Raw genomic sequence first — 115,343 nt, 5'->3', positions numbered from 1 at the left:
ATAGGCTGGGTGTGTAAGCGTAGCGATACGTTGAGCTAACCAGTACTAATGATCCGTGAGGCTTAACCTTACAACACCGAAGGTGTTTTTAGAGAGACGAATTTAGCTTGTTCAAGATTGGAACCGATGGCCTGAATGGCGGTTGGTGAAACAGAATTTGCCTGGCGGCGATAGCGCGGTGGTCCCACCTGACCCCATGCCGAACTCAGAAGTGAAACGCCGTAGCGCCGATGGTAGTGTGGGGTCTCCCCATGCGAGAGTAGGGAACTGCCAGGCATCAAATAGAGAAAAAGCCCCACGCTGATGCGTGGGGCTTTTTCTTTTTCTGTTTCTGTCGTTTCTTACCGTCTCTTACCGTCTCGACCTTACCTATACGAGGCGGATTTCCTCGCCTGCGATGATTTATCCACGGTTTGTCGCTGATAATCGGGTAGACTAGAGTCTGTTTAGTCAGGATGAGATAGTCGTTTCATGTCCAAGCCCCTTACATCACTTAGTGAATATACCACCTTTGCTTTGCCGGCTCAGGCTGAGCGGATCGTGCAGGCGGATAGCGCTGCTGCGTTGCTCATGCAATGGCAGTCGGCGCAGGCGCGCCAACAACCTGTTCTGATCTTAGGCGGCGGGAGCAACGTCCTGCTGATGGAAGATTTTGCCGGCTGCGTGATCCTTAATCGTATTCTTGGCATCCAAGTACGCGAGGAGGCGCAAAGCTGGCATCTGCATGTCGGTGCGGGTGAAAATTGGCATGACTTGGTGCGTTATACGCTCGATCACGCGATGCCTGGTCTCGAAAATCTTGCCCTGATCCCCGGTTGTGCTGGGTCGGCCCCGATTCAAAATATCGGTGCCTACGGTGTCGAGTTCCAGCATGTCTGTGAGTATGTGGATGTGCTGGATCTACGCAACGGCGATCAGCAACGCCTGTTAGCCGATGAGTGTGCCTTCGGCTACCGTGAGAGTATCTTTAAGCATGGTTACCGTGATGGCTATGCGATCATCGCGGTAGGCTTACGCCTGAACAAGTGCTGGCAGCCGCATCTGAGTTATGGTGATCTCGCGCGTCTCGATGTAGCTACGGTAACGCCGCGAGCGGTGTTCGATGCGGTTTGTCAGATGCGGCGAAGCAAGCTCCCTGATCCCGCGCAGAGCGGTAATGCGGGGAGTTTTTTCAAGAATCCCGTGGTGGAGGAGGCGACAGCCTTAGCGATTCGTCAGCAGTATCCACAGATGCCTTACTACCCTCAGCCTGATGGCCGAGTCAAGCTGGCTGCGGGATGGCTCATTGACCGTTGCGCCCTGAAAGGATGGCGGATCGGCGGTGCGGCAGTACATCGCCAGCAAGCGTTGGTCTTGATCAATGAAGAGCATGCGACCGCCGCCGATATGATTGCGTTAGCGCGCCATGTACGTCAGCGCGTCGGCGAGACTTTCGCTGTCTGGTTAGAGCCGGAGGTACGTTTTATCTCTGCTCAGGGTGAGGTGGATGCAGTGGGGGTGCTAGCATGAGAGATATTACGGTTCCGTTGAAGTTGATCGCCTTACTGTCCGACGGCGACTTCCATTCCGGTGAGCACCTTGGTGAGTCACTGGGGATGAGTCGCGCCGGGATCAATAAACACATCCAGACGCTACGTGATTGGGGTATTGATGTCTTTACCGTCCCTGGAAAAGGTTACTGCCTGCCCACACCGATGCAGTTGCTGAGCGCTGAGGCGATCACAGCCCAGTTGCCACATGCTAGGGTGACCGTATTACCGGTAGTCGACTCAACCAATCAGTACTTATTAGATCGCATCAGCGAGCTGCAATCTGGCGATGCTTGCGTCGCCGAATACCAACAAGCTGGGCGTGGTCGTCGTGGACGTCAGTGGTTTTCTCCCTTTGGTGCGAATCTTTACCTCTCCATGTATTGGAAGCTGGAACAAGGGCCCGCTGCGGCGATGGGGTTAAGCTTGGTTATCGGTATTGTGATGGCCGAGGTGCTGCGTGAGCTGGGTGCTGATGGGGTAAAGGTAAAGTGGCCGAATGATCTTTACCTCAACGATCGTAAGCTAGCCGGGATCCTTGTCGAGTTGACGGGAAAGACCGGTGATGCGGCGAATATCGTGATCGGTGCCGGGATCAATCTGATGATGCGTAATCCTGACGCTAACGTGGTCGATCAGCAGTGGATCAACCTACAAGAGGTGGGGGTCACTATCGATCGTAATCGTCTGGTCGCCTGCCTACTAGGACGGTTGCGTGCCACGCTCACCGAGTTTGAGTTACGTGGCTTGGCGCCATTTATTGCGCGCTGGCGTGCGCTGGATAACTTTATCGATCGCCCGGTACGGTTGCTGATTGGCGAGCAGACCATTCATGGTATTGCCCGCGGTATCGATGCTCAAGGGGCATTATTATTGGAGCGGGACGGAGTGGTGACCCCTTTTATCGGTGGTGAGATTTCATTGCGGGCCGGTTGAGTGGCGATGGGGGAGCATGGCTCCTCCATCATCAGTGAAGGGATAGGCGTCGGGACGACTTATTTACGTAGGCGAACACTCTCTATCGCGTGATTGCAGCCCTTGGTCATAATCAGGCTGGCGCGTTCACGGGTCGGTAGGATATTTTGCCGTAGATTTAACCCATTGATCTCTTTCCATAGCCCACTGGCGATGGCGATAGCCTCAGACTCCGGCAATTGCGAGTAGTGGTGGAAATAGGAGTCAGGGTTAGTGAAGGCCCCCTCGCGAAATTTCAGAAAGCGGTTGATATACCAGGCCTGTAATTGCTCTTCGGCGGCGTCGACATAGATCGAGAAGTCGACAAAATCAGAAACAAAGACCCGATGCGGATCATGTGGATAATCCATGCCGCTCTGTAGGACGTTTAATCCTTCGAGGATCAGAATATCTGGACGCTCGATGACCTTATCGCCATCGGGTACTACATCGTAGATCAAGTGAGAGTATTGCGGTGCGCTAACCTGTGCCACGCCGGATTTAATGTCGGAGACAAACTTCACCAGGCGATGCATATCATAAGATTGCGGAAAGCCCTTTTTCTTCATTAGGCCACGCTCCTGCAACACCTTATTCGGGTGCAGGAAGCCATCGGTGGTAATCAATTCGACGCGGCGGTGTTCCGGCCAACGACTGAGCAAGGCCTGGAGTACACGTGCCGTGGTACTTTTGCCGACGGCAACACTACCCGCAATACCGATGATGTAAGGGACGCGTGGATTGTGCGTACCAAGAAATTTCGCTAACACGGCCTGACGACTGACACTGGAACTGAAGTAGAAATTCAGTAGGCGTGAGAGCGGCAAATAGATCTGGGCAACCTCATCCAAAGAGAGATCTTCATTAATACCCTTGAGACGGGTAATTTCGTCTTCGCTCAGCGTTAATGGGACGGCGTTACGCAATGCCGCCCACTGTTGGCGATCGAATTGCAAGTATGGGGTCGCCAGGGATTGCTCTTTCTTCATATGCCCGTGTCTGCCTGTCAGCGCAAGATGGAAACGGCGCGGACGCCAACTCCAGAGAAATCGAGTCGCTTATTATAGACAGCTTCGCTTAGGGTGCAGCGCTTTTTTCCTAAAGTTGCTGCAATCTGTCCGTGGAGACGGGAACGGGTGGCCTGCGGTACCGTGGTGAGCCGTGAGCCGACACGAGCGAGAGTGGCAAAGGTAACGTACAGCGTGCGATTCAGTGGGGAACAATAGGCTTTCTTCTTCCCCTGCTTTGGACTATGCTTGTGCGCGATGTGTTGCTGCGAACGATATACACCTGCTGTATCGAAGCGATGTAGTAAGGTGGAACTGCCTACTTTGCGTGTTTTATGAGCGAAGAGGCGTAAAATCGAATTTTTTTGTTGCATCGCTGACGATCACTACCTAGAATGCGCGCTACTTGATGCCGGCTTAGCTCAGTAGGTAGAGCAACTGACTTGTAATCAGTAGGTCGCCAGTTCGATTCCGGCAGCCGGCACCATCAAGTACAACAATCCGGTGTGGTGGGGTTCCCGAGCGGCCAAAGGGAGCAGACTGTAAATCTGCCGTCTCAGACTTCGAAGGTTCGAATCCTTCCCCCACCACCATTTATTCAGCCTTAGTAATAGGGCTTGGAGTGTAGGTTGTCGATACGCTCCAGAATACAGCGGTACGAACAGTAATGTCGGCCGGTGTAAACTCTACAGAACAATCAGGTAGCCGGGTTCAGGTGCGGGCATCGTATAATGGCTATTACCTCAGCCTTCCAAGCTGATGATGCGGGTTCGATTCCCGCTGCCCGCTCCAAACATGTGCTGATATGGCTCAGTCGGTAGAGCGCACCCTTGGTAAGGGTGAGGTCCCCAGTTCGATTCTGGGTATCAGCACCATCTCTCTTTTCCCCCTTCTGGTTTCTCTGTAATAAATTTCAGCAAGCATAATAGACAGCATTCAGCGATATATGCTTGGTTGATGTGGTGATATCACCGATTTATCCGTGTATTAGAGGGACAATTAATGTCTAAAGAAAAGTTTGAACGTTCAAAACCGCACGTTAACGTCGGTACTATCGGCCACGTTGACCACGGTAAAACTACCCTGACCGCTGCTATCACCACCGTACTGGCTAAGACCTACGGCGGTAGCGCTCGCGCATTCGACCAGATCGATAACGCGCCGGAAGAAAAGGCTCGTGGTATCACCATCAACACCTCTCACGTTGAATACGACACCCCGACCCGTCACTACGCTCACGTAGACTGCCCGGGGCACGCCGACTACGTTAAGAACATGATCACCGGTGCGGCGCAGATGGACGGCGCGATCCTGGTTGTTGCTGCGACTGACGGCCCGATGCCGCAGACCCGTGAGCACATCCTGTTGGGTCGCCAGGTAGGCGTTCCGTACATCATCGTGTTCCTGAACAAGTGCGACATGGTTGATGACGAAGAGCTGCTGGAACTGGTTGAGATGGAAGTTCGCGAACTGCTGTCTCAGTACGACTTCCCGGGCGACGACACGCCGGTAATCCGCGGTTCTGCGCTGAAAGCGCTGGAAGGCGAAGCCGAGTGGGAAGCGAAGATCATCGAACTGGCTGAAACTCTGGACTCCTACATCCCGGAACCTGAGCGTGACATCGACAAGCCGTTCCTGCTGCCGATCGAAGACGTATTCTCTATCTCTGGCCGTGGTACCGTTGTTACCGGTCGTGTAGAGCGCGGTATCATCAAGGTAGGCGACGAAGTTGAAATCGTTGGTATCAAGCCGACCACCAAGACCACCTGTACTGGCGTTGAAATGTTCCGCAAACTGCTGGACGAAGGCCGTGCTGGTGAGAACGTTGGTGTTCTGCTGCGTGGTACTAAGCGTGACGAAATCGAACGTGGTCAGGTACTGGCTAAGCCGGGCACCATCACTCCGCACACCAAGTTCGAATCTGAAGTGTACATCCTGAGCAAGGATGAAGGCGGCCGTCATACTCCGTTCTTCAAAGGCTACCGTCCGCAGTTCTACTTCCGTACTACTGACGTGACTGGTACCATCGAACTGCCGGAAGGCGTAGAGATGGTAATGCCGGGCGACAACATCAAGATGGTTGTTACCCTGATCCACCCGATCGCCATGGACGATGGTCTGCGCTTCGCAATCCGCGAAGGCGGCCGTACCGTTGGCGCGGGCGTTGTTGCTAAAGTTATCGAATAAGATTTGACGCAGCACGCGATAAAAGGGCATCATTTGATGCCCTTTTTCTACGCAGTTTGACAAGAACCTATCTCATCAGTGGTTTTTTCCCGCATAATTACTGGTGAGATGGGCTCTGGCGATACGGCGTATGGTGCCGAATCGCGGCGTGCCGCACCAACACGCGAGCAACGTCGCTTTTTGCAGATATAAATGTGCTATCCACATTGGTATCTCGTAAGATTCTCATTCGGTTTGGTTTGCCTCGCGATGCGGGGCAAAGTTGTTTTTCTGGAATCTAGTGACAGGTTGGTTTATGAGTGCGAATACCGATGCTCAAGGGAGCGGGCGTGGCCTGGAAGTCATGAAGTGGCTGGTTGTCGCCGTTCTGCTGATCGTAGCCATCGTCGGTAACTATATTTACCGTGATGTGAGTCTGCCACTGCGTGCTCTGGCCGTTGTGGTTATCATCGCTGCCGCCGGCGGCATCGCCTTGATGACGACGCAGGGTAAAGCGACCGTGGCGTTTGCTCGCGAAGCGCGTACCGAAATGCGTAAAGTGATTTGGCCGACACGTCAGGAAGCGCTGCATACGACTCTGATCGTCGCCGCAGTGACCGCCGTTATGGCACTGATTCTGTGGGGACTGGATGGTATTCTGGTCCGTCTGGTTTCCTTTATTACTGGCCTGAGGTTCTAAAATGTCTGAAGCACCGAAGAAGCGTTGGTACGTCGTTCAGGCGTTTTCCGGTTTTGAGGGTCGCGTAGCCCAGTCGCTGCGCGAGCATATCAAACTGCACAATATGGAAGAGCTGTTTGGTGAAGTCATGGTGCCGACCGAGGAAGTGGTCGAAATCCGTGGTGGCCAGCGTCGCAAGAGCGAGCGTAAGTTCTTCCCGGGTTATGTCCTGGTGCAGATGGTGATGAACGACGCTAGCTGGCATCTGGTGCGTAGTGTGCCGCGTGTGATGGGCTTTATCGGCGGGACTTCTGACCGTCCTGCACCGATCAGCGACAAAGAAGTGGATGCGATCATGAACCGCCTGCAGCAGGTGGGTGATAAGCCGCGTCCGAAGACCCTGTTCGAGCCGGGCGAGATGGTCCGCGTCAACGAAGGGCCGTTTGCCGACTTCAACGGTGTGGTGGAAGAGGTGGATTACGAGAAGAGCCGCCTGAAGGTGTCTGTCTCCATCTTTGGTCGCGCTACGCCGGTCGAACTGGACTTCAGCCAGGTCGAGAAGGCGTAATAAACGTCGTCACGCAGTAAAAGTGCATTGCCATAGGCGCGAAATTGAACTACAATTTCGCGCCTTTTGTATTTATGGGCTGCTGCATTTGGCGGCACATAAAGCGTTTTACCATCACGGGGAGCCTCTCCGAGGCGATATGACCCAATTGAGGAAATTTTAAATGGCCAAGAAAGTCCAAGCCTACGTGAAGCTGCAGGTCGCAGCTGGTATGGCTAACCCGAGCCCGCCAGTCGGTCCGGCTCTGGGTCAGCAGGGTGTTAACATCATGGAATTCTGTAAGGCGTTCAATGCTAAGACTGACAGCATTGAAAAAGGTCTGCCGATTCCGGTTGTTATTACCGTTTACTCTGACCGTTCTTTCACTTTCGTCACCAAGACCCCGCCGGCTGCTGTTCTGCTGAAGAAAGCGGCAGGCATCAAGTCTGGTTCTGGCAAGCCGAACAAAGACAAGGTCGGTAAAGTGACCCGTGCTCAGGTACGTGAAATCGCAGAAACTAAAGCTGCGGACATGACTGGTGCTGACGTTGAAGCGATGTCTCGCTCAATCGAAGGTACTGCTCGTTCCATGGGCCTGGTAGTGGAGGACTAAGAAATGGCTAAGCTGACCAAGCGCATGCGCGTGATCCGTGAAAAAGTTGATGTAACTAAACAGTATGACATCAACGAAGCCATTGCTCTGTTGCAAGAGCTGGCCACTGCTAAATTCGTTGAAAGCGTAGACGTTGCCGTTAACCTCGGCATCGATGCGCGTAAATCTGACCAGAACGTACGTGGTGCTACCGTCCTGCCGCACGGCACCGGCCGCACTGTACGCGTTGCCGTCTTTACCCAGGGTCCGAACGCTGAAGCGGCTAAAGCTGCCGGCGCTGACCTGGTAGGTATGGAAGATCTGGCTGACCAGATCAAGAAAGGCGAAATGAACTTCGACGTTGTTATTGCTTCTCCGGATGCAATGCGCGTTGTTGGTCAACTGGGCCAGATCCTGGGGCCGCGTGGCCTGATGCCGAACCCGAAAGTGGGTACCGTTACGCCGAACGTAGCTGAAGCGGTTAAAAACGCTAAAGCTGGCCAGGTTCGCTATCGTAACGACAAGAACGGCATCGTTCACAGCACCATCGGTAAGGCTAACTTCTCTGCTGAGCAGCTGAAGGAAAACCTGGAAGCACTGATGGTTGCCCTGAAGAAGGCTAAGCCGGCAACTGCTAAAGGCGTCTACATCAAGAAAGTTTGCCTGTCCACCACCATGGGCGCAGGCGTAGCTGTTGATCAGGCGACTCTGAGCGCAGTGGCTAACTAATCCTGCGGGATTAGGATTTGCCTTTTCGCTTTACGCGGGCGTCGGTTTTGTCTAAAATCTAACGCCCGCACATTCTATGAATGTAAAGCGAACGAATTTTCGGTTGGAGTCTGGCCTATTTCCAGACCTCCGTCCAAGACCGCAGGTGTTTCGTTAGAGACTTAATCTTCCTGCGTAGACGGTGACAGAGCCCGAAGAAATCTTTTTTAGATGTCTGGATTCTGCTCACCGTGTTTCTATGCTCGTGCATGGTTTCGGCCATAAGCGAGTGAAGTGAGTTCCGGAGTCATTCTCCGGCAAAAATCCAGGAGCACAAGCTAATGGCATTAAATCTTCAAGACAAACAAGCGATTGTTGCTGAAGTCACCGAAGTAGCCAAAGGCGCGCTGTCTGCTGTCGTTGCGGATTCCCGTGGCGTAACCGTAGACAAAATGACCGAACTGCGTAAAGCAGGTCGTGAAGCTGGCGTTTACATGCGTGTTGTTCGCAACACCCTGATGCGCCGCGTCGTTGAAGGTTCTCAGTTCGAGTGCCTGAAAGACACGTTTGTTGGTCCGACCCTGATTGCATTCTCTATGGAACACCCGGGCGCTGCCGCTCGTCTGTTCAAGGCTTTTGCCAAAGACAATGCAAAATTTGAGGTCAAAGCTGCAGCCTTTGAAGGTGAGCTGATCCCGGCGGCCCAGATCGACCGTCTGGCAACTCTGCCGACTTACGAAGAAGCAATCGCACGCCTGATGGCGACCATGAAAGAAGCCGCTGCCGGCAAATTGGTCCGTACTCTGGCTGCTCTGCGCGATCAGAAAGAAGCTGCTTAATCGCTGCTTTGCTACTGTCGCACTTGCTAACGTATAAACTATTTCTGATTTTTAGGAACAATTGTCATGTCTATCACTAAAGAGCAAATTCTGGACGCAGTTGCAGAAATGTCCGTAATGGACGTTGTTGAACTGATCTCCATGATGGAAGAGAAATTCGGTGTTTCTGCTGCTGCTGCTGTAGCTGTTGCCGCTGGCGGCGCTGCTGAAGCTGTTGAAGAAAAAACTGAATTCGACGTAGTCCTGACCGCTGCTGGCGGCAACAAAGTTGCTGTCATCAAAGCTGTCCGTGGCGCAACCGGTCTGGGCCTGAAAGAAGCCAAAGACCTGGTAGAATCTGCTCCGGCAGTTCTGAAAGAAGCCATCAGCAAAGACGACGCTGAAGCTCTGAAGAAAGCTCTGGAAGAAGCTGGCGCTTCTGTTGAAGTTAAATAAGTTTAACTTCTTGGAGTACAGTCTGTGCTAACAGGCTGATGGCTGGTGACTTTTTGGTCACCAGCCTTTTTGCGCTGTAAAGGATGCCTGTGAGGTTTCACACTGTTTAGTCACAGGTTATCCCCAATACTTGTTTCTATCGACGCCTTAATATACTGCGTCAGGGCCGTGAGTTACGGCGCTGTGTAAAGCGCAATGAAATGGTTTAAGAGTGATAGAAACAAGTATTGCGAAGGGGGATTCACCCTTTCGGTCACAAAATGGTGTTGCGTGAACTGTCCTATCAGGACGGACAAAATGGGTCGACTATTCAGCGAGCTGAGGAACCCTATGGTTTACTCCTATACCGAGAAAAAACGAATTCGTAAGGACTTTGGTAAGCGTCCCCAAGTGTTGGACGTTCCCTATCTCCTTTCTATCCAGCTTGACTCGTTCCAGAAGTTTATCGAGCAAGATCCGGAAGGTCAGTATGGTCTGGAAGCGGCTTTTCGCTCCGTATTCCCGATCCAGAGCTACAGCGGCAACTCCGAGTTGCAGTATGTTAGCTATCGCTTGGGTGAGCCGGTATTTGACGTTAAAGAGTGTCAGATCCGTGGCGTAACCTACTCTGCTCCGCTGCGCGTAAAACTGCGCCTGGTGATCTACGAGCGCGAAGCGCCGGAAGGCACCGTTAAGGACATCAAAGAACAAGAAGTTTACATGGGTGAAATCCCGCTGATGACCGAAAACGGCACCTTCGTCATCAACGGCACCGAGCGTGTTATCGTCTCCCAGCTGCACCGCAGCCCGGGCGTATTCTTCGACAGCGACAAGGGTAAAACCCACTCTTCTGGTAAGGTGCTGTATAACGCACGCATTATCCCTTACCGTGGTTCCTGGCTGGACTTCGAGTTCGACCCGAAAGACAACCTGTTTGTTCGTATTGACCGCCGCCGTAAGCTGCCGGCTACCATCATCCTGCGCGCATTGGATTTCACCACCGAGCAGATCCTGGATCTGTTCTTCGACAAGGTGATCTTTGAGATCCGCGACAACAAGTTGCAGATGGAGCTGGTACCGGAGCGTCTGCGTGGCGAAACCGCCTCCTTCGATATCGAGGCCAACGGTAAGGTCTATGTCGAGAAAGGCCGTCGTATCACCGCGCGTCACATCCGTCAGTTGGAAAAAGATGATGTTAAGCTGATCGAAGTCCCGGTTGAGTACATCGTCGGCAAAGTGGCGGCTAAAGATTACATCGACGAGAGCACCGGCGAGCTGATCTGCGCCGCCAACATGGAGCTGTCGTTGGATTTGCTGGCCAAGCTGAGCCAGTCGGGTTACAAGCGCATCGAAACGCTGTTCACCAACGATCTGGATCATGGCCCGTACATGTCCGAGACGCTGCGTGTCGATCCGACCAACGATCGTCTGAGCGCGCTGGTAGAAATCTACCGCATGATGCGCCCGGGTGAGCCGCCGACACGCGAAGCCGCCGAGAATCTGTTCGAGAACCTGTTCTTCTCCGAGGATCGCTACGATCTCTCTGCGGTTGGCCGCATGAAGTTCAACCGTTCTCTGATGCGTGATGAGATCGAAGGTTCCGGTATCCTGAGCAAAGAAGACATCATCGAGGTGATGAAGAAGCTCATCGATATCCGTAACGGTAAAGGCGAAGTCGACGATATCGACCACTTGGGCAACCGTCGTATCCGCTCTGTGGGCGAGATGGCGGAAAACCAATTCCGTGTGGGTCTGGTACGTGTTGAGCGTGCGGTGAAAGAGCGTCTGTCCCTGGGCGATCTGGATATGCTGATGCCGCAGGACATGATCAACGCTAAGCCGATCTCTGCCGCCGTGAAAGAGTTCTTCGGTTCCAGCCAGCTGTCCCAGTTTATGGACCAGAACAACCCGCTGTCCGAGATCACTCACAAGCGTCGTATCTCCGCGTTGGGCCCAGGCGGTCTGACCCGTGAGCGTGCCGGCTTTGAAGTGCGAGACGTACACCCGACCCACTACGGTCGCGTATGTCCTATCGAAACGCCGGAAGGTCCGAACATCGGTCTGATCAACTCCCTGTCTGTGTACGCACAGACCAACGAGTATGGTTTCCTGGAAACTCCGTATCGCCGCGTGCGTGACGGTATCGTGACCGACGAGATCCATTACCTGTCTGCCATCGAAGAAGGCAACTTCGTTATCGCCCAGGCGAACTCCAACCTGGATGATGAAGGCCGCTTCGTTGAAGATCTGGTAACGTGCCGCAGCAAGGGCGAATCCAGCTTGTTCAGCCGTGACCAGGTTGACTACATGGACGTTTCCACCCAGCAGGTGGTTTCCGTCGGTGCGTCCCTGATCCCGTTCTTGGAACACGATGACGCCAACCGTGCTTTGATGGGTGCGAACATGCAACGTCAGGCGGTACCGACCCTGCGCGCCGATAAGCCGCTGGTTGGTACCGGTATGGAGCGTGCGGTTGCCGTCGACTCCGGTGTAACCTCCGTCGCCAAGCGCGGTGGTATGGTGCAGTACGTGGATGCGTCCCGTATCGTCATCAAGGTTAACGAAGATGAGATGTTCCCGGGCGAAGCCGGCATCGACATCTACAACCTGACCAAGTACACCCGCTCCAACCAGAACACCTGCATCAGCCAGATGCCGTGTGTCTCACTGGGTGAGCCTATTGAGCGTGGCGATGTGCTGGCCGACGGTCCGTCCACCGATCTGGGCGAACTGGCACTGGGTCAGAACATGCGCGTGGCGTTCATGCCGTGGAACGGTTACAACTTCGAAGACTCCATCTTAGTCTCCGAGCGCGTGGTACAGGAAGATCGCTTCACCTCTATTCATATCCAGGAGCTGGCCTGTGTGTCTCGTGACACCAAGCTGGGGCCGGAAGAGATCACTGCCGACATCCCGAACGTCGGTGAGGCCGCACTTTCCAAGCTCGACGAATCCGGCATCGTTTATATCGGCGCCGAAGTGAAGGGTGGCGACATCCTGGTCGGTAAGGTAACGCCGAAAGGTGAAACCCAGCTGACGCCGGAAGAGAAGCTGCTGCGCGCCATCTTCGGTGAGAAGGCGTCTGACGTGAAAGACTCTTCTCTGCGTGTGCCGAACAGCGTTTCCGGTACCGTTATCGACGTACAGGTCTTTACCCGCGATGGCGTGGAAAAAGACAAGCGTGCGCTGGAAATCGAAGAGATGCAGCTCAAGCAGGCCAAGAAAGACCTGACCGAAGAGTTGCAGATCCTGGAAGCCGGTCTGTTTGCCCGTATCCACGACGTGCTGGTTGCCGGTGGCGTGGAAGCGGAAAAACTGGAAAAACTGCCGCGTGACCGTTGGCTGGAGCTGGGCCTGGCGGATGAAGCCAAGCAGAACCAGCTGGAGCAGCTGGCCGAGCAGTACGATGAGCTGAAGGCTGAGTTCGAGAAGAAACTGGAAGCCAAGCGTCGTAAGATCACCCAGGGCGACGATCTGGCGCCGGGCGTGCTGAAGATCGTTAAGGTGTACCTGGCGGTGAAACGTCAGATCCAGCCGGGCGATAAGATGGCAGGTCGTCACGGTAACAAGGGTGTTATCTCTAAGATCAACCCGATCGAAGATATGCCTTACGATGAGAACGGCACGCCGGTCGATATCGTACTGAACCCGCTGGGCGTACCGTCACGTATGAACATCGGTCAGATCCTGGAAACCCACCTGGGTATGGCGGCGAAAGGCATCGGCGACAAGATCAACGCCATGCTCAAGCAGCAGCAGGAAGTGGCCAAACTGCGTGAGTTCATCCAGAGAGCCTACGATCTGGGTGACAACACCCGTCAGCAGGTGGATCTGAACACCTTTAGCGATGACGAAGTTCTGCGTCTGGCGGAAAACCTGAAGAAGGGTCTGCCGGTTGCAACGCCAGTGTTCGACGGTGCTAAAGAGCGCGAAATCAAGGGCCTGCTGGAGCTGGGTGGTATCCCGACCTCCGGTCAGATCACCCTGTATGATGGTCGCACCGGTGAGCGTTTCGAGCGTCAGGTAACCGTGGGTTACATGTACATGCTGAAACTGAACCACTTGGTCGACGACAAGATGCATGCGCGTTCCACCGGCTCCTACAGCCTGGTTACCCAGCAGCCGCTGGGTGGTAAGGCGCAGTTCGGTGGTCAGCGCTTCGGGGAGATGGAAGTGTGGGCGCTGGAAGCTTACGGCGCCGCCTACACCCTGCAGGAAATGCTCACCGTTAAGTCTGATGACGTGAACGGCCGTACCAAGATGTATAAGAACATCGTGGATGGCAGCCATCAGATGGAACCGGGCATGCCGGAATCCTTCAACGTACTGTTGAAAGAAATCCGCTCGCTGGGCATCAACATCGAGCTGGAAGACGAGTAAGCACTCGAATCCGTACCGATCACAGGGCGCCCGTTACGGCGGGCGCCTTAAGAGTTCTCACTCCGACGGGAGCTAATCCGTGAAAGACTTACTGAAGTTTCTGAAAGCGCAAACTAAGACCGAAGAGTTTGACGCGATCAAAATTGCGCTGGCTTCGCCAGACATGATCCGTTCCTGGTCTTTCGGCGAAGTTAAGAAGCCGGAAACCATCAACTACCGTACGTTCAAGCCGGAACGTGACGGTCTTTTCTGCGCCCGTATTTTTGGGCCGGTGAAAGATTACGAGTGCCTGTGCGGTAAGTACAAGCGCTTGAAACACCGTGGCGTCATCTGTGAAAAATGTGGCGTTGAAGTGACCCAGACCAAGGTGCGCCGTGAGCGCATGGGTCACATCGAACTGGCCTCACCGACCGCGCACATCTGGTTCCTGAAGTCCCTGCCGTCCCGTATCGGTCTGTTGCTGGACATGCCGCTGCGTGACATCGAACGCGTACTGTACTTCGAATCTTATGTCGTCGTCGAAGGCGGGATGACCAACCTGGAGCGTCGTCAGATCCTGACCGAAGAGCAGTATCTGGATGCACTGGAAGAGTTCGGTGACGAATTCGACGCCAAGATGGGCGCCGAGGCGATCCAGGCCCTGCTGAAAGGGATGGATCTGGAAGCCGAGTGCGAGCAGCTGCGTGAAGAGCTGGGTGAGACCAACTCCGAGACCAAGCGTAAGAAGCTGACCAAGCGCATCAAGCTGCTGGAAGCGTTCATTCTGTCTGGCAACAAGCCGGAGTGGATGATCCTGACCGTGCTGCCGGTATTGCCGCCGGATCTGCGTCCGCTGGTCCCGCTGGATGGCGGTCGTTTCGCGACCTCCGATCTGAACGATCTGTATCGTCGCGTGATCAACCGTAACAACCGTCTGAAGCGCCTGCTGGATCTGGCTGCGCCGGATATCATCGTACGCAACGAAAAGCGTATGTTGCAGGAAGCGGTCGATGCGCTGTTAGATAACGGCCGTCGCGGTCGCGCCATCACCGGCTCTAACAAGCGTCCGCTGAAGTCTCTGGCCGACATGATCAAAGGTAAGCAGGGTCGTTTCCGTCAGAACCTGCTGGGTAAACGTGTCGACTACTCTGGTCGTTCCGTTATCACCGTCGGTCCGTACCTGCGTCTGCATCAGTGCGGCCTGCCGAAGAAGATGGCATTGGAACTGTTCAAGCCGTTCATCTATGGCAAGCTGGAACTGCGCGGCCTGGCCACCACCATCAAGGCGGCCAAGAAGATGGTCGAGCGCGAAGAGGCGGTGGTATGGGATATCCTCGATGAGGTGATCCGCGAGCACCCGGTCATGCTGAACCGTGCGCCGACCCTGCACCGTCTGGGTATCCAGGCGTTCGAACCGCTGCTGATTGAAGGTAAAGCCATTCAGCTGCACCCGCTGGTGTGTGCGGCCTACAACGCCGACTTCGACGGTGACCAGATGGCAGTACACGTACCGTTGACGCTGGAAGCCCAGCTGGAAGCGCGTGCGTTGATGATGTCTACCAACAACATCCTCTCCCCGGCGAACGGCGATCCGATCATCGTTCCGTCTCAGGACGTGGTGTTGGGTCTGTACTACATGACTCGCGACTGTGTGAACGCCAAAGGCGAAGGCATGGTGCTGAGCGGCCCGAAAGAGGCCGAACGTATCTATCGCGCCGGGCTGGCCTCGCTGCATGCTCGCGTTAAAGTGCGTATCACCCAGTACAGCAAGAATACCGATGGCGAGATGGTGCCGGAAACCGGCCTGATCGACACCACCGTTGGCCGCGCCATCCTGTGGATGATCGTGCCGAAGGGGCTGCCGTTTACCATCGTCAACCAGCCGCTGGGCAAGAAAGCCATCTCTAAGATGCTGAACGCCTGCTACCGTGCGCTGGGTCTGAAGCCGACCGTTATCTTCGCCGACCAGATCATGTACACCGGTTTCGCCTATGCGGCGCGCTCTGGTGCCTCCGTCGGTATCGACGACATGGTGATCCCGGCGAAGAAAGCCGAAATCATCGCCGAAGCCGAAGCCGAAGTGGCCGAGATCCAGGAGCAGTTCCAGTCTGGTCTGGTTACCGCTGGCGAACGTTACAACAAGGTCATCGATATCTGGGCCGCCGCTAACGAGCGTGTGGCGAAGGCGATGATGGAAAACCTGTCTACCGAAACCGTTATCAACCGTAACGGCGAGGAAGAGCGTCAGGTCTCCTTCAACAGCATCTTTATGATGGCCGACTCCGGTGCGCGTGGTTCCGCCGCTCAGATCCGTCAGCTGGCCGGTATGCGTGGTCTGATGGCGAAGCCGGACGGCTCCATCATCGAAACGCCGATCACCGCGAACTTCCGTGAAGGTCTGAACGTACTCCAGTACTTCATCTCTACTCACGGTGCGCGTAAAGGTCTGGCGGATACCGCACTGAAGACCGCGAACTCCGGTTACCTGACTCGTCGTCTGGTCGACGTGGCGCAGGATCTGGTGGTCATCGAAGACGACTGTGGTACCCACAACGGTATCGTCATGACCCCGGTTATCGAGGGCGGCGACGTGAAAGAGCCGCTGCGTGACCGCGTTCTGGGTCGTGTGACGGCGGAAGAAGTCTTGAAGCCGGGTACGGCGGACATCCTGGTGCCGCGTAACACCCTGCTGAACGAAAAATGGTGTGACCTGCTGGAAGAGCACTCTGTCGACAGCGTGAAAGTGCGTTCTGTCGTGAGCTGTGAAACTGACTTCGGCGTGTGTGCTCACTGCTACGGTCGTGACTTGGCCCGTGGCCACCTGGTGAACAAGGGCGAAGCCATCGGTGTTATCGCGGCACAGTCCATCGGTGAACCGGGTACCCAGCTGACCATGCGTACCTTCCACATCGGTGGTGCGGCATCGCGTGCGGCGGCTGAATCTAGCATTCAGGTGAAGAACAAGGGTAGCCTGAAGCTGACCAACGCCAAGTTCGTCGTGAACTCCGACGGTAAGCTGGTGATTACCTCACGTAACACCGAGTTGAAACTGATCGATGAGTTCGGTCGTACCAAGGAAAGCTATAAGGTGCCTTACGGTGCCACGCTGGCCAAGGGCGACGGCGCTGAGGTGAACGGCGGTGAGACCGTTGCTAACTGGGATCCGCATACCATGCCGGTTATCTCTGAAGTTAGCGGTTACATGCGCTTTGCCGACATGATCGACGGCCAGACGGTAACCCGTCAGACCGACGAACTGACCGGTCTCTCCTCTCAGGTGGTTCTGGATTCTGCAGAGCGTACCGGTAGCGGTAAAGATCTGCGTCCTGCGCTGCGTCTCGTCGATGCCAACGGTGACGACGTACTGCTGCCGGGTACCGATATGCCGGCTCAGTACTTCCTGCCGGGTAAGGCCATCGTGCAGCTGGAAGATGGCATCGCCATCAGTGCCGGTGACACCCTGGCGCGTATTCCGCAGGAATCCGGCGGTACCAAGGATATTACCGGTGGTCTGCCGCGCGTTGCCGACCTGTTCGAAGCCCGCCGTCCGAAAGAGCCGGCAATCCTGGCCGAGATCAGCGGTGTGGTTTCCTTCGGTAAAGAGACCAAGGGCAAACGTCGCCTGGTGATCACGCCGTTGGATGGCAGCGATGCTTACGAAGAGATGATTCCGAAGTGGCGTCAGCTCAACGTGTTCGAAGGCGAACGCGTAGAACGTGGCGACGTGATCTCCGATGGTCCAGAGTCTCCGCATGACATTCTGCGTCTGCGTGGCGTGAACGCGGTAACGCGCTACATCGTTAACGAAGTCCAGGACGTATACCGTCTGCAGGGCGTTAAGATTAACGATAAGCACATCGAAGTTATCGTGCGTCAGATGCTGCGTAAGGCGACTATCGCCTCTGCCGGTAGCTCCGACTTCCTGGAAGGCGAGCAGGTGGAAGTGTCCCGCGTCAAGATCGCTAATCGTCAGCTGGAATCTGAAGGTAAGATTGCCGCGACCTATATGCGCGATCTGCTGGGTATCACCAAGGCATCTCTGGCGACCGAGTCCTTCATCTCCGCGGCCTCCTTCCAGGAGACCACCCGCGTGTTGACGGAAGCGGCCGTTGCCGGTAAGCGTGACGAACTGCGTGGCTTGAAAGAGAACGTCATCGTGGGCCGTCTGATCCCGGCGGGTACCGGCTATGCCTACCACCAGGATCGCATGCGCCGTCGTGCTGCCGACTCCTCCGCCGCTCCGCAGGTGAGTGCGGAAGAGGCCAGCGCCAACTTGGCAGAACTGCTGAACGCGGGTCTGCTAGGTGGCAATGACGAATAAGTCATTCGCTTGACCGTATGAAAAAACCGCTCTTTGGAGCGGTTTTTTTTCGTCTGGCGTGCGGCGCATCGGGTGAGCGGTTGCTTCATCACTCTGGACGCCGCGGTCTAGCGCCGTTTAGCGGCGTGGGGTGGTGTCATCGGCCAGATACAGTTCGCCGCCATAGGCACGGAACTGATCGGCCATCTGTGCCATACCCGCTTCCGGTTCTGCCTCCGTCTGCGTCTGGCGCGCGGCATGTTCACGCACCTCCTGCGAGATCTTCATCGAACAGAACTTCGGCCCGCACATCGAACAGAAGTGGGCGAGCTTGCCGGAGGCCTGTGGCAGCGTGGCGTCGTGATAGGCGCGTGCGGTGATGGGGTCGAGCGCCAGATTGAATTGATCCTCCCAGCGGAACTCGAAGCGCGCCTGCGACATGGCGTTGTCGCGGATCTGGGCGCCAGGGTGCCCCTTGGCCAGATCGGCAGCATGGGCGGCGATCTTATAGGTGATCAATCCCTGCTTCACATCCTCTTTGTCCGGCAAGCCGAGATGTTCTTTGGGCGTGACGTAACACAGCATGGCGCAGCCAAACCAGCCGATCAGTGCCGCACCAATGCCGGAGGTGAAGTGGTCATAGCCCGGGGCGATATCGGTAGTGAGTGGCCCTAAGGTATAGAAGGGCGCTTCGTGACAATGGGTGAGCTCCTCCTCCATGTTGCGGCGGATCATCTGCATCGGCACGTGTCCCGGCCCCTCGATCATCACCTGGACATCATACTCCCAGGCGATCTGGGTCAGCTCGCCTAGGGTATGCAGCTCGGCGAACTGGGCCTGATCGTTGGCATCCTGGATCGAACCGGGGCGGAGACCGTCGCCCAATGAGAGCGCAATATCATAGGCGCTACAGATCTCGCAGATCTCGCGGAAATGGCGATAGATGAAGTTCTCCTGATGGTGCGCTAGACACCACTTGGCCATGATGGCTCCCCCGCGCGAGACGATGCCCGTCAGGCGTTGGGCGGTCAGCGGGATATAGCGCAGTAACACGCCGGCGTGCAGGGTGAAGTAGTCTACGCCTTGCTCCGCTTGCTCCAACAGGGTATCGCGCAACAGCGGCCAGTCGAGATCCTCGGCGACACCGTTGACCTTCTCCAACGCCTGATAAATCGGCACGGTGCCGATAGGGACTGGGCTGTTACGTAAGATCCATTCACGCGTCTCGTGAATATAGCGTCCGGTAGAGAGATCCATCACCGTATCGGCACCCCAGCGGGTGGCCCACACCAACTTCTCGACCTCCTCCTCAATCGACGAGGTGACGGAAGAGCTACCGATGTTGGCGTTAACCTTCACCAGGAAATTACGGCCGATGATCATCGGCTCGGATTCGGGATGATTGATATTGGCGGGAATGATGGCTCGCCCGGCGGCAACCTCGGCACGCACAAACTCGGCGGTGATGTTCTCCGGTAGATGGGCGCCGAAGGATTCGCCGGGATGCTGCTGGCGTAATACGCCACTCCGAATGCGTTCACGCCCCATGTTCTCGCGCAGGGCAATAAACTCCATCTCCGGGGTGATGATGCCCTGGCGGGCATAATGCAATTGGCTGACTCGTTTCCCGGGTAACGCGCGACGCGCAGCGGGAGGCTGGGGAAAGCGCAGCGTCTCTAGTGCCAGATCGGCTTGACGTTGGCGGGTGTAATCGGCGCTGCGCCCAGCGAGCACTTCCGTGTCGCCACGCTCTGCGATCCACGCGGCGCGGATGGCCGGTAAGCCTTGGCGTAGATCGAGAGAGGCTTGGGGATCGCCATAGGCGCCCGAAGTGTCGTATACCGCCACCGCCTCATTGTCGCGCCACTGTGGTTGTTCCGGCGTCCCACCGACGAGGGTTGGGCTGAGACTGATCTCACGTAGAGGGACTCGGATATCGGCGCGTGAGCCCTGGAGGTAGATGCGGCGAGAGTTGGGATAGGCTTCGCCGCGGAGGCTAGCGATGAAGCGCTGGGCCTCGGCGCGGCGTTGGCGGCGTGGCGCATCGGGAATGGTTGGAGTCGACATAGCAAATTCCTGCCTCATAAGGCGTGATAGGAGAAAAATTGCTTGTCTGGAGCTCGGATAGGAGTAATGAATAAGAAAAACGTGAAGCCATGGATTGGCTGAACGTGCAGATTACTCTTGTTCCCTTCGTGGGTATTAACCCAATCAGGTTCCGCGGATCCCGAATTAACGGTCTCAGCCTGTGATACCCGGTATCAACTAGGCACTCCGACAAGATGGTGCGGCGAGGGTGGTAACCCTCGCGTGCGGGCAGTGTAAGGAGGGCGTGAGAAAACTGCAAGTATTGTTAATAATGTGTTTAATCATGGTTTGTTCGCAGGGTGGCGCGTAGGCGGAGCGAACGCAGGCACGAGTGGAGTGAAGGAGTCGAGGCGGTGGCAGTCGTACAGCAAATAGGTGAAGCCGATAACGGCTGGTGGGTGGTCAGCGATCAGGGGCGTATCTGGTTGCCGCAGGGTGAGCTACCTTGTGGTAGCGCGGCACGCTGGGGGTTGGTCGGGCAGATGGCCTACCGTATTGGTGAGTGGCAGGGGATGGCGGTATGGCTGGTGCGGCAGCAGCGCAATGGAGAGATGACCACGGTACGCCAGCTGATCGACGCCGATCGCGGTTTATTTCAATTAGCCGGTCGCGGCGTACAGTTGGCGGAGTTTTTCCAGTCCCATCGGTTCTGCGGTTACTGCGGCCAGCCGATGCAGGCGAGTCAGCATGAATGGGCCTGTCTGTGCGCTCACTGCCAACAACGCTATTACCCACAGATTGCTCCCTGTATCATCGTCGCCATTCGTCGGGACGATCATATCCTGCTGGCTCGGCATAATCGCCACCGTAATGGTATCTATACCGTCCTGGCGGGCTTTGTCGAGGTGGGGGAGACGCTGGAGCAGGCCGCCGCGCGTGAGATCATGGAGGAGAGCAATTTACAGATTAGGAATCTGCGTTACGTCGCCTCGCAGCCGTGGCCTTTTCCCCACTCTCTGATGATGGCCTTCTTGGCCGATTATGCCGCGGGCGAGCTACGCCACGACCCCAAAGAGCTACAGGAGGCGGGGTGGTATCGTTACGATCGTCTGCCCCAGTTACCCCCGGCCGGTACGGTGGCGCGACGTCTGATCGAGGACACCGTTGCGCTGTGCCGGGCGCAGCATGAATGAGTCACCCACATGCTACAATGCCATAAAATAATAATAGGAGCCGAAGGATGTCCGAACTGAAGAACGATCGCTATCTGCGTGCGCTGTTGCGCCAGCCGGTCGACATGACCCCGGTATGGATGATGCGCCAGGCTGGGCGTTATCTGCCGGAGTACAATGCCACGCGTGCCCAGGCCGGTGACTTCATCGCCCTGTGTAAGAATGCCGAACTGGCCTGTGAAGTCACCTTACAGCCGTTGCGTCGTTTCCCTCTGGATGCGGCGATCCTGTTTTCGGATATTCTCACGGTGCCGGATGCCATGGGCTTGGGACTCTACTTCGAGGCGGGCGAAGGGCCACGCTTTACGCGGCCGATTACCTGCCGCGCCGACATCGATCGGCTGCCTATTCCCGATCCGGAACAGGAGCTGGGTTATGTGATGGCAGCGGTGCGCACCATCCGGCGTAACCTGCAGGGTGCCGTGCCGTTGATCGGTTTCTCCGGTAGCCCCTGGACGTTAGCGACCTATATGGTCGAGGGCGGTAGTAGTAAGGCCTTCACCAAGATTAAGAAGATGATGTATGCCGATCCGGCGGCCCTACATCACCTACTGGATAAGTTGGCGCAGAGCGTCATCCTGTACCTTAACGCCCAGATCCGTGCCGGGGCGCAGGCGGTGATGATCTTTGATACCTGGGGGGGTGTGCTGACTGGGCGCGACTACCGCGAGTTCTCTCTACAGTATATGCATCAGATCGTCGATGGCCTGCAGCGTGAAAATGAGGGGCGCCGGGTGCCGGTGACGTTGTTTACCAAGGGCGGCGGGCAATGGCTGGAGGCGATGGCAGAGACGGGGTGCGATGCCCTCGGTTTGGATTGGACCTGCGACATCGCCGATGCGCGTCGTCGAGTCGGTGATCGGGTTGCACTGCAAGGCAATATGGACCCCTCCATGCTGTATGCGCCAGCGGCGCGCATCGAGCAGGAAGTCGCCGACATCCTGGCGGGTTTCGGCCAGGGGGAGGGACACGTCTTTAACTTAGGACACGGTATCCATCAGGATGTGCCGCCCGAGCAGGCCGGCATCTTTGTTGAGGCGGTTCATCGTCTCTCCCAGCCGTATCACCGTTAACGGGACACCAGACACCATGGATATGCAGGCGTTACGTGATGAGCAACGGGCTAAGGCGGTACAGGTTGAGCTGGCGGATCGTTGGGATACGCCGTCGCTGATCGCCGGAGCCGACGTGGGCTTCGAGCAGGAGGGGGCGGTCACGCGGGCGGCGATCGCCGTGTTGCACTATCCTTCGTTGACGCTGGTGGAGTACCAGGTGGCGCGTATTGCCACGCGGATGCCGTATATCCCCGGTTTTCTCTCGTTTCGCGAGTATCCCGCCCTGTTGCAGGCCTGGGCGCAACTACGCCAGCGGCCACAGTTGGTGATGGTCGATGGACACGGTATCGCGCATCCCCGTCGGCTAGGGATTGCCAGCCATTTTGGCCTATTGGCGGATGTACCAACCATCGGCGTGGCGAAGCGCCGGCTGTATGGTCAATTCGCCGACTTGGATGCCGCGCCGGGGGCGACGACTCCGCTGATGGATGGAGCCGAGCCGATCGGTTGGGTGCTGCGTAGCAAGGCGCGTTGTAACCCGCTATTTATCTCAAGTGGCCATCGCGTCAGCCGTGATAGCGCCTTAGCCTGGGTACAACGTTGTTTACGTGGCTACCGACTACCGGAACCGACCCGCTGGGCCGATGCGATCGCCTCTCGGCGCCCCGCCTTTTTGCGCTGGCAGGCCACTCAGTCTCCTTCCCAAGGGCAAGAGTAACCGGGGGAGGAGTGAACATTCTTATAATCTGGCGCAATCGTAGGGTTTTTCCCGTAATTCAGTTAGACTGCGCCGCAGATAATCGAGAGAGACTTCAGCATGCTGCGTAATCCCATTCATAAACGTCTGGAGAAGTTGGAGAGTTGGCAACAGCTCACCTTTATGGCTTGCCTCAGCGAGCGGATGTTCCCCAACTACCAGGCCTTTTGCCGGCAAAGCGAGTTTGCCGACGCAGCGGTGTATCGCCGTATCCTGGATCTGGTCTGGGAAGTGTTGACGGTGAAGGATGCCAAGATCAACTTCGACAGTCAGTTGGAGAAGTTGGAGGCGGTGATCCCCAATGCCGATGACTATGACATGTACGGTGTCTACCCAGCGATCGACGCCTGTGTCGCGTTGAGCGAGATATTGCATTCTCAATTGGGCGGCGACATGTTGGCGCATGCTATTGCCGTGAGTGAGACCTCGTTGCATACCGTTGGCATGTTAGAAATGACCCAGGCCGGTCGTGAGATGAGCGACGATGAGTTGAAAGCGTTACCGGCGATCCAGGAAGAGTTGGACATTCAGTGGGAGATTTTTCGCCTGCTGAACGAGGCCGAAGAGCGTGACCTCGAATTGATAAAAGGGCTGCGTGCCGACCTGCGTGAGGCGGGTGTGAGCAACATCGGTATCGAATTAGCGCAATAAGACGGCAAAACGTGATTTAACACCTGATTTGTCGCCCTCTAAGGCTTCACATTCGCCCCTCGCTTGTTCTACATTTGGGGGGCGTAAAAGAAGTGGCTATCGGTGCGTGTATGCAGGAGAGTGCTGTCAATCGGCATATCCGTCGCACTCGATGCTTTGCAAACGATAAACACACTGTAAGGATAACTTATGAATAAGACTCAGCTGATTGATGTAATCGCAGACAAGGCCGATCTGTCCAAGACCCAGGCTAAAGCCGCTCTGGAGTCTACCCTGGCTGCTATTACTGAGTCTCTGAAGGCAGGCGATGCCGTACAATTGGTTGGTTTCGGTACTTTTAAAGTGAATCATCGTAACGAGCGCACTGGCCGCAACCCGCAGACTGGCAAAGAGATCAAAATTGCCGCCGCTAACGTCCCGGCGTTCGTTTCTGGCAAGGCATTGAAAGACGCGGTTAAATAAGTAACGCGTGGCCACAGTAAGTTGTGTAGTTGAGGGGGCGATGGTGCCCCTTTTGTCTATACGCCGCTGGCTAGTGGCTGGCATCGTGCTGTTGGCAGGCTGCCAGTCTCCCCCTTCCTCTCCCCCCTTTGCCGCGACAGGATATATCGCGGATGGCGGCATCGTACGCATTTGGCGCCTCGAAGGGCGCGCGCAGCAACCTCTGGCTATGATGCGTGTGTTTAGCCCGCTGGGTCAGGGGCAGACTCTCATCGATCACTATCGTTACCGTGACGGGCACTTGTATCAGATCTTACAGCAGAGCGGGGACGATGAGGGCGACGTGCTGCAGTTACGTTTCGATATGCAGGGGACGTTGAGTTATATGCAGCGCTTGCAGGGTGAGACGCGTGAGATGCCGAGCGCCGATGAGATCGCCAAGGCGCAATATCAAGCGCGTCATACACGCGATTTGGCGGCCACGCTGATCGCGGGTGGGGTCAGCCTGGTTCAGGGGCGCTGGCAGGATGGGATCTTTACCCGTTGCGATGGCCAAGTCGCGCCATTGCCGTTAGCCGGTTGGCAGGCGGCGCAATTGGCGCGGCGCGAGGCGAATAGCCATGGCGCGCTATGGGTTGCCTGGTTGTCTGCACCGGCGGGCGCTCAGTTGTTGCAGATTACCCAACAAGATATCTGCGTTTGGGAGCCGACGGCCAAAACCTTGTAAAAAAGCCGGCACAAGGCCGGCTTAATCGTGACGGGGTCGAGGCACGTTAGCGTGGACGTTGTAGCGCGCGGTAGCCGATGTCACGACGGCAGAAGCCTCCCGGCCAGGAGAGGGTGTCGACCAGCTGATAGGCATTGCGCTGGGCTTGAGCGATATCATCGCCTAAGGCTGTCGCACATAATACGCGTCCACCGCAGGTCTCGACTTCGCCGAGGGGATTCAATCGCGTCCCGGCATGGAATACCTTGGCGTCTGCCGTACCGTGTGTCAAACCGTGAATGATATCGCCCTGGCGGTAGTCCCCCGGGTAGCCCGCCGCGGCCAGTACGACGCCTAACGCCGCTCGTGGGTCCCAGGCGGAGGTCTGCTGATCGAGTGTCCCCTGGGCACCGGCCAGGCAGAGTGCCACCAGATCCGATTGCATACGCATCATGATCGGCTGGGTCTCTGGGTCACCGAAGCGGCAATTAAACTCAATGACCTTCGGCTCGCCGTCAGCCGAGATCATCAGCCCGGCATAGAGGAAACCCGTATAGGGAGAACCCTCCTCGGCCATACCGCGTACCGTCGGCCAAATTACCTGCTCCATCACGCGCTGATGCACCGCTTCGCTGACCACGGGCGCTGGGGAATAGGCACCCATACCGCCGGTATTGGGGCCGCTGTCACCATCGCCAACTCGCTTATGATCCTGGCTGGTGGCCATCGGCAGCACGTGTTCGCCGTCGACCATCACGATGAAGCTGGCTTCTTCGCCGGTCAGGAACTCTTCGATAACGATGCGATGCCCGGCGTCGCCAAAGGCATTGCCCGCGAGCATATCGTGGATAGCCGCCTCGGCCTCCTCCAACGTCATGGCAACGATCACCCCTTTCCCGGCGGCCAGACCGTCGGCCTTGATCACAATCGGGGCCCCCTGCTCACGGACATAGGCTAACGCGGGCTCGACTTCGGTGAAGTTACGGTAGGCTGCGGTAGGAATATGGTGGCGCGCGAGGAAGTCTTTGCTAAAGGCTTTAGACCCTTCCAGCCGTGCCGCACTTTGGCTCGGGCCGAAGATGGTCAGGCCTGCGGCGCGGAAGGCGTCGACGACACCGAGTACCAGGGGAGCCTCGGGTCCTACGATGGTCAGATCGATCTGTTGGCGGCGGGCGAAGTCGACCAGCGCCGGAATATCGGTTGCGGCGATGGCGATATTCTCCAAGGCCGGCTCTTGTGCCGTGCCGGCGTTACCGGGCGCGACAAATACGCGCTCGGCCAGCGGAGACTGTGCGGCTTTCCAGGCCAGGGCATGCTCTCGCCCGCCGTTGCCGATAATCAGGATATTCATAACGGTCACCTTTGCGCTGCGGGGGGAGCCCCGCAGCATTGATCTTAGTGGCGGAAGTGGCGCATGCCGGTGAAAATCATGGCGATGCCGTGCTCGTTGGCGGCGGCGATAACCTCGTCATCACGAATCGAGCCTCCCGGTTGGATCACACAGGTGATGCCAACAGCCGCCGCGGCATCGATGCCGTCGCGGAAGGGGAAGAAGGCATCGGAGGCCATGACTGAGCCGGCGACGGGTAAACCCTCATCGGCGGCCTTAATCCCGGCAATTTTGGCGGAGTAGACGCGACTCATCTGCCCGGCACCGATGCCAACGGTCATGTTATCTCGTGCATAGACGATGGCGTTGGACTTAACAAACTTGGCGACTTTCCAGCAGAATAAGGCATCGCGCAGCTCCTGCTCGCTGGGCTGGCGTGTGGTGACCACGTGTAGATCGTCAGCGCCGACCATCCCCAGATCGCGCTCTTGAACCAGCAGCCCACCGTTGACGCGTTTGAAGTCGAGTCCCGGACAGGCCTCACCCCATTCACTGCAGGCGAGCACACGAACGTTCTGCTTGGCGCTGAGCACATCCAAGGCTTCATCGCTGATACGAGGGGCGATGATCACCTCGACGAATTGGCGGGCGATGATGGCTTGCGCCGTCTTGGCATCCAGAGGACGGTTGAAGGCGATGATACCGCCAAAGGCGGAGGTCGGGTCAGTCTGGTAGGCGCGCTCATAGGCCTGGAGTAGATCACTAGCGATAGCGACGCCACAGGGGTTGGCATGTTTCACGATGACACAGGCTGGCTCGGCAAAACTTTTAACACACTCCAGCGCGGCATCGGTATCGGCGATGTTGTTATAGGAGAGCGCCTTGCCCTGCAACTGCTGCGCGGTGGCGATGCTGGCCTCACGTACCGGCTCTTCGACATAGAAGGCGGCCTGCTGGTGGCCATTTTCGCCATAACGCATATCCTGCTTTTTCACCAGATTCAGATTCAGGGTGCGAGGGAAGCGTCCGCTGGGATTACTGGTGTCGCCATGGTAAGGGGCGACCAGCGTGCCGAAATAGTTGGCAATCATGCTGTCGTAGGCGGCGGTATGCTCAAAGGCTTTGATCGCCAGATCGAAGCGTGTCGCCTGACTTAACGAGCCATGGTTAGCATCCATTTCGGCAATGACCCGATCGAAGTCGTGGTTATTAACTATGATGGCGACGTCATTATGGTTTTTCGCGGCCGAGCGCACCATGGTCGGTCCGCCGATATCAATATTTTCTACCGCTGCTTCCAGAGTACAGTCGGGACGGGCAACGGTCTGGGCAAAGGGATAGAGGTTAACCACCACCATATCGATGGGTTTGATCTCATGCTGCTGCATGATATCGCTGTCACGGTCACGGCGACCCAGGATCCCACCATGAATCTTGGGATGGAGGGTTTTAACGCGTCCATCCATCATCTCTGGGAAACCGGTATAATCGGAGACTTCAATGACGGGCAGGCCAGCCTCTGATAATAGACGGGCGGTGCCGCCCGTTGAGAGCAGCTCGATGCCGCGTTGGTGTAACGCACGGGCGAACTCAACGATACCAGTTTTATCGGAGACACTCAGTAGTGCGCGGCGAACAGGACGACTGTGTTGCATGGTGGTTATATCCTTCGGCAATGGATCGCAGTAACCCTATTTATATACCTATTAGGCGTCGTTGCGAATGAAGCGGAATTATAGCGCGCGATGATTCTAACGAAAACGTTTGCGTAAAGCTCGTCAAATTTTTGCCGCCACAGAGTTTGTGGATAACTCTGTGTGTAATCAGGTATAAGCAGTTCAATTGCTGTGTAATGCGTCAAACGATACTTTTGTCGTAAAATAGCGGTTGCACGCTGCGAATTGGGCCCTATAATGCGCCTCCATCGACACGGCACTTGTGAACAACATCACAAGATGAGCCGGGGAGAGTGAAGTGAAAAACGAGAAATTAATCGTTGACACTCACCGAGGAAAGCGTAACATACGCTGCCTCGACTTAGTGAAGCAAAGCTCCTAAGTCATTGCTCTTTAACAAATTATCAGACAATCTGTGTGGGCACTCGCAAGATTCGTATTAAGCATTCCTCGGAATGCCAAAATATTTAAAGTCTTGAAGAGTGACAGCAGTTAATTCATTACGAATAAACAGTTTAATTTCTTTGAGCATCAAGCTTTTAATTGAAGAGTTTGATCATGGCTCAGATTGAACGCTGGCGGCAGGCTTAACACATGCAAGTCGAGCGGTAGCAGGGAGAAAGCTTGCTTTCTCCGCTGACGAGCGGCGGACGGGTGAGTAATGTCTGGGGATCTGCCTGATGGAGGGGGATAACTACTGGAAACGGTAGCTAATACCGCATAACGTCGCAAGACCAAAGTGGGGGACCTTCGGGCCTCATGCCATCAGATGAACCCAGATGGGATTAGCTAGTAGGTGAGGTAATGGCTCACCTAGGCGACGATCCCTAGCTGGTCTGAGAGGATGACCAGCCACACTGGAACTGAGACACGGTCCAGACTCCTACGGGAGGCAGCAGTGGGGAATATTGCACAATGGGCGCAAGCCTGATGCAGCCATGCCGCGTGTATGAAGAAGGCCTTCGGGTTGTAAAGTACTTTCAGTAGGGAGGAAGGTGTGCGTGTTAATAGCACGTGCAATTGACGTTACCTACAGAAGAAGCACCGGCTAACTCCGTGCCAGCAGCCGCGGTAATACGGAGGGTGCAAGCGTTAATCGGAATTACTGGGCGTAAAGCGCACGCAGGCGGTTTGTTAAGTTGGATGTGAAATCCCCGGGCTTAACCTGGGAACTGCATCCAAGACTGGCAAGCTAGAGTCTCGTAGAGGGAGGTAGAATTCCAGGTGTAGCGGTGAAATGCGTAGAGATCTGGAGGAATACCGGTGGCGAAGGCGGCCTCCTGGACGAAGACTGACGCTCAGGTGCGAAAGCGTGGGGAGCAAACAGGATTAGATACCCTGGTAGTCCACGCTGTAAACGATGTCGATTTGGAGGTTGTGCCCTTGAGGCGTGGCTTCCGAAGCTAACGCGTTAAATCGACCGCCTGGGGAGTACGGCCGCAAGGTTAAAACTCAAATGAATTGACGGGGGCCCGCACAAGCGGTGGAGCATGTGGTTTAATTCGATGCAACGCGAAGAACCTTACCTACTCTTGACATCCAGCGAATCCTGTAGAGATACGGGAGTGCCTTCGGGAACGCTGAGACAGGTGCTGCATGGCTGTCGTCAGCTCGTGTTGTGAAATGTTGGGTTAAGTCCCGCAACGAGCGCAACCCTTATCCTTTGTTGCCAGCGGTTCGGCCGGGAACTCAAAGGAGACTGCCAGTGATAAACTGGAGGAAGGTGGGGATGACGTCAAGTCATCATGGCCCTTACGAGTAGGGCTACACACGTGCTACAATGGCGTATACAAAGAGAAGCGACCTCGCGAGAGCAAGCGGACCTCATAAAGTACGTCGTAGTCCGGATTGGAGTCTGCAACTCGACTCCATGAAGTCGGAATCGCTAGTAATCGTGGATCAGAATGCCACGGTGAATACGTTCCCGGGCCTTGTACACACCGCCCGTCACACCATGGGAGTGGGTTGCAAAAGAAGTAGGTAGCTTAACCTTCGGGAGGGCGCTTACCACTTTGTGATTCATGACTGGGGTGAAGTCGTAACAAGGTAACCGTAGGGGAACCTGCGGTTGGATCACCTCCTTACCTGAAGATACGAAATATTGTGTAGTGCTCACACAGATTGTCTGATAGATGTTCGAGCAAAGCGTCTGCGAAGTCGACCCAGTGTCCCCTTCGTCTAGAGGCCTAGGACACCGCCCTTTCACGGCGGTAACAGGGGTTCGAATCCCCTAGGGGACGCCATTTGCGGTATCGGGTGAAAGACGGTGCCAACAATATTGCAAAACGGACTTACGAGTCATGTTTGCAATATTTTGCTCTTTAACAATCTGGAACAAGCTGAAAATTCGAAAACAATCGAATTGCTTTTAACAAGTGATTCGAGAGTCTCTCAAATGCTTGCAGCACGAAGTGAAACACCTTCGGGTTGTGAGGTTAAGTGACTAAGCGTACACGGTGGATGCCTAGGCAGTCAGAGGCGATGAAGGACGTGCTAATCTGCGATAAGCGTCGGTGAGCTGATATGAAGCATTATTAGCCGGCGATGTCCGAATGGGGAAACCCAGTGCAATCCGTTGCACTATCGTTAAGTGAATACATAGCTTAACGAGGCGAACCAGGGGAACTGAAACATCTAAGTACCCTGAGGAAAAGAAATCAACCGAGATTCCCCCAGTAGCGGCGAGCGAACGGGGAAGAGCCCAGAACCTGAATCAGTTTGTGCATTAGTGGAAGCGTCTGGAAAGTCGCGCGATACCGGGTGATAGCCCCGTACACGAAGGTGCACAGCTGTGAGTTCGATGAGTAGGGCGGGACACGTGTTATCCTGTCTGAATATGGGGGGACCATCCTCCAAGGCTAAATACTCCTGACTGACCGATAGTGAACCAGTACCGTGAGGGAAAGGCGAAAAGAACCCCGGCGAGGGGAGTGAAATAGAACCTGAAACCGTGTACGTACAAGCAGTGGGAGCATCCTTCGGGGTGTGACTGCGTACCTTTTGTATAATGGGTCAGCGACTTATATTTTGTAGCAAGGTTAACCGAATAGGGGAGCCGTAGGGAAACCGAGTCTTAACTGGGCGTCTAGTTGCAAGGTATAGACCCGAAACCCGGTGATCTAGCCATGGGCAGGTTGAAGGTTGGGTAACACTAACTGGAGGACCGAACCGACTAATGTTGAAAAATTAGCGGATGACTTGTGGCTGGGGGTGAAAGGCCAATCAAACCGGGAGATAGCTGGTTCTCCCCGAAAGCTATTTAGGTAGCGCCTCGTGAACTCATCTTCGGGGGTAGAGCACTGTTTCGGCTAGGGGGTCATCCCGACTTACCAACCCGATGCAAACTACGAATACCGAAGAATGTTATCACGGGAGACACACGGCGGGTGCTAACGTCCGTCGTGAAGAGGGAAACAACCCAGACCGCCAGCTAAGGTCCCAAAGTCATGGTTAAGTGGGAAACGATGTGGGAAGGCATAGACAGCCAGGATGTTGGCTTAGAAGCAGCCATCATTTAAAGAAAGCGTAATAGCTCACTGGTCGAGTCGGCCTGCGCGGAAGATGTAACGGGGCTAAACCATGCACCGAAGCTGCGGCAGCGACACTATGTGTTGTTGGGTAGGGGAGCGTTCTGTAAGCCTGTGAAGGTGGCCTGTGAGGGCTGCTGGAGGTATCAGAAGTGCGAATGCTGACATAAGTAACGATAAAGCGGGTGAAAAGCCCGCTCGCCGGAAGACCAAGGGTTCCTGTCCAACGTTAATCGGGGCAGGGTAAGTCGACCCCTAAGGCGAGGCCGAAAGGCGTAGTCGATGGGAAACAGGTTAATATTCCTGTACTTGGTGTTATTGCGAAGGGGGGACGGAGAAGGCTAGACCGGCCGGGCGACGGTTGTCCCGGTTTAAGCGTGTAGGTGTGATGACCTGGCAAATCCGGTTATCTCTAACACTGAGGCGTGATGACGAGGCACTACGGTGCTGAAGTGGTTAATGCCCTGCTTCCAGGAAAAGCCTCTAAGCTCTAGATAACACTGAATCGTACCCCAAACCGACACAGGTGGTCAGGTAGAGAATACCAAGGCGCTTGAGAGAACTCGGGTGAAGGAACTAGGCAAAATGGTGCCGTAACTTCGGGAGAAGGCACGCTGGCATGTAGGTGAAGTCCCTCGCGGATGGAGCCGAAGCCAGTCGAAGATACCAGCTGGCTGCAACTGTTTAATAAAAACACAGCACTCTGCAAACACGAAAGTGGACGTATAGGGTGTGACGCCTGCCCGGTGCTGGAAGGTTAATTGATGGGGTCAGCCGCAAGGCGAAGCTCTTGATCGAAGCCCCAGTAAACGGCGGCCGTAACTATAACGGTCCTAAGGTAGCGAAATTCCTTGTCGGGTAAGTTCCGACCTGCACGAATGGCGTAATGATGGCCAGGCTGTCTCCACCCGAGACTCAGTGAAATTGAACTCGCTGTGAAGATGCAGTGTACCCGCGGCAAGACGGAAAGACCCCGTGAACCTTTACTATAGCTTGACACTGAACATTGAACCTTGATGTGTAGGATAGGTGGGAGGCTTTGAAGTGTGGACGCCAGTCTGCATGGAGCCGACCTTGAAATACCACCCTTTAATGTTTGATGTTCTAACCTGGTCCCCGTAATCCGGGATAGGGACAGTGTCTGGTGGGTAGTTTGACTGGGGCGGTCTCCTCCCAAAGAGTAACGGAGGAGCACGAAGGTTAGCTAATCCTGGTCGGACATCAGGAGGTTAGTGCAAAGGCATAAGCTAGCTTGACTGCGAGAGTGACGGCTCGAGCAGGTGCGAAAGCAGGTCTTAGTGATCCGGTGGTTCTGAATGGAAGGGCCATCGCTCAACGGATAAAAGGTACTCCGGGGATAACAGGCTGATACCGCCCAAGAGTTCATATCGACGGCGGTGTTTGGCACCTCGATGTCGGCTCATCACATCCTGGGGCTGAAGTAGGTCCCAAGGGTATGGCTGTTCGCCATTTAAAGTGGTACGCGAGCTGGGTTTAGAACGTCGTGAGACAGTTCGGTCCCTATCTGCCGTGGGCGTTGGAAGATTGAGAGGGGCTGCTCCTAGTACGAGAGGACCGGAGTGGACGCACCGCTGGTGTTCGGGTTGTGATGCCAATTGCATTGCCCGGTAGCTACGTGCGGAAGAGATAAGCGCTGAAAGCATCTAAGCGCGAAACTTGCCTCGAGATGAGTCTTCCCTTGGACCTTGAGTCCACTGAAGGAACGTTTAAGACTAAGACGTTGATAGGCTGGGTGTGTAAGCGTAGCGATACGTTGAGCTAACCAGTACTAATGATCCGTGAGGCTTAACCTTACAACACCGAAGGTGTTTTTAGAGAGACGAATTTAGCTTGTTCAAGATTGGAACCGATGGCCTGAATGGCGGTTGGTAAAACAGAATTTGCCTGGCGGCGATAGCGCGGTGGTCCCACCTGACCCCATGCCGAACTCAGAAGTGAAACGCCGTAGCGCCGATGGTAGTGTGGGGTCTCCCCATGCGAGAGTAGGGAACTGCCAGGCATCAAATAGAGAAAAAGCCCCACGCTGATGCGTCGGGCTTTTTCTTTTTCTATTGATAGGCTCTAAGCCTCAGTAGGTTATCGATGTGGTTCGCCGATGGGTAAGACGGTGCGCTGCAATTGACCGTTGATCACCTCCGCCATTGCCAGATAGATTGCACTGGCGCCACAGATGATCCCTTCAATACCGGCCAACCTTAACACGCTGGCATTAGCGGTCAGATTGCCGTAAGCCAGCAGGAAAAATAGTAGCGTCAGGCTGGCGAAAACAAACTGTAGTGCTCGGTTTGCGCGTAGCGTGCCGAAAAACATGAACAGAGTAAAAATTCCCCAGAGTCCAAGATAAGCGGCTAACGATGGTGCTGTTACGGCCTCGGCCAGTCCCATCTTTGGCAAGAGTAGTAGGGCAACCAGGGTCAGCCAAAAGGCACCGTAAGACGTAAAGGCGGTGAGACCAAAGGTGTTGCCTTGACGATACTCCAGCAGTCCAGCCAAGATCTGCGCCAGCCCACCGAAGAAAATCCCCATCGCCAGGATCATCGCATTCAACGGGAATAGCCCCGCGTTGTGCATATTTAATAGTACCGTTGTCATACCGAAGCCCATCAGCCCAAGGGGAGCGGGATTGGCCAGTGGATTATTGAGCATATCGACTCCTTATACGGTGTCACAGGCGGCGTGCGCCGCCCTAGCGGTAGGGTATATCGTCCACAATCAGGTGTAGCGTTAGCGAGGCTGCATGGTGTGCTTCTCTTCCAGTAAGCGCTCGACGACGCTGGGATCGGCCAGGGTAGAGGTATCCCCTAAGTTGCTGACATCGCCGCTGGCGATTTTCCGTAAGATGCGGCGCATGATCTTCCCGGAGCGGGTCTTCGGCAGCGCATCGGTCCAATGTAGGATATCGGGTGTGGCGATCGGGCCGATCTCTTTACGCACCCAGTCGCGAACCTCGCTATACAGTGCCGGCGTGGGCTCCTCCCCGGCGTTAAGCGTGATATAGGCATAGATCGCCTGCCCTTTGATGTTATGTGGAATGCCTACCACGGCCGCCTCGGCGATTTTGGGATGTGCGACTAAGGCTGATTCGATCTCGGCGGTGCCCAGCCGGTGGCCGGAGACGTTGAGCACATCGTCGACACGCCCAGTGATCCAGTAATAGCCATCCTCATCGCGGCGAGCGCCATCGCCACTGAAGTACATGCCCTTAAAGGTGGAAAAATAGGTTTGCTCGAAACGTTCGTGGGCCCCGAACAGTGTGCGTGCCTGCCCTGGCCAAGAGTCCAGGATCACCAGATTGCCTTCGCAGGCTCCCTGGAGAACCTCTCCACTGTTATCGACCAGTGCCGGTTGCACGCCAAAGAAGGGTAAGGTCGCGGATCCCGCCTTGAGTAGGGTGGCACCCGGTAGGGGAGTAATCATAAATCCGCCAGTTTCGGTCTGCCACCAGGTATCCATGATCGGGCAATGGCTATTGCCGATGGTATGGTAGTACCACTCCCAAGCCTCTGGGTTGATCGGTTCACCCACTGAGCCGAGGATACGTAGCGAGCTGCGCTGGGTACCGGCGACGGCGCGCGTGCCTTCAGCCATTAATGCACGGATGGCGGTCGGCGCGGTATACAAAATATTGACCTGATGCTTATCCACGATCTGACTGAGTCGGTTGATGCCCGGATAGTTGGGCACACCTTCGAACATCAGGGTGATGGCACCATTGGCGAGTGGGCCATACAGCAGGTAGCTGTGTCCAGTGACCCAACCGACGTCGGCGGTGCACCAGTAAATATCGCCGGGATGATAATCGAAGACATATTTAAAGGTGGTCGCGGCATAGACCAGGTATCCCCCGGTGGTATGTAGTACCCCTTTAGGCTTCCCCGTTGATCCGGAGGTATACAGGATGAACAGCGGATCCTCGGCCTTCATGACGGCTACCGGGCAATGCACATCGGCTTGTGCCATCAGTTCATGCCACCAGTGATCACGGCCGGCATGCCACTCTCCGGGGGCCCCGGTACGGCGGAATACCACGACATGTTGTACGCTGGTGACTTGAGGGTGTAGCAATGCCTCGTCGACATTACGTTTGAGGGGAATGCTGCGCCCCGCCCGCACACCTTCATCCGCGGTGATCACCAATTTGGCGCCAGAGTCGATGATGCGCCCGGCGACAGCCTCCGGCGAGAAACCGCCGAAGATCACCGAATGGATCGCACCGATACGCGCACAGGCCAGCATCGCGACAGCCGCTTCGACCACCATCGGCATATAGATCGCGACGACATCGCCCTTTGCCACCTGGAGTGACTTGAGTACGTTGGCGAAACGACACACTTCCTGGTGTAACTGGCGATACGTGACATAGCGACTTTCCTGTGGGTCATCCCCCTCCCAGATGATGGCGGTCTGATCGCCCCGCTCCGCCAAGTGACGATCCAAGCAGTTGGCCGCCAGATTTAGCGTCCCATCTTCAAACCAGCGGATGTTGATATGCCCGGGATCGAAGCTGCTGTTTTTGACTCGAGTATAGGGCGTGATCCAACTGATGATTTGCCCCTGCTCACGCCAGAATGCATCGGGATTATCGACCGAGGCCCGATACATCTCGCGATACATCTCTTCACTGATGAAGGCATGCTGGGCGATGTCTCGTGGCACAGGGTAGGTATGGATGAGGCTCATACTACGTCTCCGAAATGATGTTAATAAGATGTCAATATAGAGTTAATTTTAGACGTGGTTAGGGATTTGTGTATATTTTGCGCGCATGATCACGCAATAAAGCGAGGGAGAATCGCGGGCCGGGTCGTGATGATACTGGCTGAAATGTGGTGCATTGCACCAATTTGGGGCGTCAAAACAGTGCGCTCGCTGATCGCGTATCCGGTGAAGATGGACATCGACGGTTACGCCGTGACCCCGTTGGTCAATAAATATACCAAATGAATTTATTCACCATGTAATTATTAAGCGGGCATCGATAGCGACGTCGCTTCCCTGTGGCAGCGGAGTTGTGTCGGGAGTGATGGCATAAATTATGCTTATACCTTGTCGTCAGTAATGCCGTGCGCAGCGGGACAGGCTGCGGCGAATGCAGTGAGCCAGGAAGCGAGAAACATAAAAAGGTCGCGCAGCGTCCGATAATAATGAGGTTGTTGAATAATGAAACGATTGAGATTGACCCTGGCATGGCAAATCGTTATTGCATTGATTTTAGGGATTATTGTTGGGGCCGTCTTGCATGATCAAGGGGAGTCACGCCAGTGGTTGGTGAGTAATCTGCTCAGCCCCGCGGGAGATATCTTTATCCGCCTGATTAAGATGATTGTCCTGCCCATCGTGATCTCGACGCTGATCGTCGGTATCGCCGGTGTAGGGGACGCGAAGAAGCTGGGCCGCATCGGGTTAAAGACTATCGTCTACTTTGAAGTGATCACCACCATCGCCATCATCGTCGGTATCACCTTAGCCAACCTATTCCAACCCGGTCATGGTGTCGATATGAGCCAATTGGCGACGGTTGATATTTCCCAATATGAGCGAACCACCGAGCAGGTGCAAAGCGGGGCACATAGCCTGGTCGGCACACTGTTGGCTCTCATCCCCGCGAACCTGTTTGCGGCATTGGCCAAGGGAGAGATCCTGCCGATCATCTTCTTCTCGGTCTTGTTTGGTCTGGGGCTCTCCTCGCTGCCGAGCGATCATAAGGAACCTTTGCTGCGTGTCTTTCGTGCTATTTCCGAAAGTATGTTTAAGGTTACCCATATGATCATGCGGTATGCACCGATCGGGGTATTTGGGTTGATCTCGGTGACGGTAGCTAACTTTGGCTTTTCCTCTTTGTTACCGTTGGCGAAGTTGGTCGTTCTGGTGTACGGCGCGATCCTCTTCTTCGGCCTGATGGTGCTCGGTGCGGTAGCGCGCCTGTGTCGGCTGCGTATTTGGACTCTGATCACCATCCTCAAGGATGAGCTGATCCTCGCTTACTCTACCGCGAGCTCGGAGACCGTGCTGCCGCGCATCATGGAGAAGATGGAGGCCTACGGGGCGCCGAAGTCGATCACCAGCTTCGTCGTACCGACCGGTTACTCCTTTAATTTGGATGGTTCGACGCTGTATCAGAGTATTGCCGCCATCTTTATCGCCCAGCTCTACGGTATTCAGCTCTCTCTGGGTCATGAGATCATCCTGGTATTGACGTTGATGGTGACCTCCAAGGGGATTGCCGGTGTACCGGGTGTCTCCTTTGTGGTCTTGTTAGCGACGCTGGGCAGCGTCGGTATTCCGCTGGAAGGACTGGCCTTTATTGCCGGGGTCGATCGGATTCTGGATATGGCGCGCACGGCGCTCAACGTGGTCGGTAATGCTTTGGCGGTACTGGTGATTGCCAAATGGGAGCACCAGTTCGATCGCGACAAGGCACGCGCCTACGAGGCGCGGATGCATACGCCTGAGGGTATTGCACAGCAGGATCTACTGTAAGCTCACGATGGTGCAAAGAGTAAAAACAAACGGGCGGAGATCATCTCCGCCCGTTTTACTGTAGGTCGAGGTGGGCGTTTAACGTACGCTGCCACCCGGGATCGGGCCGTTGGCCTTGGCGACCTGAGCTGCATCATAGGGCGCGATGTTATCGGCCGCAGTCGATACGGGCTTATTCAGCTCACCGTTCAGCGACAACAGATCGTTCTGGTTGAGGGTACCCAAGGCATACTTGATGTTGAGCTGGCTGATGAGGTAGTCGTAGCGCGCATTAGCCAGATTCTGCTTGGCATTATACAGCGCGGTGGTCGCATTTAACACATCGACGATGGTGCGCGTACCGACCTGGTAACCGGCCTGAGTCGCGTCCAAAGAGCTTTGCGCGGAGACGACGGCCTGCTTATAGGCGGCGACGCCACTGATAGCCGCGGAGATGTTGTTGAAGGAGGAGCGTACGTTCTGCACGACGCTACGGTGCGCGCCATCCAACGCCTCGCTGGCCGCGACAAAGTTGTACTGTGCCTGTTTCACCTGCGAGTTGGTCGCACCACCGGAGTACAACGGCAGGTTGAAGCTGAGGCCGATGGTGTTCTGCCCCTGATAGCTGCTGTTGCCATTCGGGTTTTGTGCCTTTTGAGCGTTAGACAGGCTGTTATAGTCGGTGTTGCTGACGCCGGTAGAGGCGGTCAGATTCAGGGTCGGCATGTAACCCGTTTCCGCATATTTGATCTGCTGGCGGGCCAGATCCTGGCTCAGTCGTGCGCTTAACAGTTGCAGGTTACGTTTTTCCGCCTCTTGCAACAGCGCCTTGACGTCTTGCGGCCGCTGGGTGTTGAAACGGTCGATGTTCAGAGCGGAGAGCTGCGGATAGTATTGGCCGGTGATTTGGCGCAGGGCTTCCAGCGAGTTATCCAGATTGTTGCGCGCAGTCACTTCTTGGGCCAACACCTGATCGTATTGGGCGCGGGCGTTCTGCACATCGGTGATCGCCACCAGGCCGACATTGAAGCGTTGCGTGGTCTGATCGAGCTGGTTGTAGATAGCCTGCTTGTTGGCCTCGGTATAGGTCAGCTGATCGATGGCGCGTAGCACATTGAAGTAAGCGGTGGCGGTGTTGAGCATCAGTGTCTGCTCGGATGACTGGTAGGAGACATCCTGAATACCGGCCTGTTTTTCCGTCATCGACAGTTGGCGCCATTTAGACATGTCGAAGAGGGTTTGCGTCAACGCCAGCGTTGCGCCGTAATTATTGGAGTCCAGACCGGAGCTATCGCGGAAGCCGTTGGTATAGGTATAGTCCGCACCCAGCCCAAGTTGCGGCAGCAGCGGGCTGCGTGATTCGTTAATTTTTTCGAATGCCGCATCACGATTGGCGGCGGCCTGGCGCAGGTCTGGGTTGCTTTCTTTAGCCTGTTGATACACCTGCATCAGGTTTTCTGCCTGACTTAATGCACTGAAGCCACTGAGGCTTAGGCCAATAAGAAGAGGGAGCAGTTTCTTCATTTGCATTCCTTGTTATGCAGAAAAATGGTTAGCGTGGCACAGACCTCACGTCATAGACTGATAATTTTACCAGAGAGCCTCCTCTGAGGCTGGTGGCCGAATGTGCCATTCTTGCTAAATCGCAACGATTTTTAGGCGTACGGACGGCGACATCGTTGGCTGCGGCTGGATGTGTCCAGGTCCGATGCTCTTTCAATCAGTAAGGATATTACGTTATGTGTCTCGACAAACCCAGCCCCGTCACCTTCAACAAAGATGATGTGGAAATTATTGCACGGGAAACTCGCTACCGTGGTTTTTTTTCGCTTGATAGCTACCGTTTTCGCCACCGTCTTTTTAACGGTGAAATGAGTGGGGAGGTGGTGCGTGAGGTCTTTGAACGAGGGCATGCGGCGGTATTGTTGCCCTATGATCCGCGGCGTGACGAAGTTGTGTTGATCGAACAGCTCCGCATCCCGGCCTACGATAGTAGCGCGACGCCTTGGCTGCTGGAGATGGTCGCCGGCATGATCGAGCCGGGGGAAAGCGTCGAGCAGGTGGCGCGCCGTGAGGCTCTGGAGGAGGCGGGGATTACGGTGGGGCGTTGCCGACCGGTCCTGAGTTATCTCGCCAGTCCAGGGGGGACCAGCGAGCGTCTCTCGATTGTGGTGGGGGAGGTTGACGCCAGCACGGCATCGGGTATACATGGCTTGGCCGAAGAGCATGAGGATATTCGGGTACATGTGGTGAGCCGGGAACAGGCCTATCGCTGGGTCGAGCAGGGGGTGATCGATAATGCCGCCTCGGTGATTGCTTTACAGTGGCTTGAGCTCAATCACGCCGCGTTGCGTGTGGCCTGGCAGGATTGAGGCACGAGGTCGCGGCATAAATTCAGACTCCCGGGGGATTGCTGTGGCCATGCGCTAGCCGCTACCATGCATGATCCGTGCAACTACTGCGAGTAGAGCGGTGTTCAGCGGGCCACATCCTGGGTGAGTGATGGAATTGTGTGCGGCACGGCAGATCTCCCGATGTAAAGCACGTTATGATTATCAGAATAAAAAGTTGCATCAGTGCGATGAAAAGCATCAAATTAGCTGAGTTTCTGCGCACGAGATCTCTGCATCTGTGGGCGTAAGCGCTGACGTAGGGCGGGAGCTAAGCTCTTTTTAAACCGTTCATTGCGATTTAGCCATGTAACTGCCGTTTTGCAGGTTCTGACAGACTCAAGTCATAAAGGACGTTATTTGGAAAGCCTGTTTCATCTGGCCGTAGCGAGTGGGGCGCCGGTCAGACTATTGCAAATTACCGATACCCATCTGTTTGCGGGGCCGCAAGAAACCCTGCTCGGCGTCAATACCTACCGCAGCTATCAGGCCGTGTTAGCGGCGATTCGTGCGGAGGCGCAGCCCTTCGATCTCATCGTCGCGACGGGCGACTTGGCGCAGGACCACTCCAGTGCGGCCTATCACCACTTCGCCGCGGGGATTGCCACGTTGCAGAAGCCCTGCCTGTGGTTACCGGGAAATCACGATTTTCAACCGGCGATGGTCGATGCGTTGGCGCAGGCTGGCGTACAGGCAAGTAAGCGTGCCCTACTGGGTGACCAGTGGCAGATCGTGTTGCTGGACAGCCAGGTGGTTGGTGTGCCGCATGGTGAGTTGAGCGACTATCAGCTCGAGTGGTTAGAGCAGGCGCTCCTCAGCGAGCCGCAGCGTCATACGATGATATTGTTGCATCATCACCCCTTGCCCTCCGGTTGTACCTGGCTGGATCAACATAGCCTGCGCAACGCGCATGCGTTGGATGAGATCTTACGGCGTCATCCACGGGTGAAGACGCTGGTATGCGGTCATATCCACCAGGAGTTAGATCTGGACTGGAACGGCTGTCGTTTATTGGCGACCCCTTCGACTTGCGTCCAATTCAAACCCCTGTGTACCAACTTTACTATCGATACCATTTCTCCGGGCTGGCGCTATCTGGATCTGTATCCCGATGGGCGTGTGACCACGGCGGTACACCGCCTGGCCGGTAATGAATTTAGGCCGGATTTGGATGCTGACGGCTATTGATGATGCCTACTCTCCTGTATTTGCATGGTTTTAACAGTTCTCCCCGCTCCGCCAAGGCGACGGCGCTACAGCGTTGGTTGGCCGAGCACCATCCTCAGATCACCCTGTTAGTACCGCAGTTGCCGCCCTATCCGGCCGATGCGGCACAACTGCTGGAGGATCTGGTGATGGAGCGCGCCGGGCGCCCGCTTGGGCTGGTGGGCTCCTCGCTCGGTGGCTACTACGCGACCTGGCTGTCTCAATGTTTCACCCTGCCAGCGGTGGTGATCAATCCAGCGGTACGCCCCTTTGAGCTGTTATTGGACTATTTGGGGCAGAATGAGAACCCCTACACCGGACAGCAATATGTGCTAGAGTCTCGCCACGTCTTTGATTTAAAGGTGATGCAGGTCGAGCCTCTGGAGTCGCCGGATCTGATCTGGTTGCTGCAGCAGCGTGGCGATGAAGTGTTGGATTATCGTCAGGCCGTGGCTTACTACACCTCTTGTCGCCAGACCCTCGAAGAGGGGGGCAATCACGCCTTCGTGGGGATAGAGCGTTTTTTCCCACAGATCATAGACTTTTTGGGGCTGAGCGCGGAGTAGTATCCGCTCGCCACACGAGATGGGTGGGTAAAGCAGGGGACGCATTGGCGGGATCCCCTGCTTTTCCCATCTGAGTGACAAACATCGACTTTACGACTCATAAGATGACTCAATCCAGCTATAACGCCGACGCCATCGAGGTGCTCAGCGGCCTTGAACCCGTGCGCCGCCGCCCGGGTATGTATACCGATACCACCCGTCCCAATCACTTGGGGCAAGAGGTGATTGATAACAGCATCGATGAGGCTCTGGCAGGCCATGCCACACGAGTCGAGGTGATCTTGCACCCCGACCAATCCCTGGAGGTGATTGACGATGGCCGCGGGATGCCGGTCGACATTCACCCTGAGGAAGGGGTGCCGGCCATCGAGCTGATCCTGTGCCGGTTGCACGCCGGTGGCAAGTTTTCCAATAAAAACTATCAATTCTCCGGCGGTCTGCATGGCGTGGGGATCTCCGTCGTCAACGCCCTGTCGCATCGCGTAGAGGTCAGCGTACGCCGTGATGGTCAGATCTACCAGATCGCCTTCGAAAACGGTGAGAAGGTGGAGGAGCTGCATGTTACCGGCACGGTGGGGCGGCGCAACACTGGCACCAGTGTCCACTTCTGGCCAGATGCACAGTTCTTTGACTCGGCACGTTTCTCCGTCTCGCGTTTAAGCCATTTGTTAAAGGCCAAGGCGGTGCTCTGCCCGGGGGTTGAGATCCTATTCCGCGATCTGGTCAACGGTAGCGAGCAGCGCTGGTGCTACCAAGATGGCTTGACCGATTACCTGATGGAGTCGGTCAATGGCCTGGTGACCCTGCCAGAGCAGCCATTCACCGGGACTTTCGCGACGGAGAGCGAGGCGGTGGATTGGGCGCTACTGTGGCTCCCCGAGGGCGGTGAGTTGCTGACGGAGAGTTACGTTAACCTGATCCCGACCCAGCAAGGGGGGACGCATGTCAACGGTCTGCGTCAGGGGCTCTTGGATGCGATGCGTGAGTTCTGTGAGTTCCGTAATCTGCTGCCGCGTGGGGTGAAACTGAGCGCCGACGACATCTGGGAGCGCTGCGCCTATGTGTTATCCGTCAAGATGCAGGATCCGCAGTTCGCCGGTCAAACCAAGGAGCGTCTCTCTTCACGCCAGTGCGCGGCATTTGTTTCTGGCGTGGTCAAGGATGCCTTCAGCCTGTGGTTGAACCAAAACGTCCAGGCCGCCGAGCAATTGGCCGAACTGGCCATCAACAGCGCCCAGCGTCGTATGCGAGCGGCGAAGAAGGTGGTGCGTAAGAAGCTGACCAGCGGCCCGGCTCTGCCGGGTAAGCTGGCGGATTGCAGCGCCCAGGATTTGGCGCGTACCGAGCTGTTCCTGGTGGAAGGGGATTCGGCGGGCGGCTCCGCCAAGCAGGCGCGTGACCGCGAATACCAGGCGATCATGCCGCTCAAGGGGAAGATCCTTAACACCTGGGAGGTCTCTTCCGATGAGGTGCTGGCTTCGCAAGAGGTGCACGATATCTCGGTCGCCATCGGTATCGATCCGGACAGTGATGACTTGAGCCAGCTGCGTTATGGCAAAATTTGCATCCTGGCCGATGCCGACTCGGATGGATTACATATTGCCACGCTGCTGTGCGCGCTGTTTGTACGCCACTTCCGCCCGTTGGTGCAAGCCGGCCATGTCTATGTCGCCATGCCGCCGCTGTACCGCATCGATCTCGGCAAAGAGGTGTTCTATGCCCTGAGCGAGGAGGAAAAGGCGGGAGTGCTGGAGCAGTTGAAACGCAAGAAGGGTAAGCCGAATGTGCAGCGCTTCAAGGGGTTGGGTGAGATGAACCCGCTACAACTGCGCGAGACGACACTGGATCCTAACACGCGCCGCCTGGTGCAGTTGACCATTGATGACGAGGAGATGGAGCGTACCGTGGCGGTGATGGACATGCTGTTGGCGAAAAAGCGTTCCGAGGATCGCCGCAATTGGCTGCAAGAGAATGGCAACCTGGCCGAGTTGGATGTGTAAAGCGCCTTGCCCGCTATCCGACAGGCTGCCTGCGGGTGGCCTGTTCTGTTTTCTTCCGCATGGCGGCATACCCGCGTGGCGTGCTGTGACAGGCGGATAAAAAATACGTTACTATCGCGGCCATCGCATGATTTTATGGCAGTCGTCGGCCCGAATGGGCCATGGCCGCGTCCAGAGGATGACCAATGAGCGATCTGACTCATGACAACAGTGAGCGTGTAGCGCTCCGGGCGTTTACTGAAGACGCCTATCTGCAATACTCCATGTACGTCATCATGGACCGCGCGTTGCCCTTTATCGGCGACGGGCTAAAACCGGTCCAGCGTCGCATTGTGTATGCGATGTCCGAGCTGGGGCTGAACGCCAGCGCGAAATTCAAGAAGTCGGCACGTACCGTCGGTGACGTGCTAGGTAAATACCATCCGCATGGCGATAGTGCCTGTTACGAGGCGATGGTATTGATGGCGCAGCCTTTTTCCTACCGTTATCCCTTGGTGGATGGCCAGGGGAACTGGGGGGCGCCGGACGATCCCAAATCTTTCGCCGCCATGCGTTACACCGAATCACGCCTGTCGCGCTATGCCGAAGTGCTGCTCAGCGAACTGGGGCAGGGCACTGTCGAGTACACCGCTAACTTCGACGGTACGTTGCAGGAGCCAAAATACCTGCCGGCACGTCTCCCTAACATCCTGTTGAACGGCACCACCGGTATCGCCGTCGGTATGGCGACGGATATCCCGCCGCACAACGCGCGCGAGGTCGCTAACGCCCTGGTGGCGTTGTTGGACAACCCAGATAGCTCACTGGATGATCTGCTAACGCATATCCAGGGCCCCGACTTCCCTACCGAGGCGGAGATCATCACCCCGCGCGACGAGATCCGTAAGATCTATCGCACCGGGCGGGGGTCGGTACGGATGCGCGCGGTCTGGAGGAAGGAGGAGGGCGAGATCGTCATCAGTGCTCTGCCACACCAGACTTCGGGCGCTAAGGTGTTGGAGCAGATCGCCAGCCAGATGCGCAGTAAGAAGCTGCCGATGGTGGAGGATCTCCGCGACGAATCGGATCATGAGAATCCGACACGCCTGGTGATTGTGCCGCGCTCCAATCGCGTCGATTTCGATCAGGTGATGAACCATCTGTTCGCCACCACCGATCTGGAAAAGAGCTACCGCATTAACCTGAACATGATCGGGCTGGATCGTCGCCCGGCGGTGAAGGATCTGCGTGAGATCCTCACGGAATGGTTGAGCTATCGCCGCGAGACGGTGCGCCGTCGCCTCAACTACCGCCTGGAGAAGGTACTCAAGCGCCTGCATATTCTAGAAGGCTTACTGATCGCCTTCCTGAATATCGACGAGGTTATCCACCTCATTCGTACCGAGGATGAGCCGAAGCCGGTGCTGGTGGCGCGTTTTGGTCTCAGTGAGACGCAAGCCGAGGCTATCCTGGAGTTAAAACTGCGTCAATTGGCCCGCTTAGAAGAGATGAAAATTCGCGGCGAGCAGGACGAACTGGCGCAGGAGCGTGACCGCCTACAGGCGTTGTTGGCCTCCGAGCGTAAACTCGCCACCCTGATTAAGAAAGAGATCATCGCCGATGCCCAGAACTATGGCGATGCGCGTCGTTCCCCCTTGCACCAGCGGGCCGAGGCGAAGGCGATGAGCGAGCATGACTTCGTCCCGAGCGAGCCGGTGACCATTGTGTTATCCGAGAGCGGTTGGGTGCGCAGCGCCAAGGGACACGACATCGATCCGAGCGGGTTGAATTACAAGGCTGGCGACAGCTTTCGCGCCGCCGCGCGCGGTAAGAGCAACCAACCGGTGGTGTTTATTGACTCCACCGGTCGTAGTTATGCCCTTGACCCATTGACCTTACCGTCGGCGCGTGGTCAGGGCGAGCCGCTGACCGGCAAGCTGACACCACCGCCGGGGGCCACGATCGAGCATGTGCTGATGGCGGCGGATAACCAGAAGCTGTTGATGGCCTCCGACGCCGGTTACGGCTTCGTGTGTACCTTCAGCGATCTGGTGGCGCGTAACCGTGCCGGTAAGGCGATGCTGACCCTGCCGGAGAATGCCAAGGTGTTAGCGCCGTTAGCGATCCACGGCGACGATGATATGCTGCTGGCCATTACTCAGGCCGGGCGCATGCTGATGTTCCCGGTGCATGATCTGCCGCAGTTGTCGAAGGGCAAGGGGAACAAGATCGTCTCCATCCCCGCCGCTCAAGCCGCCGCCGGTGAGGATACCCTGAAATGGCTGTTGGTGCTGGCGCCGCAGACTACGCTGACGTTGCATGTCGGTAAGCGTAAACTGGTGATGAAACCGCAGGATCTGCAGAAGTTCCGTGCCGAACGCGGGCGCAAAGGCACGCAGTTACCGCGTGGATTGCAGCGTGTCGAACGGGTCGACGTGGAGACCGCGCAGCCGCCGCGTCTGGGCGCGGACGGCGACGAATAAGATGAGTCATACTCGGGCCGCCCTCGGGCGGCCTCTGCGGGCCGGTGCGTCAGGGCGTGCCGCTCGCCATTCAGTTTATCGAGGTTGTTATGTTATTTATTCTTCGGGTCATCCTGGTTACGTTGTTATGTCTCGTGATCTGTATCGTCGGTTCGCTGTATTGCCTGTTCAGCCCGCGTAACCCACGTCATGTGGCGCGCTTCGGTCACTGGTTTGGCCGCCTGTCTCCGCTGTTTGGCCTACGGGTAGAGACACGCCTGCCGCCAGATGCGGCAAACTATGGTAATGCGATCTACATTGCTAACCACCAGAACAACTACGATATGGTCACCGCCTCCAACGCGGTGCAACCCAACACGGTAACCGTCGGTAAGAAGAGCTTGGTATGGATCCCTTTCTTCGGCCAACTGTATTGGTTGACCGGTAACCTATTGATCGACCGGAATAACCGTGCCAAGGCGCACAACACCATCGCCGCAGTGGTGGAGCAGTTTCGTTCTCGCCGCATCTCCTTCTGGATGTTCCCGGAAGGGACGCGTAGCCGCGGTCGGGGATTGATGCCGTTCAAGACCGGAGCCTTCCACGCGGCACTGGCGGCCGGGGTGCCGATCATACCGATCTGCGTCTCCAATACCCACGACAAGGTGAAGCTCAATCGTTGGAATAATGGCGTGGTGATCGTCGAGATGTTGCCGCCGATCGATACCAGCGGCTGGCGTAAGGATCAGGTGCGTGAGCTGGCCGAGCATTGCCGCACCTTGATGGCCGACAAAATAAAACAGTTGGATGCCGAAGTGGCGGCGCGTGAGGCGCAGACGGCGAAACGCGCCTAAGCGGATCGCCCGCACGGTGCCCTTTTTGGATTTACGGGAGAAGTTATGTCACTCAGTCGACGTCGGTTTATTCAGGCCTCCGGCTTGGCACTGTGCGCCAGCGGATTGCCGTTACAGGCTCGGGCGAGTGGCGGGGCGCAGGCCGCGCTACCGGTGCCCCCGCTGTTGGAGTCACGCCGAGGTCAGCCGTTGTTTCTGTCGTTGGAGCGGACACACTGGGCATTCATGGGGACGCGTAAGGTCAGTACCTGGGGTGTCAACGGCGTCTATTTAGGGCCGACGGTGCGGGTGCACAGCGGCGATGATGTGAAGTTGATTTACAGCAACCGCCTGAATGAAGCGGTGGCAATGGAGGTCGCCGGTCTGCTGGTGCCCGGCCCGCTGGCCGGTGGACCTGCACGCCAGATGTCGCCCGGTGTGGACTGGTCTCCGGTGTTGCCCATCCGCCAGTCGGCGGCGACGCTGTGGTATCACGCGGATACCCCACGCCATATGGCGCCGCAGGTGTACAACGGCCTGGCGGGTCTCTGGTTGGTGGAGGATCAGTACAGCAAGAATGCACCGCTGCCCAACCACTATGGCGTGGATGACTTTCCGTTGATCCTCCAGGATAAGCGCCTGGATAACTTCGGTGTGCCGGAATACGATCCCCCCTCCTCGGGCGGTTTCCTCGGTGACACCCTCTTGGTTAACGGAGTGCAGGACCCCTATGTCGAGGTGTCGCGTGGCTGGGTGCGTCTGCGTCTACTTAACGCCTCGAATTCGCGTCGCTATCTGTTGCAGCTTTCCGATGGCCGTCCCTTCTTCGTCATCGCCAGCGATCAGGGGCTGTTACCGGCGCCGTTGCAGGCGGAGACGCTGCCCTTGGCGCCAGGCGAGCGGCGTGAGGTGTTGATCGACATGAGCAAGGGTGAGGAGGTCGCCATCACCGCCGGTGAGGCGGCGGGGATCATGGATCGCCTGCGTGGGCTGTTCGAACCCTCGTCGATGTTAGTCTCTACGCGGGTGTTGACCCTACGTCCAACCGGGCTGCTACCGTTGATGACCGATACCCTGCCAACCCGCTTGGGCGCCGAGCCGTTGCCGGAAGGCGACGTGGTCAATAACCGTAGCATCATGCTGGGCAGTGCCTCGCATCCCGGCATCAACGGTGCCTTGTGGGATGCTGGCCGCATCGATATCCAGGCCCGTCAGGGAACCTGGGAGCGTTGGACGGTACGCGCCGATACGCCTCAGTCATTCTACATTCAGGGGGCACAGTTCCTGGTGAAGAGTGTCAATAATGCCCCGCCGTTGGTCGAAGATCATGGCTGGAAGGATAGCGTGTGGGTCGATGGCGAGGTTTCGTTACTGGTTTACTTCCCGCAGCCCTCCTCGGAGCATTTCCCCTTCTTGTTTTATAGCGGGACGTTGGAATTGGCCGATCGCGGTAGTGTCGGTCAGATGGTGGTCCAGCCGGCCCAATAAGTCGCGCGTTAACCCGGCTTGCGTTTTGTAGGCCGGGGTATGTCCTGCTCCTGCTCCTGCTCCTGCTCCTGCTCCTGCTCCTGCTCCTGCTCCTGCTCCTGTCGCTGCGTTTTGCGGCCTGCTGTGGTCGCATCGTAGATGAAAAAGCCTCAACTGGCGTGCCGCCACTCTCCCTAACAGCTGTGCTAGGATGGAAAAAACGGGGGATTGCTGCATAAACCACCGGGGAGATGAGGCAGCCTGCTGCCGACACTGGGACAAGGAGTGAGAGTGAATACGACGCTTGAACGGTTGCGCCGCCGCTTAGAAAAACGGATTTTGTTGTTGGATGGCGGCATGGGCACCATGATCCAGCGCTATGGGTTGAGTGAGCAGGACTTCCGGGCCGATCGCTTCGCCGACTGGCCCTGTGATCTGAAGGGGAATAACGACCTGCTGGTATTGACCCGGCCCGATATTATCAGCGCCATCCACTATGCCTACCTCGAGGCTGGGGCGGATATTCTGGAGACCAACACCTTTAACGCGACGCGCATCGCGATGGCGGACTATCGCATGGAGGCGCTGGCACCGGAGATCAACTATCAGGCCGCCTGTCTGGCGCGCGCCTGCGCCGATGAGTGGACGGCGCGAACGCCGCATCAACTGCGTTTCGTCGCCGGTATCCTTGGGCCGACTAACCGGACGGCCTCGATCTCGCCCGAGGTCAACGATCCCGCCTGCCGTAACATTACCTTCGATCAGCTGGTCGACGCCTATCGTGAGTCGGCGCGCGCGTTGATCGAGGGCGGGGTTGATCTGCTGATGATCGAGACGGTCTTCGATACCCTTAACGCCAAGGCGGCGGTGTATGCCTTGGAGTGCGAGTTCGCCGAGCTCGGGGTGACGCTGCCGGTGATGATCTCTGGCACGATTACCGACGCCTCCGGGCGTACCCTCTCCGGCCAAACCACCGAGGCATTCTACAACTCGTTACGTCATGCCCGGCCTCTCTCCTTTGGTCTCAACTGCGCCTTGGGGCCGGAAGACCTACGCCAGTATGTGGCGGAGCTATCACGCATCGCTGAGTGCTACGTCAGCGCTCACCCCAATGCTGGGCTACCTAATGCCTTCGGCGAATATGATCTGTCGCCGCAGGCGATGGCGCAGCAGATCGCCGAATGGGCCCAGGCGGGCTACCTGAATATCGTCGGTGGCTGTTGCGGTACGACGCCCGAGCATATCGCCGCCATCAGCCAGGCGGTGCGTAACATCGCGCCCCGGACGCGCCCACTACCGGCGCGCGCCTGCCGTCTGGCCGGATTGGAGCCATTGACCATCGACGAGCAGACTCTGTTCGTCAACGTTGGTGAGCGCACCAACGTCACCGGTTCGGCGCGCTTCAAACGCCTGATCAAGGAGAACAACTACGATGAGGCGTTAGAGGTCGCACGCCAGCAGGTGGAGAGTGGGGCGCAGATCATCGACATCAACATGGATGAGGGGATGCTGGATGCCGAGGCGGCGATGGTACGTTTCCTCAATCTGATCGCTGGCGAACCGGATATTGCCCGGGTGCCGCTGATGATCGACTCCTCGCGCTGGTCGGTGATCGAGGCGGGGTTGAAGTGTATCCAGGGTAAGGGGATCGTCAACTCGCTCTCTCTCAAGGAGGGAGAGGCGGCATTCCTTGAGCACGCCCGTCAAGTCCGTCGTTACGGCGCCGCGCTGGTGGTGATGGCCTTCGACGAGCAGGGGCAGGCGGATAGCCGGGAGCGTAAGGTGGCGATCTGTCGCCGCGCCTATCAGCTATTGACCGAACGCCTCGACTTCCCACCGGAAGATATCATCTTCGATCCCAACATTTTCGCCGTCGCCACCGGTATCGAGGAGCATAGCAACTACGCGCTCGACTTTATCGATGCCTGCGCCGAGATTAAGGCGCAGTTACCGCACGCGCTGATCTCCGGCGGCGTCTCCAACGTCTCCTTCTCCTTCCGCGGCAACGAAACGGTGCGTGAGGCGATCCATGCGGTCTTTCTCTACCACGCCATCCGTCACGGCATGGACATGGGGATCGTCAACGCCGGCCAACTGGCGATTTACGACAGCCTACCGGACGATCTGCGCGCGGCGGCGGAGGCGGTGATCCTCAATCAGTCGCCCGACGCTACCGAGCACCTGTTGGCGTTGGCCGAGCGCTATCGGGGCGTCCCAGGGGAGGGTAGCGGCGAGGCACAGCGAGCGGAATGGCGTGACTGGCCGGTGGCCCAGCGCCTGGAGTACGCTCTGGTCAAGGGGATCGGTGAGTTTGTCGAGCAGGATACCGAGGAGGCGCGCCAGCAGGTCGATCGCCCGATCGCGGTGATCGAAGGGCCGCTGATGGCAGGCATGAATCGGGTCGGCGACCTGTTCGGTGACGGTAAGATGTTTCTGCCACAGGTGGTTAAGTCGGCACGCGTGATGAAACAGGCGGTAGCCTACCTGTCACCGTTTATCGAGGCCAGTAAGCAGCGTGGTAGCAGCGCCGGTAAGGTACTGTTAGCGACGGTGAAGGGCGACGTGCATGACATCGGCAAGAATATTGTCGGCGTGGTGTTGCAGTGCAACAACTACGAGATCATCGATCTGGGCGTGATGGTGCCTGCGGAACGCATCCTGCGCGTCGCGCGTGAGGAGCAGGTGGATATTATCGGCCTGTCGGGGCTGATCACCCCATCATTGGATGAGATGGTCAACGTGGCCAGTGAGATGGAGCGTCAAGGGTTTACGCTGCCGTTGTTGATCGGCGGAGCGACCACCTCCAAGGCGCATACGGCGGTGAAGATTGCCCCAGCCTATAGCGGGCCGACGGTCTATGTGCAGAATGCGTCGCGTACCGTCGGCGTGGTGGCGGCTTTGCTATCCGAGGTGCAGCGACCGGCGTTTCTTGCGCGGATCAGCGCGGAATATGAGACGGCTCGTGCCCAGCATGGACGCCGTACGCCACGCACGCCGCCGTTACCCTTGGCACAGGCACGCGCCAACGCCTTGGCGACCGATTGGACTCATTACACCCCGCCGCGCCCGCCACAGCTCGGGGTACAGACGGTGCAGCCGGGGATCGCCACGTTGCGTCGCTATATCGACTGGACGCCATTCTTTCTTACCTGGTCGCTGGCGGGGAAATACCCACGCATCCTCGAGGACGAGGTGGTCGGTGAGGAGGCGCGACGCCTGTTGGCGGATGCCAACCACCTGCTGGATGACTTGGTGGCGAATGCTAGCCTAACGCCGCGCGGTGTGTTCGGCCTGTTTGCCGCCAACCGCTGCGGTGATGATGTGCTGATTTACCGTGATGATACCCGGCGTGAGGTGCTGGCGGTTAGCCATCATCTGCGCCAGCAGAGTAGTAAGCCTAGCGGGGCTAACTATTGCCTGGCGGATTTTGTCGCCACCAAGGAGAGCGGTATCGCCGACTATATCGGCGCCTTTGCCGTGACCGGTGGCTTGGAGGAGGAGCGACTGGCGCAGGCCTTCGAGGCCCAACACGACGACTACCATAAGATCATGGTGAAGGCGTTGGCCGATCGGTTGGCGGAGGCCTTCGCCGAATACCTGCATGAGCAAGTACGTAAGGTGCATTGGGGGTATGCGGCCGACGAGGCGTTGGATAACGAGCAGTTGATCCGTGAGAATTACCGAGGCATTCGACCGGCACCGGGTTACCCCGCCTGCCCGGAACACAGCGAGAAGGCGACGCTGTGGCGCCTGTTAGACGTCGAGGCACAGTGTGGCATGCGTCTGACGGAGTCTTATGCCATGTGGCCGGGGGCTTCGGTTTCTGGCTGGTACTTCAGCCATCCCGCGAGTAAGTATTTCGCCGTGGCCCGCATCCAACGGGATCAGGTGGAGGATTACGCGGCGCGTAAGGGGGTGGGGCTGGCAGAGGCCGAGTATTGGTTGGCGCCGAATCTCGGTTATGATCCGGAGTGAGTCTGTCGCGATAAGAGAGCCGGCCATTAGGCCGGCTCTCTGCGTTTAGGCGCAGGGGGACTCGAAGAGGTTCGCGTGCAGGGTTTGGACCACGGCGTCGGCGGCTTCGCCCGGTACCAGGAAACAGAGGTTGTGGCTGCTGGCGCCGTAGCAGATCATGCGAATATTGAACGGCTCCATGACGCCGAATACCTGGCGGCCGACGCCGCAGGCGCTGCTGAGCTGGTTGCCGATCAACGCGACCAGCGCTAAATCCTGCTCCACCTCGACCCGGCATAGCGAGGAGAGTTCTGTCAACAAGGCGCTGGTCAACAGGCTGGCGCCACCGGTACAGGAGCCCGTGGTGTCTAGGGTGAGGGCGATGCTGACCTCGGAGGTTGTGATCAGATCGACCGATAGCTGGTGGCGCGCCAGAATACCGAACACCTCGGCCAGGAAGCCACGCGCATGCAGCATATTCAGGCTGTGCAGCGTCAGCAGGGTCTGCTGGCGGCGCAGTGCCAGTGCGCGGAATAACGGTGGTTGTGCGCTCTTATTGCACACCAGCGTGCCGCCCGCGCCGGGATCGCGACTGGAACCGACGAAGACCGGAATATCGCTGCGCACCGCCGGCAGCAAGGTCGCCGGATGGAGGACCTTGGCACCGAAGGTCGCCATCTCCGCCGCCTCGGAAAAGGCGATCTCATCGATACGTCGTGCACCCGGCACAATGCGTGGATCGGTGGTGTAGATCCCCGGCACATCGGTCCAGATGTCGACCCGGCTGGCATTCAGCGCCTCACCCAGTAGGGCGGCGGTATAGTCGCTGCCGCCGCGTCCCAGCGTGGTGGTGCGCCCCTTACTTTCGCTGCCGATGAACCCCTGAGTGATGATTAAGGCGTCGTTTAAACGTGGCGCCAGGTATTGTTGCGCCAGCGCCTGCAGTTGCTCCTGATCGGGTTCGGCCTTCCCGAAGCGATCGTCGGTACGCATGATCTTGCGGATGTCGAACCACTCGGCGGCCACGCCCCGCGTACGCAGCAATTCACTGAACAGCAGCGTCGACATCAGCTCGCCATGGCTGACTAGCTCATCGGTCAACGCCGCAGAGGTCGCCAGAGAGGCCGCCTCGGCCAGCATGGCGATGTTATCCAGCATGCTGGCGATTTCGTTACGTACGACCGTGCTGTCGGGCAGGGCGTGCAGGATCTCCTCATGGATCCGTGCGATCTCGTCGAGTAAGCGCTGCCGCTCGGTGCTATCGCGTCCCTCGGCTAAAGCGATCAGCTGATTGGTGACGCCCGCGGCGGCGGAGAGCACCACGACACGCACCGCCGGGTTGGACAGGATGATATCGGCGCAGCGCAGCATGGCATCGGCGTTCGCCACGCTGGTACCGCCAAATTTCGCGATGATTGTCTGTTGCATGTTGAGCCTCGTGTCAGGGTGGCCGGTGTCCCTGTTGGCCGGCCTCACAATCCATTAGCCCGACGCAGGGCGCGCGCTAACCGGGTAAGCCGTGGCGTCGTGCCACGGCTTCGCCATGATTCCACCTTACCATTGATTCCCGAGGTGACGGGGGCAAGAGGTCATCGCCCCTCTGGGGCCCAGGCGACTGCAGCGCGATCGATCGTAGCAACGGTGATATGGCATGAGCCGCCACGGCGCAGAGACAACACTTGGGCCTGTACACGGGATGTACAGGGCGTTTTTTTAGAAATAACGGCTTATGGTGAGTGTGTCAATGGCATGGGGATGAGTGATTTTCAATTTAGCGCCATGGATATTACCGTTACTGATTATTCATTTTAATTAATTGATATTAAAGAAAATAAAATAACCAGTTACTAATTAGCTAGCGCCAGAGCATGTCCGATAGCGATTACTTCGACTAATGATGCCGCTGAAAAAAGCAGCACCCTGACCTTTCCTGCGAGGTACGGTAGATGTGGCGAGAAAATGTCATTATTCGCATCGCTGTGCGTTGTTGATCCGGGGAGGTAAACACAGCTTGCTGAATGGAGTCAGTCTCAGGCAGTATCAGGGGTGAGAGTTTTGGCTGATCGCCATAAAAGGGGTCGCAACATGGCGTGAATTGGATACAATTTAACGCACGTAGGAAAAGATGAACCGGTACCCTATGCCGTCATCCCTGTGTTCCCCCGGGAACGGCGATTATCCGGAATGAGCGAGGGGCTTTCGTGTCTGAACGCGCCTCGGAAACCACCGACCGTTACTCAAGTAAAAGGCGTCGCTATGAAAAATATCAATCCGACCCGTACCGCTGCCTGGCAAGCGCTGCAGCAGCATTTCGAACAGATGAAATCCGTGCACATGCGCGATCTGTTTGCCGCAGATGCTGACCGTTTCTCTAAGTTCTCTGCTACGTTTGACGATCAGATGCTGGTCGATTACTCCAAGAACCGTATCACCGCAGAGACCCTGGAAAAGCTGCAAGCCTTGGCGCGTGAAACCGATCTCTCCTCGGCGATCGCCGCCATGTTCGCCGGTGAGAAGATCAACCGCACCGAGGATCGCGCCGTGCTGCACGTGGCGTTGCGTAACCGTAGCAACACGCCGATCTATGTCGACGGCCACGATGTGATGCCGCAGGTGAATGCCGTATTGGCGAAGATGAAGCAGTTCTGCGCCCGGGTCATCGGTGGCGAGTGGAAAGGGTATAGCGGTAAGGCGATTACCGACGTGGTCAATATCGGTATCGGTGGCTCCGACCTCGGCCCTTACATGGTGACCGAAGCCCTGCGCCCTTATAAAAATCACCTGAATATGCACTTTGTCTCCAACGTGGACGGTACCCATATCGCCGAGACGCTGCAGCGTCTGGATCCGGAGACTACGCTATTCCTGGTGGCCTCTAAGACCTTCACCACCCAGGAGACGATGACCAACGCCCATAGCGCGCGCGATTGGTTCCTCCAGGCGGCTGGCGATGAGTGCCATGTAGCCAAACACTTCGCGGCACTCTCCACCAATGAGCAGGCGGTGTCGGCGTTTGGTATCGATACGGCCAACATGTTTGAGTTTTGGGACTGGGTCGGTGGCCGTTACAGCCTGTGGTCTGCCATCGGCTTGTCCATCGCGTTGAGTATCGGTTATGACAACTTCGAACAGTTGTTGAGCGGCGCGCACGCCATGGATCGCCATTTCGCCACGGCACCGTTGCAAGATAACCTTCCGGTACTGTTGGCGTTGATCGGTATCTGGTACAACAATTTCTTCGGTGCCGAGACCGAGGCCATCCTGCCTTACGATCAGTATATGCACCGCTTCCCGGCCTACTTCCAACAGGGCAACATGGAGTCCAACGGTAAGTATGTCGACCGTGAGGGTCAAGTGGTGGATTATCAAACCGGTCCAATCATCTGGGGTGAGCCGGGCACCAATGGCCAGCATGCCTTCTACCAGTTGATCCACCAGGGCACGAAGCTCATCCCGTGCGACTTTATCGCGCCGGCCATGAGTCACAATCCATTGGGCGATCACCACAGCAAGTTGCTGTCGAACTTCTTCGCTCAGACTGAGGCGTTGGCCTTCGGTAAGTCGCGTGAGGCGGTCGAGGAGGAGTTCGCTAAGGCCGGTAAGAGTGCGGCGGAAGTGGAGCACATCGTACCGTTCAAAGTGTTCGAGGGTAACCGTCCGACCAACTCCATTCTGCTGCGAGAGATCACCCCGTATAGCCTGGGGATGCTGATCGCCCTGTACGAGCATAAGATCTTTACTCAGGGCGCGATTCTCAACATCTTCTCCTTCGATCAGTGGGGGGTTGAGCTGGGTAAACAGCTAGCGAATCGTATCCTGCCTGAGCTGGATGACGCGCAGCCGGTACATAGTCACGACAGCTCGACCAACGCGTTGATCAACCGCTTCAAGGCGTGGCGGGCATAACGCGACATTCGCCGCGACGCTCAATGAAAAACCCGGACTGGTCCGGGTTTTTTTACGTCGGAGATTGGCCTTATTCGACCATCGTCAGCCGGCGTTGTAGCCAAGCCTTCCCTTCGACAAAGCGGGTCACCAACATGGCGCATACCGTGTTCCCGGTGGAGTTGAGTAGGGTCGCTGGAATGTCGATGATGGTGCTGATGATCATGATGGTGCCGACCAACTCGGGAGAGAAGCCGAATACGGCGCAGATCATCAGCTCGCCGGTCATACCGCCGCTCGGAATGGCGCCCATCACGGCGCCGACCAGGAAGGCGACACTGATGATCGCCGCAATACTCATCGGGTCGCTCATGTCGCGGCCGAACAGGGTGAACAGGAAGACGATCTTGATGATACCGCCGATCACCGAGCCATCCTTATGGGTATTCGCCCCCAGCGGGATCACCGTTTCGGCGATATCGGCAGGTACGCCCATCTCCTTGCTTGCCACCAGGTTGACGGGAATACAGGCGGCGCTAGAGGCGGTGGCGATGGCGGTGATGGCCGGGGTAAACACGTTACCCCAGAATAGGCGGATCGCGGGGCGGCCGCCGGCGATGAAGGCATACAGGGTATTGGCGCCGAAGAAGTAGATCACCGTCAACACTAAATAGAGCAGGAAGGCGTTCAGATAGCCATGGATGATCTGTGGCCCGAGCGCCCCGACGGTGGCGGCGAAATAGCAGCCTAACCCCAGTGGGGCGGCGTACATGATGATCTTCACCATTTTCAAGATAACCGCGGTACCGGCGCTGAGAAACTGGGCTACCGGTCGCCCCTGTTCACCGCTCAGCGCGGTCGCCAGGCCGAACAGGATGGCGAAGACAATCAGGGGTAGCAGGTTCGACTTGGTAAACAATTGCAGGAAGTCGGGAACGGTAAAGGTGGAGACGATCACCTCGCCCAGCCCCCGACTCTGCACCTGGGGAGCCGCCGGTAGATGGGCGATCAACGCCTGGGTATCCACATTGTGGAATGGATTAAACAGATGGGTACCGGTGAAGCCGATCAGGGCGGCGAAGAGGGCGGTGGCGATAAATACCGAGAAGACCGTCCCCATGATCTTGCCCAGGCGTGACATCTGGCGCATCTCGGCGATGGAGGCGGCGATACTGAGAAACACCAATGGCACGATCACCACGAACATGAGGTTAAGAAATAACTCGCCGATGGGTTGTACCAGTGTCGCCCGTTCACCGAACAGGACACCGGCCAGACCGCCGATGAGGATGCCGAGTAGCAGGCAGAGGGTGAACGAGTAGTGTCGGAGTATATGCATTGTATGGGTATCCCTGTCGAACCGTTATTTTCCGCCGCATTGCGTCGGTTTTTTTGTTATGCCATGTGGCCTCTCATCATTATCGACCCTGTTATCTGGAGCGCCAAGTCTCAGCGTGTCGAGCGTCGTCATTTGCACCATGGCTTACTGCCCGCTTTTTTTGTGGCTGGGGGATGGACGGCTAAACGGCAATATTGTTAACTAGCTCACGTTATAAGCCTTTTGCAAGCGAGGAGTTAGCTTATGCCAGCAACCGAACACGCCAACCGGGTGGCCAAGGTGTTGCAATGGATCTTGAATATCGGCCTGATAGCGTTGGCGGCAATTTTGGTGATCTTTCTGGGCAAGGAAACCGTCACGTTGGCGGGCGTCTTGTTTGATGCCAATCAGAACGCATCGACCTACATGCTGGTGGAAGGGATCGTTATTTATTTCCTCTACTTCGAGTTTATTGCCCTGATCGTGAAGTATTTTCAGTCGGGCTATCACTTCCCGTTACGCTACTTCATCTATATCGGTATTACGGCCATCATTCGGCTGATCATCGTCGATCATGAGAGCCCGAATGATACGTTGATCTACTCTTTCGCCATCCTGGTGCTGGTGATCGCACTGTATCTGGCGAATACCGATCGCCTGAAGCGCGAATAATAAGGAAAAAAAGGGCGGCCCGTAGGCCGCCAGTTACGCACACAGGTTACTGCTTTTTTTAAGGGTAACGCTTAACCTTTCACTCCCCCGGCGGTCAGCCCACCGACTAGCCAACGCTGCGCCAGCAGGAAGACCGCGGTGATCGGCAGTGCGGAGAGAACCGCTGCCGCGGCGAAATCGCCCCAGAGATAGTTTTGTGGATTGAGGTACTGTTGCATGCCGACCGCCAGCGTGTAGGTGTTGACGTCACGCAGCAGCAGCGAGGCGACAGGCACCTCGGTAATGGCGGCGATGAAGGAGAGAATGAACACGACCGCCAGGATCGGCACAGAGAGCGGCAATAGCACCAGACGGAATGCCTGCCACGGCGTCGCACCATCTAACGCCGCCGCCTCCTCCAACGAACCATCGATGGTTTCGAAGTAGCCCTTGATGGTCCAGACATGCAGCGCGATACCCCCCATGTAAGCGAAGATCACCCCGCCCAGCGTATTCAAGCCGAGGAACGGTACATACTGGCCGATGCGATCGAAGAGGGCGTACAACGCGACCAACGACAGTACCGCCGGGAACATCTGGAAAATCAACATCCCTTTCAATAGAGAGGACTTACCGCGGAACTTCATACGGGCAAAGGCATAGGCGCAGGTGGTGGAGAGCGCCAGGATGCCGATGGCGGTGGTCACCGCGACCTTGATCGAGTTCCATAGCCACAGCAGCACGGGGAAGGGCGGCGGCGTCACGCTGCCGTCCGGCCCGGTCACGCTGATGCCCAGCGCCAGCTTCCAGTGCTCCCAGGAGATGGTATCCGGGATCAGACTACCGGTGGCGAAGTTACCGGGGCGCAGTGAAATGGCGATGACCATCAGCAGCGGAAACATGATCAACGCGATGAACAGGATCATCAGCAGATGAGTCAGCCACAGGCGATAGCGCAGGGATTGGGGTTGAACCATGGCCATAATCAGACGCCTCCTTAGTCAAAATTCATTTTGCTGGCTTTCAGGTTGAGGATGGCCAACGCACCGACCAACAGGAAGATCAGGGTGGCGATGGCGGCCGCCAGGCCAAAGTCCTGCCCGCCGCCGCCTTCGAAGGCGATACGGTAGGTGTAGCTGACCAGCAGGTCGGTATAACCGGCCGGCGTCGAGGTGCCGAGCATGTCCGGTCCGCCATTGGTTAACAACTGGATCAGAACGAAGTTGTTAAAGTTAAAGGCGAAGCTGGCGATCATCAGCGGTGTCAGCGGTTTGATGAGCATCGGCAAGGTGATACGGAAGAAGTTTTGCAACGGGCCAGCACCATCCATCGCCGAGGCTTCATACAGATCCTCCGGGATCGCCTTAAGCAGCCCCATGCACAGGATCATCATGTAGGGATAGCCCAACCAGGTATTGACGATCAGGATCATACACTTAGCCGTAAGCGGATCGCTGAACCAGGCCGGGCGAATGCCGAACAGTTGGCTGAGCATCATGTTGATCTCACCGAAGCTCTGGTTGAATAGCCCTTTGAAGATCAGGATCGAGATGAACGCAGGTACCGCATAGGGGAGGATCAACATGACGCGGTAGAGCGCGCGTCCACGCAGTGACTCCCATTGCACCACACAAGCCAGAACCATACCGACGGCGACGGTGAATACGACCGTGAGTACGGAGAAGATGATCGTCCAGATAAAGATGCTGATGAAGGGCTGGCGGATGCCTTCATCGTTAACGACCCGCAGGAAGTTTTTCCAGCCCGTGGAGACGGTGAAGCCCGGACTGAGGCGCTCACTGCGCCAGTCACCCTCGGCATTGACCGCCTGATAGAAGCCGCTCTCTAGGTTGGGGCGATAGGTGATGCCACTCTGGTTATCCGTCAGACTCTGACCGTCCTCACCCAAGGTATAGAGCGGGCGGCTGGCGGCGAACTGGCGCAGCGAGCTCATGCGCAACTGGGCGCCATCGGGGAGTAGGGCGACCAGGGAGTTAAGCGACTGACGGTGCTGGGTGACGACGCGTAGCGTCGCGGCTTGGCCCTGCGGCGCCTGATCGACCGCCGTCATGGCAATGTGCTGATCATCTTTCGCCAGGTTGAAGGGGGCGGAAAGGTAGTGTTGGCCGCTCTGGGCATCGTTCAGCAGCAGACGCCAATTGTCACCGTCAGGATACAGGTGAAAGCCATAGACCTGCCCACTGGTGAACATGCGTTGTAATAAGACAGACTGGGCCCGCTCCTGGCTGAGCTGGTTGGTGCTGCTGTAGTTGGTAAACGCGATAGCGATAGTACAGATCAGCGGGAACAGGACGAACAGCCCCATCCCCGCCATGCCTGGATAGACATAACGCCAGGCATAGGTGCGGCGATTGGCGAAGATATACAGCCCGCTTCCCAACAGGATCAGGGTCAGCATGGCGAATAAATATTCCCCTTGGGAATACATAACCACGGTCAGGTAGCCGGTTACTAGCGTGAGTATGCCGACCGCCAGCCATTTTAACCCATTGCGTAGGCAGAGCCGGCGGGGTTCGGCGGCTGGATATTCAGTTTGGGATAGTGACATGGGCACGCCCTCATTCTACTTGCCACACCGGTGACGGCGCGCCGAAAGGGCGCTTTTGGCAGCGGGTTAATGCGATGGGGATGAGCCCGCCGTCGTGACCTGCGGGGGACAGGTACACGCGCGGCGGGTCAACCTCGGTTTACTTCTTAGTGATACGCTCCTTGGCGCTTTCCAGGGCCTGCGCGACACTCTGGCGACCGTTGATGGCGTTGATGATCGCCGCACGCTCGGCGTACCAGAAGGCGCTCATCTGCGGGATGTTCGGCATGATCTCACCCTTCTGGGCGTTCTGCATGGTGGCTGCGATGCGCGGATCCTTCTCCAGCACCTGCTGGTAAGACTTCAGCGCCACGGCACCCAGCGGTTTATCCTGGTTGACCATGGCCAGGCCACTGTCGGTCAACAGATAGTTTTCGATGAACTCCGTCGCCAACTCTTTGTTCGGGCTGGCCGCATTGATCCCGGCACTCAAGACCCCGACGAAGGGTTTAGAGGGGTGACCCTTGAAGGTCGGCAGCAGGGTGACGCCATAGTTGACGCCGCTCTTCTCGATGTTAGACCAGGCCCACGGCCCGTTAATGGTCATCGCAGTCTGCCCTTTGTTAAAGGCGGCTTCGGCGATGGAGTAGTCGGTATCGGCGTTAATGTGCTTATTCTTCACCAGATCGACCAGGAACTGGAGGCCCGCGCGGGAACCGGCGTTATCGACGCCGACATTCTGGATGTCGTAATGGCCATTGGTATATTTAAAGGCATAGCCCCCATCTGCGGCGATCAGCGGCCAGGTGAAGTAGGGCTCTTGCAGGTTCCACATGATGGCGCTCTTACCTTCGGCGCGCAGCTTCTTGTCGAGCGCCGGGATCTCTTCCCAGCTCTTCGGCGGATTCGGTAGGATGTCCTTGTTATAGATCAGCGACAAGGCCTCGACGGCGATCGGGTAGGCGATCAGCTTGCCGTTATAGCGTACCGCATCCCAGGTGAAGGGATAGAGTTTGTCTTGGAACGCCTTGGAAGGGTGGATTTCGGCCAGCAGGCCGGATTGGGCGTAACCGCCGAAACGGTCGTGTGCCCAGAAGATGATGTCTGGGCCGTCACCGGTGGCCGCGACCTGCGGGAACTTCTCTTCTAACTTATCGGGATGCTCGATCGTGACCTTGATGCCGGTATCCTGCTCGAACTTCTTACCCACCTCGGCCAGCCCGTTGTAGCCCTTGTCACCGTTGATCCAAATGACCAGCTTACCCTCTTCGATCTTGGCTAACGCCGGCCCGGACACGAGCAGCGTGGCCAGGGCGCTGAGCGCGATGGTTTTTAGCGTGGATTTCTTTGTCATAGTGCAGTCCTTGTAGTCCTGTCGGGGAAATGACGAGCGCGGGCCGCCAAGCGGCGGAACCACATCGTACGCTGCGTTCATGGGGCTGTAGCCGCGTGTCGGCCTATGACCGGGAGGCGCGAGCTCCGATGTGCTGCCATAGTCAGCGAGCGCCCGCTAATTCTCATCCTCCCCCGCTCTACGCCCTGTAGGCCTTTCTTGTGATCTGCTTAACACAAATTGGTGATCTGTGGGGGATAGCGCAAAATCTCTGGATTGATTTTGCAGTCAGGATCACGATTCCGCCCTTAGAACGCCATCCCGCCCCGCGCCACGCCTGTCGCTATCCTCCTACCCCCTCCGCCAGCAAAAAAGCGTGGATGGATGATCCCAGCATGGACGTTTTTCACGCACCATCGACAGCATTCAATCAGGCGCAGTGTGTTTCTCTTTCCGCCTCCCCCCTTGCGAGGCGCGCTGTGGCCACCACTTTGTAACGGACAGGAGCGGCGCATGGCGAACGTATCACTGCGTAATGTGTATAAGGCGTACGGTGAGGCCGTGATCTCCCGGGATATCAACCTGGATATTGACGATGGCGAGTTCGTGGTGTTCGTCGGGCCGTCAGGTTGCGGCAAGTCGACATTACTGCGCATGATTGCCGGGCTGGAGGACATTACCTCCGGCGATCTGCATATCGGCGGCATCCGCATGAACGACGTACCGCCGGCGAAGCGCGGCATCGGCATGGTATTCCAATCTTACGCCCTCTATCCCCATCTGTCGGTGGCGGACAATATGTCTTTCGGCCTTAAGCTGGCTGGTGTGAGTAAGTCAGTGATCCAACAACGCGTGAATCAGGTGGCCGAGATCCTGCAACTGGCCCACCTGTTGGATCGTCGTCCTAAGGCACTCTCCGGTGGTCAGCGTCAGCGTGTGGCGATCGGGCGCACCCTGGTGGCAGAGCCGGATGTGTTTCTGCTCGATGAGCCGCTCTCCAACCTGGATGCCGCATTACGGGTACAGATGCGCATCGAGATCTCCCGCCTGCATAAGCGCCTGAATCGCACCATGATTTATGTCACTCACGATCAGGTTGAGGCGATGACCCTCGCCGACAAGATCGTGGTATTGGACGCCGGCCGTATCGCGCAGATCGGTCGTCCCCTCGAGTTGTATCACTATCCCGCCGACCGCTTTGTCGCCGGTTTTATCGGCTCGCCCAAGATGAACTTCCTGCCCGTCAAGGTTAACGAGGCGCAGATGGAGCGGGTTCGGGTCGAACTCCCCAATGGCCAGCTTATCTGGTTGCCGGTAGAGGGGGAGGGACTGCGCCCCGGTAGCAACCTGTCGTTAGGGATCCGCCCCGAGCACCTGGTGCCCAGCGATCAGGCGGAGGTGTCCCTCTCGGGTGAGGTGCAGGTGGTCGAGCAACTGGGCAACGAAACCCAGATCCATATTCAGATTCCGGCGTTGCGGCAAAACCTGGTGTATCGCCAGAACGACGTGGCTCTGGTCGATGAGGGCGCCACGCTGGCCATCGGATTGCCGGCGGAGCGCTGTCATCTATTTCGCGAGGATGGTAGCGCCTGTCGGCGGCTGTATCAGGAGCCGGGCGTTTGATTCTCTTTCCCTCGATGGCAAGGGGCTGAGGTTGGCCGAGAGAGGAGGGAGAGCGCCGTTGAGTGTCAACCCTGCAATAACGCATTGAAAAGTAATAAAACGCCGTAAGGCATCCCTTAAACAGGAGAACAATGATGAATATGCGCAAACTTCCGCTGGCACTGGCCGTGGCTGGCGTCGTCCTGTCGTCGCAAGCGATGGCGGTCGACTTCCACGGTTATGCCCGTTCCGGTATTGGTTGGAGCTCCAAGGGCGGAGATCAGAAGTGTTTTCAAGCAGATGGTGCTGGTTCTAAATACCGTCTGGGTAACGAATGTGACACCTATGCCGAGCTGAAACTGGGCCAGGAACTGTGGAAGAGTGGCGATCAGAGTTTCTACCTGGATACCAACGTTGCCTACGGTATTGAGCAGGCGAATGACTGGGAGAGCACCAATCCGGCATTCCGCGAGATCAACGTGCAGGGTAAGAACGTGATTACCTGGCTACCCGGTTCGACCCTATGGGCCGGTAAGCGTTATTACCAGCGTCACGACGTCCACATGATTGACTTCTACTACTGGGATATCTCCGGTCCGGGCGCCGGTCTGGAAAACATCGATCTCGGCTTCGGTAAACTCTCTCTGGCGGTCACTCGTAATACCGAGTCTGGCGGCTCTTACTCCTACTTCCTCGATCAGAATAATAAGAGAAAGGTTCAGGATACCGCCAACGATGTGTATGACATCCGCTTGGCCGGCCTACAGACCAACCCTGGCGGCTCGCTGGAGTTGGGCTTCGACTATGGCCGTGCCAACGTCGATGACGGTTATTACCTGGCGCCGGGCGCCAGCAAAGACGGCTATATGTTCACCGCCGAACACACCCAATCGCTGTGGGGCGGCTTCAATAAGTTTGTAGTGCAGTACGCGACCGACTCGATGACGGCCAGCAACAGCGGCCATTCCGGCGGCTCTAGCGTGAATGACAACGGCCATATGATCCGGGTTCTCGACCATGGTGCGATGGACTTCAACGACAAATGGGGCCTGATGTATGTCGCCATGTACCAGAACGTCGATCATGATGTGCAGAACGGGTCGACCTGGTACACCGCGGGTGTGCGTCCGATGTACAAGTGGACACCGATCATGAGCACCCTGTTCGAGGCGGGTTACGACAACGTCAAGTCACAGAAGACAGGCGCACGTAACGAGTTGTATAAGCTGACACTGGCTCAGCAGTGGCAGGCGGGCGATAGCGTCTGGTCTCGTCCGGCGATCCGTATCTTCACGACCTATGCCAACGGTAAGAACAACTGGAAAACCGATCAAGACGGTATTCAGGTTAACACCCAGCCGGGTGATAACCGCGGGGTCGGCGTCCCGGGCTGGTCCTTCGGCGCTCAGATGGAAGCTTGGTGGTAATAGGCTGAGGCGGTGCCTTGTGCTCCGCCCAGATTGCTCGGCCGGTATCGCTTGCCTGATACCGGCCGGCGCGTAAGTACGTTCTGCGTATGACAAAGGAATAATAACGATGAAAAATACCGTGAACCGCATTACTCGCGGCGTGTTGTTGGCCTGTGCGCTCTGCGCCAGCCTGCCAGCGCTGGCCGATACGCTGCAACCGACGGATGTCGCCGCCGCGCCTGAATTAAGTCACGCCACATTGCAATCGCTGCACTGGCAACCGCTGACACCGCCGACGGACACGACCATTACCCTAGGGCCACAGAGTCAAACCCTCAACCAGGGGGAAATTCAGGGCGCGGTCGCGGCCCTGGCCTTACCGGCGAATCGTGGCTCACTGGAGATTACCCTCAGTAGCCGCTTACATAATAAGCAGCTCTATGTTCCCAATGTGTTGGTGCTCGACCAGCACCTGCGCCCGGCGGCCTACTATCCGGGCAGCTATTTTACCTACCGTCAGCCCGGCGTGATGAGCGGTGACCGGCTAGAGGGGACGATGAAATTGACGCCGGTGTTGGGGCAACAGCAGATCTATTTGCTGATTTACACCACGCGTCAGGATCTCACGACTAAGACACAGATGGTCAACCCGGCCAAGGCCTATGCGGCCGGTGTCGGCAATGCGGTACCGGATATTCCCGATCCTTATGCCAGCCATGCGGCACAAGGGGTGTTAACCATTCAGGCACGCGTGGAGCGGCAAAGTGGCAACGTGATGATCGGGGCACTGCTGCCGAGTGGCGATACCCCGGCCGATGTGGTGGTCGGCGGCCAGTCGTCGGCGAACGGCGCGCCACAGAGCGCCCCAGCGAGTATGGCGCCACCGAGTGAGCCGATGTTGGCCGAGACCGCAGCTTACTTCGACCAGAGTATTCGTAGCGCAGTGCGTCAGGGCAACATCGATAAGGCGTTACGTTTGATGAATGAAGCGGAGCGTCTCGGGTCGACCACGGCCCGGGAAACCTTTATCCGCAGCGTAAAAGGCAAGGGTTAACCGGTAGGTGGCGAGCCTCCTACCACACTACGTTACGGATGTGGCTTGATGACTGGTGCGCGCTTGCGCACCTTTTTTTACATCACGGCTGAGAGGCCACATCTGCGCGCCCGCCGGGACGCGGTATACGACGGCTTATCGCCTTGCCCCCAGTTGCTTGCGCAGCGCTTACCCTGTTGTCTTCCCAATATGTTATCCCGCTACGCCACCTCTTATCTCCGTCACGCTATCGCTCGTCCCTTATTTGTGTTGGCAGCAACCTGGCCGCTTGATGCCTCGCAGGGCTGTGGCATGCTGGCGGGGGCGTGCGTGTCCGGCCACACCGTAATTTTTACTCGATTGTTGTCTTTTGCTATGAAGATTGTTAAGTGAATGGTCATGGATTGCTGCAATACTGCCTCAACTGCCTAATCTGGGGTACACTGAGGCGAAATTTGGCTGACTGGATGCCGTCTCTAAGTGGTATGGCGTGAGGATGAGGTTTACGGCATGGCGGAACAATCGGAGCCATTGCAGGTGCGGTGCTGGCTGCCGTTGGAGCAGGTCACGCTGCCTGCCGAGTACCGTAGCTGGTTGGCGGAGTCGGGGTCGATGACCCATCGTTTGGAGCAGCATTGTACTCATCTCGAGGTGAGGGTACTGCGCGAAGCGTGGGTCGCCGCCACACAACTGAGCGATCACGAGTGTGCACAACTGCCGCAGGGCGAGGCCTACTGGTTGCGAGAGGTCTGTTTGTGTGGCGATGGGGAGCCGTGGCTATTTGGCCGGACCTTGACGCCCGCACAGACGCTAGCGGGCGAGGGGCAGGCATTGCGTCGCTTGGGGAATACGCCCTTGGGGCGCTACCTATTCAGTGGCATTCCCTTACAACGTGAGGCGATCCTGGTCGGGAGTCAGGGTCGGTTGTGGGCACGCAGTAGTCGTCTGCGTGTCTCCGGCCAGTTGTTATTGCTGACAGAGCTTTTTTTAGCGGATGCACCGATGTATGACCGATAATATCCATGAGCGGAGGGAGTAAGACGTGGAGGGAGTCATGACCCAAGGCAAGTGGTTGGCCTATTGCCGCCTGATGCGTATCGATAAGCCGATAGGATCGTTGCTGTTGTTGTGGCCGACCTACTGGGCGCTATGGCTCGCGGGGGGCGGGATCCCTGACGTGAAGTTGCTATTGGTCTTCACCGGTGGCGTCTTCTTTATGCGTGCTGCCGGCTGCGTCATCAATGACTTCGCCGATCGCAACTTTGATGGACATGTGAAACGGACCTGCCAGCGGCCACTGCCCAGCGGGGCGCTCTCCGTGCGGGAGGCTAAGGCGCTATTTGTCTTACTGGTGGCGCTGTCGTTTGCGCTGGTGCTGACGTTGAACGCCTTGACGATTTGGCTGTCAGTGGCGGCATTGACGCTAGCCTGGATTTACCCCTTCATGAAGCGTTTTACCCACCTGCCGCAAGTCATCCTGGGGATGGCCTTCGGCTGGTCGATACCGATGGCCTATGCGGCGGTGAGTGAGAGCCTGCCGTTGAGCTGTTGGCTACTCTTCGCGGCTAATATTTGCTGGACGGTGGCTTACGATACCCAATATGCGATGGTGGATCGCGACGATGATCTGCGCATTGGCATCAAGTCGACGGCGATCCTATTTGGTCGTTACGATCGCCTGATCGTCGCTCTGCTACAGTTGGCGACGTTGCTGCTGCTATTGTGGGTGGGCCGATTGAACCCGCTTGGCGCCGTCTATTATTGGGGGCTACTGCTCGTGGGCGGGGGCTTCGTCTACCAGCAGCGGTTGATCGTGAAACGTGCTCGCCCCGCCTGTTTCCAGGCCTTTATGAGTAATAACTATGTCGGGTTGATCCTCTTTGTGGCGATCTGGCTGGCGTTGTAGTCCTGGTGTTGCGGCGAGGTTTATCCCGCCGCGATTCTCATAATCACGTCATGATTATCATTATTTCACGTTATTCGACCCACATTGATAGCCGTTTCTTGCTATTTCTCCGTGAAAGCATGGGGTAATGATGAAACTGTAATTTAACATTTCATCTTTCTTCGTTACTTGTCACAAAGCGATACGCCAATTCATCGTTGATCGATTTTTAAACAGCAATGGTACGCCTCCTGCTAACTCTGTTGACTCCATCCCGCATCGCGGTGGAGAACGATTGAGAACAGGAGACGCATCATGAGTGTCGAGAATGTCTTAGCGACGACGTTGGTGGAGGGGGATGCGCCAGCGCCGCGCCCCCGCTTCCTCAGCAAGGCGCGTATCATCGCCCGACCAGGGTTTAACCGCTGGCTGGTTCCCCCAGCGGCGCTGGCCATTCACCTATGTATCGGTATGGCCTATGGTTTTTCTGTCTTTTGGCTACCGCTATCGCGGGTATTGGGTGGGAGTCAGCCGTTGGCTTGCCCGGCACAGATGCCCGCCTGGCAGGAGCTGTTTACGACCCAGTGCGACTGGCGCATCTCCATGTTGGGATGGACCTATACCCTCTTTTTTATTTTTCTTGGTTGTTCGGCGGCGCTGTGGGGCAGCTGGTTGGAAAAAGCGGGCCCCCGTAAGGTGGGGCTGGTGGCGACGGCGTGTTGGTGTGGCGGCCTGTTGCTCTCCGCCCTCGGGGTCTATCTGCACCAGCTGTGGTTGATCTGGCTGGGGTCCGGGGTCATCGGTGGCATCGGCCTGGGGCTGGGCTACATTTCGCCGGTATCGACCTTGATCCGCTGGTTCCCCGATCGGCGTGGCATGGCGACGGGACTGGCGATCATGGGCTTTGGGGGCGGCGCGATGGTCGGTGCCCCCTTGGCTAACAGCCTCATGAGCTTTTATGCCGCCTCGGGTGGCCAAGGCGTATGGCAGACCTTCCTGACCTTGGCGTTGATCTATCTGGTTTTCATGTTGTGCGGGGCATTGGCATACCGTATTCCGCCGATCGGTTGGCATCCGGTTGGGCAGGCTCCCGCCGTGACGAGCGGCAAGGGGCGCATGGCGTCGCTCTCCTGTGAGGTCCATGTCAGCGTGGCCTGGCGGACGCCACAATTTTGGCTGGTGTGGGCAGTATTGTGCCTCAACGTCTCCGCCGGGATCGGTATCATCGGTATGGCTTCGCCGTTATTGCAGGAGGTCTTCGGGGGGCGCCTGTTGGGTACGGAGCAGAGTTTCGCCGAGTTATCGGTTGGCCAGTTGGCCCAGGTGGCCGCCATCGCCGCCGGTTTCACCGGCCTGTTGAGCCTGTTTAATATCGGTGGGCGTTTCTTCTGGGCGGCGCTCTCCGATCGCATCGGACGTAAGTCCACCTTTCTACTCTTTTTCGCCCTCGGTGCGCTGTTATATAGCGCCTTGCCCTCGCTGGGGGCCCTCGGGAGTGTCGCCCTGTTTGTGCTGGCCTTCTGCCTGATCATCTCGATGTATGGCGGCGGATTCGCCACGGTACCCGCCTATCTGGCCGATCTGTTTGGTACCCAGATGGTTGGGGCGATCCATGGCCGGTTGTTAACCGCCTGGTCGGCAGCGGGCATTATCGGCCCGGTGTTGGTCAATTACCTGCGTGAATATCAGCTGGCGCACGGCGTCGCGCGCGCCCAGGCCTATTCGGTGACGCTGTATATTCTGGCGGGGCTGTTACTGGCCGGTCTGATTTGTAACCTGCTGATCCGCCCGGTAGATAGGCGTCATGCCATGAGTGAGGCTCAGCTGGCGCAGGCGCGCTCGTTGTATAAGATCGATCCGCATGCCCAATTGTGCTGGGCGGCGGATACGCGTAGCCGTCCCTGGGTCGTGTTGGCCTGGTTAGCGGTAGGACTGCCGTTACTCTGGGGATGTTGGATCACCGTGTTACAGGCCAGTCAGCTATTCGGTTAAGGCGTGGGGCGGAAAAGCACACGCCCGGCTGGGCCGGGCGTGTCGAGGGGATTAGGCGTCGGCGTCGCGAGTGCCGTCAGCCTCCTCCAGCGCCGCGAGGCTGACGCTTTCGATGGTCAGCCGGATCTCGGGGGTTAACAGGGCCGCGAGCAGGTTATAGATCTCCAGCGTCTGTTCACGCACCGCGTCGCCGACATCGTTGATGTAACCTTCGGCGCGTAACGTTGCCACCAAGGTGGCGAACACCGCCTTATCGAAGAACTCCGGCGCATTGATGCCGTGTAACACCGAGAGGCGTTGTGCCAGGATGCGACTCTCCTTCTCCAGGGCACCACGGCTGATGCTCGGATTGGCGCTCAGCAGTGAGAAGGTGATGGCATAGCGCTGTAACGTCTCGCGTACCCCGGCCGAAAGCAGCTGGAGGGCACGGATACGCGCCGGGTTGATACTCAATGTGTCATCTTGCAGGCAGATTAACTGCTGGCGGCAGAGCTCATCGATGATCGGGCGCAGCACCTGCGGCAGCTCCTGCGGCGCGTAATGCATGAACAGCTCTTGCTTCAACATCGGGTAGATCACCGCCACCTGGCGCAGTAGCTCGGCATGTGAGATCTGGCGGTGGTGGATCACCATGCTGGCGACCAGCGACGGCAGCACCAGCATATGTTGGATGTTGTTGCGGTAATAGGTCATTAATACCGCCTGTTCACGCGGCAGGATGATCAGATCGCCGATATTATCCTGCTCGACTTCGAACTTATTCATCTGCAAGGCATGATCCAACAGCGCCTGGGCGTCGTGCGACGGTAGCGTCGCATCGCTGGCGTAGGGGGCATTCTGCAACAGCTGCAGGTAGCACTCCAACTGCTCCAGCAGTTGCTCGCGGGTCAGCGCACGCTGGCGAGAGGCGAGCAGCGCCGTGGCACACAGGTTCATGGCGTTAGCCGCCGCCGCCTTATTGATGTTGACCATCACTTCTGTGGCGATACTGTTGACGCTAGGGGTCAGCCAATGTGGGCGTTGCGCCTCGATCGGGTCGATCGCCTCACGCCATTCTGGTACGTGGTGATTCAGCCAGACGTTGAGGGAGATCGGCTCGCCGAAGTTGACATACCCCTGGCCCAGGTTGCGTAGCTTACGCAGCCCCCGCACCATCTGCGGCAGGCTCTCCTTCTCTTTGGTCGCGCCGCGCAACTCTTTGGCGTAAGTGGCGACCTCCATCACGTGCTCGTAGCCGATGTAGACCGGTACCAGGGTGATCGGGCGTTTACCGCCGCGCAGCATGGCTTGCAGGGTCATAGCCAAGGTACCCGTTTTGGGTTCCAGTAGACGACCGGTACGTGAGCGCCCACCCTCCATGAAGTATTCGACGGAGTAGCCACGGCTGAACAGTTCGCCGAGGTATTCGCGGAATACCGTCGAGTAGAGCTTATTACCCTTGAAGGTCCGGCGGATGAAGAAGGCGCCGAGGCGACGGAAGATCGGCCCCGCCGGCCAAAAGTTAAGGTTAATGCCAGCGGCGATATGCGGCGGCACCAGCCCTTGGTGGTAGAGCACGTAAGAGAGCAACAGGTAGTCCATATGGCTACGATGGCAGGGCACATAGACGATCTCATGACCGTCCTGCGCTAACTGGCGCACGCGCTCGGCGTTATGGACGTTGATCCCCTGATACAGACGGTTCCAGGTCCAGCTCAGTACCCGATCGGAGAGGCGAACCGCCTCATAGGTAAAGTTGGCGGCGATCTCTTCCATCAACGCGACGGCGTTTTGCTGGGCCTTTTCCCGAGAGATCTTCTTGCTGCGCGCCTCGTCCTCGACAGCCTTCTCGATCGCTTTAGAGGCGAGTAGCTTGTTAAACAGTGCCTGACGATCCGGCAGGCGTGGACCGACGGCGGCCAGACGCAGACGGGAGAAGTGCATACGCGCCACGCGCGCCAGCTTCTGGGCGATGGTCTTGTCGGTACCGTGCTCGTCGGCCATATAGCGCAGGGAGACGGTATTGGAGAAGCGCACGAAGCTGTCGCGTCCTAGCCACAGTACGGCGAAGAATTTCTGAATGCCGTTGAGCAGACGCAGCTGCGGCGCGCCCTTGTGATCTTCGCGGCCTGGCGCTCGACCAAACATCACCGAGACCGGCACCATCTGGATATCCAGCGCGGGGTTATTGCGGTGCAGATCCAGATAATCGAGGAAGAGTTTGACTGAGGCCTGTTTCGGGGCGTAGTAGCGGAAAACACGCGGGCCGTCATCGACGAAGACATAGCGTGGCAGGATGGTGCCATCGATCTCATTGTCATCCAGCGGATCAGGAAGGTCGAGAGCCAGACAACGATCACGCAAGGTCAGTAGGTCGGCCTTGGAATTATAGGGCAAGACATAGAACACCGGCCGAGTGGTATCCAGACGCAACTCGGCGATCGGATCGGTGGGAATGACCTTGCTCTTAACCAGTAATTTAAGCGGTAAATTCAACAGCTTATAATATATTTTACGCCATCCGGACATAAAAGTATCAGCCTCTTGTTAGCAATGCGTGGCAAGGATACCAGAAAGCGGCCTTGAGATCTGTGGTGCCGGGATCACGGGAAGCGGCTAAAATGCCCGACAACGCTTACTGTTATGGATCCTTTATGAATAGTACTACAGGTTTTACTCGTATCATCAAGGCGGCCGGTTACTCGCTGAAAGGACTGCAGGCGGCCTGGCGCCATGAGGCGGCCTTCCGCCAGGAGAGCATACTGCTATTCGTGGCGGTGTTGCTGGCGGCTTGGCTCGACGTATCGGTGGTAGAACGTTTCCTGCTGATCGGCAGCGTCACCTTGGTGCTGATTCTGGAGATTATCAATAGCGCCATTGAGGCGGTTGTTGATCGCATTGGTAGCGAGCATCACGAATTGTCTGGACGCGCCAAGGACATGGGGTCGGCGGCGGTATTTATCGCCTTGTGGTTGGCGCTGTTCGCCTGGGTCAGCATCCTGTGGAGCCATTACTGGCCTTGAACGCAGGGTGCAGCATAAAAAATGACCCCCTGCGGTGAGCAGGGGGTCAGCGTATTAATCAGCGTATGTGCGTGTCGGCTTGCGCCTTAGTACCACAGCGCCATGATCGGCCAACCGATGGCCAGCAGCGCGGTAATGTAAATCACCCCAAAGATGGCCCCTAGACGCCAGTAGTCTTTAGACTTCACATAGCCACAGCCGTAGATGATGATCCCCGGGCCGGTAGCGTATGGGGTCAGACAACCCATCAGGCCGATGGAGAGCACCAGCAGCAGGCACAGTTGATCCATCGGTACACCCGGGATGCTCTGGCCGACGGCCAGGATCACCGGCAGCATGGTCGCGGTGTGTGCGGTCAAGCTGGCGAACAGGTAGTGAGCGAAGTAGAACACCAGCACCAGGGCGATCACCGTTGCAGTCGGTGAGAAGTCGGCCAGATGGGCACCCATGGTTTTGGCAAACCACTCGATGAAGCCTGAGCGGGTCAGGCCGTTTGCCATGACCACCAAAGTAGACAGGTTGACCAGGGTGTTCCAGGCGCCGCTGTACTTGGTGACGTCTTTCCACGGCACCACATGCAATGCCAGCATCAGGGCGACGGCGAGCAACGCAACCGCAGTGGCGTTGATGAATTTACCGCCGAAGACCCACAAGGCCAGGCTCAACAGGACCAGGCAGATCAGCGTGATTTCGCGACGGGTCAAGGCACCCATCTCTTTCAGCGCACCACCGGCCCAGGTGGCGACCTGCTCACTGTGGGTGACGGTCGGCTTGTACAGTACGTAAGAGAGCCATGGCGCGACCACCAGCAGCAGCAGGCCGACGGGCAAGAAGCCGAGGAACCACTGCGTCCATGAGATCTGGATACCGGCGATCTTGTTCACGAATTCGATACCCAGCACGTTCGGCGCCGCCCCGGTAACGAACATGGAGGAGCTGATGCTGGTACTGATTACCATCATCCACATCAGGTAGCTACCGATGCGGCGTGAGGAGGGATCGTTGGGGTGAGAGTCGAACAGCGGCGGTAGGTTTTTGATCACCGGGAAGACGGTGCCACCGGTACGCGCGGTGTTGGACGGTGTAAAGGGTGCCAGAAGGATATCAATGATAACAATGGCATAACCAAGAGTAAGCGTTCGCTTACCCATGAATTTAACCAGCAAAAGGGCGATGCGCCGCCCCAGGCCGCTGACCTCATACCCGAGGGCAAAAATGAAGGCCCCGAACACCAACCACACGGTGGTGCTGGAGAAGCCTGCCAGCCCCCATTTCAGCGCCTGCTTACTGGCGTTGAAGGCGGGATCGGCCAATTCTGCAGGGTTGAACAGCAGGAACTGATTACCGATGACGACGATGGTTACGGCGATGAAACTGATAGCGGTCGCCGGGATGGGTTCGAGGATCATCCCGACGATCATGGCGACAAACACGGCAAAGTAATGCCAGGCCTGCGGCGGCATGCCATCGGGGACTGGGATCATAAACATAATCCCCATCACCACGAGGGGCGCGAGTAGTTTCCCTATTTTCTCTTTGGACATAACTGATGACTCCGGTAAGGATGATATTTTTAATGTTCAGCTTGCAAAATCGGGTAACAGAGGTGAGCCAGAAACCAGGTCAGGATCAGGAGATCCGCACTGCCGCCCGGGCTCAAATGGCGGTCGATACACTCTTCATCAAAACGGTGCAGCGCCAGCAGATCGTCTGGCGTGCGGATACCTCCGCTCGCGAGCAAGGTGGTGGCGTATTGCCGTATCCAACGCAGTCCGGCGATCCCCCCGCGCGCGGCAACATTGGTGTCCTGGTTATGCGCCATCAGCAGCAGTAGGGTATCGAGCAGGGCTAATTCCGGATCACGCCCGCAGGTCAGTAGCTGCCGATAATGGGGAAGCGCCAGTTGCCGCACCAGGGGATAGCCCGCCTCGGCCTCACCACGGGCTCCGGTGATCCCCAGGGTGACGAAGAGACGCTGGCCTGCCGTGTTGGCCTGATCGGCAGACAATGCCGCCAATTCGCGCGCTACCAGACCACGACAGAACTGCGCCGCGTAGTCGCATAGGCGTTCGGGTGTAAGGGCGTGGCCGCGTTGGTGGCTACGCCCGATGGCGGCGCACAACAAGCCGAGAGAAAAGATACTGCCCTTATGGGTATTGACCCCGGCGGTGGCGTGAAACATGGCCGTCTCGCAGGCCTGGCCGAGCGCCCGTAATCCCGCGAGTGCATCGCTGGCCTCCAGGGCGGCGCTGGCGGCACCATATTCGACGAAGCGAGATAGCCAGGGGGCGATGGCATCGGCACTGCGTAAGAAGTCGCTGTGCGCCATGTCGTAGTGGGCGCCGTTATTGTGGCGATCGACCAGGCCTGGCTTCGGCGTCAGGTTGACTTCGGCCAGCATGGCTCGCCATCCCAGCTCACTGGCGTGGGCACAGAGGCGTTCGAGCGTATCCGATGAGGTATTAGCGTGCGTCAGCTGCGGCATCATGAACCAATGCCTCCATGTGAGCGATAAGTTGAGCCACGCTGTGGCGGCGCTCGCGGGCGCACAACACGGCGGGGCGCTGGCAAATCAGGCAGCGGCGTGCGGGCAACTGATAATCGCCACGCGACAGAATTTGTCCGGTGGGGGCCAGGACATCGAGATCCCATAGCCGACCCAAGGTATGGGTCTGCTCTAAGTCGATGGTGGCCCGCTTGACCACGTCGGCCGGCGCCGCGATGGCCATCAGCCCTTCCGGGCCGGTGGCTAAGTCCAGCGAGAGCTGCTCCCTGATGGTCCAGGCCTGACGCTGTGCCAGTTGATTCAGCGCCCCGATACCGGCGTTAAAGAGACGGCGGGTCAGGGGGCTGTCCTTGACCGGGCCGGGGGCGACCACGGTGAAGGAGATCAGCGTACAGGTATGGCGTGCCAGCCATGCCGTCTGCCGAGACTGCCTGCATTCACGGCTGAGGAGCAGTTCCGGTAGTGTGACGGTATGGCTGGTCGCCAAATCGGGGAGCAGGGTCATCATCGCTTATTCCTTGACCTGGCGAACCACGTCGATGACGGAGCCGTCGCGATAACGCACCACGGCGACCGCCTTATCGGTAAAGGCGATCGGCTTCGGTTCACCGGTCAGAGAGAGGGCGCGATCACGCAGCCACTCGATGCTGACCAGCGGCATGCCGGCATCGCTGAGGCGCTGTGCCAGCTCTGGACGCGCCGGGTTGACGGCGATACCGTGGTCGGTGACCAGGATGTCGATGCTGGAGCCCGGCGTGACGCAAGTCAGCACGTTATCGACGATAGTCGGGATACGCCCGCGTACCAGCGGCGCCACGATGATGGAGAGCGCAGAGCCGATGGCAGTATCGCAGTGGCCACCGGAGGCACCACGTAGTACCCCGTCGGATCCGGTCAGTACGTTGACGTTGAAGTGAGTGTCCACTTCCAGCGCACTCAGCACCACCACGTCCAAACGATCGACGGCGGCGCCTTTGGAGCTCCAGTTTGCGTACTGGTTAGCGCTGATTTCGATGTGGTTCGGGTTACGCGCCAGAGAGCCAGCGGCGGCACGGTCAAAGCTCTGTACGTCGAGCAGCTTACGGATATACCCCTTCTCGTGCAGATCGACGATGGTGGAGGTGATGCCACCCAAGGCGAAGTCGGCACGGATGTCGGCGCGGCGCATCTTGTCTTCGAGGAAGCGCGTGACCGCCAGTGAGGCACCGCCGGTGCCGGTTTGCAATGAGAAGCCTTCGTTAAAGTAACCGGAGTGAGCAATCACTTCCGCTGCGCTGCGGGCGATTAGCAGCTCACGCGGATTGGAGGTCATGCGGGTGGCGTCGGCTCCAATCTTACTGGCATCGCCGACATGCTCGACCTGGACGATCAGATCGACCTGATCCTGGGTCAGGCTGGCCGGGTTGTGCGGATAAGCGAGGATTTCTTCGGTCAACAGGACGACTTTATTGGCGGCCTCAGCGTCGGCGCGCGCATAGCCCAGCGAGCCGCAGCAGGCATTGCCGGTGTAGCCATTGGCGTTACCGAAGGCGTCACAGGCGGGTACCCCGAGGAAGGCGACGTCGATGTTCAATTCACCGCTATTGATCAGGTGAACGCGACCACCATGGGAGTGGATCTGAACCGGCTCGTCGAGCAGACCATGGGAGATGGCATCGGCCAGCGGGCCACGCAGCCCGGAGGTATAGATCTTGCGTACCACGCCGTTACGAATGTGGCCTACCAACGGCGCATGGCAATCGCTCAGGGAGCTGGAGGCCAGCGTCAGATCTTTGAATCCCATGGCAGCGATGGCGTCCATCACCTGGTTCAGGGTCAGATCGCCGCCACGGAAGGCGTGGTGGAAGGAGATAGTCATACCGTCGCGCAGGCCGCTACGGCGGATGGCTTCTTGCAGATCGCCGCATACTTTGCGATCGCGCGGACGCTGTTGCTGATAGTCTGCCTTGCTGACGTCGTTGAATGCCGGCAGCGCGCTATCCTGCTGGCTAAAGGCGGTTACGCGGGCGTTTCGTTGGGTATCTTGTGTCATCTTTATCGCCTTATTCTTCACGGATGCCGGAAAGGGCCGCGCGGGAAAGCACCAGACGCGCGCGTTCGATAACCGGGCTATCGACCATCTTGCCGTTCAGGGAAACCACGCCGCGTCCTTCGCGAGCGGAGGCTTCGGCGGCTTCAACCACCAGACGCGCGTGATCGACCTCTTTCTGGGTCGGGGCGTACAGGTTGTGCAGCAACTCGATCTGACGCGGGTTGATCAGTGACTTGCCGTCAAAGCCCAACTGTTTGATGTGAGAGGCTTCACGCAGGAAACCCTCATCGTTATTGGCGTCGGAGTAGACGGTGTCGAAGGCCTGGATGCCAGCCGAACGAGCCGCTTGCAGGATGCTGCAACGGGCGAACAGCAGCTCGATCCCTTCCGGGGAACGCTCGGTACGCAGGTTGCGTACATAGTCTTCGGCGCCGAGCGCGATACCGATCAGGCGTGGTGAGGCGTGGGCGATGGCCACCGCCTGGGTGATGCCTTGGGCGGATTCGATAGCGGCCAGCAGGCCAGTGCTGCCCACTTCACGTCCACAGGCGCGTTCGATGCGTGCGATCTCATTTTCGATAGCGATGACATCTTCGGCGCTGTCGGTTTTCGGCAGACGCACCACATCGACTCCGGCGCGTACCACGGCTTCCAGATCGGCGACGCCAAACTCGGAGTCCAACGCGTTGACGCGCACGATGGTCTCGATGTCGTTGTACAGTGGGTGTTGCAGCGCATGGTAGACCAGGCGGCGTGCGGCATCTTTCTCGCGCAGTACCACGGAGTCTTCCAGGTCGAACATCAAGGCATCGGCCTTATAGATGAAGGCGTTGCTCAGCATGGCGGCGTTGGAGCCGGGTACAAACAGCATGCTGCGGCGGGTACGAGTTTTCTGTTGCGGTGTCATGCGCGATCCTCCCAAGGCAGGCTGACCAGGTCGGCGGCACGCGCCAACAGGGTTTCCAGACGGGCGCGTAGGACACAGTCGAGGGCGCCTTTGTCGTCGACGATCAGCTGTACGCCGCGGATCTGATGCTGGTTGAGCACCTCCAGTACGGTGGCGCGGATGGCGTCGCCAAACTGTTTTTCGACACTGCTACTGATTTGCAGATCGAGGGCCTGGTCGTCTTCAATGGGCGCGATGCGCACCATCACGTCGCTCGACTCAAGGGTGCCTGCGACGGCTGCGTGGTTTATTTTCATTTGTCACCTGTAACTAAGACGGATTCCTGGGGTCGGCGCTCGACACCCGCCGGCATCGAGGCGATCAGGCGTGCCAGATAGGCTCGGGTCGCTTCGGGTACCAGTGGGGTGATTGCCGGAAGATCTTTGCGTACCAGCAGCTTGCGTACCCAGGAGGCAGAAATGGGGGTGTTGTGATAGGTCAGCCTAGCCACTTCAACCAGATGGATCGGCGGGTAGGGCAACGCCGGTGTCTCTAGCCAGTAACGCATATCCTGATTGTATTTGGCGGTAACCGGACAGAAGGGTTCCGTCCCGACAAAACGGTGGGTGATGCCCAACGCCGGCGCCAGATACTGCCGGAATATCTTGATATCGATTTCGGTGTAACAGTTGTCGGCCACGCCCTGCTCTTTGATGAAATAGCAGGGAAAGGTGGCGCGAGAGATGATGTATTCGGAGCCGGGGTGCAGTGTGAGATTGGTGATATCTCCCACGCCTTCACGCACCAACGCCAAACGATCTTCATAAGAAAAACGCGAGGTATCTTCGCGTACTAAAAAGAGGTGCAGCCAGTCACACTGACTGGCTGCCTGTCGGACAAGATAACGGTGTCCGTTGGTGAACGGATTGGCGTTCATCACGATGGCACCGATTTTTTTCCCTGGGTGGCGTAGCGTTGCTAAATTTTCGGCATAACGTTGTAAGCGGACTTTACTGTTCTCCATCAATACCATAATCCCGGGAACGCGGGTAATGGTGGCAAATCCGCACTGGCGAAACATCTCTTCATTTTCTTCTTTGGTATAGATAAAAAGATTGTTTCGACCTAAATCATAAGCCAAGTTGACCAACTCGGTGGCCAGCGTGAGGGCTAATCCCTCGCCGCGAGCCGATGCGCTGATGGCGACGCATTTTATGATATCGCCAGCGATACCACCGCAGGCGATAATTTTGTTATCACGCATAGCGCAAATAAATATTTCTACAGAAGTATCTATATTAAGTCCATTTTCACGCAGAAACTGAGTGATATCGGCAATCCTTTTTTGCTCAGAGCGCTTAACCTGGGTGAAAACAGTATTGCTGAACATAGGGATTCCTGCGCTGCGTTAGCATGGCTAAGTTAAATAAATGTATCTTTTATCAACTTAATAACTTTTCATTTTCAATCAATGGTAATAAAACTTTTCCACCTATTTTTATTACCGTTGGCTGTGGTTAAATTAATCCTAGTTAGGAATTGACCGAGAATTTTTGACCTAATTCACAAACGGAAAGCAGTTTTAAATTACCTTAATAGTTTTTATTTTCGTAATTTTAAATAAAGAATTTTATTTGCTGGTTTTTATTTGCGTAATTAGTTTAATAGCGATAATCTGCAAAGTAGAAAAACATTATGGACAGTTTGTCTGGAAACAAATCGGTTACATTTGAGGGTGTTAAAGGTAATCGAAATGTCTTAAAAGGTGAGATGACGATGGTAAGAATGCCAAAGAGTAATGCGGTAAATTTTTTCCGCCGTATGGCGTTCCCATTGCGTATTTTCCTCCTGTTACTATTGGTTTCTTGCTGTCTGTTCGCCGCCTTGGGTAAATACCTCTCCGCGAGTTTTGAAGACTACATGACGAGGCAAGTGCGTGACATGGCGATGAACCAGGCCAAGATCATCGCCTCGATGGATAGCATTATCGATGGGGTGAAGGATCGTGATGTTCACCGATTAGCGCAGATTGCCGATCGCCTGGGGACTGGTACCGACTTCGATTATGTGGTCATCGGCGATCGTAACGCGATTCGTTTGTACCACCCGAATCCGGCCAAGATCGGCCATAAGATGCAGTTTAATAAGCCGGGCGCCCTCGAACGGGGAGAGAGTTACTTTATCTCAGGCAAAGGGTCGCTGGGGATGGCGATGCGCGCCAAGACGCCGATCTTCGACCATCAAGGGAAGGTGATTGGCGTCATTTCCCTGGGTTATCTGGTGAGTAAGATCGACAGCTGGCGGCTCGACTTCTTGCTGCCGATGGCGGGCGTCTTTGTCGGGGTACTGGTGTTGATGATGCTACTATCTTGGCTGTTCGCCGCCCATATTCGTCGGCAGATGATGGGCATGGAGCCTCGTCAGATAGCGCAGGTGGTGCGTCAGATGGAGGCGCTATTTGGTGCGGTATTCGAGGGGCTGATCGCCGTCGATCCTGAGGGGCAGATCACGGCAATAAACCGTAATGCCCGCAAAATGTTGGGGCTGAGTGCCCCGGGACGCCAGTGGCTGGGGCAGCCGATTAGTCAGGTCGTTTCACCGGCAGATTTCTTTACCGATCGTATCGATGAAGATCGGCGCGATGCCATTCTGACCTTTAATGGTTTGAACGTGATCGCCAATCGGGCCACTATCCGTTCCGGCGATGGTGATACCCTGCTTGGGGCGATCATCAGTTTCCGTAGTAAAGATGATATCAATACGCTGAATGCGCAATTGACGCAGATCCGGCAGTATGTCGATAGCCTGCGCACCGTGCGTCATGAGCATCTTAACTGGATGTCGACCCTCAGCGGGTTGCTACAGATGAAGGAGTACGATCGTGCGTTAGAGATGGTGCGCGGAGCCTCGCAGGAGCAACAGCAGTTGATCGATCATCTGCGCGATGCCTTTAGCGATAAGGTGGTTGCCGGTCTGTTGTTTGGTAAAGTGCATCGGGCGCGCGAGTTGGGGCTGACGTTGACGATTGTCGAAGGCAGCCAGTTGCATGCCCTGCCCAGCGGTTTAGATAGTACAGAATTCGCGGCGGTGCTTGGCAACCTGCTCGATAACGCCTTCGATGCGAGTCTGAAGAACCCGGCGGGCAATGGGAGCGTCGAGGTGTACTTGTCGGATGAGGGGGCGGAGGTCATTATCGAGGTCGCCGATCAAGGATGCGGCGTGCCGGATGCGTTGAAAGATAAAATTTTTGAGCAGGGCGTCAGTAGCAAGGTGGAGGAACCGGGGGAACATGGTATCGGCCTTTACCTGATTGCCCGCTATGTGGGACGTTGCGGGGGCACCATTACGCTGGAGGATAACCAGCCCTATGGCACCCTATTTTCTGTATTTATCCCGAAGGTGAAGAGTGAGCATGAATAAAATCAATATATTAATCGTCGAGGATGAGACTCCACTGGCTGAGATGCACGCGGAGTTTATTCGTAATCACCCCGGCTGTGGTCAACTGTGGCTGGCCGGTAATCTGGCGCAAGCTCGGGCGATGATTAAAAGCTTTCACCCGGATTTAATCTTATTGGATAACTATTTGCCCGATGGGGTAGGGGTACAACTCCTGCATGAGTTGGCTCAACAACGTTACCCTGGTGGTGTGGTGTTGACAACCGCTGCCAGCGACATGAATACCGTTTCCGAGGCGGTGCGTAGCGGCGCCTTCGACTATCTGATTAAGCCTATCGCCTACGAACGTTTGGGACAAACGTTGGAGCGTTATCAGCAGCGTCACTCCATGCTCAGTGGGCGCCAGAATGCCAGCCAACGTCAGATCGATAGCATGTATAACGCCTATGCGCGCGGCGACAGCAAAGAGGATCTGCCGGTGGGCATCGATGCCTTGACGCTGGAGAAGGTGCAGGCGTTATTCGTCGATGAGCAGGCACGCCATACCGCAGAGAGCGTGGCGCAGAGCTTGATGCTGAGCCGTACCACGGCGCGCCGTTACCTAGAGTTTTGCGCCGCACGCCAACAGATCGTGGCAGAGATCGTCTACGGCAAGGTGGGGCGCCCACAGCGCATCTACCGCGCACAGAGTAAAAATTGACGTTGATAGCGCGCTGGGGGCTTATCGGGGATCGCACCTAGGGCCCGCTGTTTTGTGTATTTCACGGTTTTAAATTATCCGCTACCTGTATATACTCACAGCAAAACTGTATAAACGAACAGGGGGCGGAATGAAAGCATTAACGGCCAGGCAGCAGCAGGTCTATGATCTGATTCGCGATCATATCGAGCAAACCGGCATGCCGCCGACGCGTGCCGAGATTGCTCAGCGCCTCGGCTTCCGCTCGCCCAATGCTGCCGAGGAGCACCTGAAAGCGTTACAGCGCAAGGGGGTGATCGAGATTGTCTCCGGCGCCTCACGCGGTATCCGTCTGCTGATGGAGGACGAGTCTGGCTTGCCCTTGATCGGTCAGGTCGCCGCGGGTGAACCCTTGCTCGCGCAGCAACATATCGAAGGGTATTACCAGGTCGACCCCTCGCTGTTTAAACCCAGTGCCGATTTTCTGTTGCGGGTGAATGGCATGTCGATGCGCGATATCGGCATCCTGGATGGCGATCTGTTGGCGGTGCACAAGACTCAGGATGTACGCAACGGCCAGGTTGTTGTGGCACGCATTGAAGATGAAGTCACAGTAAAACGATTGAAAAAGCAGGGGAATGTGGTGCAATTGTTGCCGGAAAATAGCGATTTTCAGCCCATCGTCGTCGATCTGCGCGAGCAGAACTTCACCATCGAGGGGCTGGCAGTGGGAGTGATCCGTAACGGCGACTGGATCTAAATCGCCCCAGGCTTGAGCCGTTTTGGTTCCACTCGGCCGATTCACGCCGTCATTTCTCTACCCCGCGGACATCGAGTGCGCGGGGTTTTTTTATGGTGCTTGCCGCGGTCAACGCGGGCTAGCTTGATAAGGGGGAGGGATGCGAGGTTTCCCGCAGGCGGACAAGGCGTTATGGCGCCTGGCGTTGCCGATGATCCTATCCAATGTCTCTGTACCCCTGCTGGGGGTGGTGGATACGGCGGTGATCGGCCATTTAGATTCACCCGTTTATCTGGGCGGGGTAGCAGTGGGCAGCATGGCGACGACCTTTCTGTTCATGTTATTGCTGTTTTTGCGTATGAGTACCACCGGGCTATGTGCCCAAGCCTACGGCGCAGATGATCGTCCGGCCCTGGCTCGAGCCTTGGTTCAGCCCCTGCTCATGGCGTTGCTGGCCGGTGGCGCGATTGTGGTATTGCGTGGCCCATTGATCGAATGGGTTCTGCATATCGTCGGTGCCGAGTCGGCAATTCAGGCTCAGGCGCAGCTCTTCATGAGCATTCGTTGGCTGAGCGCACCGGCGACCTTGGCCAATCTGGTGATCCTCGGTTGGCTGTTAGGGGTGCAGTATGCCCGGGCGCCGGTCCTTCTGCTGGTCACGGGCAACCTGGTCAACATCGTTTTGGATCTCTGGTTCGTGGTCGGTCTGGGCTGGAAGGTAGCCGGTGCGGCGTGGGCCACCCTGATCGCCGACTACGTCACCCTGTTATTGGGAGTGGGGTTGCTGCTGCATGTCATGCGGCGGCGTGGATTACGGCGGGAACATTTCCATCACGCCTGGCGCGGCGATCTGCGCCGTTTGCTGGCGTTGAACCGCGATATCATGCTGCGCTCGCTACTATTGCAGATCTGCTTTGCCTCACTGACGGTGATCGGTGCGCGTCTCGGGGCCAGCGTGGTCGCGGTCAATGCGGTGCTGATGAATCTGCTGACCTTCACCGCCTACGCGCTCGACGGTTTCGCCTATGCGGTTGAGGCACACTCTGGTCGAGCTTATGGCGCGCGCGATGCCGCCGGATTGCAGCGGGTATGGCGCGCCGCCTGCCGTCAGGCCGGCATGGTCGCCCTGCTATTTGCCGTCGCCTATGGCCTGTTTGGCCGTGACATCATTGAGCTATTAACGACGTTGCCCCAAGTGCGCGCATTAGCGATCGCTTATCTTCCTTGGCAGATGGTGTTGCCGTTACTCGGGGTGTGGTGTTACCTATTGGATGGGGTATTCATCGGTGCGACGCGTGGGGCGGATATGCGTAACAGCATGGCATTGGCCGCGTTGGGTTATGGCCTGACATTGTTGAGCGTGCCCTGGCTGGGTAATCAGGGTTTATGGTTGGCGCTGGCGGTCTTTTTGACGCTGCGTGGCCTGTCTCTGTGGCTGATCTGGCGACGCTGTTGGCGCGAGGATCGTTGGTTTCCCTCCCCCTCGGCAACGTAGGAGGAGGCGGGAGACGCGGGATTAGTGTGACGCGGGCTCTGTCTCTGCCGGCTGTTGCGCACAGGCCTGACAGAGGCCATGTGCCTCGATCACACTGTGCTGCACGCTAAATCCCGCCTGTTGTGCCAGTAGTGCCAGTTGCTGTTGCAGGGCATCGGCTGGACGCTCATGCACTTGACCGCAGCGGTGGCAGATGAGTAACGCCGAGATGTGGCTCGGTTCGTCGAGGTGGTGGCACATCACGTAGCTATTGGTGGATTCGATCTTGTGGATGAAGCCTTGTTCCAGCAGGAAGTCGAGCGCCCGATAAATAGTCGGCGGCTTGGCTTGAGGTTCGGAGACACGCAGCAGATCGAGCAGATCATAGGCGCTGATGGCGCCTTGCTGGGCGGCCATGAGGCGTAGTACCTCCATCCGCTGTGGCGTGAGGCGGACATTCCTCTGCCGACAGAGCTGCTCGGCTTGGGTTAACAGTCGCTGCAAATTTGGGGTGGTCATGAGTGCGGTTTCCTGCCAGTAGCGTACCGTGATTTTACCACAATTAGGGCCTGTCTCGTAATGGGCGCCTTTGTCTAGGTGACATCTGCTACGCCACGGCCGCGTGATGAGGTTGGAATATCACCGCTAGTATTTAAGTCCACCCCTCGCATAAAGAACCTCAATAAACTTACACCCCGGGGTTGTAGGGGTTGTAGGGGTTGTAGGGGTTGCCGGTTGAGGGTCAGCCTTGTTGTTTTCTTGTCCTAAATATCGTTGCTATTTCGCCGGATGGGCAGACGCGTACTGGATGACAGGGTAATTTTTCCTGTTCTAAATGAATGTCGGTTTTTGACTGGGCCCGCTGAGTGTTGGCTGGGGTGGACTGACATTATTGATCGGAGCGATAAATAGATAGAGAGGTCTAGCGGTGGACCTCTAGCGCCGCACGATCGCCCGCGATGCGCAGACGACGGAAAGGATAATAATGGATATGGATATTATCGTGGCGATCGAGAGTTGGCCTTTACGCCAGGCAATCTGCGCAATTTACCAGCCACACTCTACGATTATTCAACTAACGGATCTTTCCCTGTTGCCTGAATTCGTGGATCGCGCCGAATCATCCGGCATGCTGTTGATGACGGACTGGCGCCGTGAACGCTTATTGCACGGCATGGATGATATCCGTCGGCACAGCATGCTACCGGTGATTATCATTAATCGACGGGAAAGCTATTTAACCCATCTGGTCAGTCAGTTTTTCCCCGGGACCTACGCCTTTAGCTACGATGCCTTTCATCGTCATACCCAGCGTCGTAGTTTTCACCCGTTGGATCTGTGTTTTTTGCCGTATTCGCGTGGCGTGTCCGCCTCTCGTGGAGGGCGTAGCTCGCTACGGGAACGTCTGAATGCTTTCGGTTTTATGACGTTGTATCAGCGGGGCGTGACGCTACGTGAAGCCTCGGTACTCATCAGTCTCTATTACCGTAATAACATCACCACTACCGCTCGTCTGTTAGGGATGCATGAACAGGCGGTGGTCTACTGCAAGCGAGCCCTGAGTAAAAAGTTGGGGCTCGATCCTAATCGCACCGATCTGATCCGGGAGATTTTTCTATTACCGAGCGAGGCGTATGGCGAAGCGTGCGTGGATGCGTGGAGCGAGCCACCGCTTGCTGGCAGCGCGGGGGGCTGAGGTGTTGGCGGCAAGGCGTTAGCGTGTTGGGTATGTGCAGGCTGCGGTTTTTCTGTGCGGATATGCTAGAATCGCCGCCCGCGCGATCCCCGGGCGGAATCCGGCACCGTCAGGCGGCGGTAGGCAATTAGGCTTTGCATGATAGTGGAAGACAGCGAGTAATGACTCAGGCACAACAGATTGAACCAGCGACCGTATCCCGTGAGCGTCAGGGCTCGGGTGAATTTCCTTCTCAGCGTTTCTCCATCGCGCCGATGCTCGATTGGACCGATCGTCATTGCCGCTACTTTCATCGTTTACTGAGTCGTCAGACATTGCTGTATACCGAGATGGTGACCACCGGCGCGATTATCCACGGTAAGGGTGACTATCTGGCCTATAGCGAGCCGGAGCATCCGCTGGCGCTGCAATTGGGCGGCAGCAATCCGGCGGATCTGGCCCGTTGCGCGGCGTTGGCCGAGGCGCGTGGTTATGATGAGATCAACCTTAACGTCGGCTGCCCATCGGATCGGGTACAGAATGGGCGTTTTGGCGCCTGCCTGATGGGCGAGGCGCAGCTGGTGGCGGATTGTGTCAAGGCGATGCGCGACGTGGTATCGATCCCGGTGACGGTCAAGACCCGTATCGGCATCGACGAGCAGGACAGTTATGCGTTTCTGTGCGACTTTATCGGTACCGTTACCGGGCAAGGGGAGTGTGACACCTTCATCGTCCATGCGCGCAAGGCATGGCTGTCGGGGCTGAGTCCCAAGGAGAATCGTGAGGTGCCGCCGCTGGATTATCCGCGGGTGTATCGCCTCAAACAGGACTTTCCCCAGTTGACCATCGCCATCAACGGCGGCGTGAAGAGCCTGGCGGAGGCGCAGGCGCATCTGTGCCATGTCGACGGCGTGATGGTGGGACGTGAGGCCTATCATAACCCCGGGATGTTGGCGCAGGTCGATCGCCAGTTATTCGATGCGACAGCGGCGGTGCCCGACAGCATCGCGGTGGTACGCGCGCTCTACCCCTACATCGAGCGTGAACTCGCCCAGGGAACGTATCTGGGGCACATTACCCGCCATATTCTCGGGTTGTTCCAGGGGATCCCGGGGGCACGCCAGTGGCGCCGTCACCTGAGTGAGAACGCTCATCGTCCGGGGGCGGATATCGCGGTGGTCGAACAGGCGCTGCGTTTCGTCGAGCGGCGGGGGGAGTAACCCGCCGCATCCCATGTGCGCCCCAGACTGAACGGGGCGTATGAGGGCGAGTCAAATTGCCTAATCATTGGTGAGTCTGACCATGATCAGCGGCACGCTGCCGCGCGCATGTCGAGTAGATACTTGTTAACTCAATGAGTTAATGAATATATCCAGCTTGGCACGATTCTTGAATTTATCCGGTCATGATATCTGAGGACGCCAACTGGAGAGCGTGCGATGTTTGAAGTGATGATGTTTCTGGGATTCTTTGTGTTGATGCTGCTGGCCGGCATCTCGTTGCTGGGCGTGATCGTCGTGTTGGCGGTGTTCTCCATTCTGTTTTGGTTGTTCGGAGGCCTATTCGTGCTGGCGATCAAGGTGTTGCCCTGGTTGGCCTTGATCCTGGTGGCGGTATGGCTGTATCGCGCCTGGCAGAAACCGCAACAATCTCGTTAATGACGGGCGCCTGGGCGTTGGCCGGGGCGCACCGATTTTCGTTATGACACGGATATTCAGTCTTCACCCTCGCCTTTATTAATTAATTTATAAAATAGGTTTATTCAATAGTATTTTCTCTGGGTACTAATAAGTACCATTGGCCGTAGATCATTTTATAGATGATTGGCTCGTGTCATTCTCCCCATTATTTTACTCTTCTAACTGTCATGGTTGGCTGTAGTACTTATTTTCATGACACTAAAATCGGATTATTCCCGCCACTTTCAGCTTACGACTTAATAATTTTTTAAGAAGGAGCAGAGATAATCGCATTGTCTTGTTATTAATCTAAAAATAGGATTTCAATGATAGCTATGTATAGGTTTATCCTCTGCGCATTCGTCTTGCTGGTTAGCATGAATGCTAGCGCCGCATTTACCAACAATATGACGCAAAATTATAGCCTAGGCGGATTTAGCGGTCCGGTTATGGGGGCGGTGAGTAGCGCCGAGATTAATGGTTATAGTTGGATGCAGGATGATAAACCGGTCGTTTTAGAGGGGCATATTGTCAGCCGCCTCGGTGGGCAGCATTATCTGTTGCAGGACGCTAAGGGCGATGTGATGGTCGAGATCGATCAGGAGGTATGGTGGGGCGTGAATGCCACGCCACAGACACGTCTACGCCTGTATGGCTCGGTGGATAAGGATATCGCCGAGCGCGTCAGCGTCGATGTCGATCGTGTGGAGGTGTTGCGCTGATCTCGGCGCGACACCGAGTATACTTCGTCATGCTAACCTGTCCGCGCCATTCGGTGCGGACTCTTCCTCCGCGGTATCCGTTCTCTCGTCCTTGCTTACGACTTACTCCATGCGTCCGGCGCTGGCATTGGTTATACTGTCGCGCGTCTACGGCTCACAACAGGTAAAGCATTCCCACTATGGCAGGTAACAATCCCGGCAATAAATCCCGCGAGACCCCCCGCGATCGCCAGATGGAGGGCCTCAAGCTACCTCCGCACTCTCTGGAGGCTGAACAGTCCGTTCTGGGCGGTCTAATGCTGGATAACGAACGCTGGGATCATGTGGCCGAGCGCGTGGTGAGCAATGACTTTTATAGCCGTCCACATCGTCTGATCTTCGGTGAGATGCAGCGCTTGTTGGAGCTGGGGCGGCCGATCGATTTGATCACCCTCTCCGAATCGCTGGAGCAGCAGGGCCACCTGGAGAGTGTCGGTGGTTTCGCCTATCTGGCCGAGCTGGCGAAGAACACCCCCAGCGCTGCCAACATTAACGCCTATGCTGACATCGTGCGTGAACGGGCGGTGGTGCGCGAGATGATCGCCGTTGCCAACGAGATCGCCGATGCGGGTTACGATCCACAGGGGCGCAGCAGCGAGGATCTGCTGGATCTGGCGGAGTCGCGCGTGTTTCAGATCGCCGAGAACCGCGCCAGCAAGGATGAGGGGCCGAAGAGCATCGACCGCATCCTGGAAGATACCGTCTCGCGCATCGAGCAACTGTATCAGCGTCCGCATGATGGGGTGACCGGGGTCTCCACCGGTTACCAAGATCTGGATAAGAAGACCGCCGGGTTGCAAAAGTCGGATCTGATCATCGTGGCGGCACGTCCGTCGATGGGGAAAACCACCTTCGCGATGAACCTGTGCGAAAACGCGGCGATGACCCAAGAGAAACCGGTGCTGATCTTCAGCCTGGAGATGCCCGGCGAACAGATCATGATGCGTATGTTGGCCTCGTTGTCGCGAGTCGATCAGACACGCATCCGTACCGGTCAGTTGGACGACGAAGATTGGGCTCGCATCTCCAGTACCATGGGGCTGCTGTTGGAGAAGCGCAATATGTATATTGACGACTCTTCCGGCCTGACACCGACGGAGGTGCGTTCGCGTGCGCGTCGTATTTTCCGTGAGCATGATGGTCTTAGCCTGATCATGATCGACTACCTGCAACTGATGCGCGTGCCGTCGCTGTCGGATAACCGCACCCTGGAGATCGCCGAGATTTCTCGCTCCCTCAAGGCATTGGCCAAAGAGTTGCAGGTCCCGGTGGTGGCGCTATCGCAGCTTAACCGTTCGTTGGAGCAACGTGCCGATAAGCGCCCGGTTAACTCTGACCTGCGTGAATCGGGCTCCATCGAGCAGGATGCCGACTTGATTATGTTTATCTACCGTGATGAGGTCTATCACGAGAACAGCGATCTCAAAGGGATCGCCGAGATCATCCTCGGAAAGCAGCGTAACGGCCCGATCGGCACGGTACGTCTGACCTTTAATGGCCAATGGTCGCGCTTCGATAACTACGCCGGCCCGGCCTACAACGATGAAGATTAATCGCCTGATCGCCTAGGCGGCCAGATGCATCCACCCCAGGTAGGCGCGCGTGCCGCCCGGGGGAATAATTTCATGAGCCGGGCGCCGAATGCCCGACCCGATAGTCAACTCAGCTCATTAATGGAATCAAGGAAGCAACATGAAAGCGGCAACCGCCCTCATTGATCGCCGCGCTCTGCGACATAACTTTCAGCAGATCCGCTCGTTTGCGCCGCACAGCCGTCTTATCGCCGTGGTGAAGGCCAATGCCTATGGACACGGTCTGTTGGAGACCGCCAATACCCTGCATCAGGCCGACTGCTATGGCGTGGCGCGTATCGGTGAAGCCCTGATGCTGCGCTCCGGTGGGATCGTCAAACCGATCCTGCTGTTGGAGGGCTTTTTCTCCGCCAGTGATCTACCGGTCCTGGTGGCTAATAACATTGAAACCGCGGTGCACAGCGAAGAGCAGTTGCAGGCCTTGGAACAAGCCCAGTTGGAGCGCCCGGTTAAGGTATGGATGAAGCTGGATACGGGTATGCATCGCCTTGGGGTACGCCCGGAACAGGCGGAGGCCTTCTACCAGCGGTTGTGTGCCTGTCCCAACGTGGCACAGCCAGTGAACTTTATGAGTCACTTCAGTCGTGCCGATGAGCCACAGTGTGGACGAACCGAGGCCCAGATGGCCTGCTTTGATGCCTTTGTCCAAGGTAAGCCGGGCGACCAGTCGATTGCCGCCTCCGGTGGCATCCTGCTGTGGCCACAGTCGCATCGCGACATGGTACGTCCAGGGATCATCCTGTACGGCGTCTCACCGCAGGCGGATCTGGCCTTGGCCGCCGACCATTATGGTCTCCAGCCGGCGATGACCCTGCAGTCTAGCCTGATCGCGGTGCGCGAGCATAAGGCTGGCGAGCCGGTTGGTTATGGTGGTACTTGGGTGGCTGAGTGTGATACGCGTCTCGGCGTGGTCGCGATCGGTTATGGTGACGGTTACCCGCGTAGCGCGCCGTCGGGAACGCCTGTGCTGATCAATGGGCGCGAGGTGCCGATCGTCGGGCGGGTATCGATGGACATGATCTCCGTCGATCTGGGGCCGCAGGCCCAGGATCGCGTGGGTGATAAGGTGATCATGTGGGGGCCGGGATTGCCGGTTGAGAAGGTCGCGGCTTGTACCGGTATCAGCGCCTATGAGCTGATCACTAAGCTAACCTCACGCGTCGCGATGGAGTATATCGGCGACGAGGCGTGAGAGGTCGAGAGAAAAAAAGAACGGGCCGGCAATTGCCGGCCCGTTGCGTTTGGCGTACTCGCTTAGCGCGCCGCCAGGTAGATCTGACGGCTCTGCTCCAGCGTGATGTCGCCATGTTCCCCCAGGGCAGTCATCTGGTGCGCCTGTAGCTTATCGAGCAGGGCAGGGATGCTGCTGCCATCCAGGCCATAGTCGCTCAGGCGGGTCTTAACTCCCATCTGCTCGAAGAACGCGCGGGTGGCGGCGATGGCGGCATCGATGCGTTCTTCGTCGCTGCCGCTGCGGATGTTCCAGACACGCTCGGCGTACTGCAACAACTTGGCATGTTTCTTCTCACGCTGCAGTTGTAATACGTTCGGCAATACGATGGCCAGGGTCTGGGCGTGATCTAGCCCGTGCATCGCGGTCAGCTCGTGGCCAAGCATGTGTGTCGACCAGTCTTGCGGCACCCCAGCGCCGATCAGGCCGTTGAGCGCCATGGTGGCACACCACATGATGTTGGCACGTACCGCATAATTCTCGGGATCTTGCAGCGCGCGCGGTCCCTCTTCGATCAGCGTCAACAGCAGCCCCTCGGCGAAGCGATCCTGCACGCGGGCATCCACCGGATAGGTCAGGTACTGCTCGACGATGTGGACAAAGGCATCGACCACCCCGTTGGCGATCTGACGCGGTGGTAGCGTATAAGTCACCTGCGGATCGAGGATGGCGAAGCGTGGCATGACATGCGGCGACATGAAGTGCAGTTTGTCGCCGGTCTCGCTACGGGTGATCACCGCCCCCATGTTCATCTCGGATCCGGTCGCCGGCAGGGTGAGCACCACGCCTAGCGGAATAGCGCGACTGACATCGCTACCGACGGTTTCCATGATATGCCACGGATCACCGACGTAATCGGCGGCGGCGGCGATGAACTTGGTACCGTCGATGACAGAACCGCCGCCCACAGCCAGCAGATAGTCGATCTTCTCGTTATGCACCATCTCGACCGCCTGCATCAGGGTCTCGTAGTGTGGGTTTGGTTCGATACCACCGAACTCAAAGACCTGGCGACCATGTAATGCGGCGTGAACCTGATCCAACACGCCGTTACGCTTGATACTCCCCCCACCGTAGGTAATCAGGACGCGTGCCTGTTCCGGGATTTCGTCGCGCAGCTTGGCAATCTGATCCTGACCAAACAGGATCTTCGTCGGGGTGTGAAGAACAAAGTTTTCCATGATGCAACCCTCACTCGTATTGCTAAAAAGCATGAATATGTCCGGCATCAGCACCGGGATGTGATTTGAGTGTTATTGTGAGCGCCTCGGGCAGTCGGCTCAATGCCCAATTCTGTTGGTTGTTTGCCTATTCCTGCAAAGCACTGTAGAAAAACGTATCAAAATGGCAAAATCATTGCCAAATTAAGTAGAACGGATGGGAGCGTTACATGGTTATCGACGATAGATGGAAACAGTTGGCCGCGCAGGTACAACACCTGCATCAGCAACCGGGGGTCAAGCCTTCACCGGTCGAGCATGTTAACCTCATCTATGTCAATGAACATCAACCGCGTACGCCGGTCATGTATCAGCCGAGCCTGATCATTATATTGCAGGGGCGTAAAGTCGGCTATTTAGGGGAGCGAGTATTTCACTACGATCCCAGTAACTATCTGCTGATGACGCTACCGTTACCGTGCGAATGCGAGACGTTCGCCACCCCAGAGGAGCCGTTGATCGGTCTGGCGCTGCGGGTTGACATGCAAATGTTGCAAGATTTGCTGATGGATATCGGCGATGGGTTGCACACGAGCGGGCGCCCACATGCCGATGGCGTACGTTCGGTGGCGTTGGATGAGGCGATGTTGTGCGCTTGCGAGCGCCTGGTCGAGGTGATGGAAACGCCGTTACAGGCACGCGTGCTCGGCCCCCAGATCGTGCGTGAAATGTTGTTTCACGCCCTATGCGGCGCGGGCGGCGATGCCTTATTCGCCTTGGCGAGTCGCCACAGCCACTTTAGCCAGATCGCCAAGGCGTTGCGGATGATCGAACAAAACTATGCCCGTAGCCTGAACATCGATAGTTTGGCTCAGTCGGTCAATATGAGTATTTCGTCATTTCACCATAATTTTAAGGCGGTGACGGCGACCTCACCGTTGCAGTACATTAAATCTTATCGTCTACATAAGGCGCGCATGATGATCCTGCATGATGGCTTGAAGGCCAGCACGGCGGCGAATCGTGTCGGTTATGAGAGCCCGTCGCAGTTCAGCCGTGAATACAAACGATTTTTCGGCAATACCCCTAGCGATCAGGCGAGCCGCTATCGCAACGGCGGTTTACCCATCGCGGAACTGTAAGCTAAGGCGCGGACCGGCACTGTGCGGCGTCCCGCCAGCCAAGGAGTGTCTTAAGATGATTGAACGAGCGTTTACGCTACCGGGCATGGCGGTGCGTGAATACCGTGTCGAGGTGCCGCTGAATTGGCATCATCCCGATGATGGGCGGCGTATCACCCTCTTCGCCCGTGAGTTGTGCGGCTTGGAGCACGCAACGGAGGCGTTACCTTGCCTGTTATTTTTACAAGGTGGGCCAGGCGGCAAGTGCCCGCGTCCGACCAGCCGTAGCGGCTGGTTGGCTGAGGCGTTGCGTGATTACCGGGTGATCCTGATGGATCAGCGTGGCACGGGTAACAGCAGTCGAGTCGAAGCCAGCACATTACGCGATATGACCCCATCACAGGCGGCGGAATATCTAAGCCATTTCCGGGCAGACGCCATTGTGCATGATGCGGAATACCTGCGTTTACACTGTTTTGGTGGCCGCCCTTGGACGACGCTAGGTCAGAGCTATGGTGGCTTCATTACGCTGAGTTATCTCTCTCTCGCGCCACAGGGGCTACACGCCTGTTACATCACCGGCGGTCTGCCGGCGATGGTTCCCAACGCCGAGCGTCTCTATGCGGCGACCTATCGTCAGCTGGCACGGCGTAACCAAAACTTCTTTAGCCGTTATCCCCAGGCGCGCGCGCAACTCGACCGTATCGTTGCGTTGCTGCGTGAGCAGGCCGTCTACCTACCCGATGGTGATCTGCTCAGCGTAGAGCGCCTGTTGACCTTGGGATTGGATCTGGGGATGAGCGAAGGCGAGGAGCGTCTGTTGTGGTTGTTCGACGAGGCCTTCAATGCTGAAGGGGAGCTGAGTGATACGTTCCTTAACCAGGTGATGCAGCGTAGCGGCTTCGCCGATAATCCGTTGTATGCCGTGTTGCATGAGAGCATCTACGCCGATGCCACCAGCGGCGCGACCCGCTGGGCCGCGCAACGGGTACGCGATACCTTGCCAGCCTTCTCGCCACAGCTTAGCGCTCCCTTGCTGAGTGGTGAGATGATCTATCCCTGGATGTTCGAACAGATGCAGTCCCTGCGTCCCTTCCGGGCGGCGGCGGCATTACTGGCCGAGCGTGAGTCCTGGCCCGCGTTGTATGATGTCGAGCGACTGCGTGATAACACGGTGCCGGTGATGGCGGCGGTGTATTACCATGATATGTATGTCGATGTGACATTGTCGCTGGAGAGTGCGGCGCAAATCGGTAATCTGCAGACGTGGATCACCAGCGAGTATGAGCATAATGGTCTACGTGTCGGGCCGGTATTTGCTCGGCTGCGGACGATGATGGCTGAACGCGGCGTCTTCGCGGCATAAAAAACGGCTCCCTCAGGGAGCCGTTTTTCGTTACCGGGCACCGTTCGCCGCATGAGGCGGCTGTGGGCCGGTCGATTAGAAGTAGTAGTTCACACCCAGGGTGAAGTCGTGGGTGGCCACTTTAGCTTGGGAGTTACCCGCGGTGGCTTTGCCTGCGTCCAGGTATTTGTAGCCCAGGTCCAGATCCAGACGCGGATTCACGTTGTAGATCACCCCAGTGCCGACGCTCCAGGCGAAGTTGTTGCTGTTGCTCTGTACGTTGTCGCCGTCCAGATCATTTTTCAGGCTGACGTTCGCATAACCGATGCCGGCGCCGATATACGGCGTGAAGTCGGTTCCGGTCTTGATGTCGTAGTAACCGTTCACCATCAGGGTCTGCAGGCCCAGACGGCTGTCGTTGGTCATACCCTGATCGTTGGTGTGGCTAGAGGTCGCATGAGCACGGAAGGTGTAATCCAACTCGGCGCGTACCGGCAGGTTAAACTGGTTGGCGAAGTTATAACCGAAAACGAGGCCGGCGTTACCGACGCCCTTGTTATCGTTGCTCATGCCATGACCGTCGACGTCGTCCTGATTGAACAGATGCTCGGCACTGATACCCATTTTGGCACCGGCATAGTAGCCCGTGTTATCGAGACCAGCGGCGTTAGCCAGGGTGGCGCCGGAAACCAGACCGACGAACAGAGCCAGTTTAGTAAATGCTTTCATGATGGATTCCTGAATTATTAGTCTTTGCGTGACAGAGGCGCTAGCAAGTGACCTATGTCACAAAAAAAGAACACGCCTGATAATGATAGCCAGCAAAATCTAAAAATTGAAATTATTTTTATTCAATAAAATCAATGATAAAAAATAAAGTGTATCGAGCGTTTAGCTTTAGTTAAAAATAATATGCCTCATTCCTAGGATTATTCTAACTAACGAGTTGACGGCTGGTGATAATTTATCCACATGAGACCTATCATAGTCTGAGGATTAAGGGCGCGGAGTTAGTCTATTAGGCTATGAAAATAACTTTCATATAATTTTAAGAAATTAGATTGTACGAATTTGCATCAGTGCAATTATGTGGATGTCCGCCGTTTATGTAGAAAGAATCGTCGTGATGCGAGGTCAGCGAATGGCACGGGTGATGAGGAGTATGTTGTATGGTGCCACAGCTTAAGGCCGTGTGGAGAAGCGCGTACACAATTTGTGCGCCACTCCGGAGTAAGTGAAAAATAAAACGATAAATAGTGCGATTGATTACGAGGAAATTGCTGATAGGAGAGGCCTGATTTTTGTTAATACAGGAGATTCCAAGTGATGTACTCAATATGCGATTAACAGCACTTCATTTCACACCTGGATTGATTGACAGCGGCGCTGGCTGATGATTATTTATACAGCATAATCAAAGGATAATCATTTTATTAACCATCGCTGATAAATATCCAGTTAGGGAATGATATGTATAAGAAAATAATAAATTTATTTGCGACCTCAGATATAATAACGGCGCCGCCAGCTTCTACCGATCACGGCGACAGCGCTACCGAATGCGCGCTGTCTACCCTCCCGCCGTCATTACCCGATTCACCTGCCGACTACGAACATACCTTATGCCATTGTATGCTCTCCGGGCTCGACAGTATTACTACGATCCGTAATACCCTATTAAGTTCCAGCGAACGCTTGCAACAGGAGCAGCAGGTTATTGACGCGCTGAATGCCAAGAACCATCAAGCCTACGACAGTATGCATGCGTTGGAGAAGCTGGTGGCGGAAATTGGCACTCGCGCGCAGCAAGAAATCCAGATTAGTGCGGCGTTACAAGAGACGGTGGCGGAGATTAATTACAGTGTGGAGGATATTCATCGCCTCTCTAATCAAACTAATTTATTAGCGATTAACTCGGCGATTGAGGCGGCGCATGTTGGTGAATTGGGGCGTGGTTTTACGGTGATCGTCAAAGAAATTAAGCATCTGGCGAGCGAGGTGAAACAGCATGCCAGCCAGATCGCTGGGTTGAGTCGCGCCATTGCCGAACGCGCTGGCCAAGTCTGTGATAGCGTGGCGAGCATTCAAGCGTTGATCAATCACATCCAGCGGGAGGTGATGCAATCGCGTCAGTCACTAGAGCAGGTGATCGAGCGTGCCGGTTATATGCAGCAGATCATTCGCGCTATCGCCATTCAGCAGTTCCTCAATACGGTCAAACTGGATCACATTATCTGGAAGTATCAGGTCTACCATTATCTTTTTAACCGAGATCGCCAAGCGACGATGAATGATCATCAGTCGTGCCGTTTGGGAAAATGGTACTACGGCGGAGAGGGGCAACAGCTATTCGGTGAACATCCCGCCTTCCGAGCATTAGAACGTCCCCATGCCGCGGTACATCGCTCGGGTCAGCGAGCGCTCTCCGCCTTCGCGGCGGGAGATTTTGAGGCGATGAGGTCGGCGTTGGCGCAGATGGAGGCGGCCAGCGCGGCGGTGATCGAAGGGATTGATGTGTTGATCGGTGACACCGATCCGCGTGGAGAAGTCCGTTAGCGGGCTTCCGATTATTATGTAAATAGATTGATTGTTTTGTTATTAAATGATTTATTCATTGTTATCGCGCTAGGGAGTATAGGGAAAACACGAGAAGCAGGAGAGGATATAATGAATAAAATCATTGGATTGGCAATAGTAGGTGCATTATTGAGCGGAACGGCCTATGCCGCCTCACTCACCGTGCCCTTGAAGGAAGCGACGACCATGGGGGACGGCGCGGCGCTCGGCGAGGTGGTCATCAGCGAAACCCCTTATGGCCTGTTGTTGACGCCCAAGCTCCACGGTTTAGCACCGGGGGTGCATGGTTTTCATGTGCATGAGAACGCCAGCTGCCTGCCGGGGGCCAAAGAGGGCAAACCGGTTGCTGCGCTGATGGCGGGCGGGCATTGGGACCCCGAGAAACGTGGCAAGCATTTGGGGCCGTATAGTGATGCCGGACACCTGGGTGATCTACCTGGGCTGGTCGTCAACGCGGATGGCACGGCAGACTACGCGGTGCTGGCCCCACGCTTGAAGTCGCTGGCGCAACTGAAAGGGCATGCATTGATGGTGCATGCAGGGGGCGATAATTATGACGACCACCCACATGCGTTAGGGGGTGGCGGTGCCCGCATGGCCTGTGGCGTGATCGAGTAGCGCGCAGGGTAGACGGCGCCTGAGGGCGCCGTCGTCGCGAGGATTAACGCAGTGTCTTCACCACCTGGCGGCGGCGCAGTACGTAGCCGATCGGCAGGCTGCAAATATGCACCAGACGGGTGAAGGGGAAGATGAGGAAGATGGTCAGCCCTAGGACCATATGTACCTTGAACAGCCAGTCGACCCCTTGCAGATAACGCGCCGGATCGGGACGGAAGGTGACGATCCCCTGACTCCAACTGATCAGACTCTGTAGGGTGGTGCCAGAGGGATGCAGCAGATCGATCGGGATCGTCAGCATGCCCAGGCAGATCTGGATCACCAGCAGCGTCAGGATCAGCTTGTCAGAGAAGGAGGAGGTGGCGGCCACGCGGGGATTGAACAGGCGGCGGGCCAGTAGCATGAACGCCCCGATCAACAACAGCGTGCCGAAGAAGCTGCCGGCGATCAGCTCCAGTATCTGGTGGGTCTGGTCGGAGATATAGGCCTGATACCAGGAGCGTGGCGTCAGTAGGCCGACGACGTGGCCGAAGAAGACGCCTAACATGCCGACGTGGAACAGGTTGAGGGCATAGCGGCTATAGCGGCCGTTGGCCATCAGCAACGAGGATCCACTCTTCCAGGTGTACTGACCATAGTCGAAGCGGTAGAGGCAACCCAGCACTAACACCGTGATGGCGATATAGGGGTAGATGTTAAATAAAAAATAGGATAGCGCAGACATACAATCCTCCTTATCGCCCCAGGTTGAGATAATGCACCGTCGCCGCGTGCTCGGGCGGCAGGGCGGGCAATTCGACGCGGGCTGGCGCGTGTGCCCGCTCCCATTCAGCGTCGATATCCGGCGCCGTCACCGTCTCATCTTGTGCATCCTCCTGCTGTCCGGCGAGATGCAACAGCAGCAGAAACAGCACACCATAGCGTCCCGCCTTCGTGCGCCGGTAGAGGATCTGCGCCACCTCCACGATCTGCGTCAGGATACGCAGTCCCTCTCCGGGGGTGGTTTGATCCTGTAGATAGGCAAACTCCAGCACCATTGGCAGATAGTCGGGGAGCTCACGTACCGCGGGACTGAGCGCCGCCTGCTGATAGTGTTGGAGGATGTTGACCATCGCCTGGCCACGGGTCTTGGATTCGGCCAACTGATGTTCACAGAGGTACAGGGCGCAGCGTCGAGTATGGTCGAACTGCGCGACGTACTCACTCTGGCGGGTCGCCAGCGGTGCGTGATAGTAATGGCGGATGAAGTCGGCCAGCCGCGCACGATCCGCCTCGGCCAACTCGGGACACTGGGTGAGTGCACTCTCCAGCTCGTCACGTGCCTGCCACAGCGCCTCATCGGGGTACTCCAGCAGGCGCGCCACAATTAACAGGCTTAGCATGGCTTACTCCTTACTCCGCAGGTTGATGACCAGACGATCGTCGGGGCGGTACCCGGTCAAATTGGTGCCCTCGACATCGTGCGGCGTGTTGAAGCTGAAGCTACAACTGCCATGCTCGATGTACTCATGGCCGCTCGCCGGTTGATGCATGCCGGTCGGGATGACGAAGCGCTCATGGTAGGGCGCCAGGGCCAGCAGGCGGTACATCGCCTCGGCTTGCTCACTACTCAGATCTGCCTGTTGTAGCCATTGCGGCGCCTGTGGGCTGAGCAGACTACGGCGGTAGTGGCGGAGGGCGATCAACCGCGTCAAGGCGCGCTCAACCGGTTGGCGATCGCCGGCACACAACAGCTTAGCGAGATAGTGAATGGGAATTCGCATCTGTTCCAACTCCGCCAGACGGATGTCGTGCGGTGTCGCCAAGGTTTGATCGTCGAAACGGATCGGCGATAAGGGCGGCACATACCAGACCATCGGCAGGGTGCGGAACTCGGGATGCAGAGGTAGCGCCAGTTGCCACTCCTTGATCAGGCGGTAGACCGGTGAGCGCTGGGCGTGTTCTAGGATATCGTCGCTGATACCGTCGCGGCGTGCCTGCTCGATCACTTGCGCGTCGTGTGGATCGAGGAATAGTCGCATCTGCGCTTGGTACAACTCGTGCGGATCCTCTACCGCGGCGGCATCGGGGATGGCCTCGGCATCGTACAGCATCACGCCGATGTAACGGATACGCCCGACGCAGCTCTCCGAGCACAGGGTCGGTAATCCCGCCTCGATACGTGGATAGCAGAAGATGCACTTCTCCGATTTACCACTCTTCCAGTTGTAGTAGATCTTCTTGTAGGGGCAGGCGCTGACACACATACGCCAGCCACGGCACTGATCTTGGTTGATCAGTACCACTCCATCCTCGGCACGTTTGTAGATGGCGCCGCTGGGGCAGGAGGCGACGCAGGCGGGATTGAGGCAGTGCTCGCACAACCGCGGCAGGTACATCATGAAGGTCTGCTCGAACTGAGCGTACAGCTGCTTGTCCAACCCCTCTAGGTTCGGATCGCCCTGGCGGACATGAGCCTCCCCGCCCAGATCGTCCTCCCAGTTGGCACTCCCCTCGATCTTCTCTAGGGTCTTGCCGGTGAGCAGTGAGTAGGGCCGTGCCGTCGGCTGGTGGCGCGCCCCGGCCGGGGCCGTATGCAGATGGGCATAGTCGAACGAGTAAGGCTCGTAATAGTCTTCGATCGACGGCATATGGGGATTAGCAAAGATCTTGGCCAGCAGACTCAGCTTGCCGCCCATACGGGGTGTCAGCCCGCTGGCGGTTCGTTGCCAGCCGCCATGCCACTTCTCCTGATCCTCCCAATCACGGGGGAAACCGCGTCCGGGTTTGGTTTCGACGTTGTTGAACCAGCCGTATTCGATACCTTCACGGCTGGTCCAGACGTTCTTGCACACCACCGAACAGGTGTGACAACCGATGCACTTGTCGAGGTTTAGCACCATGGAAATCTGTGCACGAATTTTCATTTTTTTCTCCCTCTTCCCGATCGGTATCAGTCCCACTCGACCTGGCTGAGCTTGCGAATAATCACCGTCTCGTCCCGGTTGGAGCCGATGGTGCCGTAATAGTTGTAGCCCCAGGACAGGTGGGCATAGCCGCCGATCATATGGATCGGGTTGGGGCAAATCCGGGTGATGGAGTTGTGGATCCCCCCGCGTTCGCCGGTGACCTCGGAGAGCGGCATGTTCAGCGTGCGCTCCTGCGCGTGATACATCAGCGCCAACCCGGCGGGAATGCGCTGGCTGACGACCGCCCGCGCCACCATGGCCCCGTTGGCATTAAACAGCTCGACCCAGTCGTTGTCGGCGATGTTGGCGCGTTGTGCGTCGTGCTCGCTGATCCAGATCAGCGGTCCCCCACGCGAGAGGGTCTGCATGATTTGGTTATCGGTATAGGTAGAGTGGATCCCCCACTTCTGGTGGGCCGTGCCAAAGTTCAACACCAGCTCCGGCTGGCCGTTGTCATTGTGCTGCCGCACGCTACGGCAGCTCTGGGTATCCAACGGTGGCTTATAACAAGGGAAGTTTTCGCCGAACGCCTGCATCCAGGCATGATCTTGATAGGCCTGCTGACGACCGGTTAGGGTGCGCCATGGCACCGCGTGGGTGATGTTCAGGCTACCGGCGGTGTAGGCATGTTGATCGCTGTCGATGCCGGACCACAGCGGACTGGCGATCACACGCCCCGGTTGGCGCTGGATATCGGCGAAGCGGTAGTGCACCCCTTTCTTATCCGCCGCCAACTCGGCGATGGCAGGCTGGCCGGTCTTCGCCGCCAGATCACGCCAGGCGCGATCGGCCACCTGGCCGTTGGTCTCTGGAGCCAGGGTGAGGATGGCCTCTAATGCCTGGGTGGCATCTTGCATGTTGGCACAGGGGCCGACCCCCTCCAGGCTCTCGCTACCGTGGCGGGCGCATAATTCCGCGATCTCTGGCTGAGTATCCCAATGGGCCCCCTTGCCACCATTGCCATGCGCCGCCAGCGCCGGGCCGAGATGGGTATATTTGAAGTAGGTCTGCGGATAGTCGCGCTCGACGACGTTGATGGCGGGCGCGGTCTTCCCGGCGATGAAGGCCTGCGGATCTCGTTTCCAGTCGCGAACACCACAAGCCTGGCCCAGTTCGGCCGGAGAGTCGTGCAGCAGCGGGGTCAGCATCACATCGCGTTCCTTGCCCAGATGACCGGAGCAGAGGACGGAGAACTGTTGGGCGATCCCCTTGAAGATATCCCAGTCGGCGCGAGCCTCCCACATCGGGTCGATGGCGCGAGTAAAGGGGTGTACATAGGGATGCATGTCGGTACTGCTCAGATCTTCCTTCTCATACCAGGTCGCCGACGGCAGGATCACATCCGAATAGAGGCAGGTGGTCGACATGCGGAAGTCGAGGGTAACCAACAGATCGAGCTTGCCTTCGACGCTGTCGCGCCAGGTGAGTTGTTGCGGTAAGGGGAGTCCCTTCTCCTGCAGATCTTGCTCCATCACCCCGTGATGGGTGCCCAGCAAATGTTTGAGAAAGTACTCATGTCCCTTGCTGGAGGAGCCGAGCAGGTTGGCACGCCAGACGAATAGTACGCGAGGATAGTTACCCGGCGCATCGGGATCTTCGCTGGCGATATGTAATGTCCCCGCCTTCAGCGCCTGTTCAACCGAGGCCTTAACGTCGCCGTCCGCCGCCTCGGCGGCCAGGGTGAGCGGGTTACGATCCAACTGGGGTGAAGAGGGTAGCCAGCCGAGACGTTCGGCGATGACGTTGAAGTCGATCAGGCTATGGGGGAACTGATCACGCTCGGCCAGGGGAGACAACAACGAGTGGGCATCGACGTTTTCGTAGCGCCACTGACTGCTGTGATTATAGAAGAAGGAGGTGCCGTTCATCAGTCGAGCGGGGCTTTGCCAGTCCCCTCCGAGGGCGATCGGCGCCCAACCGGCCAGCGGTCGTAGCTTCTCCTGGCCGACATAGTGTGCCCAGCCGCCACCATTGACGCCGATGGTGCCGCACATCATCAGCACGTTGATGATGCTGCGGTAGGTCATGTCGCTATGGAACCAGTGGTTGATCCCCGCGCCGACGATGATCAGCGAGCGGCCATGGGTCAGTCTGGCGTTGTTGGCAAACTCTTGCGCTAGACGGGTGATCTGCTGGCGTGGTACGCCGGTAATGGCTTCAGCCCAGGCTGGGGAGCAGGGGGCATCCTCGGATGGCGCGCTGCCGTCGGCGGGCCGAAGGCCATAGTGCGCCAACATCAGGTCGAAGACCGTGGCGACGGGGATACGTTCCCCCTCGGCATTGGTGATCCAGTGTACCGGGACGCGTCCCAAGGTATAGGCGTCCCGATCGGCCGGGGCGCTGAAATCGGGCTGCACAATACAGACTTCGCCCTCGCCCAATTCGGCGAGGCTAAGCAGGGGATCGATCGTCGCCCCGCTGAGCGCATCCTGCTGAGCCGTGTTCCATTGGCCGCTGCGATCCCAGCGGAAGCCCGCCGAGCCACGTGGCAACACGATCTGGTGCGATCCTTGGTCTAACGCCAGCGTCTTCCATTGGGCCAACGGTTGTGCGGCCCATTGCGCCAGATCTGCGGCGCGCAGGTAGCGTCCCGAGCGGTAGCTATTCTCCCGCTGAGTACAAGGGGTGAGCATCACCAGTGTCGGGAAGTCGGTGAAGCGTTTGGCGTAGTTGATGAAGTAGTCGCAGGGTTGCTGCAGATAGAACTGCTGTAGGATCACCTGTCCTAGGGCGAGGGCCAAGGCGGCATCGCTCCCGGCGCGTGGCGCCACCCATTCATCGGCAAACTTGCAGTTTTCTGCGTAGTCGGCGCTGACGGCGACGACCTTGGTACCGTTGTAACGCGCCTCGGTCATAAAGTGAGCGTCTGGCGTACGGGTTTGCGGGACGTTGGAACCCCACATCACCAGATATTGGGCGTTATACCAGTCGGCGGATTCTGGGACGTCGGTCTGCTCCCCCCAGGTTTGTGGTGAGGAGGGGGGCAGATCGCAGTACCAGTCGTAGAAGCTTAGGCAGGTACCGCCGATCAGCGACAGGTAACGAGAGCCTGAGGCAAATGACAACATGGCATGAGCGGGGATCGGCGAAAAGCCAGCGACGCGGTCAGGGCCGAAGCGCTTGATGGTGGCGATGTTGGCCGCTGCGATCAGCTCGTTGGCCTCTTGCCAAGAGACACGCACCAGTCCCCCCATACCCCGCTCGCGCTTGTAACGTTGCCCCAGTTCAGGATCGTCCAAAATGGCTTGCCAGGCATCGACCGCATCTGGGTGTTGCGCCCGTTGCTCACGCCACAAATCACGCAGCGCCTGACGCATCAGCGGGTATTTAATCCGGTTGGCGCTGTAGATATACCAGGAGTAACTGGCCCCGCGCGGGCAGCCACGCGGTTCATGGTTAGGCAGATCGATGGGCGTTTCCGGGTAGTCGGTGTACTGCGTCTCCCAGGTGATTAGCCCGCTTTTGACATAGATTTTCCAGCTACAGGAGCCCGTGCAGTTGACGCCATGTGTGGAGCGCACCACCTTGTCGTATTGCCAGCGGCTACGGTAACTCTGCTCCCAGGCGGAGTCATCCCGCATGTACAGCTCATGGGCGTTAGCCGCGATGGGTTTCCCGGCGGTGAAATAGCGGATCTTTTTTAGAAAGGTGCTCATGTCAGTTTCCCCAGGCGATTAATGGTGCCGTCCATAGGCGAGCCAGGTGACGATCATGCATAGCAGGTAAAACACAGCGAAGCAGATCAGCGGCAATAGGACGGAGTGTGTCAGGCTGATGGCACTACCGAACGCCTTAGGAATGATAAAGCCGCCGAAGGCACCGATCGCGGAGGTGAAGCCCAGCGCCGCCGAACTCATCACGTCTGCATATTGGTCGATGCGTTTTCCCTGCATGCCTTGCTGCTGGGCCTCTTGCGCCGATTTCTGATGGAAGATCTGTGAGATCAGTTGGAAGCTGGAGCCACTGCCGAGGTTGGTGAAGATGAACAACCCCATAAACACGATGTAGAACAGGATGAAGGAGCCGTTACCGTTTTCACCCGGTAAGGTTGGCACGATCAGCAGGCTGAACACGATCATAAAGAGGAAGGCGACTTGGGTGATGCGGTAGCCGCTGAACTTATCGGAGAGCTTGCCGCCGATCGGGCGAGCGATTGCCCCCAGCAATGGCCCGACGAAGGCGTAGTCGATGATGTTGATTTCCGGGAATTGGGTCTTGGTCAACAGGGCGAAACCGGCGGAGAAGCCGACAAACGAGCCGAAGGTCGCTAGGTAAATCAGGCTGGTGATCCAGGTATCTTTTTTCCCCAGGATGACGAACTGTGAAGAGAGTGAAGACTGCATCCCGTCGATATCATTCATCATAAACCAGGAGGCTAGGCAACCAACGAGGATAAAGGGGATCCAGAGGAAAGCGGCGTTTTGCAGCCAGATGACCGTACTGTGGTCGACCTGCTGTGGGGCGCCGCCTAGGCTACCGAACAAGCTGAAACCGATGACCAACGGGACGCACAGTTGGACCACCCCGATCCCACCATCACCTAACCCGCCGTTGATCCCCAGCCCGTAACCTTGTAGCCGTTTGGGAAAGAAGAAGCTGATATTCGCCATGCTGGAGGCGAAGTTACCACCGCCGATACCGCATAGGATGGCGATACAGGCGAAGGAGTAGAAGGAGGTGTGCGGATCTTGGATAGCGAGACCCAGCCAGATGCTGGGGATCAGCAGTAACACGGTACTGAGCGTGGTCCAGCGCCGTCCGCCGAAGATCGGGACGACGAAGGAGAAGGGAATACGCAGAATAGCGCCGGAGATAGAGGGTAAGGCGGCTAACCAGAAGAGCTGGTTGGTAGTGAAGTTAAATCCGATGTGGTTAAGTTTAATAACGACGGAGCTGAATACCATCCAGATACAGAACGCTAACACGAGGCAGTATACTGATACCCAGAGATTGCGTTTGGCGATGCCACTCCCGGTCGTTTTCCAGAAGTTGTCGTCTTCGGGATCCCAATTTTGTAACACACGCGAGTTTTTTGGGTCTAATGCTTGATTACTCATATCGACACCTTTTTATATATCGATGATGCATTTTGTCTGCGAGGCCACATAACCAACGGTGAGCTGATAAAATAGTGCTCGCCACCGTTAATGTTATCAGTTTGTTAGTCGCTGACTTTTCCTTTTTACAATATCGCGTTACTTCGCTAATTACAAAACGTTGCCAACTTACTAAATAGTATAAATGACAGAATTAGCCAGTGGTGACGATTGTTATTTTTTGCTTTTGCCACTTAAGGAGCGTGTTTCTGTCTCACTAAGATTTTTCGCTAAATGGCTAACTTAGTGATTCCATTATGAGAATATTTAGCCATCCATTTAAATAAACTAAATACTTTTCTTATTATGGGCTGATAGTGACATTTTTACCCTCAGTGTGGCAGGATTTCTTTCCGCACCAACGGATCAAGATATGCATTCCTGCGAGTTGGTAAAGAAAGTAGAAATACAAATAATCAGCAATAGATTTGGGAGGCGAGAGGGGGAGTCACTGCGTCGGTAGCTTCTGCGTAACATCTCAAATATGAGGAGGAGAGACGATCGAGGCCGCTGAGTCGGTCTTGGTGACTTGGTCCATTTGGTTCATTAGCACGGCCTTAGCCGCGTCATAGCGCCTATTTAGTTGTATGCAAGTATTCACTTGATGATAAAGCGATACAGAGATGGCGATTTACTTACAAATATTTTCTGACTGTCATTATGGTCGAGAGTAATGTAATAGATTAGAAATAGCCTCACACTATTTCTCGCATTGATACAGCTAGTCTGTTGTTGAAATATGTATCGATGTTGGGGGTGCATGGCCCTCATATTATTCTTGAATAGCTTTGTTATCTATTTATCTCACGGCACACCTGGTGCGGTGAGTGGCTATTATCCTGCGTCACTCATGGTTATTTATTGACGTCGATTCGGCGTGTAAGCACCGCTATGGCGGAAGACCACAGATTGGCGCTATAGGATATGGCGAGATACACCCTATTTAGGGTAATCGTGAAATTGCTAGCCATATTATCTGCCATAACGTCATTAGGGAGAAATGATGTGAGCGCGCCAGCGTGGTTGATCGCTATCGATCCGCGTCTGCCGCTACACGTGGGGCTAATGGCGCTAGCATCCTGTTCGTCATTATTGGCGTAATGCTGTTATTTATTTTTTTCGCTGAGGTTTAGTATGAAAAAAGGTTATTTGTTATTGATACCTTTTGTGGTTGGGGCGGCACTGGCTTGTCTCCCCGCCCCGGCGGGGCTGAGTCATCACGCCTGGCTCTATTTTGCGATTTTTATCGGCTCGATCGTGGGGTTGATTCTAGAGCCGTTACCCGGCGCGGTGATTGGCTTAATCGCCGTGGTGATTATTGCGGGATTGGGCCGCTGGGTGTTGTTCTCCCCGGAACAGCTGACAGCGGCACACTTCCATGCGACTTCGGCGGCCTTTAAGTGGGCGGTTTCCGGATTCTCGAACTCCACGGTATGGTTGATTTTCAGCGCCTTTATGTTTGCCTTAGGGTATGAGAAGACGGGACTGGGACGCCGTATCTCCTTGATGTTGGTTAAGTCGCTGGGGCGTCGCTCGCTGACGCTGGGTTATGCCATCGCCATCGCCGATCTGGTTCTGGCTCCCTTTACGCCGTCGAACACGGCACGTAGCGCTGGGGCCATCTATCCGGTGATCAGTAATCTCCCCCCACTCTATGACTCCAAGCCGAACGATCCCAGTGCGCGGCGTATCGGTTCCTACTTGATGTGGGTCTCCATCTCGATTACCTGTGTGACCAGCTCGATGTTCCTCTCCGCCCTCGCGCCAAACTTACTATCCAGTGCACTGATCAATCAGATGACGGGCCTACAGATCTCGTGGGGAAGCTGGTTTATCGCCTTCTTACCGTGCGGTATTGTGCTGTGGCTACTGACACCGTTGCTCGGCTATTGGCTGTATACGCCGGAGGTGAAGGTGAATGATGAAGTCCCTAAATGGGCGAAACAAGAGCTGGCAAACCTGGGGGGGTTGTCACGGCGCGAGAAACTCCTACTGGTATTCGTGGTTCTTGCCTTGCTGATGTGGGTGTTCGGTTCCGGCTTTATCAATTCCGCCATTGCGGCCTTGTTCGTCATCGCGCTGATGCTGGTGAGTAACGTGATCACCTGGGATGACGTGATCGGGAATAAAGCCGCCTGGAATACCCTGTTCTGGTTCGGTACGTTAGTCTCATTGGCCTCGGGCCTCTCTGCCGTCGGCTTTGTTCATTGGTTCGGGTTACTGATCTCTCATTACCTGAATGGGATGTCGGTCGATGTCGCCTGCGTCTCGCTATTGCTGTGTTTCTACCTGCTGCACTATTTCTTTGCCAGTACTACCGCGCATGCTACGGCCTTGGTCCCGGTCATGATCGCGGCGGCGATGGATATTCATGGTATCAACATGATGGCCTTTTCTCTGGCGATGTCCCTGTCGTTGGGCATCATGGGGATCATCACCCCTTACGGCACCGGTCCCAGCCCGATCTACTTCGGCAGCGGCTATCTGCCCTCGAAAGACTTCTGGCGCCTGGGGGCCATCTTTGGCTTGGTGAACCTGTTGGCCTACCTGTTTATCTGCTTACCGTGGATAAATTATCTCTACCGTTGAGTGAGCTCTCATTTCCCTGAGCGTACTATGGATGGCCTCCCGTTGGGGGGCCATCTTGCGTAATGAGGCCGCCAAACTATTTTAGTAATACATTGATGATAAATATATTTTTTACTCCCTTCCGCTCTCTACTCCTGTCTGTCTTGGGATGATTTTCCGTGATTATTCTCACTTTGAAGGCATAAAATGTTCCATACCCTAACGTCATGACGAATTTCTATGAGCGTGTCGATGAAGATTAATTTAAACCAGATGGTGACGGAGAGTCGCAACCCGGCCAGTGCGGCGATCGATACCCTGTCTACCTTGGCGATGTTGCGCGTGATCAATGCGGAGGACCAGCGGGTCGCACCAGCGGTCGAGGCAACCCTACCGCAGGTAGCCGAGTTGGTGGATAAGGTGGTCGAGGCCTTCGCTCAGGGCGGTCGCCTGATCTATTGTGGTGCTGGAACGTCGGGACGCCTTGGCATCCTCGATGCCAGTGAGTGTCCGCCTACCTATGGTACGCCGGCGCAGCAGGTGGTGGGGCTGATCGCGGGAGGTCACCCGGCGATCCTGGCGGCGGTGGAGAACGCCGAAGACGATCGTGATCAGGGGGCGCAGGATCTCCGCGATCTTCACTTTACGTCACGGGATGTGTTGGTGGGTATCGCGGCCAGCGGACGTACGCCTTATGTGTTGGGCGCCATGGTATACGCGAAGCAACAAGGCGCGACGGTAGCGGCGATCGTCTGTAATCCCGGCAGTGAGATGAGCCTAGCGGCCGATATTGCTATCGAGCCGGTGGTCGGCGCGGAGGTGGTGACGGGCTCTTCGCGGATGAAGGCGGGAACCGCACAGAAGCTGGTGCTGAATATGATCACCACCGGGGCGATGATCCGTAGTGGCAAGGTGTACGGTAACTTGATGGTGGATGTGGCGGCGACCAACGCCAAGCTGCTCCAGCGCCAGGTGAATATCGTGATGGCGGCGACGGAGTGTGACTTACATCAGGCCGAGGCGGCGCTCAACGCCTGTGATCGTCACTGTAAGACCGCCATTCTGATGTTACTGAGCGGCGTATCAGCCGAGGAGGCCCGCGCGATGTTGGCACGGCATCACGGCTTTATTCGTCAGGCCTTGTCGAGGACCTAATATCATGACCCAGGCCCAAACCCCCACAGCGATCAAATTAAAGGTGCTCTCTTTCCCGGTTGGTTAGGTATTGGCGAATCGCTGATCTAGGGCGTGACCTTATCGTGCGTTAAGCCATTCGTGACGGCCTGCTTGGGCGGGGCGGGTGGGGGCTTCTTTATCGGCCGGGTTGCCTGGCTGGGGCTACCGGTCGGTTTGAATACGGTATTCGGCCCTTCCGGTTTGCTCACCATTCCCCTGATGACCTCTCAATGAGGTATCTTTGCGGGGATGGCCGTTTATGTCGCCAGCATACGGCTCTCTTACCTTGCCGGTTTTATCATAACGTGGTGTTTTGGCTGCAAGGATATCGAGTTAGCGTGACGCCGTGTGCCGTTCATGTTGTCCAGGCGCGGGCCTCTTCTACATGGTGTTAGATGATCTTCTCCAGCACCGTCAGTTGAGCGATGGATGACTGAAAAGATAGATGCGCTGACGCTAAGCAAGGGATGGTGCTACCCGATAGCGCCAAAAGCAAAAACCCCGCCATAAGGCAGGGTTTTCTGAATAAGTGGTGCCCGGACTCGGAATCGAACCAAGGACACGGGGATTTTCAATCCCCTGCTCTACCGACTGAGCTATCCGGGCAACGGAGCGCATTAAACCCGATTCTCATGCTGGCGTCAACGTTATTTCACGCCATAGCGCCTGAGTGCCTATTTCTTGCACGAGCCGCTGCCCATGATCGATGCTATGCAGGATGGCAGTAGAGTAGGGGGATCCTACGTAATGATAGGCATTGCTGTGATATCGATCACATAACTCTCATAAATACCAAATTATGTTTTTGCTTATTTATCCATAATAAATGTATTTTTAATCACTGTTCTTTTGTTGGCTTTTTGTTTAATTTGTTAATGTAATTTAAATAACACTGGGGGCGCTAGACAATAATAATTGTCTTTGAGATAAATAGCATGATTGTAATTCTTCTTTCACGCTAAATCCGCGGCTATAGAGTGGTGCATTACTATGCGTTTTTATGCCTTGGCTAGATTAAGTCGCTGCTATGCTGGCTAATCATTAGTGATATATATCACGGTAGCGGCAGAATGAACCATTACAATAAGTTTAGTTTCCGAGGAAAGAGGAAATAAAAATGGAAAATAATAATCGGTTTTGGCCGCATATCCGGCGGGTAACCCATCTGATGATGATGGCGCACCGCAGCTGTTTTGATTTTCATCTCTTTAACGCTAGATAACTCTCCCTCTTTCATGACATCCGTTATCGCGGCATGTCATGTCTTAATCTGTTGCTATACCCGCGGGGAGCGTATCCTCGGGAAGGGTATACCTACAGCTTATTATTGATAATCCACGATAAATGTATGTCATTGGTAGCTTACTTCGGGCTATCGTTTATGGCGTTTTTCCCTGCCGGTGATTTGTCATCATAAAATCATCACGGGCTGATATTGCCATAAGAAAATATAGCGGTTGATGGATTTAATGAAATTTAAATCCAGAGGGTTATTTTGTCTAAAATAAATCAATGAGAATGAATAATATGTCAAATTTAAAAATTGCCTCTAGCCATAACGCTATGGACTGTTTCCATACCATGCGTCCTATTGTGGCGCTAAATAATAGTGACCTCTGCGAGGTCGCGGCAGTGGTCCTCTCCGTCGCCGATATCCTCGCCGGTGAGTTAGACAAGATCGAACAGAGTGCCTTCGGCTTGCCGGTCTTCGCCGCGCTACACAACGATGAGAGCCTACCCGCCGATTATTTGCCACGCCTCGCCGGGGTATTTACCTGCGACGATGGCAACCAAGATTTCTATGGCAAACAATTGGAAAGTGCCGCGCAGAAATATGAGGCCGCCCTGTTGCCGCCCTTTTTTGGCAGCCTCAAGGCTTATGTTCAACAGGGCAACGCCGCCTTCGACTGCCCGGGGCACCAAGGCGGCCAGTTCTTCCGCCGTCATCCCAGCGGTCGCCAATTCTTCGACTACTTCGGGGAGACCCTGTTCCGCTCCGACCTGTGTAACGCCGACGTCTCGATGGGCGATCTGCTGATCCATGAGGGGGCGCCTTGCGCCGCTCAGCAGCACGCCGCCCAGGTGTTCAACGCCGACAAAACCTACTTCGTGCTCAACGGCACCTCCTCCTCCAACAAGGTGGTGCTCAACGCCCTATTAACGCCCGGTGATCTGGTGCTGTTCGACCGTAATAATCATAAATCTAACCACCACGGCGCATTGATTCAGGCCGGCGCCACGCCGGTCTACCTGGAGACCGCACGCAACCCGTTCGGTTTTATTGGGGGCATCGACGCACACTGCTTTGACGAGAACTACCTGCGCGACCTGGTGCGTGAAGTGGCACCGGAGCGGGCTGGCGAGCGGCGACCGTTCCGCCTGGCGGTGATCCAGCTCGGCACCTACGACGGCACCATCTACAACGCCCGCCAGGTGGTCGACAAGATAGGTCACCTGTGCGACTACATCCTGTTCGACTCCGCCTGGGTCGGCTACGAGCAGTTTATTCCGATGATGAAAGAGTGCTCGCCGCTGCTGCTGGAGCTGAACGAGAACGATCCGGGGATCCTGGTCACCCAGTCGGTTCACAAGCAGCAGGCCGGCTTCTCCCAGACCTCGCAGATCCACAAGAAAGACCGCCACATCAAGGGACAGGCGCGCTACGTCAACCATAAACGGCTGAATAACGCCTTCATGATGCACGCCTCCACCAGCCCGTTCTACCCACTGTTCGCCGCCCTGGATGTCAACGCGCGCATGCATGCCGGGGAGAGCGGGAAACGCATGTGGATGGAGTGCGTACGCCTCGGGATCGAGACGCGCAAGCTGCTGCTGCAAACCTGCCACCATATCCGCCCCTTCGTCCCGGAGACGGTCGATGGCCGCCCGTGGGAATCGTTCGACACCGAGGAGATGGCCAACGATCTGCGCTTCTTCGACTTCATCCCCGGTGAGCGCTGGCATGCCTTCGACGGCTATGCCGCGCACCAGTATTTCGTCGATCCCTGCAAGCTGATGCTGACCACGCCCGGCATCGACGCCAAGAGCGGCGAATACCAGGCCTTTGGGGTGCCGGCCACCATCCTGGCCAACTTCCTGCGGGAAAACGGCATCGTGCCGGAGAAGTGCGACCTTAACTCGATCCTGTTCCTGCTCACCCCGGCGGAGGATCTGGCCAAGATGCAGCACCTGGTGGCGCAGATCGCCCGCTTCGAACGCCTGCTGGAGCAAGACGCCCCGCTGGCCGAGGTCCTGCCTTCGCTCTACCAGGCCCATGAAGCCCGTTACCGGGGCTACACCCTGCGCCAACTGTGCCAGGAGATGCATGACCTGTATGTCAGCCACGACGTGAAGCAGTTGCAGAAGGAGATGTTCCGTAAGGCGCACTTCCCACGTGTGGCGATGAACCCGCAGCAGGCTAACATCGCCTTCGTGCGCGGCGAGGTCGAGCTGGTGGCGCTGGCGCAGATCGAGGGGCGCATCGCGGCGGAAGGGGCGCTGCCCTACCCGCCGGGGGTGTTGTGTGTCGTCCCGGGCGAGATCTGGGGTGGCGCGGTACAGCGCTACTTCCTGGCGTTGGAAGAGGGCATCAACCTGCTGCCCGGCTTCGCCCCGGAACTGCAGGGGGTCTACCTCCAGCAGGATGCCGATGGTCGCACCCGTGCCTACGGCTATGTCATCAAACCCTAAAACGGCCAGCGATCAACTGGGCTAAGTGATTTTTCCACTAACGATGCGTCGCGGGGAGTCGAGGCTTCTCGCGCGCTAGAGAGAGTGTGTGATTATGAGTACCTCTAGTGGCAATAAAATGGGTGTGGTGCAGCTCACCATCCTGACGGCGGTCAATATGATGGGATCAGGGATCATCATGCTGCCGACCAAACTGGCGGAGGTGGGCACCATCTCCATCGTCTCCTGGCTGGTGACGGCCCTCGGTTCGATGGCCCTGGCTTATGCCTTCGCCAAGTGCGGTATGTACAGTCGCAAGTCGGGTGGGATGGGGGGCTACGCCGAGTACGCCTTCGGCAAGTCCGGCAACTTCATGGCCAACTACACCTACGGCGTCTCCCTCCTGATCGCCAACGTGGCCATCGCCATCTCCGCCGTCGGCTACGGTACGGAGCTGATCGGCGCGACGCTGAGTCCGCTGGGGATCTGCCTGGCGACTATCGGGGTGTTGTGGCTGTGTACCGCCGCTAACTTCGGCGGGGCGCGCATCACCGGGCGTATCAGCAGCGTGACGGTGTGGGGGGTGATCATCCCGGTGGTCGGGATCTCCCTCATCGGCTGGTTCTGGTTTAGTCCTTCGCTGTATATCGGCTCCTGGAACCCGCACCATTATCCGACTTTCGAGGCCATCGGCTCCTCCATCGCCATGACCCTGTGGGCCTTCTTGGGGCTGGAGTCCGCCTGCGCCAACACCGATGTGGTGGAGAACCCGGAACGGAACGTACCGATCGCGGTGCTTGGCGGTACGCTGGGGGCGGCGGTGATTTACATCGTCTCCACTAACGTGATCGCCGGGATCGTGCCGAACATGGATCTGGCCAACTCTACCGCCCCATTCGGCATGGCCTTCGCCCAGATGT

The 115,343-nt window shown here is 56.8% G+C and carries 83 protein-coding genes, 6 tRNA genes, 5 rRNA genes, 2 pseudogenes and 1 riboswitch (2 of these 97 cut by a window edge); of the genes and pseudogenes, 66 read left to right on the top strand and 30 right to left on the bottom strand.

What is annotated here, in order from left to right; genetic code table 11:
- The 4 genes from DCL27_RS15710 to birA all read left to right on the top strand — a co-directional run.
- Positions 1 to 70: ribosomal RNA gene (locus DCL27_RS15710) — 23S ribosomal RNA — on the top strand; it begins 2,838 nt to the left of the window's first position.
- 90 nt (positions 71 to 160) lie between these two features.
- Positions 161 to 276: ribosomal RNA gene (rrf, locus tag DCL27_RS15705) — 5S ribosomal RNA — on the top strand.
- Positions 277 to 471: 195 nt separating this feature from the next.
- Entirely contained in the window at positions 472 to 1,509 is a 1,038-nt protein-coding gene (gene murB, locus DCL27_RS15700) for a UDP-N-acetylmuramate dehydrogenase (protein WP_005280507.1), read from the top strand.
- On the top strand, positions 1,506 to 2,465 hold the full coding sequence (birA, locus tag DCL27_RS15695) for a bifunctional biotin--[acetyl-CoA-carboxylase] ligase/biotin operon repressor BirA (protein ID WP_035599307.1): 960 nt from the start codon (positions 1,506 to 1,508) through the stop codon (positions 2,463 to 2,465). The genes murB and birA overlap by 4 nt, the downstream gene beginning before the upstream one ends.
- Before the next feature lie 59 nt (positions 2,466 to 2,524).
- On the opposite strand, the gene coaA is transcribed toward birA, so the two are convergent.
- Both coaA and DCL27_RS15685 read right to left on the bottom strand, forming a co-directional pair.
- Positions 2,525 to 3,472 carry a type I pantothenate kinase gene (gene coaA, locus DCL27_RS15690; RefSeq protein WP_005280503.1) on the bottom strand — a complete coding sequence of 316 codons (948 nt, stop codon included), beginning with the start codon at positions 3,470 to 3,472 and terminating at the stop codon, positions 2,525 to 2,527.
- 17 nt (positions 3,473 to 3,489) lie between these two features.
- The gene (locus tag DCL27_RS15685) at positions 3,490 to 3,864 is read right to left on the bottom strand and encodes a hypothetical protein (RefSeq protein WP_127519436.1); all 375 of its coding nucleotides are present in this window, start codon (positions 3,862 to 3,864) and stop codon (positions 3,490 to 3,492) included.
- Positions 3,865 to 3,901: 37 nt separating this feature from the next.
- On the opposite strand from DCL27_RS15685, the gene DCL27_RS15680 reads away from it, so the two are divergent.
- The 13 genes from DCL27_RS15680 to rpoC all read left to right on the top strand — a co-directional run bounded on the left by DCL27_RS15680 (position 3,902) and on the right by rpoC (position 18,115).
- Positions 3,902 to 3,977 (top strand) — tRNA-Thr (locus DCL27_RS15680).
- Positions 3,978 to 3,998: 21 nt separating this feature from the next.
- A tRNA-Tyr gene (locus tag DCL27_RS15675) sits at positions 3,999 to 4,083 on the top strand.
- 124 nt (positions 4,084 to 4,207) lie between these two features.
- A tRNA-Gly gene (locus DCL27_RS15670) sits at positions 4,208 to 4,282 on the top strand.
- A gap of 7 nt (positions 4,283 to 4,289) precedes the next feature.
- Positions 4,290 to 4,365 (top strand) — tRNA-Thr (locus DCL27_RS15665).
- Between the two features lie 127 nt (positions 4,366 to 4,492).
- Positions 4,493 to 5,677 carry an elongation factor Tu gene (tuf, locus tag DCL27_RS15660; RefSeq protein ID WP_024522593.1) on the top strand — a complete coding sequence of 395 codons (1,185 nt, stop codon included), beginning with the start codon at positions 4,493 to 4,495 and terminating at the stop codon, positions 5,675 to 5,677.
- A gap of 295 nt (positions 5,678 to 5,972) precedes the next feature.
- On the top strand, positions 5,973 to 6,356 hold the full coding sequence (gene secE, locus DCL27_RS15655; RefSeq protein WP_005280496.1) for a preprotein translocase subunit SecE: 384 nt from the start codon (positions 5,973 to 5,975) through the stop codon (positions 6,354 to 6,356).
- Position 6,357: 1 nt separating this feature from the next.
- A complete protein-coding gene (gene nusG / locus DCL27_RS15650; protein WP_005280494.1) occupies positions 6,358 to 6,903 on the top strand; it encodes a transcription termination/antitermination protein NusG in 546 nt (181 codons plus the stop codon).
- Between the two features lie 163 nt (positions 6,904 to 7,066).
- Positions 7,067 to 7,495 carry a 50S ribosomal protein L11 gene (gene rplK / locus DCL27_RS15645; protein WP_005280490.1) on the top strand — a complete coding sequence of 143 codons (429 nt, stop codon included), beginning with the start codon at positions 7,067 to 7,069 and terminating at the stop codon, positions 7,493 to 7,495.
- A gap of 3 nt (positions 7,496 to 7,498) precedes the next feature.
- Positions 7,499 to 8,203 (top strand): 50S ribosomal protein L1, encoded by a 705-nt coding sequence (gene rplA, locus DCL27_RS15640; protein ID WP_005280487.1) that lies wholly within the window; start codon positions 7,499 to 7,501, stop codon positions 8,201 to 8,203.
- Between the two features lie 320 nt (positions 8,204 to 8,523).
- The gene (rplJ, locus tag DCL27_RS15635; protein WP_005280485.1) at positions 8,524 to 9,021 is read left to right on the top strand and encodes a 50S ribosomal protein L10; all 498 of its coding nucleotides are present in this window, start codon (positions 8,524 to 8,526) and stop codon (positions 9,019 to 9,021) included.
- Positions 9,022 to 9,087: 66 nt separating this feature from the next.
- Positions 9,088 to 9,456, top strand: a complete 369-nt coding sequence (gene rplL, locus DCL27_RS15630) for a 50S ribosomal protein L7/L12 (protein ID WP_005280479.1) — start codon at positions 9,088 to 9,090, stop codon at positions 9,454 to 9,456.
- Between the two features lie 330 nt (positions 9,457 to 9,786).
- Entirely contained in the window at positions 9,787 to 13,815 is a 4,029-nt protein-coding gene (rpoB, locus tag DCL27_RS15625) for a DNA-directed RNA polymerase subunit beta (RefSeq protein WP_005297612.1), read from the top strand.
- Positions 13,816 to 13,894: 79 nt separating this feature from the next.
- Entirely contained in the window at positions 13,895 to 18,115 is a 4,221-nt protein-coding gene (rpoC, locus tag DCL27_RS15620) for a DNA-directed RNA polymerase subunit beta' (RefSeq protein WP_005280476.1), read from the top strand.
- Between the two features lie 117 nt (positions 18,116 to 18,232).
- Here the strand turns inward: rpoC and thiC are convergent, their stop codons facing one another.
- Entirely contained in the window at positions 18,233 to 20,161 is a 1,929-nt protein-coding gene (thiC, locus tag DCL27_RS15615) for a phosphomethylpyrimidine synthase ThiC (protein WP_005297608.1), read from the bottom strand.
- Between the two features lie 104 nt (positions 20,162 to 20,265).
- A riboswitch (TPP riboswitch) is annotated at positions 20,266 to 20,381 on the bottom strand.
- Between the two features lie 154 nt (positions 20,382 to 20,535).
- Here thiC and nudC point away from each other — a divergent pair.
- From nudC to DCL27_RS15585, 6 genes are all read left to right on the top strand, one after another.
- The gene (nudC, locus tag DCL27_RS15610) at positions 20,536 to 21,315 is read left to right on the top strand and encodes an NAD(+) diphosphatase (protein ID WP_035599729.1); all 780 of its coding nucleotides are present in this window, start codon (positions 20,536 to 20,538) and stop codon (positions 21,313 to 21,315) included.
- 47 nt (positions 21,316 to 21,362) lie between these two features.
- Complete coding sequence (gene hemE, locus DCL27_RS15605; RefSeq protein ID WP_005280468.1) at positions 21,363 to 22,427, top strand: uroporphyrinogen decarboxylase; 1,065 nt, start codon at positions 21,363 to 21,365, stop codon at positions 22,425 to 22,427.
- 16 nt (positions 22,428 to 22,443) lie between these two features.
- A complete protein-coding gene (gene nfi / locus DCL27_RS15600; protein ID WP_005280465.1) occupies positions 22,444 to 23,127 on the top strand; it encodes a deoxyribonuclease V in 684 nt (227 codons plus the stop codon).
- A 99-nt stretch (positions 23,128 to 23,226) separates the two neighbouring features.
- Positions 23,227 to 23,817 (top strand): YjaG family protein, encoded by a 591-nt coding sequence (locus tag DCL27_RS15595; protein ID WP_005280463.1) that lies wholly within the window; start codon positions 23,227 to 23,229, stop codon positions 23,815 to 23,817.
- Between the two features lie 189 nt (positions 23,818 to 24,006).
- Positions 24,007 to 24,279: a nucleoid-associated protein HU-alpha gene (gene hupA / locus DCL27_RS15590; protein ID WP_005280461.1), complete on the top strand. Its 273-nt coding sequence runs from the start codon at positions 24,007 to 24,009 to the stop codon at positions 24,277 to 24,279.
- A 43-nt stretch (positions 24,280 to 24,322) separates the two neighbouring features.
- A complete protein-coding gene (locus DCL27_RS15585; RefSeq protein ID WP_223931182.1) occupies positions 24,323 to 24,985 on the top strand; it encodes a DUF1481 domain-containing protein in 663 nt (220 codons plus the stop codon).
- 46 nt (positions 24,986 to 25,031) lie between these two features.
- Here the strand turns inward: DCL27_RS15585 and purD are convergent, their stop codons facing one another.
- Positions 25,032 to 26,315: a phosphoribosylamine--glycine ligase gene (gene purD, locus DCL27_RS15580; protein ID WP_005280456.1), complete on the bottom strand. Its 1,284-nt coding sequence runs from the start codon at positions 26,313 to 26,315 to the stop codon at positions 25,032 to 25,034.
- Positions 26,316 to 26,359: 44 nt separating this feature from the next.
- A complete protein-coding gene (gene purH / locus DCL27_RS15575) occupies positions 26,360 to 27,949 on the bottom strand; it encodes a bifunctional phosphoribosylaminoimidazolecarboxamide formyltransferase/IMP cyclohydrolase (protein ID WP_035599719.1) in 1,590 nt (529 codons plus the stop codon).
- A gap of 561 nt (positions 27,950 to 28,510) precedes the next feature.
- On the opposite strand from purH, the gene DCL27_RS15570 reads away from it, so the two are divergent.
- The 4 genes from DCL27_RS15570 (at position 28,511) to rrf (DCL27_RS15555) (ending at position 33,517) form a co-directional block, all read left to right on the top strand.
- Positions 28,511 to 30,054: ribosomal RNA gene (locus DCL27_RS15570) — 16S ribosomal RNA — on the top strand.
- Positions 30,055 to 30,137: 83 nt separating this feature from the next.
- Positions 30,138 to 30,213: transfer RNA gene (locus tag DCL27_RS15565), tRNA-Glu, on the top strand.
- A 190-nt stretch (positions 30,214 to 30,403) separates the two neighbouring features.
- Positions 30,404 to 33,311, top strand: a 23S ribosomal RNA gene (locus DCL27_RS15560).
- Positions 33,312 to 33,401: 90 nt separating this feature from the next.
- Positions 33,402 to 33,517: ribosomal RNA gene (rrf, locus tag DCL27_RS15555) — 5S ribosomal RNA — on the top strand.
- Together the 16S, 23S and 5S rRNA genes with 1 tRNA gene alongside form the textbook arrangement of a ribosomal RNA operon.
- Positions 33,518 to 33,594: 77 nt before the next feature.
- Here rrf (DCL27_RS15555) and satP read toward each other — a convergent pair.
- Complete coding sequence (gene satP / locus DCL27_RS15550; protein WP_035599874.1) at positions 33,595 to 34,164, bottom strand: acetate uptake transporter; 570 nt, start codon at positions 34,162 to 34,164, stop codon at positions 33,595 to 33,597.
- A 78-nt stretch (positions 34,165 to 34,242) separates the two neighbouring features.
- A complete protein-coding gene (acs, locus tag DCL27_RS15545) occupies positions 34,243 to 36,198 on the bottom strand; it encodes an acetate--CoA ligase (protein WP_228594446.1) in 1,956 nt (651 codons plus the stop codon).
- 480 nt (positions 36,199 to 36,678) lie between these two features.
- On the opposite strand from acs, the gene gltP reads away from it, so the two are divergent.
- Complete coding sequence (gene gltP, locus DCL27_RS15540) at positions 36,679 to 37,998, top strand: glutamate/aspartate:proton symporter GltP (protein WP_035599868.1); 1,320 nt, start codon at positions 36,679 to 36,681, stop codon at positions 37,996 to 37,998.
- 78 nt (positions 37,999 to 38,076) lie between these two features.
- Here the strand turns inward: gltP and tolC are convergent, their stop codons facing one another.
- Positions 38,077 to 39,501 (bottom strand): outer membrane channel protein TolC, encoded by a 1,425-nt coding sequence (tolC, locus tag DCL27_RS15535; protein WP_035599864.1) that lies wholly within the window; start codon positions 39,499 to 39,501, stop codon positions 38,077 to 38,079.
- Between the two features lie 215 nt (positions 39,502 to 39,716).
- Here tolC and nudF point away from each other — a divergent pair, with 215 nt between their 5' ends.
- The 9 genes and pseudogenes from nudF to metH all read left to right on the top strand — a co-directional run bounded on the left by nudF (position 39,717) and on the right by metH (position 52,855).
- Positions 39,717 to 40,349 (top strand): ADP-ribose diphosphatase, encoded by a 633-nt coding sequence (nudF, locus tag DCL27_RS15530; protein ID WP_005280708.1) that lies wholly within the window; start codon positions 39,717 to 39,719, stop codon positions 40,347 to 40,349.
- Between the two features lie 127 nt (positions 40,350 to 40,476).
- Positions 40,477 to 40,578, top strand: a pseudogene (locus DCL27_RS15525) (DUF1249 domain-containing protein); the annotation flags it as partial.
- 149 nt (positions 40,579 to 40,727) lie between these two features.
- Positions 40,728 to 41,555: a 3',5'-cyclic-AMP phosphodiesterase gene (cpdA, locus tag DCL27_RS15520; RefSeq protein WP_005280715.1), complete on the top strand. Its 828-nt coding sequence runs from the start codon at positions 40,728 to 40,730 to the stop codon at positions 41,553 to 41,555.
- Positions 41,556 to 41,557: 2 nt separating this feature from the next.
- Positions 41,558 to 42,139 carry an esterase YqiA gene (gene yqiA, locus DCL27_RS15515; protein WP_035594177.1) on the top strand — a complete coding sequence of 194 codons (582 nt, stop codon included), beginning with the start codon at positions 41,558 to 41,560 and terminating at the stop codon, positions 42,137 to 42,139.
- Positions 42,140 to 42,243: 104 nt separating this feature from the next.
- On the top strand, positions 42,244 to 44,139 hold the full coding sequence (gene parE, locus DCL27_RS15510; RefSeq protein WP_005280724.1) for a DNA topoisomerase IV subunit B: 1,896 nt from the start codon (positions 42,244 to 42,246) through the stop codon (positions 44,137 to 44,139).
- 185 nt (positions 44,140 to 44,324) lie between these two features.
- Positions 44,325 to 46,601, top strand: a complete 2,277-nt coding sequence (gene parC / locus DCL27_RS15505) for a DNA topoisomerase IV subunit A (protein ID WP_005280726.1) — start codon at positions 44,325 to 44,327, stop codon at positions 46,599 to 46,601.
- Positions 46,602 to 46,690: 89 nt separating this feature from the next.
- A complete protein-coding gene (locus tag DCL27_RS15500) occupies positions 46,691 to 47,434 on the top strand; it encodes a 1-acylglycerol-3-phosphate O-acyltransferase (RefSeq protein ID WP_005297287.1) in 744 nt (247 codons plus the stop codon).
- A gap of 45 nt (positions 47,435 to 47,479) precedes the next feature.
- A complete protein-coding gene (gene ftsP, locus DCL27_RS15495) occupies positions 47,480 to 48,901 on the top strand; it encodes a cell division protein FtsP (RefSeq protein WP_005280731.1) in 1,422 nt (473 codons plus the stop codon).
- 270 nt (positions 48,902 to 49,171) lie between these two features.
- Positions 49,172 to 52,855: a methionine synthase gene (gene metH / locus DCL27_RS15490; RefSeq protein ID WP_035597808.1), complete on the top strand. Its 3,684-nt coding sequence runs from the start codon at positions 49,172 to 49,174 to the stop codon at positions 52,853 to 52,855.
- A gap of 45 nt (positions 52,856 to 52,900) precedes the next feature.
- Here metH and lysC read toward each other — a convergent pair whose 3' ends face one another.
- Positions 52,901 to 54,262 carry a lysine-sensitive aspartokinase 3 gene (gene lysC, locus DCL27_RS15485; RefSeq protein WP_005297282.1) on the bottom strand — a complete coding sequence of 454 codons (1,362 nt, stop codon included), beginning with the start codon at positions 54,260 to 54,262 and terminating at the stop codon, positions 52,901 to 52,903.
- Positions 54,263 to 55,090: 828 nt separating this feature from the next.
- Here lysC and pgi point away from each other — a divergent pair.
- Positions 55,091 to 56,740: a glucose-6-phosphate isomerase gene (gene pgi / locus DCL27_RS15480; protein WP_005280751.1), complete on the top strand. Its 1,650-nt coding sequence runs from the start codon at positions 55,091 to 55,093 to the stop codon at positions 56,738 to 56,740.
- Between the two features lie 70 nt (positions 56,741 to 56,810).
- On the opposite strand, the gene DCL27_RS15475 is transcribed toward pgi, so the two are convergent.
- Complete coding sequence (locus DCL27_RS15475) at positions 56,811 to 58,058, bottom strand: dicarboxylate/amino acid:cation symporter (protein WP_035597797.1); 1,248 nt, start codon at positions 58,056 to 58,058, stop codon at positions 56,811 to 56,813.
- A 243-nt stretch (positions 58,059 to 58,301) separates the two neighbouring features.
- Here DCL27_RS15475 and psiE point away from each other — a divergent pair, with 243 nt between their 5' ends.
- Positions 58,302 to 58,709, top strand: a complete 408-nt coding sequence (gene psiE, locus DCL27_RS15470) for a phosphate-starvation-inducible protein PsiE (RefSeq protein ID WP_005280759.1) — start codon at positions 58,302 to 58,304, stop codon at positions 58,707 to 58,709.
- Positions 58,710 to 58,780: 71 nt separating this feature from the next.
- On the opposite strand, the gene malG is transcribed toward psiE, so the two are convergent.
- The 3 genes from malG to malE all read right to left on the bottom strand — a co-directional run bounded on the left by malG (position 58,781) and on the right by malE (position 62,590).
- Positions 58,781 to 59,671 (bottom strand): maltose ABC transporter permease MalG, encoded by an 891-nt coding sequence (malG, locus tag DCL27_RS15465; protein ID WP_005280762.1) that lies wholly within the window; start codon positions 59,669 to 59,671, stop codon positions 58,781 to 58,783.
- 14 nt (positions 59,672 to 59,685) lie between these two features.
- Positions 59,686 to 61,257, bottom strand: coding sequence for a maltose ABC transporter permease MalF (malF, locus tag DCL27_RS15460; RefSeq protein WP_228594445.1), 1,572 nt, complete (start codon positions 61,255 to 61,257; stop codon positions 59,686 to 59,688).
- Positions 61,258 to 61,396: 139 nt separating this feature from the next.
- The gene (malE, locus tag DCL27_RS15455) at positions 61,397 to 62,590 is read right to left on the bottom strand and encodes a maltose/maltodextrin ABC transporter substrate-binding protein MalE (RefSeq protein ID WP_005297273.1); all 1,194 of its coding nucleotides are present in this window, start codon (positions 62,588 to 62,590) and stop codon (positions 61,397 to 61,399) included.
- Between the two features lie 492 nt (positions 62,591 to 63,082).
- On the opposite strand from malE, the gene malK reads away from it, so the two are divergent.
- From malK to DCL27_RS15425, 6 genes are all read left to right on the top strand, one after another.
- Complete coding sequence (gene malK / locus DCL27_RS15450) at positions 63,083 to 64,192, top strand: maltose/maltodextrin ABC transporter ATP-binding protein MalK (protein ID WP_005280771.1); 1,110 nt, start codon at positions 63,083 to 63,085, stop codon at positions 64,190 to 64,192.
- A gap of 131 nt (positions 64,193 to 64,323) precedes the next feature.
- Positions 64,324 to 65,598: a maltoporin gene (locus DCL27_RS15445; RefSeq protein WP_005280774.1), complete on the top strand. Its 1,275-nt coding sequence runs from the start codon at positions 64,324 to 64,326 to the stop codon at positions 65,596 to 65,598.
- A 109-nt stretch (positions 65,599 to 65,707) separates the two neighbouring features.
- Positions 65,708 to 66,634, top strand: a complete 927-nt coding sequence (malM, locus tag DCL27_RS15440; protein ID WP_035597795.1) for a maltose operon protein MalM — start codon at positions 65,708 to 65,710, stop codon at positions 66,632 to 66,634.
- 489 nt (positions 66,635 to 67,123) lie between these two features.
- On the top strand, positions 67,124 to 67,630 hold the full coding sequence (gene ubiC, locus DCL27_RS15435; protein WP_035597793.1) for a chorismate lyase: 507 nt from the start codon (positions 67,124 to 67,126) through the stop codon (positions 67,628 to 67,630).
- Positions 67,631 to 67,655: 25 nt separating this feature from the next.
- Entirely contained in the window at positions 67,656 to 68,519 is an 864-nt protein-coding gene (gene ubiA, locus DCL27_RS15430) for a 4-hydroxybenzoate octaprenyltransferase (RefSeq protein WP_455709025.1), read from the top strand.
- Positions 68,520 to 68,813: 294 nt separating this feature from the next.
- On the top strand, positions 68,814 to 70,490 hold the full coding sequence (locus DCL27_RS15425) for an OFA family MFS transporter (protein WP_035597790.1): 1,677 nt from the start codon (positions 68,814 to 68,816) through the stop codon (positions 70,488 to 70,490).
- Positions 70,491 to 70,541: 51 nt separating this feature from the next.
- Here the strand turns inward: DCL27_RS15425 and plsB are convergent, their stop codons facing one another.
- Positions 70,542 to 72,998 carry a glycerol-3-phosphate 1-O-acyltransferase PlsB gene (gene plsB, locus DCL27_RS15420; protein ID WP_005280794.1) on the bottom strand — a complete coding sequence of 819 codons (2,457 nt, stop codon included), beginning with the start codon at positions 72,996 to 72,998 and terminating at the stop codon, positions 70,542 to 70,544.
- Between the two features lie 125 nt (positions 72,999 to 73,123).
- Between plsB and DCL27_RS15415 the strand changes: the two genes are divergently transcribed.
- A complete protein-coding gene (locus tag DCL27_RS15415; RefSeq protein ID WP_005280797.1) occupies positions 73,124 to 73,492 on the top strand; it encodes a diacylglycerol kinase in 369 nt (122 codons plus the stop codon).
- Positions 73,493 to 73,578: 86 nt separating this feature from the next.
- Here the strand turns inward: DCL27_RS15415 and DCL27_RS15410 are convergent, their stop codons facing one another.
- The 7 genes from DCL27_RS15410 to citC are packed head-to-tail and all read right to left on the bottom strand — an operon-like array spanning position 73,579 to position 80,306.
- Positions 73,579 to 75,036, bottom strand: a complete 1,458-nt coding sequence (locus DCL27_RS15410; protein ID WP_005280801.1) for an anion permease — start codon at positions 75,034 to 75,036, stop codon at positions 73,579 to 73,581.
- A gap of 29 nt (positions 75,037 to 75,065) precedes the next feature.
- A complete protein-coding gene (gene citG, locus DCL27_RS15405; RefSeq protein WP_035597788.1) occupies positions 75,066 to 75,980 on the bottom strand; it encodes a triphosphoribosyl-dephospho-CoA synthase CitG in 915 nt (304 codons plus the stop codon).
- Complete coding sequence (citX, locus tag DCL27_RS15400; RefSeq protein WP_005280807.1) at positions 75,955 to 76,506, bottom strand: citrate lyase holo-[acyl-carrier protein] synthase; 552 nt, start codon at positions 76,504 to 76,506, stop codon at positions 75,955 to 75,957. The genes citG and citX overlap by 26 nt, the downstream gene beginning before the upstream one ends.
- Before the next feature lie 3 nt (positions 76,507 to 76,509).
- Positions 76,510 to 78,030, bottom strand: coding sequence for a citrate lyase subunit alpha (gene citF, locus DCL27_RS15395; protein WP_035597784.1), 1,521 nt, complete (start codon positions 78,028 to 78,030; stop codon positions 76,510 to 76,512).
- A 10-nt stretch (positions 78,031 to 78,040) separates the two neighbouring features.
- A complete protein-coding gene (citE, locus tag DCL27_RS15390) occupies positions 78,041 to 78,937 on the bottom strand; it encodes a citrate (pro-3S)-lyase subunit beta (RefSeq protein ID WP_005297255.1) in 897 nt (298 codons plus the stop codon).
- Positions 78,934 to 79,233 carry a citrate lyase acyl carrier protein gene (citD, locus tag DCL27_RS15385; protein ID WP_005280818.1) on the bottom strand — a complete coding sequence of 100 codons (300 nt, stop codon included), beginning with the start codon at positions 79,231 to 79,233 and terminating at the stop codon, positions 78,934 to 78,936. The genes citE and citD overlap by 4 nt, the downstream gene beginning before the upstream one ends.
- Positions 79,230 to 80,306 (bottom strand): [citrate (pro-3S)-lyase] ligase, encoded by a 1,077-nt coding sequence (citC, locus tag DCL27_RS15380; protein WP_035597781.1) that lies wholly within the window; start codon positions 80,304 to 80,306, stop codon positions 79,230 to 79,232. The genes citD and citC overlap by 4 nt, the downstream gene beginning before the upstream one ends.
- Before the next feature lie 386 nt (positions 80,307 to 80,692).
- Between citC and dpiB the strand changes: the two genes are divergently transcribed.
- From dpiB to dinF, 4 genes are all read left to right on the top strand, one after another.
- Positions 80,693 to 82,336, top strand: a complete 1,644-nt coding sequence (dpiB, locus tag DCL27_RS15375; protein WP_035594117.1) for a sensor histidine kinase DpiB — start codon at positions 80,693 to 80,695, stop codon at positions 82,334 to 82,336.
- The gene (gene dpiA / locus DCL27_RS15370; protein WP_005280827.1) at positions 82,329 to 83,015 is read left to right on the top strand and encodes a two-component response regulator DpiA; all 687 of its coding nucleotides are present in this window, start codon (positions 82,329 to 82,331) and stop codon (positions 83,013 to 83,015) included. Before dpiB ends, dpiA begins: the two co-directional genes overlap by 8 nt.
- Positions 83,016 to 83,145: 130 nt before the next feature.
- Entirely contained in the window at positions 83,146 to 83,754 is a 609-nt protein-coding gene (lexA, locus tag DCL27_RS15365; RefSeq protein ID WP_024524673.1) for a transcriptional repressor LexA, read from the top strand.
- Positions 83,755 to 83,893: 139 nt separating this feature from the next.
- A complete protein-coding gene (gene dinF / locus DCL27_RS15360; protein ID WP_035597777.1) occupies positions 83,894 to 85,228 on the top strand; it encodes an MATE family efflux transporter DinF in 1,335 nt (444 codons plus the stop codon).
- Between the two features lie 21 nt (positions 85,229 to 85,249).
- Here the strand turns inward: dinF and zur are convergent, their stop codons facing one another.
- The gene (gene zur / locus DCL27_RS15355; protein ID WP_005280839.1) at positions 85,250 to 85,726 is read right to left on the bottom strand and encodes a zinc uptake transcriptional repressor Zur; all 477 of its coding nucleotides are present in this window, start codon (positions 85,724 to 85,726) and stop codon (positions 85,250 to 85,252) included.
- A gap of 466 nt (positions 85,727 to 86,192) precedes the next feature.
- Here zur and DCL27_RS15350 point away from each other — a divergent pair, with 466 nt between their 5' ends.
- The 6 genes from DCL27_RS15350 to alr all read left to right on the top strand — a co-directional run bounded on the left by DCL27_RS15350 (position 86,193) and on the right by alr (position 92,106).
- A complete protein-coding gene (locus tag DCL27_RS15350) occupies positions 86,193 to 86,903 on the top strand; it encodes a hypothetical protein (protein ID WP_035597775.1) in 711 nt (236 codons plus the stop codon).
- 161 nt (positions 86,904 to 87,064) lie between these two features.
- On the top strand, positions 87,065 to 88,102 hold the full coding sequence (dusA, locus tag DCL27_RS15345; RefSeq protein WP_035597811.1) for a tRNA dihydrouridine(20/20a) synthase DusA: 1,038 nt from the start codon (positions 87,065 to 87,067) through the stop codon (positions 88,100 to 88,102).
- A gap of 219 nt (positions 88,103 to 88,321) precedes the next feature.
- Entirely contained in the window at positions 88,322 to 88,540 is a 219-nt protein-coding gene (gene pspG, locus DCL27_RS15340) for an envelope stress response protein PspG (RefSeq protein WP_005280846.1), read from the top strand.
- 356 nt (positions 88,541 to 88,896) lie between these two features.
- Entirely contained in the window at positions 88,897 to 89,283 is a 387-nt protein-coding gene (locus DCL27_RS15335; protein WP_035597773.1) for a NirD/YgiW/YdeI family stress tolerance protein, read from the top strand.
- A 179-nt stretch (positions 89,284 to 89,462) separates the two neighbouring features.
- Entirely contained in the window at positions 89,463 to 90,875 is a 1,413-nt protein-coding gene (dnaB, locus tag DCL27_RS15330; RefSeq protein ID WP_005280852.1) for a replicative DNA helicase, read from the top strand.
- Between the two features lie 139 nt (positions 90,876 to 91,014).
- Entirely contained in the window at positions 91,015 to 92,106 is a 1,092-nt protein-coding gene (gene alr / locus DCL27_RS15325; protein ID WP_005280855.1) for an alanine racemase, read from the top strand.
- 62 nt (positions 92,107 to 92,168) lie between these two features.
- Here alr and yqhD read toward each other — a convergent pair whose 3' ends face one another.
- Positions 92,169 to 93,326, bottom strand: coding sequence for an alcohol dehydrogenase (gene yqhD / locus DCL27_RS15320; RefSeq protein WP_005297235.1), 1,158 nt, complete (start codon positions 93,324 to 93,326; stop codon positions 92,169 to 92,171).
- Positions 93,327 to 93,535: 209 nt separating this feature from the next.
- On the opposite strand from yqhD, the gene DCL27_RS15315 reads away from it, so the two are divergent.
- Positions 93,536 to 94,447: an AraC family transcriptional regulator gene (locus DCL27_RS15315; RefSeq protein WP_005280860.1), complete on the top strand. Its 912-nt coding sequence runs from the start codon at positions 93,536 to 93,538 to the stop codon at positions 94,445 to 94,447.
- A gap of 55 nt (positions 94,448 to 94,502) precedes the next feature.
- The gene (locus DCL27_RS15310) at positions 94,503 to 95,792 is read left to right on the top strand and encodes an alpha/beta fold hydrolase (RefSeq protein ID WP_035599034.1); all 1,290 of its coding nucleotides are present in this window, start codon (positions 94,503 to 94,505) and stop codon (positions 95,790 to 95,792) included.
- Positions 95,793 to 95,867: 75 nt separating this feature from the next.
- Here DCL27_RS15310 and DCL27_RS15305 read toward each other — a convergent pair whose 3' ends face one another.
- Complete coding sequence (locus DCL27_RS15305; protein ID WP_005280866.1) at positions 95,868 to 96,500, bottom strand: outer membrane protein; 633 nt, start codon at positions 96,498 to 96,500, stop codon at positions 95,868 to 95,870.
- A gap of 903 nt (positions 96,501 to 97,403) precedes the next feature.
- Here DCL27_RS15305 and DCL27_RS15300 point away from each other — a divergent pair.
- Entirely contained in the window at positions 97,404 to 98,327 is a 924-nt protein-coding gene (locus tag DCL27_RS15300; RefSeq protein WP_035599031.1) for a methyl-accepting chemotaxis protein, read from the top strand.
- 111 nt (positions 98,328 to 98,438) lie between these two features.
- Entirely contained in the window at positions 98,439 to 98,966 is a 528-nt protein-coding gene (gene sodC / locus DCL27_RS15295; protein WP_035599029.1) for a superoxide dismutase family protein, read from the top strand.
- 43 nt (positions 98,967 to 99,009) lie between these two features.
- Here sodC and narI read toward each other — a convergent pair whose 3' ends face one another.
- The 5 genes from narI to DCL27_RS15270 are packed head-to-tail and all read right to left on the bottom strand — an operon-like array spanning position 99,010 to position 106,971.
- Positions 99,010 to 99,690: a respiratory nitrate reductase subunit gamma gene (gene narI, locus DCL27_RS15290; RefSeq protein ID WP_035599027.1), complete on the bottom strand. Its 681-nt coding sequence runs from the start codon at positions 99,688 to 99,690 to the stop codon at positions 99,010 to 99,012.
- A 10-nt stretch (positions 99,691 to 99,700) separates the two neighbouring features.
- The gene (gene narJ, locus DCL27_RS15285; RefSeq protein ID WP_035599025.1) at positions 99,701 to 100,348 is read right to left on the bottom strand and encodes a nitrate reductase molybdenum cofactor assembly chaperone; all 648 of its coding nucleotides are present in this window, start codon (positions 100,346 to 100,348) and stop codon (positions 99,701 to 99,703) included.
- A gap of 3 nt (positions 100,349 to 100,351) precedes the next feature.
- On the bottom strand, positions 100,352 to 101,872 hold the full coding sequence (gene narH, locus DCL27_RS15280; RefSeq protein ID WP_035599023.1) for a nitrate reductase subunit beta: 1,521 nt from the start codon (positions 101,870 to 101,872) through the stop codon (positions 100,352 to 100,354).
- A 26-nt stretch (positions 101,873 to 101,898) separates the two neighbouring features.
- The gene (locus tag DCL27_RS15275) at positions 101,899 to 105,570 is read right to left on the bottom strand and encodes a nitrate reductase subunit alpha (protein ID WP_228594444.1); all 3,672 of its coding nucleotides are present in this window, start codon (positions 105,568 to 105,570) and stop codon (positions 101,899 to 101,901) included.
- Positions 105,571 to 105,588: 18 nt separating this feature from the next.
- Entirely contained in the window at positions 105,589 to 106,971 is a 1,383-nt protein-coding gene (locus DCL27_RS15270; RefSeq protein ID WP_035599017.1) for a NarK family nitrate/nitrite MFS transporter, read from the bottom strand.
- Between the two features lie 1,173 nt (positions 106,972 to 108,144).
- On the opposite strand from DCL27_RS15270, the gene DCL27_RS15265 reads away from it, so the two are divergent.
- The 3 genes and pseudogenes from DCL27_RS15265 to murP all read left to right on the top strand — a co-directional run.
- Positions 108,145 to 109,599, top strand: coding sequence for an anion permease (locus tag DCL27_RS15265; protein WP_228594443.1), 1,455 nt, complete (start codon positions 108,145 to 108,147; stop codon positions 109,597 to 109,599).
- Between the two features lie 231 nt (positions 109,600 to 109,830).
- Positions 109,831 to 110,733: an N-acetylmuramic acid 6-phosphate etherase gene (gene murQ, locus DCL27_RS15260; RefSeq protein WP_035599015.1), complete on the top strand. Its 903-nt coding sequence runs from the start codon at positions 109,831 to 109,833 to the stop codon at positions 110,731 to 110,733.
- Between the two features lie 33 nt (positions 110,734 to 110,766).
- Positions 110,767 to 111,096: pseudogene (gene murP / locus DCL27_RS15255) on the top strand (PTS N-acetylmuramic acid transporter subunit IIBC); the annotation flags it as partial.
- A gap of 188 nt (positions 111,097 to 111,284) precedes the next feature.
- Here the strand turns inward: murP and DCL27_RS15250 are convergent.
- Positions 111,285 to 111,360: transfer RNA gene (locus DCL27_RS15250), tRNA-Phe, on the bottom strand.
- A 511-nt stretch (positions 111,361 to 111,871) separates the two neighbouring features.
- Here DCL27_RS15250 and speFL point away from each other — a divergent pair.
- The 3 genes from speFL to potE all read left to right on the top strand — a co-directional run.
- Positions 111,872 to 111,976: a leader peptide SpeFL gene (gene speFL / locus DCL27_RS15245; RefSeq protein ID WP_109579252.1), complete on the top strand. Its 105-nt coding sequence runs from the start codon at positions 111,872 to 111,874 to the stop codon at positions 111,974 to 111,976.
- 305 nt (positions 111,977 to 112,281) lie between these two features.
- Complete coding sequence (gene speF / locus DCL27_RS15240) at positions 112,282 to 114,444, top strand: ornithine decarboxylase SpeF (protein ID WP_097364200.1); 2,163 nt, start codon at positions 112,282 to 112,284, stop codon at positions 114,442 to 114,444.
- A gap of 94 nt (positions 114,445 to 114,538) precedes the next feature.
- Positions 114,539 to 115,343: the 5' portion of a putrescine-ornithine antiporter gene (gene potE / locus DCL27_RS15235; protein ID WP_005296088.1), read on the top strand. 515 nt of this gene lie beyond the right edge of the window; 805 of the gene's 1,320 nt are visible here — the first part of the coding sequence; it begins with the start codon at positions 114,539 to 114,541; its stop codon lies beyond the right edge, outside the window.

Origin of the sequence: Edwardsiella tarda ATCC 15947 = NBRC 105688, from assembly GCF_003113495.2 — a bacterium.
Taxonomy (GTDB): domain Bacteria; phylum Pseudomonadota; class Gammaproteobacteria; order Enterobacterales; family Enterobacteriaceae; genus Edwardsiella; species Edwardsiella tarda.
Note: the sequence above shows the minus strand (reverse complement) of the source record. Positions and strands in the feature narration are given on the sequence as shown.

Excerpts from the sequence above, each read along its gene's own strand:
- murB (WP_005280507.1), top strand. The coding sequence starts at position 472 with ATGTCCAAGCCCCTTACATCACTTAGTGAATATACCACCTTTGCTTTG.
- birA (WP_035599307.1), top strand. The coding sequence starts at position 1,506 with ATGAGAGATATTACGGTTCCGTTGAAGTTGATCGCCTTACTGTCCGAC.
- coaA (WP_005280503.1), bottom strand. The coding sequence starts at position 3,472 with ATGAAGAAAGAGCAATCCCTGGCGACCCCATACTTGCAATTCGATCGC.
- DCL27_RS15685 (WP_127519436.1), bottom strand. The coding sequence starts at position 3,864 with ATGCAACAAAAAAATTCGATTTTACGCCTCTTCGCTCATAAAACACGC.
- tuf (WP_024522593.1), top strand. The coding sequence starts at position 4,493 with ATGTCTAAAGAAAAGTTTGAACGTTCAAAACCGCACGTTAACGTCGGT.
- secE (WP_005280496.1), top strand. The coding sequence starts at position 5,973 with ATGAGTGCGAATACCGATGCTCAAGGGAGCGGGCGTGGCCTGGAAGTC.
- nusG (WP_005280494.1), top strand. The coding sequence starts at position 6,358 with ATGTCTGAAGCACCGAAGAAGCGTTGGTACGTCGTTCAGGCGTTTTCC.
- rplK (WP_005280490.1), top strand. The coding sequence starts at position 7,067 with ATGGCCAAGAAAGTCCAAGCCTACGTGAAGCTGCAGGTCGCAGCTGGT.
- rplA (WP_005280487.1), top strand. The coding sequence starts at position 7,499 with ATGGCTAAGCTGACCAAGCGCATGCGCGTGATCCGTGAAAAAGTTGAT.
- rplJ (WP_005280485.1), top strand. The coding sequence starts at position 8,524 with ATGGCATTAAATCTTCAAGACAAACAAGCGATTGTTGCTGAAGTCACC.
- rplL (WP_005280479.1), top strand. The coding sequence starts at position 9,088 with ATGTCTATCACTAAAGAGCAAATTCTGGACGCAGTTGCAGAAATGTCC.
- rpoB (WP_005297612.1), top strand. The coding sequence starts at position 9,787 with ATGGTTTACTCCTATACCGAGAAAAAACGAATTCGTAAGGACTTTGGT.
- thiC (WP_005297608.1), bottom strand. The coding sequence starts at position 20,161 with ATGTCGACTCCAACCATTCCCGATGCGCCACGCCGCCAACGCCGCGCC.
- hemE (WP_005280468.1), top strand. The coding sequence starts at position 21,363 with ATGTCCGAACTGAAGAACGATCGCTATCTGCGTGCGCTGTTGCGCCAG.
- nfi (WP_005280465.1), top strand. The coding sequence starts at position 22,444 with ATGGATATGCAGGCGTTACGTGATGAGCAACGGGCTAAGGCGGTACAG.
- DCL27_RS15595 (WP_005280463.1), top strand. The coding sequence starts at position 23,227 with ATGCTGCGTAATCCCATTCATAAACGTCTGGAGAAGTTGGAGAGTTGG.
- hupA (WP_005280461.1), top strand. The coding sequence starts at position 24,007 with ATGAATAAGACTCAGCTGATTGATGTAATCGCAGACAAGGCCGATCTG.
- purD (WP_005280456.1), bottom strand. The coding sequence starts at position 26,315 with ATGAATATCCTGATTATCGGCAACGGCGGGCGAGAGCATGCCCTGGCC.
- purH (WP_035599719.1), bottom strand. The coding sequence starts at position 27,949 with ATGCAACACAGTCGTCCTGTTCGCCGCGCACTACTGAGTGTCTCCGAT.
- satP (WP_035599874.1), bottom strand. The coding sequence starts at position 34,164 with ATGCTCAATAATCCACTGGCCAATCCCGCTCCCCTTGGGCTGATGGGC.
- acs (WP_228594446.1), bottom strand. The coding sequence starts at position 36,198 with ATGAGCCTCATCCATACCTACCCTGTGCCACGAGACATCGCCCAGCAT.
- gltP (WP_035599868.1), top strand. The coding sequence starts at position 36,679 with ATGAAACGATTGAGATTGACCCTGGCATGGCAAATCGTTATTGCATTG.
- tolC (WP_035599864.1), bottom strand. The coding sequence starts at position 39,501 with ATGAAGAAACTGCTCCCTCTTCTTATTGGCCTAAGCCTCAGTGGCTTC.
- nudF (WP_005280708.1), top strand. The coding sequence starts at position 39,717 with ATGTGTCTCGACAAACCCAGCCCCGTCACCTTCAACAAAGATGATGTG.
- yqiA (WP_035594177.1), top strand. The coding sequence starts at position 41,558 with ATGCCTACTCTCCTGTATTTGCATGGTTTTAACAGTTCTCCCCGCTCC.
- parE (WP_005280724.1), top strand. The coding sequence starts at position 42,244 with ATGACTCAATCCAGCTATAACGCCGACGCCATCGAGGTGCTCAGCGGC.
- parC (WP_005280726.1), top strand. The coding sequence starts at position 44,325 with ATGAGCGATCTGACTCATGACAACAGTGAGCGTGTAGCGCTCCGGGCG.
- DCL27_RS15500 (WP_005297287.1), top strand. The coding sequence starts at position 46,691 with ATGTTATTTATTCTTCGGGTCATCCTGGTTACGTTGTTATGTCTCGTG.
- ftsP (WP_005280731.1), top strand. The coding sequence starts at position 47,480 with ATGTCACTCAGTCGACGTCGGTTTATTCAGGCCTCCGGCTTGGCACTG.
- lysC (WP_005297282.1), bottom strand. The coding sequence starts at position 54,262 with ATGCAACAGACAATCATCGCGAAATTTGGCGGTACCAGCGTGGCGAAC.
- pgi (WP_005280751.1), top strand. The coding sequence starts at position 55,091 with ATGAAAAATATCAATCCGACCCGTACCGCTGCCTGGCAAGCGCTGCAG.
- DCL27_RS15475 (WP_035597797.1), bottom strand. The coding sequence starts at position 58,058 with ATGCATATACTCCGACACTACTCGTTCACCCTCTGCCTGCTACTCGGC.
- psiE (WP_005280759.1), top strand. The coding sequence starts at position 58,302 with ATGCCAGCAACCGAACACGCCAACCGGGTGGCCAAGGTGTTGCAATGG.
- malG (WP_005280762.1), bottom strand. The coding sequence starts at position 59,671 with ATGGCCATGGTTCAACCCCAATCCCTGCGCTATCGCCTGTGGCTGACT.
- malF (WP_228594445.1), bottom strand. The coding sequence starts at position 61,257 with ATGTCACTATCCCAAACTGAATATCCAGCCGCCGAACCCCGCCGGCTC.
- malE (WP_005297273.1), bottom strand. The coding sequence starts at position 62,590 with ATGACAAAGAAATCCACGCTAAAAACCATCGCGCTCAGCGCCCTGGCC.
- malK (WP_005280771.1), top strand. The coding sequence starts at position 63,083 with ATGGCGAACGTATCACTGCGTAATGTGTATAAGGCGTACGGTGAGGCC.
- DCL27_RS15445 (WP_005280774.1), top strand. The coding sequence starts at position 64,324 with ATGATGAATATGCGCAAACTTCCGCTGGCACTGGCCGTGGCTGGCGTC.
- malM (WP_035597795.1), top strand. The coding sequence starts at position 65,708 with ATGAAAAATACCGTGAACCGCATTACTCGCGGCGTGTTGTTGGCCTGT.
- ubiC (WP_035597793.1), top strand. The coding sequence starts at position 67,124 with ATGGCGGAACAATCGGAGCCATTGCAGGTGCGGTGCTGGCTGCCGTTG.
- DCL27_RS15425 (WP_035597790.1), top strand. The coding sequence starts at position 68,814 with ATGAGTGTCGAGAATGTCTTAGCGACGACGTTGGTGGAGGGGGATGCG.
- plsB (WP_005280794.1), bottom strand. The coding sequence starts at position 72,998 with ATGTCCGGATGGCGTAAAATATATTATAAGCTGTTGAATTTACCGCTT.
- DCL27_RS15415 (WP_005280797.1), top strand. The coding sequence starts at position 73,124 with ATGAATAGTACTACAGGTTTTACTCGTATCATCAAGGCGGCCGGTTAC.
- DCL27_RS15410 (WP_005280801.1), bottom strand. The coding sequence starts at position 75,036 with ATGTCCAAAGAGAAAATAGGGAAACTACTCGCGCCCCTCGTGGTGATG.
- citG (WP_035597788.1), bottom strand. The coding sequence starts at position 75,980 with ATGATGCCGCAGCTGACGCACGCTAATACCTCATCGGATACGCTCGAA.
- citX (WP_005280807.1), bottom strand. The coding sequence starts at position 76,506 with ATGATGACCCTGCTCCCCGATTTGGCGACCAGCCATACCGTCACACTA.
- citF (WP_035597784.1), bottom strand. The coding sequence starts at position 78,030 with ATGACACAAGATACCCAACGAAACGCCCGCGTAACCGCCTTTAGCCAG.
- citE (WP_005297255.1), bottom strand. The coding sequence starts at position 78,937 with ATGACACCGCAACAGAAAACTCGTACCCGCCGCAGCATGCTGTTTGTA.
- citD (WP_005280818.1), bottom strand. The coding sequence starts at position 79,233 with ATGAAAATAAACCACGCAGCCGTCGCAGGCACCCTTGAGTCGAGCGAC.
- citC (WP_035597781.1), bottom strand. The coding sequence starts at position 80,306 with ATGTTCAGCAATACTGTTTTCACCCAGGTTAAGCGCTCTGAGCAAAAA.
- dpiB (WP_035594117.1), top strand. The coding sequence starts at position 80,693 with ATGGTAAGAATGCCAAAGAGTAATGCGGTAAATTTTTTCCGCCGTATG.
- dpiA (WP_005280827.1), top strand. The coding sequence starts at position 82,329 with ATGAATAAAATCAATATATTAATCGTCGAGGATGAGACTCCACTGGCT.
- lexA (WP_024524673.1), top strand. The coding sequence starts at position 83,146 with ATGAAAGCATTAACGGCCAGGCAGCAGCAGGTCTATGATCTGATTCGC.
- dinF (WP_035597777.1), top strand. The coding sequence starts at position 83,894 with ATGCGAGGTTTCCCGCAGGCGGACAAGGCGTTATGGCGCCTGGCGTTG.
- zur (WP_005280839.1), bottom strand. The coding sequence starts at position 85,726 with ATGACCACCCCAAATTTGCAGCGACTGTTAACCCAAGCCGAGCAGCTC.
- DCL27_RS15350 (WP_035597775.1), top strand. The coding sequence starts at position 86,193 with ATGGATATGGATATTATCGTGGCGATCGAGAGTTGGCCTTTACGCCAG.
- dusA (WP_035597811.1), top strand. The coding sequence starts at position 87,065 with ATGACTCAGGCACAACAGATTGAACCAGCGACCGTATCCCGTGAGCGT.
- pspG (WP_005280846.1), top strand. The coding sequence starts at position 88,322 with ATGTTTGAAGTGATGATGTTTCTGGGATTCTTTGTGTTGATGCTGCTG.
- DCL27_RS15335 (WP_035597773.1), top strand. The coding sequence starts at position 88,897 with ATGTATAGGTTTATCCTCTGCGCATTCGTCTTGCTGGTTAGCATGAAT.
- dnaB (WP_005280852.1), top strand. The coding sequence starts at position 89,463 with ATGGCAGGTAACAATCCCGGCAATAAATCCCGCGAGACCCCCCGCGAT.
- alr (WP_005280855.1), top strand. The coding sequence starts at position 91,015 with ATGAAAGCGGCAACCGCCCTCATTGATCGCCGCGCTCTGCGACATAAC.
- yqhD (WP_005297235.1), bottom strand. The coding sequence starts at position 93,326 with ATGGAAAACTTTGTTCTTCACACCCCGACGAAGATCCTGTTTGGTCAG.
- DCL27_RS15315 (WP_005280860.1), top strand. The coding sequence starts at position 93,536 with ATGGTTATCGACGATAGATGGAAACAGTTGGCCGCGCAGGTACAACAC.
- DCL27_RS15310 (WP_035599034.1), top strand. The coding sequence starts at position 94,503 with ATGATTGAACGAGCGTTTACGCTACCGGGCATGGCGGTGCGTGAATAC.
- DCL27_RS15305 (WP_005280866.1), bottom strand. The coding sequence starts at position 96,500 with ATGAAAGCATTTACTAAACTGGCTCTGTTCGTCGGTCTGGTTTCCGGC.
- DCL27_RS15300 (WP_035599031.1), top strand. The coding sequence starts at position 97,404 with ATGCTCTCCGGGCTCGACAGTATTACTACGATCCGTAATACCCTATTA.
- sodC (WP_035599029.1), top strand. The coding sequence starts at position 98,439 with ATGAATAAAATCATTGGATTGGCAATAGTAGGTGCATTATTGAGCGGA.
- narI (WP_035599027.1), bottom strand. The coding sequence starts at position 99,690 with ATGTCTGCGCTATCCTATTTTTTATTTAACATCTACCCCTATATCGCC.
- narJ (WP_035599025.1), bottom strand. The coding sequence starts at position 100,348 with ATGCTAAGCCTGTTAATTGTGGCGCGCCTGCTGGAGTACCCCGATGAG.
- narH (WP_035599023.1), bottom strand. The coding sequence starts at position 101,872 with ATGAAAATTCGTGCACAGATTTCCATGGTGCTAAACCTCGACAAGTGC.
- DCL27_RS15275 (WP_228594444.1), bottom strand. The coding sequence starts at position 105,570 with ATGAGCACCTTTCTAAAAAAGATCCGCTATTTCACCGCCGGGAAACCC.
- DCL27_RS15270 (WP_035599017.1), bottom strand. The coding sequence starts at position 106,971 with ATGAGTAATCAAGCATTAGACCCAAAAAACTCGCGTGTGTTACAAAAT.
- DCL27_RS15265 (WP_228594443.1), top strand. The coding sequence starts at position 108,145 with ATGAAAAAAGGTTATTTGTTATTGATACCTTTTGTGGTTGGGGCGGCA.
- murQ (WP_035599015.1), top strand. The coding sequence starts at position 109,831 with ATGAAGATTAATTTAAACCAGATGGTGACGGAGAGTCGCAACCCGGCC.
- speFL (WP_109579252.1), top strand. The coding sequence starts at position 111,872 with ATGGAAAATAATAATCGGTTTTGGCCGCATATCCGGCGGGTAACCCAT.
- speF (WP_097364200.1), top strand. The coding sequence starts at position 112,282 with ATGTCAAATTTAAAAATTGCCTCTAGCCATAACGCTATGGACTGTTTC.